Source organism: Streptomyces sp. 142MFCol3.1 (assembly GCF_000424945.1).
Classification (GTDB): Bacteria; Actinomycetota; Actinomycetes; order Streptomycetales; family Streptomycetaceae; genus Streptomyces; species Streptomyces siamensis.
In genome coordinates, this window is the sequence record NZ_AUKV01000034.1 from 1 (window position 1) to 95,392 (window position 95,392).

Annotated in this window: 92 protein-coding genes, 2 tRNA genes and 1 riboswitch; of the genes, 68 read left to right on the plus strand and 26 right to left on the minus strand. The window is 71.0% G+C overall.

Annotated elements, in window-relative coordinates:
* Window positions 1-414: 414 nt before the first annotated feature.
* Window positions 415-1,800 (minus strand): MFS transporter, encoded by a 1,386-nt coding sequence (locus tag H305_RS48055; RefSeq protein ID WP_037766439.1) that lies wholly within the window; start codon window positions 1,798-1,800, stop codon window positions 415-417.
* A gap of 83 nt (window positions 1,801-1,883) precedes the next feature.
* Between H305_RS48055 and H305_RS0135865 the strand changes: the two genes are divergently transcribed.
* The 17 genes from H305_RS0135865 to H305_RS0135945 all read left to right on the plus strand — a co-directional run bounded on the left by H305_RS0135865 (window position 1,884) and on the right by H305_RS0135945 (window position 20,268).
* Entirely contained in the window at window positions 1,884-2,873 is a 990-nt protein-coding gene (locus H305_RS0135865; RefSeq protein WP_028804695.1) for a LysR family transcriptional regulator, read from the plus strand.
* Window positions 2,874-3,252: 379 nt separating this feature from the next.
* Window positions 3,253-4,122: a hypothetical protein gene (locus H305_RS52890; protein ID WP_158690640.1), complete on the plus strand. Its 870-nt coding sequence runs from the start codon at window positions 3,253-3,255 to the stop codon at window positions 4,120-4,122.
* The gene (locus H305_RS0135875; RefSeq protein WP_028804696.1) at window positions 4,122-6,332 is read left to right on the plus strand and encodes a glycosyltransferase; all 2,211 of its coding nucleotides are present in this window, start codon (window positions 4,122-4,124) and stop codon (window positions 6,330-6,332) included. The genes H305_RS52890 and H305_RS0135875 overlap by 1 nt, the downstream gene beginning before the upstream one ends.
* Window positions 6,329-7,636: an acyltransferase family protein gene (locus H305_RS0135880; RefSeq protein ID WP_028804697.1), complete on the plus strand. Its 1,308-nt coding sequence runs from the start codon at window positions 6,329-6,331 to the stop codon at window positions 7,634-7,636. The genes H305_RS0135875 and H305_RS0135880 overlap by 4 nt, the downstream gene beginning before the upstream one ends.
* A gap of 251 nt (window positions 7,637-7,887) precedes the next feature.
* A complete protein-coding gene (locus H305_RS0135885; RefSeq protein ID WP_028804698.1) occupies window positions 7,888-8,211 on the plus strand; it encodes a hypothetical protein in 324 nt (107 codons plus the stop codon).
* A complete protein-coding gene (locus tag H305_RS0135890; protein WP_028804699.1) occupies window positions 8,208-9,551 on the plus strand; it encodes a hypothetical protein in 1,344 nt (447 codons plus the stop codon). Before H305_RS0135885 ends, H305_RS0135890 begins: the two co-directional genes overlap by 4 nt.
* A gap of 24 nt (window positions 9,552-9,575) precedes the next feature.
* A complete protein-coding gene (locus tag H305_RS48065; protein WP_158690641.1) occupies window positions 9,576-10,262 on the plus strand; it encodes a hypothetical protein in 687 nt (228 codons plus the stop codon).
* Between the two features lie 20 nt (window positions 10,263-10,282).
* Entirely contained in the window at window positions 10,283-10,957 is a 675-nt protein-coding gene (locus H305_RS0135900) for a hypothetical protein (RefSeq protein ID WP_028804700.1), read from the plus strand.
* 211 nt (window positions 10,958-11,168) lie between these two features.
* Window positions 11,169-11,819, plus strand: coding sequence for a hypothetical protein (locus H305_RS0135905; protein WP_028804701.1), 651 nt, complete (start codon window positions 11,169-11,171; stop codon window positions 11,817-11,819).
* Window positions 11,807-12,838: a hypothetical protein gene (locus H305_RS0135910; protein ID WP_028804702.1), complete on the plus strand. Its 1,032-nt coding sequence runs from the start codon at window positions 11,807-11,809 to the stop codon at window positions 12,836-12,838. The genes H305_RS0135905 and H305_RS0135910 overlap by 13 nt, the downstream gene beginning before the upstream one ends.
* Window positions 12,839-12,982: 144 nt before the next feature.
* On the plus strand, window positions 12,983-13,300 hold the full coding sequence (locus H305_RS0135915; protein WP_028804703.1) for a type VII secretion target: 318 nt from the start codon (window positions 12,983-12,985) through the stop codon (window positions 13,298-13,300).
* Window positions 13,297-14,646, plus strand: a complete 1,350-nt coding sequence (locus tag H305_RS0135920) for a putative T7SS-secreted protein (protein WP_028804704.1) — start codon at window positions 13,297-13,299, stop codon at window positions 14,644-14,646. The genes H305_RS0135915 and H305_RS0135920 overlap by 4 nt, the downstream gene beginning before the upstream one ends.
* Before the next feature lie 121 nt (window positions 14,647-14,767).
* Window positions 14,768-15,400 carry a hypothetical protein gene (locus H305_RS48070; protein ID WP_051371338.1) on the plus strand — a complete coding sequence of 211 codons (633 nt, stop codon included), beginning with the start codon at window positions 14,768-14,770 and terminating at the stop codon, window positions 15,398-15,400.
* A complete protein-coding gene (locus H305_RS48075; RefSeq protein WP_063611379.1) occupies window positions 15,397-16,095 on the plus strand; it encodes a hypothetical protein in 699 nt (232 codons plus the stop codon). The genes H305_RS48070 and H305_RS48075 overlap by 4 nt, the downstream gene beginning before the upstream one ends.
* 162 nt (window positions 16,096-16,257) lie before the next feature.
* Window positions 16,258-17,409: a hypothetical protein gene (locus tag H305_RS48080; RefSeq protein ID WP_037766443.1), complete on the plus strand. Its 1,152-nt coding sequence runs from the start codon at window positions 16,258-16,260 to the stop codon at window positions 17,407-17,409.
* Between the two features lie 153 nt (window positions 17,410-17,562).
* On the plus strand, window positions 17,563-18,945 hold the full coding sequence (locus tag H305_RS0135940; RefSeq protein WP_028804705.1) for a nitrate/nitrite transporter: 1,383 nt from the start codon (window positions 17,563-17,565) through the stop codon (window positions 18,943-18,945).
* Window positions 18,946-19,116: 171 nt separating this feature from the next.
* Entirely contained in the window at window positions 19,117-20,268 is a 1,152-nt protein-coding gene (locus H305_RS0135945; RefSeq protein ID WP_028804706.1) for a uroporphyrinogen-III synthase, read from the plus strand.
* Here H305_RS0135945 and H305_RS0135950 read toward each other — a convergent pair.
* Window positions 20,217-20,777, minus strand: a complete 561-nt coding sequence (locus H305_RS0135950) for a DUF1772 domain-containing protein (protein ID WP_028804707.1) — start codon at window positions 20,775-20,777, stop codon at window positions 20,217-20,219. The genes H305_RS0135945 and H305_RS0135950 overlap by 52 nt on opposite strands.
* Before the next feature lie 236 nt (window positions 20,778-21,013).
* Between H305_RS0135950 and H305_RS0135955 the strand changes: the two genes are divergently transcribed.
* The 6 genes from H305_RS0135955 (at window position 21,014) to H305_RS0135980 (ending at window position 28,364) form a co-directional block, all read left to right on the plus strand.
* Entirely contained in the window at window positions 21,014-21,601 is a 588-nt protein-coding gene (locus H305_RS0135955) for a CGNR zinc finger domain-containing protein (protein WP_028804708.1), read from the plus strand.
* A gap of 386 nt (window positions 21,602-21,987) precedes the next feature.
* A complete protein-coding gene (locus H305_RS0135960) occupies window positions 21,988-22,515 on the plus strand; it encodes a sigma-70 family RNA polymerase sigma factor (protein ID WP_037766446.1) in 528 nt (175 codons plus the stop codon).
* A gap of 38 nt (window positions 22,516-22,553) precedes the next feature.
* Window positions 22,554-23,336: an anti-sigma factor family protein gene (locus tag H305_RS0135965; protein ID WP_028804710.1), complete on the plus strand. Its 783-nt coding sequence runs from the start codon at window positions 22,554-22,556 to the stop codon at window positions 23,334-23,336.
* Between the two features lie 83 nt (window positions 23,337-23,419).
* A complete protein-coding gene (locus tag H305_RS0135970; protein ID WP_028804711.1) occupies window positions 23,420-25,888 on the plus strand; it encodes a HelD family protein in 2,469 nt (822 codons plus the stop codon).
* 402 nt (window positions 25,889-26,290) lie between these two features.
* Window positions 26,291-27,715 (plus strand): NAD-dependent malic enzyme, encoded by a 1,425-nt coding sequence (locus H305_RS0135975; RefSeq protein ID WP_028804712.1) that lies wholly within the window; start codon window positions 26,291-26,293, stop codon window positions 27,713-27,715.
* Between the two features lie 367 nt (window positions 27,716-28,082).
* The gene (locus H305_RS0135980) at window positions 28,083-28,364 is read left to right on the plus strand and encodes an HU family DNA-binding protein (protein WP_007382399.1); all 282 of its coding nucleotides are present in this window, start codon (window positions 28,083-28,085) and stop codon (window positions 28,362-28,364) included.
* Window positions 28,365-28,474: 110 nt separating this feature from the next.
* Here H305_RS0135980 and murA read toward each other — a convergent pair whose 3' ends face one another.
* A complete protein-coding gene (murA, locus tag H305_RS0135985; protein WP_028804713.1) occupies window positions 28,475-29,815 on the minus strand; it encodes a UDP-N-acetylglucosamine 1-carboxyvinyltransferase in 1,341 nt (446 codons plus the stop codon).
* Between the two features lie 281 nt (window positions 29,816-30,096).
* On the opposite strand from murA, the gene H305_RS0135990 reads away from it, so the two are divergent.
* The 11 genes from H305_RS0135990 (at window position 30,097) to H305_RS49840 (ending at window position 42,765) form a co-directional block, all read left to right on the plus strand.
* Window positions 30,097-30,669 (plus strand): YqgE/AlgH family protein, encoded by a 573-nt coding sequence (locus tag H305_RS0135990; RefSeq protein ID WP_028804714.1) that lies wholly within the window; start codon window positions 30,097-30,099, stop codon window positions 30,667-30,669.
* Window positions 30,670-30,698: 29 nt separating this feature from the next.
* Window positions 30,699-30,995: a DUF3039 domain-containing protein gene (locus tag H305_RS0135995; RefSeq protein ID WP_028804715.1), complete on the plus strand. Its 297-nt coding sequence runs from the start codon at window positions 30,699-30,701 to the stop codon at window positions 30,993-30,995.
* 323 nt (window positions 30,996-31,318) lie between these two features.
* The gene (locus H305_RS0136000; protein WP_420708187.1) at window positions 31,319-32,620 is read left to right on the plus strand and encodes an extracellular solute-binding protein; all 1,302 of its coding nucleotides are present in this window, start codon (window positions 31,319-31,321) and stop codon (window positions 32,618-32,620) included.
* 4 nt (window positions 32,621-32,624) lie between these two features.
* Window positions 32,625-33,605 carry a carbohydrate ABC transporter permease gene (locus tag H305_RS0136005; protein WP_028804717.1) on the plus strand — a complete coding sequence of 327 codons (981 nt, stop codon included), beginning with the start codon at window positions 32,625-32,627 and terminating at the stop codon, window positions 33,603-33,605.
* Window positions 33,602-34,456 (plus strand): carbohydrate ABC transporter permease, encoded by an 855-nt coding sequence (locus H305_RS0136010; RefSeq protein WP_028804718.1) that lies wholly within the window; start codon window positions 33,602-33,604, stop codon window positions 34,454-34,456. The genes H305_RS0136005 and H305_RS0136010 overlap by 4 nt, the downstream gene beginning before the upstream one ends.
* The gene (locus tag H305_RS0136015; RefSeq protein ID WP_028804774.1) at window positions 34,453-36,111 is read left to right on the plus strand and encodes a beta-N-acetylhexosaminidase; all 1,659 of its coding nucleotides are present in this window, start codon (window positions 34,453-34,455) and stop codon (window positions 36,109-36,111) included. The genes H305_RS0136010 and H305_RS0136015 overlap by 4 nt, the downstream gene beginning before the upstream one ends.
* 280 nt (window positions 36,112-36,391) lie before the next feature.
* Window positions 36,392-37,285: an FAD binding domain-containing protein gene (locus tag H305_RS0136020; protein ID WP_028804719.1), complete on the plus strand. Its 894-nt coding sequence runs from the start codon at window positions 36,392-36,394 to the stop codon at window positions 37,283-37,285.
* Window positions 37,282-38,781: a 2Fe-2S iron-sulfur cluster-binding protein gene (locus H305_RS0136025; protein ID WP_028804720.1), complete on the plus strand. Its 1,500-nt coding sequence runs from the start codon at window positions 37,282-37,284 to the stop codon at window positions 38,779-38,781. Before H305_RS0136020 ends, H305_RS0136025 begins: the two co-directional genes overlap by 4 nt.
* Window positions 38,778-41,084 (plus strand): xanthine dehydrogenase family protein molybdopterin-binding subunit, encoded by a 2,307-nt coding sequence (locus tag H305_RS0136030; RefSeq protein WP_028804721.1) that lies wholly within the window; start codon window positions 38,778-38,780, stop codon window positions 41,082-41,084. The genes H305_RS0136025 and H305_RS0136030 overlap by 4 nt, the downstream gene beginning before the upstream one ends.
* Window positions 41,081-41,242: a hypothetical protein gene (locus H305_RS54165; protein ID WP_199791504.1), complete on the plus strand. Its 162-nt coding sequence runs from the start codon at window positions 41,081-41,083 to the stop codon at window positions 41,240-41,242. The genes H305_RS0136030 and H305_RS54165 overlap by 4 nt, the downstream gene beginning before the upstream one ends.
* A 164-nt stretch (window positions 41,243-41,406) precedes the next feature.
* Window positions 41,407-42,765 (plus strand): SUKH-4 family immunity protein, encoded by a 1,359-nt coding sequence (locus H305_RS49840; protein WP_028804722.1) that lies wholly within the window; start codon window positions 41,407-41,409, stop codon window positions 42,763-42,765.
* Window positions 42,766-42,950: 185 nt separating this feature from the next.
* On the opposite strand, the gene H305_RS0136045 is transcribed toward H305_RS49840, so the two are convergent.
* A tRNA-Cys gene (locus tag H305_RS0136045) sits at window positions 42,951-43,025 on the minus strand.
* Between the two features lie 639 nt (window positions 43,026-43,664).
* Between H305_RS0136045 and H305_RS0136050 the strand changes: the two genes are divergently transcribed.
* On the plus strand, window positions 43,665-45,464 hold the full coding sequence (locus tag H305_RS0136050; protein WP_028804723.1) for a DEAD/DEAH box helicase: 1,800 nt from the start codon (window positions 43,665-43,667) through the stop codon (window positions 45,462-45,464).
* 676 nt (window positions 45,465-46,140) lie between these two features.
* Window positions 46,141-46,782, plus strand: coding sequence for an IclR family transcriptional regulator (locus tag H305_RS0136055; RefSeq protein WP_028804724.1), 642 nt, complete (start codon window positions 46,141-46,143; stop codon window positions 46,780-46,782).
* A gap of 512 nt (window positions 46,783-47,294) precedes the next feature.
* On the opposite strand, the gene H305_RS0136060 is transcribed toward H305_RS0136055, so the two are convergent.
* Complete coding sequence (locus tag H305_RS0136060; RefSeq protein WP_028804725.1) at window positions 47,295-47,789, minus strand: PucR family transcriptional regulator; 495 nt, start codon at window positions 47,787-47,789, stop codon at window positions 47,295-47,297.
* A 39-nt stretch (window positions 47,790-47,828) separates the two neighbouring features.
* Between H305_RS0136060 and H305_RS52900 the strand changes: the two genes are divergently transcribed.
* Complete coding sequence (locus tag H305_RS52900; RefSeq protein ID WP_234021371.1) at window positions 47,829-47,993, plus strand: hypothetical protein; 165 nt, start codon at window positions 47,829-47,831, stop codon at window positions 47,991-47,993.
* A gap of 15 nt (window positions 47,994-48,008) precedes the next feature.
* Window positions 48,009-48,797, plus strand: coding sequence for a S16 family serine protease (locus tag H305_RS0136070; RefSeq protein ID WP_028804726.1), 789 nt, complete (start codon window positions 48,009-48,011; stop codon window positions 48,795-48,797).
* Window positions 48,798-48,826: 29 nt separating this feature from the next.
* On the opposite strand, the gene H305_RS0136075 is transcribed toward H305_RS0136070, so the two are convergent.
* From H305_RS0136075 to H305_RS0136105, 7 genes are all read right to left on the minus strand, one after another.
* Entirely contained in the window at window positions 48,827-49,012 is a 186-nt protein-coding gene (locus H305_RS0136075; RefSeq protein WP_028804727.1) for a hypothetical protein, read from the minus strand.
* A 33-nt stretch (window positions 49,013-49,045) separates the two neighbouring features.
* Window positions 49,046-49,684 carry a winged helix-turn-helix domain-containing protein gene (locus tag H305_RS0136080; RefSeq protein ID WP_078629418.1) on the minus strand — a complete coding sequence of 213 codons (639 nt, stop codon included), beginning with the start codon at window positions 49,682-49,684 and terminating at the stop codon, window positions 49,046-49,048.
* An 87-nt stretch (window positions 49,685-49,771) separates the two neighbouring features.
* On the minus strand, window positions 49,772-50,734 hold the full coding sequence (locus H305_RS0136085) for a glycine betaine ABC transporter substrate-binding protein (protein WP_028804729.1): 963 nt from the start codon (window positions 50,732-50,734) through the stop codon (window positions 49,772-49,774).
* Window positions 50,731-51,597: an ABC transporter permease gene (locus H305_RS0136090; RefSeq protein ID WP_028804730.1), complete on the minus strand. Its 867-nt coding sequence runs from the start codon at window positions 51,595-51,597 to the stop codon at window positions 50,731-50,733. Before H305_RS0136090 ends, H305_RS0136085 begins: the two co-directional genes overlap by 4 nt.
* The gene (locus H305_RS0136095) at window positions 51,594-52,907 is read right to left on the minus strand and encodes a betaine/proline/choline family ABC transporter ATP-binding protein (protein ID WP_028804731.1); all 1,314 of its coding nucleotides are present in this window, start codon (window positions 52,905-52,907) and stop codon (window positions 51,594-51,596) included. The genes H305_RS0136090 and H305_RS0136095 overlap by 4 nt, the downstream gene beginning before the upstream one ends.
* The gene (locus H305_RS0136100) at window positions 52,900-53,547 is read right to left on the minus strand and encodes an ABC transporter permease (protein ID WP_028804732.1); all 648 of its coding nucleotides are present in this window, start codon (window positions 53,545-53,547) and stop codon (window positions 52,900-52,902) included. Before H305_RS0136100 ends, H305_RS0136095 begins: the two co-directional genes overlap by 8 nt.
* A gap of 41 nt (window positions 53,548-53,588) precedes the next feature.
* A complete protein-coding gene (locus H305_RS0136105; RefSeq protein WP_028804733.1) occupies window positions 53,589-54,059 on the minus strand; it encodes an Lrp/AsnC family transcriptional regulator in 471 nt (156 codons plus the stop codon).
* Between the two features lie 122 nt (window positions 54,060-54,181).
* On the opposite strand from H305_RS0136105, the gene hppD reads away from it, so the two are divergent.
* From hppD to nthA, 5 genes are all read left to right on the plus strand, one after another.
* Window positions 54,182-55,327, plus strand: a complete 1,146-nt coding sequence (gene hppD, locus H305_RS0136110) for a 4-hydroxyphenylpyruvate dioxygenase (protein ID WP_028804734.1) — start codon at window positions 54,182-54,184, stop codon at window positions 55,325-55,327.
* Between the two features lie 88 nt (window positions 55,328-55,415).
* Window positions 55,416-55,901 carry a hypothetical protein gene (locus H305_RS0136115; protein ID WP_028804735.1) on the plus strand — a complete coding sequence of 162 codons (486 nt, stop codon included), beginning with the start codon at window positions 55,416-55,418 and terminating at the stop codon, window positions 55,899-55,901.
* 4 nt (window positions 55,902-55,905) lie between these two features.
* A complete protein-coding gene (locus H305_RS55875; RefSeq protein ID WP_078629419.1) occupies window positions 55,906-56,295 on the plus strand; it encodes an SH3-like domain-containing protein in 390 nt (129 codons plus the stop codon).
* Window positions 56,288-56,575: an SH3-like domain-containing protein gene (locus tag H305_RS55880; protein ID WP_028804736.1), complete on the plus strand. Its 288-nt coding sequence runs from the start codon at window positions 56,288-56,290 to the stop codon at window positions 56,573-56,575. Before H305_RS55875 ends, H305_RS55880 begins: the two co-directional genes overlap by 8 nt.
* Window positions 56,565-57,149: a nitrile hydratase subunit alpha gene (nthA, locus tag H305_RS0136130; protein WP_028804737.1), complete on the plus strand. Its 585-nt coding sequence runs from the start codon at window positions 56,565-56,567 to the stop codon at window positions 57,147-57,149. The genes H305_RS55880 and nthA overlap by 11 nt, the downstream gene beginning before the upstream one ends.
* A 33-nt stretch (window positions 57,150-57,182) precedes the next feature.
* On the opposite strand, the gene H305_RS48090 is transcribed toward nthA, so the two are convergent.
* The gene (locus tag H305_RS48090) at window positions 57,183-58,916 is read right to left on the minus strand and encodes a tetratricopeptide repeat protein (RefSeq protein ID WP_063611380.1); all 1,734 of its coding nucleotides are present in this window, start codon (window positions 58,914-58,916) and stop codon (window positions 57,183-57,185) included.
* A gap of 92 nt (window positions 58,917-59,008) precedes the next feature.
* Between H305_RS48090 and H305_RS0136140 the strand changes: the two genes are divergently transcribed.
* On the plus strand, window positions 59,009-60,424 hold the full coding sequence (locus H305_RS0136140) for an FAD-binding oxidoreductase (protein ID WP_028804738.1): 1,416 nt from the start codon (window positions 59,009-59,011) through the stop codon (window positions 60,422-60,424).
* A gap of 19 nt (window positions 60,425-60,443) precedes the next feature.
* On the opposite strand, the gene H305_RS0136145 is transcribed toward H305_RS0136140, so the two are convergent.
* Window positions 60,444-60,917, minus strand: coding sequence for an SsgA family sporulation/cell division regulator (locus H305_RS0136145; protein WP_028804739.1), 474 nt, complete (start codon window positions 60,915-60,917; stop codon window positions 60,444-60,446).
* A 243-nt stretch (window positions 60,918-61,160) separates the two neighbouring features.
* Here H305_RS0136145 and H305_RS0136150 point away from each other — a divergent pair, with 243 nt between their 5' ends.
* Entirely contained in the window at window positions 61,161-62,813 is a 1,653-nt protein-coding gene (locus H305_RS0136150; protein WP_078629420.1) for an RDD family protein, read from the plus strand.
* 89 nt (window positions 62,814-62,902) lie between these two features.
* The gene (locus tag H305_RS0136155; protein WP_028804741.1) at window positions 62,903-63,685 is read left to right on the plus strand and encodes an RDD family protein; all 783 of its coding nucleotides are present in this window, start codon (window positions 62,903-62,905) and stop codon (window positions 63,683-63,685) included.
* Window positions 63,686-63,743: 58 nt separating this feature from the next.
* On the opposite strand, the gene H305_RS0136160 is transcribed toward H305_RS0136155, so the two are convergent.
* Window positions 63,744-64,028 (minus strand): hypothetical protein, encoded by a 285-nt coding sequence (locus tag H305_RS0136160; protein ID WP_063611381.1) that lies wholly within the window; start codon window positions 64,026-64,028, stop codon window positions 63,744-63,746.
* A gap of 441 nt (window positions 64,029-64,469) precedes the next feature.
* Between H305_RS0136160 and H305_RS0136165 the strand changes: the two genes are divergently transcribed.
* Both H305_RS0136165 and H305_RS0136170 read left to right on the plus strand, forming a co-directional pair.
* Complete coding sequence (locus H305_RS0136165; protein WP_028804743.1) at window positions 64,470-66,821, plus strand: immune inhibitor A domain-containing protein; 2,352 nt, start codon at window positions 64,470-64,472, stop codon at window positions 66,819-66,821.
* A 121-nt stretch (window positions 66,822-66,942) separates the two neighbouring features.
* Window positions 66,943-67,275 (plus strand): hypothetical protein, encoded by a 333-nt coding sequence (locus tag H305_RS0136170; protein ID WP_028804744.1) that lies wholly within the window; start codon window positions 66,943-66,945, stop codon window positions 67,273-67,275.
* A gap of 108 nt (window positions 67,276-67,383) precedes the next feature.
* Here H305_RS0136170 and H305_RS0136175 read toward each other — a convergent pair whose 3' ends face one another.
* Together H305_RS0136175 and H305_RS0136180 are read right to left on the minus strand one after the other, a co-directional pair.
* Window positions 67,384-67,968: a nicotinamidase gene (locus H305_RS0136175; RefSeq protein WP_028804745.1), complete on the minus strand. Its 585-nt coding sequence runs from the start codon at window positions 67,966-67,968 to the stop codon at window positions 67,384-67,386.
* Between the two features lie 197 nt (window positions 67,969-68,165).
* On the minus strand, window positions 68,166-69,494 hold the full coding sequence (locus H305_RS0136180) for a nicotinate phosphoribosyltransferase (RefSeq protein WP_028804746.1): 1,329 nt from the start codon (window positions 69,492-69,494) through the stop codon (window positions 68,166-68,168).
* Between the two features lie 92 nt (window positions 69,495-69,586).
* Here H305_RS0136180 and clpS point away from each other — a divergent pair, with 92 nt between their 5' ends.
* The 7 genes from clpS to H305_RS0136215 all read left to right on the plus strand — a co-directional run bounded on the left by clpS (window position 69,587) and on the right by H305_RS0136215 (window position 74,439).
* Window positions 69,587-69,904 (plus strand): ATP-dependent Clp protease adapter ClpS, encoded by a 318-nt coding sequence (clpS, locus tag H305_RS0136185; protein ID WP_028804747.1) that lies wholly within the window; start codon window positions 69,587-69,589, stop codon window positions 69,902-69,904.
* 12 nt (window positions 69,905-69,916) lie between these two features.
* Entirely contained in the window at window positions 69,917-70,522 is a 606-nt protein-coding gene (locus H305_RS0136190; protein WP_028804748.1) for a DUF2017 domain-containing protein, read from the plus strand.
* A gap of 330 nt (window positions 70,523-70,852) precedes the next feature.
* The gene (locus tag H305_RS0136195) at window positions 70,853-72,304 is read left to right on the plus strand and encodes an amino acid permease (protein ID WP_028804749.1); all 1,452 of its coding nucleotides are present in this window, start codon (window positions 70,853-70,855) and stop codon (window positions 72,302-72,304) included.
* Window positions 72,305-72,448: 144 nt separating this feature from the next.
* On the plus strand, window positions 72,449-72,871 hold the full coding sequence (locus H305_RS0136200; RefSeq protein ID WP_028804750.1) for a Mov34/MPN/PAD-1 family protein: 423 nt from the start codon (window positions 72,449-72,451) through the stop codon (window positions 72,869-72,871).
* A gap of 79 nt (window positions 72,872-72,950) precedes the next feature.
* The gene (locus H305_RS56185; RefSeq protein ID WP_323186695.1) at window positions 72,951-73,052 is read left to right on the plus strand and encodes a putative leader peptide; all 102 of its coding nucleotides are present in this window, start codon (window positions 72,951-72,953) and stop codon (window positions 73,050-73,052) included.
* 140 nt (window positions 73,053-73,192) lie between these two features.
* The gene (locus H305_RS0136210) at window positions 73,193-73,471 is read left to right on the plus strand and encodes a MoaD/ThiS family protein (protein ID WP_028804751.1); all 279 of its coding nucleotides are present in this window, start codon (window positions 73,193-73,195) and stop codon (window positions 73,469-73,471) included.
* A gap of 17 nt (window positions 73,472-73,488) precedes the next feature.
* Entirely contained in the window at window positions 73,489-74,439 is a 951-nt protein-coding gene (locus tag H305_RS0136215) for a PLP-dependent cysteine synthase family protein (protein ID WP_028804752.1), read from the plus strand.
* A gap of 394 nt (window positions 74,440-74,833) precedes the next feature.
* Here the strand turns inward: H305_RS0136215 and H305_RS0136220 are convergent, their stop codons facing one another.
* On the minus strand, window positions 74,834-75,292 hold the full coding sequence (locus H305_RS0136220; RefSeq protein WP_028804753.1) for a type II toxin-antitoxin system PemK/MazF family toxin: 459 nt from the start codon (window positions 75,290-75,292) through the stop codon (window positions 74,834-74,836).
* 257 nt (window positions 75,293-75,549) lie between these two features.
* Between H305_RS0136220 and H305_RS0136225 the strand changes: the two genes are divergently transcribed.
* Window positions 75,550-76,302 carry an MBL fold metallo-hydrolase gene (locus tag H305_RS0136225; RefSeq protein ID WP_028804754.1) on the plus strand — a complete coding sequence of 251 codons (753 nt, stop codon included), beginning with the start codon at window positions 75,550-75,552 and terminating at the stop codon, window positions 76,300-76,302.
* 91 nt (window positions 76,303-76,393) lie between these two features.
* Here the strand turns inward: H305_RS0136225 and H305_RS0136230 are convergent, their stop codons facing one another.
* Window positions 76,394-77,659 (minus strand): PTS transporter subunit EIIC, encoded by a 1,266-nt coding sequence (locus H305_RS0136230; protein ID WP_028804755.1) that lies wholly within the window; start codon window positions 77,657-77,659, stop codon window positions 76,394-76,396.
* 235 nt (window positions 77,660-77,894) lie between these two features.
* Entirely contained in the window at window positions 77,895-79,184 is a 1,290-nt protein-coding gene (locus tag H305_RS0136235; protein WP_028804756.1) for a PTS transporter subunit EIIC, read from the minus strand.
* 174 nt (window positions 79,185-79,358) lie between these two features.
* Here H305_RS0136235 and H305_RS0136240 point away from each other — a divergent pair, with 174 nt between their 5' ends.
* The 4 genes from H305_RS0136240 to rdgB all read left to right on the plus strand — a co-directional run bounded on the left by H305_RS0136240 (window position 79,359) and on the right by rdgB (window position 81,675).
* Window positions 79,359-79,592: a glucose PTS transporter subunit EIIB gene (locus H305_RS0136240; RefSeq protein ID WP_028804757.1), complete on the plus strand. Its 234-nt coding sequence runs from the start codon at window positions 79,359-79,361 to the stop codon at window positions 79,590-79,592.
* 78 nt (window positions 79,593-79,670) lie between these two features.
* Complete coding sequence (gene rph / locus H305_RS0136245; protein ID WP_028804758.1) at window positions 79,671-80,417, plus strand: ribonuclease PH; 747 nt, start codon at window positions 79,671-79,673, stop codon at window positions 80,415-80,417.
* 141 nt (window positions 80,418-80,558) lie between these two features.
* Window positions 80,559-80,951, plus strand: a complete 393-nt coding sequence (locus H305_RS0136250) for a hypothetical protein (protein WP_028804759.1) — start codon at window positions 80,559-80,561, stop codon at window positions 80,949-80,951.
* Between the two features lie 121 nt (window positions 80,952-81,072).
* Window positions 81,073-81,675 carry an RdgB/HAM1 family non-canonical purine NTP pyrophosphatase gene (rdgB, locus tag H305_RS0136255; RefSeq protein WP_028804760.1) on the plus strand — a complete coding sequence of 201 codons (603 nt, stop codon included), beginning with the start codon at window positions 81,073-81,075 and terminating at the stop codon, window positions 81,673-81,675.
* 52 nt (window positions 81,676-81,727) lie between these two features.
* On the opposite strand, the gene H305_RS0136260 is transcribed toward rdgB, so the two are convergent.
* From H305_RS0136260 to bcp, 4 genes are all read right to left on the minus strand, one after another.
* Window positions 81,728-81,802, minus strand: a tRNA-Leu gene (locus H305_RS0136260).
* An 8-nt stretch (window positions 81,803-81,810) separates the two neighbouring features.
* Entirely contained in the window at window positions 81,811-82,665 is an 855-nt protein-coding gene (locus tag H305_RS0136265) for an HNH endonuclease (RefSeq protein WP_028804761.1), read from the minus strand.
* Complete coding sequence (locus tag H305_RS0136270) at window positions 82,662-83,285, minus strand: HNH endonuclease signature motif containing protein (RefSeq protein ID WP_028804762.1); 624 nt, start codon at window positions 83,283-83,285, stop codon at window positions 82,662-82,664. Before H305_RS0136270 ends, H305_RS0136265 begins: the two co-directional genes overlap by 4 nt.
* Before the next feature lie 132 nt (window positions 83,286-83,417).
* Window positions 83,418-83,885, minus strand: coding sequence for a thioredoxin-dependent thiol peroxidase (bcp, locus tag H305_RS0136275; RefSeq protein WP_028804763.1), 468 nt, complete (start codon window positions 83,883-83,885; stop codon window positions 83,418-83,420).
* A gap of 138 nt (window positions 83,886-84,023) precedes the next feature.
* Here bcp and H305_RS0136280 point away from each other — a divergent pair, with 138 nt between their 5' ends.
* From H305_RS0136280 to H305_RS0136290, 3 genes are all read left to right on the plus strand, one after another.
* Window positions 84,024-84,362 carry a DUF3618 domain-containing protein gene (locus tag H305_RS0136280; RefSeq protein WP_028804764.1) on the plus strand — a complete coding sequence of 113 codons (339 nt, stop codon included), beginning with the start codon at window positions 84,024-84,026 and terminating at the stop codon, window positions 84,360-84,362.
* Between the two features lie 174 nt (window positions 84,363-84,536).
* The gene (locus H305_RS0136285; protein ID WP_187285621.1) at window positions 84,537-84,839 is read left to right on the plus strand and encodes a GroES family chaperonin; all 303 of its coding nucleotides are present in this window, start codon (window positions 84,537-84,539) and stop codon (window positions 84,837-84,839) included.
* A 51-nt stretch (window positions 84,840-84,890) separates the two neighbouring features.
* Window positions 84,891-84,956, plus strand: a riboswitch (guanidine-III (ykkC-III) riboswitch).
* Window positions 84,957-84,986: 30 nt separating this feature from the next.
* Entirely contained in the window at window positions 84,987-85,307 is a 321-nt protein-coding gene (locus H305_RS0136290; protein WP_028804766.1) for a DMT family transporter, read from the plus strand.
* 82 nt (window positions 85,308-85,389) lie between these two features.
* Here H305_RS0136290 and H305_RS0136295 read toward each other — a convergent pair whose 3' ends face one another.
* Window positions 85,390-87,783, minus strand: a complete 2,394-nt coding sequence (locus H305_RS0136295; RefSeq protein ID WP_028804767.1) for a transglycosylase domain-containing protein — start codon at window positions 87,781-87,783, stop codon at window positions 85,390-85,392.
* A 223-nt stretch (window positions 87,784-88,006) separates the two neighbouring features.
* Here H305_RS0136295 and H305_RS0136300 point away from each other — a divergent pair, with 223 nt between their 5' ends.
* From H305_RS0136300 to H305_RS0136315, 4 genes are read left to right on the plus strand one after another with little or no spacing between them, the layout of a single operon-like run.
* Entirely contained in the window at window positions 88,007-88,807 is an 801-nt protein-coding gene (locus H305_RS0136300) for an ABC transporter permease (protein WP_028804768.1), read from the plus strand.
* Window positions 88,808-88,856: 49 nt separating this feature from the next.
* Window positions 88,857-89,690, plus strand: coding sequence for an ABC transporter permease (locus H305_RS0136305; RefSeq protein ID WP_051371352.1), 834 nt, complete (start codon window positions 88,857-88,859; stop codon window positions 89,688-89,690).
* Between the two features lie 3 nt (window positions 89,691-89,693).
* Complete coding sequence (locus H305_RS0136310) at window positions 89,694-90,668, plus strand: ABC transporter ATP-binding protein (protein WP_028804770.1); 975 nt, start codon at window positions 89,694-89,696, stop codon at window positions 90,666-90,668.
* A 10-nt stretch (window positions 90,669-90,678) separates the two neighbouring features.
* Complete coding sequence (locus H305_RS0136315; RefSeq protein WP_028804771.1) at window positions 90,679-91,575, plus strand: DUF1707 SHOCT-like domain-containing protein; 897 nt, start codon at window positions 90,679-90,681, stop codon at window positions 91,573-91,575.
* 213 nt (window positions 91,576-91,788) lie between these two features.
* Here H305_RS0136315 and H305_RS0136320 read toward each other — a convergent pair whose 3' ends face one another.
* Window positions 91,789-93,174, minus strand: coding sequence for an SGNH/GDSL hydrolase family protein (locus H305_RS0136320; RefSeq protein ID WP_078629421.1), 1,386 nt, complete (start codon window positions 93,172-93,174; stop codon window positions 91,789-91,791).
* Window positions 93,175-93,388: 214 nt separating this feature from the next.
* Here H305_RS0136320 and H305_RS0136325 point away from each other — a divergent pair, with 214 nt between their 5' ends.
* Complete coding sequence (locus tag H305_RS0136325; protein ID WP_028804773.1) at window positions 93,389-94,768, plus strand: DUF445 domain-containing protein; 1,380 nt, start codon at window positions 93,389-93,391, stop codon at window positions 94,766-94,768.
* Window positions 94,769-95,392: the final 624 nt, after the last annotated feature.

Genomic DNA, 95,392 nt, shown 5'->3' on the forward strand with positions numbered 1-95,392 from the left:
GCAACAATCGTCGAATCGTTTCGATGCGTGACGTCGAAGCGCTTCGACGGGGGAAGGTATGTGGGGGCCGTGGGCGCGTCAATGGGGTGCGCCGGAATTGGGGCGCGGGTTCGACGGGCCGGACGGCACGGCGCTCGATCGTGGACGGCACGGCGCTCGATCGGGGCCGTCCGGTGGGTGGGTCGGGTCCGTGCCGGTGATCCGCCCGTTGCAGCCGTCGTGTGGTCCGGTGTGTCGGTGCGGTGGGTTCGTGTTGCCGTCCGCAACGGGTATGTGATTCACCGGCACGGCCCCTTCCGTGGGAGGCCGGGTGCGGGCCGGAGGGGGTTGCGGTGGCATGGCCCCTCTCTTCGGCCCTTCCGTGAGAGGCCGGGTGCTGGCGGCGCCTCGCCCCGCACGCGGCGGGCCGCTGTCCTACGCGTGGTGGGCCGCTCCGGCCCGCCGGTGCGCGGCGCGACGCGTGTGCAGGACGGCACCGGCCACCGCGATCAGGAGCGCCAGCGTCGCCGCGGCGAGCGGAACGCCGTAGCCCGCGGTCGCCGACACACGCTCCACCACCCATCCGCCCGCCGCCGAACCCCCGGCGATCCCGCCCAGCAGACCCGTCACCGCGAGGGTCATGCCCTCGTTCAGCCGGCCCTCGGGCGTGCGGGCCTGGACCAGGGTCATGCCGGTGACCATGGTCGGCGCGGTGGCCATCCCCGCCACGAGCAGCGCGCCCGCGAGAACCGGCAGCGATCCGGTCAGGGAGGCCGCGAGCAGGGGAAGCGTCAACAGGGCCGCCATCGCGGCGACGCAGCGCGGGAAGAGCCGCTCGGCGGGACCTGCCGGCCGCACCGTGCCGAACAGCAGACCCGCCACGCACGAACCCGCCGCCTGGAGCGCCAGGACCGCGCCCGCCGCCGACTTGTGCCCCTGGGCGTCCGCGAACGCGATCGTGACCACCTCCATCGAACCGAAGACCGCACCGGTGGCCAGGAAGCACAGCAGCAGCGGGGGCATGCCGGGCGACAGCGCCGGGGACGGGGCCTTCGTGCGCCGCTGGGCCGGCGGCTCCGTGGCGCGCTGCGCCGCGAAGACCAGCACGCCCGTGATCAGCAGGGCGCCGGCGGCCAGCGTGCCCGCCTCCGGGAAGAACGTCCCGCACAGGAACGCCGCGAGCACCGGCCCCAGCATGAAGCACAGCTCGTCCGCGGCCTGTTCGAAGGAGTTCGCGGTGTGCAGCGCAGCCGGGTCCCCCTTGAGGAGATGCGCCCACCGGGCCCGGGACATGCCGCCCGTGTTGGGCGTCGTGGCCGTGGCGGCGTACGCGGCGAAGAGTGTCCAGTCGGGCGCGCCGCAGCGCACGCACAGCACCAGTGCGATGCCGCCCAGCAGGGCGAACAAGGTGGCGGGCACGGCAATCCGGGCCTGCCCGTGCCGGTCGACGAGGCGCGCGGTCCAGGGGGCGACCACCGCGGTCGCCGCCAGCCCGGTCGCCGTCACCGCCCCGGCCAGCGCGTACGAGCCGCGCGAGCCCGCGATCATGATGACCGCGCTCACGCTGAACATCCCCATGGGCAGCCGGGCCATCAGGTTCCCGGCGGTGAAGGCACGAGCGCCCGGGACGGCGAAGAGACGGTGATACGGGGTCCGGCCCCGGGGCGTCCGCGTCCGGGCGGACCGGCTCGGCGCGTGCTCGGCGGCGGGCGAAGGCGGCGCGGGCACGGGGTCGAGGACGGGCGCTGACGACGCGGGAGTCGGGCCGGGGGCGGGTGAAGGTGGCGCGGGAGTCGGGCCGGGGGCGGGCTGGTGCGGCATGGATCAACCGTCGCTCGGAGCGGATCACGAGGTCCAACACCTTGTCCGTGGTGATTGACGCACCTGGGTTGTAGGTTCGCGTGATGCCTGTTCCGTCACCCGCCGGCGGTCATCTCGACCCGCGCCTGCTCCACGCCTTCCTCGCCGTCGCCGAGGAACTGCACTTCACCCGCGCCGCCGCCCGGCTGTACGTGGCCCAGCAGGCCCTGAGCCGGGACGTCCGGCGGCTGGAGCGGGAACTCGGCGCGCAGCTGTTCTCACGGACCACGCGCCAGGTGACGCTGACCGCGGACGGGGAGCGCCTGCTGCCGTACGCGCGGCGGGTGCTCGCCGCGCACGAGGCCCTGCTGTCCGCGTTCGTGCGCGGACAGGACCAGCGTCCGCTGCTCGTCGATGTCAACACCCCCGGACTCGCCACGGGCCGCGTCCTCGACCGGGCCCGTGAACTCGCGCCCGACAGCGAGCTCATGGCCCGCTTCGAGAGCGGCCTCACGGGCGCGGCGCAGGATCTGCTCACCGGCCGGCTGGACGCGTCGTTCGGCCGGTTCGCCGGGCTCGACCCCGCGGTGCGGGCCCGCCTGGAACAGCAGCCCGTACGGTACGAGCCGATGGCCGTCCTGCTGCCCGAAGACCACCCGCTGGCCGCGCTGGAGGAGGTCCCGCTCGCCGCGCTCGCGGGCGAGACCGTGTACGCGGGGGCGGGCAACTCCCGGACGCTGGAATGGACCGACCTGGCCCATCACCTGTTCGAGGGACGTGGGATCGCGCTCGCGCCGCCCGCTCCGATGGCCGTGGGAGCCGAGGAGTTCCGGCGGATCATGGCCAAGAACCGGAACCCCGTCCTCGCCGTCGTGGAGTTTCCGGCCATGCCTGAAACGGTGCTGCGGCCTCTGGTCGACCCCGTTCCCCTGTCACCCCTGTCGCTGGTGTGGCGGAAGGGGCTGGTGCATCCCGGGATTGACGCGCTTCGACGAGCCGCCGTCGAACTCGCGGCCGAGGAAGGATGGCTGCATCGCCCCGAGAATGGGTGGATTCCAGCCACGGATGCACTCATCATGATGAGCCATACATGAGCTGCAAGCGCACGTCTCCGCCGCGTGCGCTACATTCTTCCTCCGGGCACAGTGTGATAAGGGGGGCGCTCGGGCTGGGTGGGGGCCCGGTCCGACGGCGAACGTGGAGTGCCCGGAGTCGTTGCGCACCCGAGAACTGTCCCGTGGGGGGATGTGCGTGCGCGTGGAAAACTGGCGGAAAGATGCCCAACCGGGTCGGCGTGATGTCGATCAGGGCGAGGGGCGCGGAGCCGATCCGTCACCCGGGACAGCAGCCGACGATGCCGTCGTCTGGCCCGACGCGGCCGGCAGAACGGCGTCCTGGCCGGAGGCGACCGGCCCCACCGCGTCCTGGCCCGCGACCCGCGGTGTCAGCCCGTTCCCGTCCGCCGCGCACTCCATGAGCGACGAGCCGGAGACCCGACTTCTCTCCTCCGCCGCCCCCGGCGGACCGGACCGCCCGCTCGCGGCCCGGACCGACGACCGGACGTCCTGGGAACACCCCGACGACCCCGGCCACACCCACGACCCGCACGAGGTCACCGTCCAGCTCGACGGCGCCGGACGGCAGTTGGAGGAGTGGCTCGTCAAGCAGGCCAAGGACGCTCCCGGCGCCCAGGACGGCTCGGACGGGCCCGTCTTCGTCGACGAGTCGGGCCGCCGCAGCCGCCGCTTCCGCCGCCTCGGCATCCTCGTGGGCCTCGCCTGCGCGGTCTACGCCGTCGTCATCGTCGCCACGCTCCTGTCGGGCAGCTCCGACGCGCCCTGGCTCCCCGTGCCGGGTCAGGAGGACGACCCGCCCGCCGGCCAGGTCGACAGCTCGCCGCTGCCCACCGGCTCGGTGGACCCGTCCGTCACCGGCAGCGTCTCGCCCGGCGCGAGTGCCACGGCGAGCGACGGCACCACGCCGTCCGCGGGCGTGAGCCCGACGCCGGGCGCCTCGGGCAGCGCGGCCGCCCCCGGCACGTCCGCCGACCCGGACCCCACGACGTCCACGACCAAGAAGCCGGGATCCGGCACCAGCACCACCAAGAAGCCGGACCCGGACCCCGATCCGACCGACCCGGTGGTCGAACCCACGACCGCCGGCCCGACGGACACCGGCGGCCCCACGGCCGATCCGACCGAGACCGCGGGCGGCGCGGGTGCCGGCACCGACGCCGTCGCCCACGGTGCCCCCGCGTCCGTCGAACAGACCTTCCCGGAGCTCGGGCAGCCGGCTGCCGACAGCTCCTCGTACGCCTTTTCGTCCCCGGAGAACGTCCTCTGATGGCATCCCGCACCAGCCGTCACGGCCCCGCACGCACCCCGCGTCGCGCGGCCCCCCAAGCCCGGCGCCGCCGCATCCCCCTGCGCCTCCTGCTGCCGCTGCTCCTCCTCGTCGCCCTGATGGCGATGCTGATGCTGCGCGGCTACGTCCACAGCGAGATCCTCGCCGACCACCGCGTCCGGCCCGAGGCCGCCACCGACAAGGTGCCGGAGAAGATCCTCGAGGGCGGCCCGGTCATCGACACCCGCAGCGGCCGCACGACCAGCATGAGCGTGCCGGACCACCGGCTCGTCCTCACCTTCGACGACGGCCCCGACCCCGAGTGGACCCCCAAGGTCCTGGACGTCCTCAAGGCGCACCAGGCGCACGCCGTCTTCTTCGTCACCGGCACGATGGCCTCGCGCTATCCCGAACTCGTGCACCGCATGGTGGACGAGGGCCACGAGGTCGGCCTGCACACCTTCAACCACCCCGACCTCTCGTACCAGTCCAAGAAGCGCATCGACTGGGAGCTGTCCCAGAACCAGCTGGCGCTGGAGGGCGCGGCGGGCATCCGCACCTCCCTCTTCCGCCCGCCGTACTCCTCCTTCGCCGACGCCATGGACGACAAGTCCTGGCCGGTGACGCAGTACATCGGCACGCGCGGCTACATCACCGTCGTCAACAACACCGACAGTGAGGACTGGCAGAAGCCGGGCGTCGACGAGATCATCCGCCGGGCCACCCCCAAGGGCGGCAAGGGCGCGATCGTCCTGATGCACGACTCCGGCGGCGACCGCCATCAGACCGTGCAGGCGCTCGACCGGTTCCTGCCCCAGCTCCAGAAGCAGGGCTACGAGTTCAAGAACCTCACCGAGGCGCTCAACGCGCCCAGCGCGCACACCCCCGTCACCGGCCTCGACCTGTGGAAGGGCAGGGCGTGGATCTTCCTGGTCGGCGCCTCCGACGGGATCACCGACGCCCTCGTCGTCGGCATCGCGATCACCGGTGTCCTCGTCTTCACCCGCTTCGGCCTGATGCTCCTGCTGTCCGCCGCGCACGCGCGCCGGGTGCGGCGCCGCACCTTCCGCTGGGGCCCGATGCCGATCACCGAACCGGTCTCGGTGCTGGTCCCGGCGTACAACGAGGCCAAGTGCATCGAGAACACCGTGCACTCACTGATGGCGAGCGAGCACCCCATCGAGGTCATCGTCATCGACGACGGTTCGAGCGACGGCACGGCGCGGATCGTCGAGAACCTGCGCCTGCCGAACGTACGCGTCGTGCGCCAGCTGAACGCGGGCAAGCCCGCCGCCCTCAACAGGGGCCTCGCGAACGCCCGGTACGACATCATCGTGATGATGGACGGCGACACCGTCTTCGAACCGGCCACCGTCCGTGAACTCGTCCAGCCCTTCGCCGACCCCCAGGTCGGCGCGGTCGCCGGCAACGCGAAGGTCGGCAACCGCGACTCGCTGATCGGCGCGTGGCAGCACATCGAGTACGTGATGGGCTTCAACCTCGACCGCCGCATGTACGACATCCTGCGCTGCATGCCCACGATCCCGGGCGCGGTCGGAGCCTTCCGCCGCTCCGCCCTGGAACGGGTCGGCGGGATGAGCGACGACACGCTCGCCGAGGACACCGACATCACCATGGCGATGCACCGCGACGGGTGGCGCGTGGTGTACGCGGAGAAGGCACGCGCCTGGACGGAGGCGCCCGAGTCCGTCCAGCAGCTGTGGTCCCAGCGCTACCGCTGGTCGTACGGCACCATGCAGGCGATCTGGAAGCACCGCAAGGCCCTGGTCGAACGCGGTCCGTCGGGCCGCTTCGGCCGGGTCGGCCTGCCGCTCGTCTCGCTCTTCATGGTGCTGGCCCCGCTGCTCGCCCCCCTGATCGACGTCTTCCTCCTCTACGGCGTGGTCTTCGGCCCGACCCAGAAGACGATCGTCGCCTGGCTGGGCGTCCTGGCCGTCCAGGCCGCCTGCGCCGCGTACGCCTTCCGGCTGGACAGAGAGCGCATGACACACCTGATCTCCCTCCCCCTCCAGCAGATCCTCTACCGGCAGTTGATGTACGTGGTGCTGCTCCAGTCCTGGATCACCGCCCTCACCGGAGGCCGTCTGCGCTGGCAGAAGCTGCGGCGCACCGGAGTGGTGGAGGCGCCGGGGGCGATCCCGCGGCAGCGGGCGGCACACAGCGGTGACGATCGGAGGCCGGTGGGATGACGACGCACGAGTACACGACGGGAGCCACCCCGACGCCGCCGCTCGGCGCACCGCGGGTCTCCATCCCGCACCAGCCGTCGCACCAGCGGCCCGGCCCCTCCGCGCAGCCGGAGCCGCCGGCGCCGTCCGCGCCGCGCCGCCCGGGCCGCGACCGCTACCTGGACCTGCTGCGCTCCATCGCCCTGGTCCGCGTGGTCGTGTACCACCTCTTCGGCTGGGCGTGGCTGACGGTCCTGTTCCCCTCCATGGGCGTGATGTTCGCGCTGGCCGGCTCCCTGATGGCGCGTTCGCTCAACCGCCCGGCGTTCAGCGTGATCCGCGGCCGGGTCCGCCGACTGCTGCCGCCCCTGTGGGCGTTCAGCGCGGTGGCGCTCGTCCTGATGTTCGCCGGCGGCTGGAGCGTGACCAAGGACCCCGACCACGGCGGCACCTGGGGCCTGGTCGAGATGATCAACTACGTCTTCCCGTTCGGCGCGCCGCCGTTCCCCTGGCACATCGGGGACAAGGCGGGCCTTCTGGAGGACACGTGGGCGGTCCAGGCGGTCGGCCCGCTCTGGTACCTGCGGGCGTACCTGTGGTTCGTGGTGGCGTCGCCGCTGCTCCTGTGGGCGTTCCGCCGGGTGCCGTGGGCGACGCTCTTCTTCCCGCTCGCGCTCACCGCCGTCGTCGGCACCGGCATCGTGACGATCCCCGGCGAGACGGGCAACACGATCACGGACTTCGCCGTGTACGGCGGCTGCTGGGTCCTCGGCTTCGCCCACCACGAGGGCGTCCTGCAACGTGTGCCCCGCTACGTCGCCGTGTCCTGCTCGGCCCTCGTCATGGCGTTCGGCCTGTGGTGGGCCTCGGGCCACCTCGGCCCGGACGGCTGGGACCTGAACGACATCCCGCTGGCCCAGGCCACCTGGTCGTTCGGCTTCGTCGTCATCCTGCTCCAGTACTCGCCGTCCTGGCAGGAACTCCCAGGCCGCCTGGCCAAGTGGGACAAGCTCGTCACCCTGTCCAACAACCGTGCCGTCACGATCTACCTGTGGCACAACATGCTGATCATGGCCACGGTCCCGATCATCGACCAGGTGTACAACCTCCCCTTCATGGAGAGCGAGCGCGCCACGGCGGCCCTCGACTCGACGTACATGCTGTGGATGTTCGTCCTCGTCTGGCCGCTGATCGGGCTGACGATCCTCGCCTTCGGCTGGATCGAGGACATCGCGGCGAAGCGGAGTCCTCGACTGTGGCCGAACGGGGTGAAGAAGGGCCGCTCCCGGGGCCGGACCGGCCGCGCGGCCTCGCACCGGGGGTAGCGCGACCCGACGGTGTGGCCCGGGGCCCAGGTGACCTGGGTCGAGGTGGCCGGGCTGAGGTGACCTCATGCCGAGGGGCGGGACGACATGTCCCGCCCCTCGCTTCATGTCACCCGATCGAAGGTTTCCCACCTGGAATTACTCGCGTTCTGTAGTGAATTGCCCGACTTGTCGCTCGCGTCGACGTGACCAGCTCTGGTGTCGTTCCGCGTGTCCCGAAAGCGGACCTTTCCCGCAGAGAGGAAGCACGCGTGGCGGAGCGGTTGGCTGTCGACGGCGACGAGCTGGCGCACTTCATGAAGATGCTCAGGAAGTCGGGCGACTCGCTCAAGGGGCTGCGCAGGGCCCTGGAGGACGCCACGGTCACGGGTCTGGGCACCGACGACCTCGACTGCGCCTGCGAAGACTTCCAGGACGACTGGAAGTACGGCGCCGAGCGGATCGGCGAACAGACCGAGGACCTCGCCGAGATCATCGGCAGGAGCAAGGACAGCTACCGCGAGGTGGACAGGGCGCTGGAGGAGGCCCTGCGGAAGTCCCGGACGGGCGGGGCCGGCGCCGGGGGCGGGCGATGACGCACCGGCCCGCCGGGGGATCGGGAGCGGCTCTCGACCCGCGCTCCCGGGCCGACCTCGGCCGGCCGCAGGGACTCAAGTCCGCCCCGCGCATCCCTCACCCCGACCATCCGCACCTCGGCTTCAACCCGGTGCCGGGCAGCACCTGCACCGTACGCGGCCTGCGCAAGAAGCTCGGCGGCTGCGCGAGGGTACTCGAAGAGACGCACGAACTGGTCACCAGGCTCATGGAGGGCAGCTACTGGCAGGGCGACGCCGCCGTCGCCTTCCGCGAGCAGCTCGACGGAGGCCCGCTGCCGCTGAACCTGAAGAACGCCGCGCACTCCATCCGCAAGGCGGCCCGGCAGCTCGACCGCTGGGAGGGCGAACTCGACGACTTCCAGCGCCGGGCGAGGCGGCTGGAGGACGACGCCGGGGAGGCGCAGGCCGCCGTGGACCGGGCGAAGGGCCACGCCGCCACGGCGGAGACCAGCCCCGACCTGCAGGGAAAGGGTGCCCGGCGGGACGAGGCGCAAAAGGCCCGCGCCAAGGCGAACGCCGCCGTCGAGCACGCCGAGGCCGAACTCGAAAAGATCCGCGCCCGCGCCCGGAAGCTCGCCGTCGAACACGAACACCAGGCCCAGCACCGCGCATCCAAAATCCGCGCCGCGACGAAGAAACTCGCCCCTCACGAGCCGGGCGCCTTCGATCAGGCGCTGGACTGGGTGGGGGAGAACCTGCCGGACATTCTCAGCACGGTGGGCGCCGTCATCGGACTGGCGGCCCTGTTCGTGGTGTCGGGCGGGACGGCTGCGGCGGTTTTGTTGATTGCGGCCTCGGTCTTGAGCGGCGCGTCACTGGCGATGAGGGCGATCGGTGATCCAGCGATGCGCGCCTCGTTGTGGGACGGCTTCACCAAGGGGGAGCTCGACACGGACTTCTGGAGCAATCTGGTCACTGTCGGTGGAGATGCCCTGGGCCTGGTGCCCGGAGTCGGCGCGGTGGGCAAAGGGGTCGAGACCGCTCTGCGGGCCACAGGCGAGGCGGGGGAGGTTTTCACGCTCGGTCAGCGTCTGGCCCGTGTCGGGAGCAGCACGATGGAGCAGGCGAAGTCCATTTCGGGCCTGGACAATGCACTGCTCGGCGTCACGCTGCGAGGTGCCCGGGCGGCACAGATCACCAGGGCGATCGAGGTCACCTCTGCCTCCACCGGTGTCGCCACGGCAGGTTTCGGCCTGGTCATGACCGCCGTGGACACCGACGACGACGGTATCAAGGACGGGTCCGTGGCAGGTGTCGACGGATCCCGGCTCGGCCTCGACGCGGGCGGGATCGTCAGTGTCGCCCGTCATGTTTTCTGAGCCCCGGAACGGAGAGGAGTGCGCATGCATCCGACCGAATACCCCACGGCCTGGCATCATCCATCGACGAGACGGGCGTGGGGACAGCACATGGTCTTGATCGTTATGCGCTTGGTCGGATGGGTCGCCACTTGGTTGGGGAGTTTGTTCCTCGTTGTGGCCACACCACGCTGGATCGGTTGGGCCTTCCTCCTCCTGCTTGTGTACGCCACCTTCCGCGCCGTCCTCCAACTCGCCTACCTCGGCCCGTCGATCCAGATCCAGCGTGTCCTCTGGCAATACCCGTGGCAGTTCCTCACGGATGTTCCCCTTGGCCGGAACAAGCACCCCGGGCTCCAGGACGACGCGATGTGGTTCGAACTGCCCAACCCGGAGGACCCCGAGGAGCGGATTCCGCTGCCGTTCCTGTCGACGATGCGCACCTTCTGGTGGATGCGGCGTTTCGGAACGACCCGTACGAAGCCGGAGCTGAAGGCTCAGATCGAGCCGCTCTGGTTCGCCGGAGACCCTCGTTTCGTCGCGGTAGTCGCGGCCACCGGCCGAGGCGGCAAGGGCCCCAAGAGGTTGCACCTGCTCTATCAGCGCGCGGCTGCGGGCCGCCGGGGTGCAGATCCGGTCCACTGGAACGCCTGCCCTGCTGCACTGGAACGCGCCCGTCGCGCCGGAGCGCACGTGCCCGAATCCGTGCGGCCGTTTCCGCGTCCGAACTGATCTGCGATGGACAGGACTTGATGACCACGGCCTCCTATCTCGCTGTTGCCGATTCGGCCAGGGACCCCGACGCCGACGTCTGGTTCGCGGAGCCGGCGGGTTTCGTGGCCGTTCCCATGGGCGCCCTGCTCTCCGCGCCCGACGTCCGCGACGGGAAAGTACGCAGGGCCCTCGCGCCCTTACTCGACGCGGCGCCCGACGAGATGGCTCGCCAGGTGTTCCTCGCCCACTTGGCGCAGGGGCAGCAACTGCTGGGAGCTCTTGGCGAGGTCGGCACCGTGCACTGCTCGATCGGCCTGCACCGTGACGATGTCGTAGGGGGTGGCTCGTCGTTGCTGTCCCTCTTCACGGTCTCGTGGAAGCAGACGGCGGTCGCGTCGAGGGGTGCCACGGCGGCCCGTGCTGTCGCCACCGCCGAGGGGCACACGCGCATCGAGTACGTCGAACTGCCCTGTGGGCCAGCGGCACTGAGCGAGACCACGCTCACTCCTTCTGCTTGCAGTGGCCTTCCCCGGGTCCCGCTGCTCCAGATCCACGCCTATGTGCCGCACCCGGACTGCAGACGTCTGGTCGTCCTGACGATGAGCACGACGGCCACCGCCTATCGGGAGCAGTACCGCTTGATCCTCCGGCAGATGGCGGAGCTGGTCAGTTTCGACGATCCGCTGGAACGGAGGCAGGGCACGACGAAGTGACGGCGGAGCCCTTTGCGGTGGCCAACTCACCCTCGGCGCCTGGTTGTTTGCGTCACTCAGGGGGCAGTTTCGGAGATGTATTGGGCATAGTGCGGGCTGCTTTGAGTGGCTTGTTCCCTACGTGTATGCAATTCGCTCTGGTGTCGCCTCACGCGTCACCGATAGCGTGTCGCTGCTCTCCAGATCCCATTCGTCCCATCAGGAGCCCGCCGTGAATCGCCGTCCTCGCCTGCTCACCACAGCCGCCGTCGGTGCGGCTGCGGCTCTCCTCCTCACCGCCTGCGGCGGGAGCGACGGCAGCTCGAAGGGCAACGACAAGATCGCTGGGGCCGACACGGGGAGTGAGGCGTCGGCGTCGCCGAGCGCGCCGACTGCCGCAGGGCGGCCGAAGATCGAGGTGCCGTCCGACGTCAAGTACGACTTCCAGTGGAAGCAGACCGGTGACGCCGACAAGGACGCTGTGCTGAACGATTCGGAGCAGCGCATCAAGGCGGTGGACATGGCCATCGCCAACCAGGACGCCCTGGACAAGGGGTACCGGTTCTACAGCGAGGGAACAGCAGCTGCGGGTAGCGAGCAGTACATCCAGGAGTTCATCGACCACAAGGCTCGTACCACTGGGACAACCCGGTTCTACAACGAGAGTGTGACCGTCAAGGACGACGGGACGGCGGCTCTTGTCTACTGCGGGGATCAGAGCAAGGCGTACAACAAGTATCTGAAGACCGGCAAGACCGAAGTGACGCCGGTGACCAAGAACAGCTACGTGATCTACGCCGGTGTCCTGCGCAAGAACAAGAGCGGGGTCTGGGTCACCGAGCGTATGACGTCGCAGAGGGGGAGTTCCAAGTGCCAGCCCTGATTCGGAGGAGTTCATGGCTCCTCGCGGCAGGTCTCCTGACCGTGATCGGGATTACCGGCCCTGCGCACGCGGATCAAGGGTGGGGCGGGAGTACGGACAACGGCTCGCAGAACAAGCCCTCCGGTCAGGTGGACGGCGACAAGCTGTCGGCGACGGCAGGGGGAATCGTCTTCGATCGGTCGAAGAACGGTTCCGGTCCGTCCGCCGGCCCGGTGACGTCGACGACCTCCTGGACACCCCCCGCCTGCTACTACGCGCCCAAATACACGCCTGCCCAGCTCCAGAAGTACCTGGAGCCGATCTGGAGTGCAGAGTCGACCGGCCCTCAGTGGGATTTGAGCCAGCGCAACCGGTACGTCGACGGGCATCCGTACAAGGACTTCAACAAGGACAAGGCAGACAAGGGCTACTGGTGGGACTCGTACGTCAACGAGGATTTCCCGCCCGGTTGGGACGCATGCACTGAGCCCATCTTCTGGGTAGACAAGGGCGATGCTCCGCCCGCCGATGTCGAGAACGCCATCACCCCGGAGATTCTCGCTCAACTGGCTTACGCCGAGATCAGGGTCCCTTCGACCAAGGTCCAGCTCGCGCCGAACGGCACCACGAAGGTGAATCTGCCCACCTGGGCCTGGTTGAACGCAGCCGATTTCAAGCCCGTCTCCGTAACCGCATCCGTGCCAGTGCTCGGCATCGAGGCGACCACCACCGCGGAGCCCGTCTCCTTGAAGATCGAACCCGGCACCGAAGACGCCACCACCTACCCGGCCTCCGGTGTCTGTGAGATCAAGGGCGGCCGGATCGGGGAGGCGTACGCGAAGGGGAAGTCGGACGAGACGCCGCCTTGCGGGGTGCAGTACCTGCGCTCGTCGGGCGACGGCTCGTACAAGCTCAGGGCGACCATCACCTGGAAGATCCACTGGACGGGCACCGGCAACACCGGCGACGACCTCCCGGACGGCACGTTCGGCGCGGAACAGGACGTCGTCGTCCAGGAGATCCAGGCCGTCAATCGCTGACGACCAGGTCATCGACCTGCCCCGTGGGGGTTGTCGGTGCTGGTCACCGAAGGCAGTGGCGGGTGCCTACCCGAGCGGGAGCGCCCGCCACGGCAATCGGGTGGCATGATTCCGGTTGCCGAAGCAAGAGGACGGACGGAGTGCGTGGCGGAAAGGCTGGCTGTCGACGGTGATGAGCTCCATCACTTCATGAAGATGCTGAAGAAGTCGAGCACTTCGCTGGACGGCCTACGCAGGGCGCTTAGCAACGCGTCGGTCACGGGGCTGGGGACCGACAACCTCGATTCCGCGTGCGAAGACTTCCAGAACGACTGGAAGTACGGTGCGGAGCAGATCGGCGAGCAGACGGAAGACCTTGCGAAGATCATCGGTCAGAGCAGGGACAGCTACCGCGAAGTGGACAAGGCGCTCGAGGAAGCGCTGCGGAAGGCCCGCCACGGCGAGGGGGACAGGGGCAAGTGACGTACGTCCCCGGGATCGAGGCCGACCCGTACGTAGGTTCGGCGGCCCGCAAGAACGGCGATCTGCCGCAAGGGCTCAAGGCGTCGCCGCACATTCCGAACCCCAGCTATCCGCATCTCGGCTTCAATCCGGTGCCGGGAAGCACCGGTACCGTGCGCGCACTGCACAAGAAGCTCACGAACTGCGCCGAGGTCCTTGAGGAGACGCACGGCCTCGTCAGCAAACTGATGGACGGCAGCTACTGGAAGGGTGACGCGGCCGTCGCCTTCCGGGAGCAGCTGGACGGCGGGCCGTTGCCGCTCAACCTGAAGAACGCCGCGCACTCCATCCGCAAGGCGGCCAGGCAACTCGACCGCTGGGAAGGCGAGCTCGACGACTTTCAGCGCCGGGCCAAGCGTCTGGAGGACGAGGCGAAGGACGCGCGCAGTGCCTTGGACTCTGCGAAAGGCCGAGTGAGCAAGGCGGAGAACGACCCCGACCTGGGCCGGAAGGGTGCCCGTCATGACGACGCGCAGAAGGCGCTGGCCCATGCGAATGAGGCCGTCGACGACGCCCAGGCGGACCTCGACAAGATCGTCGGCAAGGCGCGGAAGCTTGCCGAAGAGCACGAGCGGACGGCTGGATACCGAGCGGTCAAGATCAACGACGCCACGAAGAAGCTGGCGCCCCACGAGCCGGGAGTCTTCGATAAGACGCTCGACTGGCTCGTCGACAATCTGCCGGACATCCTCAGCTGGACAGCCGCGGCCATCGGCATCGTCGCGCTGTTCGTGATCTCAGGTGGTACTGCGGCAGCCGTACTGCTGATGGTTGCAGCGGCGCTGAGCGCGGGGGCGTTCGCCCTCCGGCTGTCGGATCCGACTGTCCGAGCCTCTCTGTGGGACGGGGTGAGCACGGGGGAGCTCGACGCGGACTTCTGGAGCAACGCGATCGGTGTGGCTGCCGACGGCCTCGGGATGCTTCCGGGTATCGGAGCCGCTGCGAAGGGGGCACCTGCATTGCTTCGGGGTGTTGGTGAGGCCGGCGAAGCGCTCACCCTCGGTGAAAGGCTCGCCGCCGCGGGAGGCAAAACGATGACGGCGGCCAAGGAGTTCTCCGAGCTGAGGAACCCCTTCACGGAGTGGGTCGTGCACAAGGCGCCGCAGGTGACCCGGACGGTGGAAGTGGGTGAGATGGCGGCCCCGTGGGCGGGTCTTGCCACAGCAACCTACGGCCTGTCGGCGTCGCTGAGCGACACATTGGACAGCGACGCTGTCGCGAACGTCGGTACGTCCGTCGACGGCGTCTTCCTGGGGCCGGTCGATGCCGCAGAGACCGTCGATCTGGTCCGCCGGTTCTTCCAGTGAGTTCATGGTCGGCGAGGGCGGCCGGCTGAAGAACCAGACAAGAAGGCAACACTGCATGTATCCGACTGGACACCCGGCCGCTTGGGACGATGCGGCGACCCGCAGGGCTTGGGCGAGGCACATGGTCATGAACGTGTGCGGCCTCCTCGGCTGGGCGGGGGGCTGGATCGCACTGATCGGCATTTCCACGTACACCCCGAACTGGGTCGTATGGATCTTCATGCCGCACTTCATCTACGGCTTCTACCGCGTCTTCGTCCAACTCACCTATTTCCCCTGGGCCCTGCGGATGCGCCGCGTCCTTCGTGTGTACCCGTGGCAGGTGCTGAAGGGCGTTCCGAGTGGAATCGGGAAGTACCCCGGAGCACGGGACGACGGGATCTGGTTCGAGTTCCGCAGCCCGGCCGATCCCGGGGAGAAGATCCCGATGGTCTTCATCAGACACACGCGGTCGTACTGGTGGCTGAGGCGCATGGACGGCCCCCGTACCAATTCGGTGCGCAGGGCGCAGATCGAGCCCCTCTGGTTCGCGGGTGACCCGCGCTACCTGGCCGTCATCGCCGCTCCCGGGCGGGGCGGCAGAACCCCTAAGCGTTTCCACGTTCTCCACCAGCGGCCGGTGTTCGACCGCCGCTGTGAGCCGGGGAACTGGACGGTGGACGCCGCCGATGTCGAGCTGGCCCGTCGGGCCGGGGTGCCGGATCCCGGTGCCGCGGTGCATTCGGGGGTAACGGGGAGCGCGGGCAACCGATGACCACACCTGCACGGCCCGTTGTGGTGCACCCCAGCGTTCATGCGCCGGGAGACGGCATCTGGTTCGTCACTCCGCCCGGGTTCGTGGACGTTCCGCTGGTCGGTCTTGTGGCACCTCAGGGTTCCACCGAGGCCCGTGTCGCCGACGAGGCGCTGGCTCCCCTTCTTGCATCGGCTGCCGACGAAATGGCCCGCCGCCGCGTGCTCGGCCAACTGGACCTCGGCCGACGGATGTTCCAGGAACTGGCGAAGGGAGGCACAGTGCACTCCTCGCTCGGCCTGCACAGGGACGACAGGGGCGGCGGTGACGGCGGCACACTGCTCTCCCTCTTCACCCTCACCTGGATCAGAGCTTCCTGGGCCCCTCGTGGGCTCACCGCCGCACGGGCCGTGGTCACCGCCGAGGGGTACTCGAACGTCGAGTACGAGGAACTCGCCTGTGGACCGGCCACGTTCAGCGAGATGGTGCGGACCCCTACGGACGAATCCCGGCTCCCTCGAAAATCGCTGCTTCAGATCCAGGCGCACCTGCCGCACCCGGACGGTACGCCACTCGCGCTTCTCACCCTGAGCACGACCGCTGTCGCGCACCGCGAGCAATACCGGGCGGTCCTTCGGCGAATCACGGAAACGGTCAGCTTCGACGATCCGTTTAAGTCTGACGAAGCAACGCAAAAGAGGCATTCCTCGTCGTGACGGGATGCGTGCCGCTCCGTTCACGCGTGTGCGCCAAGAGCTCGTCAAAGGCACGTCAAGTGAGCCGTCTGTGGTTTTGCTGCGACGTGAGGCCATGACACCGTGGATCAGTTGCGTACGTGAAGGCGGAAGCCAGGCGGCTGGGCGGGGAGCAGGGGCGGAATGAGCAAGCGACAGATCCGGAAGATGCTCCAGCTCATGTCCGGTGGAGAGCCCGTGCAGCTCACCAGCGGCATGGCCTCCGTGAAGAAGCTGGCCCGGCTCGCCTTCGTCGCCCAGCAGTTCGGCTACGAGTACGCGGACGTGCGGCAGGGGAGCGGGCGGAACAACGCCCTCACCATGCTCATCGTGCCCGACCACAGCCCGCAGGCCCAGGCGCGCGCCGCGCAGAACCGGGCGCAGTTCCCGAAGGCCGCCGACGGGGAGTCGCTGCCGCCCGTCGTCCCCGACGCGCTTGAGTTGCTCAAGGCCCGGATCAACTTCGATCTGACCGGCAGGCACGCCGAGAAGCGGATGCTGTACGGGGCGGTCGGCGCCACCGTCGGGTGTGTGGTCCTGGGTGTGCGTGCGGGCGGGGACTCCGTCGCCTTCACCGTGGCGGGAGCGCTGTGGGCACTGCTCATGGTCGTCCTCGGCATCGGCCTGGTCGTCACGCGCAAACGCAACGCGAAGTTCGCGGCCCGGCTCCAGAGCGCCGGGTTCATACCGGTGACGGAGGAGGGCGGCCGGGTCCGGTACCTGCCGCCGGCGCCGTACGCCGCGCAGGCCGCGGCGGGGGCAGGGGCATGGGCAGGAGCGGGGTCAGGTCCCTACGCCCAGGCTCCGGGCGCTTCCTACGCGCCCCAGCCGGGGACCCTGTACACGCCTCAGCCGGGGACCCCGTACGTCCCCCAGCCGGGGACCCCGCACGCGCCGCAGTCCGGGACCCCGTACGCGCCCCAGCCGGGAACCCCGTACGTCCCCCAGCCGGGAGCCCCGTACGCCCCCCAGTCCGGAACCCCGTACACACAGCCCCAGACCCCCGGCCCCTACGGCAGCCCGCACCCGGCCACCGCCCCGCCCTACCAGGCCCCCGGTGCCCAGCCGCCCACCCCGTACGCCCAGCCCCAGCCCCACCCCCAGCCGTCCCACTCCCAAGCCCCTCAGCCGCCCTCCCCCTACGCCCAGCCTCAAGCCCCCGGCGCTCAGCCGCCGTCCCCGTACGCCAACCCCCAGCCCCCCGGCGCCCAGCCCCCGAACCCGTACGCCCAGTCCCAGACGCCCGAGCCGCCCCAGGCCCCCCAGCCTCCCGGCGGTCAGCCCCCGCAGGTCTGAGCCGGTCGGGGCCTCACCGTCGGCCCCGGGCCCGAGTGAGAGCAAAGTTCCCTTCCGGTCACTCATGGCCACAGGGCCGGAAACGCGTCCTCCCTACCTTCGGTTGTCATCCCCAGGACGACACGCGCACCGCACCGGAACCGTGGAGGCGTCATGACAGCCCCTAATACAGCCCCCGCACCGAGCAGGGGAGGCCGTTGGATCGAGGAATGGGATCCGGAGGACGAGGCCTTCTGGCAGGAGAAGGGCGAGAAGATCGCCCGGCGGAACCTCCTCTTCTCGGTGCTCTCCGAGCACATCGGCTTCTCGATCTGGACCATGTGGTCGGTGCTCGTCCTGTTCATGGGACCGGAGTACGGGCTCACCCCCGCGGACAAGTTCCTGCTCACGTCGGTGGTGACGCTGGTCGGAGCGGCCGTGCGCGTGCCGTACACCTTCGCGGTGGCGATCTTCGGCGGCCGGAACTGGACGATCGTCTCGGCGAGCCTGCTCCTCGTGCCGACCGTCGCCGCGTTCATGGTGATGAAGCCGGGGACGTCCTTCGACACCTTCCTGCTCGTCGGTCTGCTCGCCGGCATCGGCGGCGGGAACTTCGCCTCCAGCATGACCAACATCAACGCCTTCTTCCCGCTGCGGAAGAAGGGCTGGGCGCTCGGCCTCAACGCCGGGGGCGGCAACATCGGTGTGCCCGTCATCCAGCTGGTGGCGCTCGCCATCATCGGGACGAGCGGCGGGCCGCGTGTGCTCCTCGGGATCTACATCCCGCTCATCCTGGCGGCCGCGGTGCTCGCCGCCGTCTTCATGGACAACATCGCCTCCGTCAAGAACGACACCGGCGCGGCCAAGGACGCCGCACGCGACGGGCACACCTGGATCATGTCCTTCCTGTACATCGGGACGTTCGGGTCGTTCATCGGCTACAGCTTCGCCTTCGGTCAGGTGCTGACCAACCAGTTCGGGCGCACGCCCCTTCAGGCGGCGTACCTCACCTTCATCGGCCCGCTGCTCGGCTCGCTGATCCGGCCCGTCGGCGGCTGGCTCGCCGACCGCTACGGCGGCGCCCGGATCACCCTGTGGAACTTCGTGGGCATGGCCGCGGCCACCGCCGTCCTCGTCGTCGCCGGCATGCAGAAGTCGCTCCCGCTGTTCGTCGCGGTGTTCGTCGTGCTCTTCGTGCTCAGCGGGCTCGGCAACGGATCGACGTACAAGATGATTCCCGGCATCTTCCAGGCGAAGGCCCTCGCCCTGGGACTGAGCGCGGAGGAGGCGGCCGCGCACGGGCGGCGGCTGTCCGGCGCGTCCATGGGACTCATCGGCGCGGTGGGCGCGCTCGGCGGCGTCGGTATCAACCTCGCCTTCCGGCAGTCCTTCCTCTCCTACGGCTCCGGCACCGGCGCCTTCGTCACCTTCCTCGCCTTCTACGCGGTGTGCTTCGTGGTCACCTGGGCCGTATACCTTCGCCGACCGGCCGCCGCCGGGGCGCCGGCCACGGCCACCACGGAGGCGAAGCCCCAGCTCAGCTATGCCGAGGTCTGACGTAACACGCCCGACATCAAGCCGATCCGAGCCTGTCACGGCACGTTGACAGGCTCGGATCAGCCACACGCGGACGGCAGCGGGCCGCCGCGGACGAGAACGGGCCGCCGGGACGACGGCACCGGGCAGGACACCCCCGCACGACGACTCGACGAGCGCGAGACGAGAGCCATGTACGACGAACAGCAGCGACCGGACAACGGTCCCCTCGCCGGATTCACCGTGGGCGTGACCGCCGCGCGCCGGGCCGACGAGCTCAGTGCGCTGCTCCAGCGCCGCGGTGCCTCGGTGGTGCACGCGCCCGCCCTGCGGATCGTGCCGCTCGCCGACGACAGCGAACTGCTCGCCGCCACCAAGGAACTGCTCGACCAGGCGCCCGACGTCGTCGTGGCCACCACGGCCATCGGCTTCCGGGGCTGGGTCGAGGCCGCCGACGGATGGGGGCTCGGCGAGGACCTGCTGGGCAGACTGCGCGGAGTGGAGCTGCTCGCCCGCGGCCCCAAGGTGAAGGGCGCGATCCGGGCCCAGGGCCTGACCGAGGACTGGTCCCCGTCGTCCGAGTCCATGGCCGAGGTGCTGGACCGGCTGCTGGAGGAGGGGGTCGAGGGACGGCGCATCGCCATCCAGCTGCACGGTGAGCCGCTGCCCGGGTTCGTGGAGTCGCTGCGTGCCGCGGGCGCGGAGGTCGTCGGCGTCCCGGTCTACCGGTGGCTGCCGCCGGAGGATCTCGGACCGGTCGACCGGCTGCTGGACGCGGCCGTCACCCGCGGTCTGGACGCGCTCACGTTCACCAGCGCGCCGGCCGCCGCCTCCCTGCTGACGAGGGCGGAGGACCGTGGGCTGCTGCCCGAACTCCTCGACGCCCTGGGCCACGACGTGCTGCCCGCCTGCGTCGGGCCCGTCACCGCGCTGCCGTTGCAGGCCCGCGGCATCGACACCGTCCAGCCCGAGCGCTTCCGGCTCGGCCCCCTCGTCCAGCTGCTGTGCCAGGAACTCCCGGCACGCGCAAGGGCGTTGCCCATCGCCGGGCACCGGGTGGAGATCCGCGGGCACGCGGTGATGGTGGACGGCACGCTGCGGCCCGTGCCGCCCGCCGGGATGTCGCTGCTGCGGGCGCTGTCGCGGCGGCCCGGCTGGGTGGTGGCCCGGGCCGAGCTGCTGCGCGCGCTGCCGGGCGCCGGCCGGGACGAGCACGCCGTCGAGACGGCGATGGCCCGGCTGCGTACCGCGCTCGGTGCTCCCAAGCTCATCCAGACGGTGGTCAAGCGCGGTTACCGGCTCGCGCTCGACCCGGTCGCGGACTCCAAGTACGCGGACGTGTGAGGCCTGCGGCACAGGAAGAGGGCGCGGGCGAGGAAGGCGAGCGCGAGCGTCGACAGCACCGCCCGTACGGCGTTCCACGCGACCCAGGTGTCCTCGAACTTCTCCCGTACGGCGGCCGGATCGCCGATCTTCGCCGGGTCGCCTGCGTTCGCCAGGTCGTCGTTGAGCGGGATGTTCACGGCGACGGTGACCAGGAAGGCCAGTCCGTAGGCGAGGAGGGCGGCGAGCACCCAGCGGCGCGCGCCGCCCTTCGTGCCGCGCAACTGCCATGCGGAGATCGCCGCGAGCACCGGCGCACCCAGGAAGCTCACGAAGAACACCGGGTTCTGGATCACGTCGTCGATGTTCTGCATGACCTCGATGAAGACGCGGTCGTCGCTGCGCGCCAGCGACGGCATGATGTCGCAGGCGAAGATGTAGAAGACCCCGGCGATCAGGCCCATCGCGACCGTGGCCGCACCCAGTACACCCCCGGCGGAGCTGTGCCGCCCCGTGCTGTTGTCCGTCATGTCCCTCAGTCAACCGGCGCCGCGGAACAGGTGACATGGCCCAGGCGCGCGGCCGCATAAGCGGAAGTCCAGCGCGCGCCGGTGCCCGGTCCGGCGCGGGCCGGGAAAGCCGGCGCCGTGTGGACGCGGTAAGGGAGCGGTACTGAGTCTTCCGGCCGGGCGCGCGGGCATGCACTGTAGGGGGTAGGACCCTCACCGGCCCCTCACGGCGGTAACCCCAAGGCGGTGACAGGCACATGGCATCGGGCATGGCCACGGCCTCGTACGAGCTGCGGTTCGACTCCGGGCGGATCTGCCTGGACCTGACGGCGACCACCCATCCCGAGGAACGGCTGGACTCGGCCGCCCGGCTGCGCGCCTGGATCGCCGCCTCCGAGCTGGTCCCGGCGGGAACCCCGCTGGGATCGGCCGACGCGGCGTGGCTCCTCGCCTTCAGGGAACTGCGCGGTCACGTGGCCCAGTTGGTGCGCGGAGAACTGGACGGCCGGCCGGCCGACGCGGCACTCGCCCGCGTCAACGCGGCCGCCCTCGCCGCTCCGCCCGCCCTGTGGGCGGTACGCGCGGACGACGGTTCGCTGCACCGCAGACTGCACGCCCCGCCCGGCTGCGCCGAACTGCTCTCCGTCGTCGCCCGGGACGCACTCGACCTGCTCACGGATCCGACGGCGCGGGCGAGTCTGCGGCAGTGCGAGGGCGACAGCTGCCCGATCGTCTACCTCGACACCTCGCGCGGCCGGCGCCGGCGCTGGTGTTCCAGCGAGGTGTGCGGAAACCGTGAGCGGGTGGCCCGGCACCGGCGCCGGGCGGCACTCGCCCGCGCCTGAGCGGAAGCCCGCGCCGCGTTTCGTCGCGCGGGGTGTCCGTCACCTCGCCGTACGCGACCACGGCCCCGGCGTGCGGCAGGTGCGGACGTCCGGGCCGGTGTGATCCTGCCCACTCCGGCCCCGGGCGGCCCTTCCGGCCGCGGACCGGAGTGCGGCCGGCAGGTGACCCGTACGTGACCCCCCGACCGCAACCAGTTTTGAGAAAGCCCTTCAACTCCCCTTCCAAACCCCGATCAAGAAATATGTGCGGCCACTTTGAACACACGCACCCCAGTGCACGTACCCGGGGATGAGCGACCGACTGGGGGAACCCCCGGACACCGGAGGTAGGCGTGCGCAAGGATTCCGCCGTGGCTGATGAACGAAGGCCAAGGGCCCGACATCGCATGTCCCAGTCCTCGTCGACCGAACCCGACGAGGAGCTGATGCGTGCGCTGTATCGGGAACACGCGGGGCCCCTGCTGGCGTATGTCCTGCGACTGGTCGCCGGAGACCGCCAGCGCGCCGAGGACGTCGTACAGGAAACGCTCATCCGTGCCTGGAAGAACGCCGGTCAGCTCAATCGGGCAACCGGTTCGGTACGCCCCTGGCTGGTGACGGTCGCCCGGCGCATCGTCATCGACGGCCACCGGAGCCGGCAGGCCCGGCCTCAGGAGGTCGACCCGTCGCCGCTGGAGGTCATCCCCGCGGAGGACGAGATCGACAAGGCGTTGTGGCTGATGACACTGTCGGACGCGTTGGACGACCTGACCCCTGCTCACAGGGAGGTTCTGGTCGAAACTTACTTCAAAGGGCGTACGGTCAATGAGGCGGCCGAAACCCTCGGCATCCCCAGCGGCACCGTGCGCTCCCGGGTGTTCTACGCCCTGCGCTCGATGAAGCTGGCGCTGGAGGAGCGGGGGGTGACGGCATGAACGCATACGGGGGATACGGAACGGGTGGTCCAGGAGCCATGCAGGGTCCACGGGGACAGCAAGGCCCCGGCGACATTCACGAGACCGTCGGCGCCTACGCCCTCGGCATCCTCGACGACGCCGAGGCGACCGCCTTCGAGGCGCACCTCGCCACGTGCGAGTGGTGCGCGCAGCAGCTCGACGAGCTGGCCGGGATGGAGCCGATGCTCGCCGCGCTCGCGGACCTGCCCGCCTCGCAGGGCAGCCCGGCCATAGCCGAGTCCCTGTCCGCGCGCCCGAGCCCACGGCTCGCGGAGCGGCTGGTCGACGAGGTGTCCGAGCGGCGCGCCAAGAAGCGCCGGCGCGGCATGTACCTGGTGGCGGCGGCCGCGGCGCTGATCATCGGCGGCCCGCTGACCGTGATGGCGGTCAACGGCGGCAGCGACACCGGAACGAACATGCCGCAGGCGCACGCCACCAGCCCCGCCAAGGCGGCCTTCGAGGTCATGACCGACAAGAAGGAGGCGACGGACCCGAAGACCCAGGTCAACGCCGTCGTCGCCGTCGAGAAGAAGGACTGGGGCACCCACGCCGTCCTCCAGCTCAAGAACGTCACGGGCCCGCTCAAGTGCTCCCTGATCGCCGTGGGCAAGAACGGCGAGCGCGAGACGGTCACCTCCTGGGCGGTCCCGAAGTGGGGCTACGGCATCACGAACGCGAAGACCGAGGAGGCGAAGAACCCGCTCTACGTGCACGGCGGCGCGGCCTTCTCGCCCAACCAGATCGATCACTTCGAGGTCATGACGTTCGACGGGAAGCGCCTCGTGGAGGTGGCCGCCTGAGCGAACCCCGGGCGCGCACGTAGCCTGCCGGGGTCCCCTTCGCGTACGGTTGACGGCTGCCCAGCACGTCAGAAGGGGGCCCGGTGGCCGCTCAGGCTCAGCAGGAAGCCGCGCTCGGCTCGGTCCACGAACCCGTAGGGGACTCCGCGCAGGAGGACCCCCTACGGGACGATTCCGTACGGGACCGCGAGATCAGCGTCGAACAGGAACATCTGGACCGGGTTTACCGGCGCCTCGAGGAGAAGATCGACGAGGCGGAGTTCCTGATGAACGACGCCGCCCAGCGCGGACAGGTCGGTACGCCGGGCGCGCTCGCCGAGCGGGACGCCCAGGTGTTCCGGGCGGGTGTCCACCTCAACCGACTGAACAACGAGTTCGAGGACTTCCTCTTCGGCCGGATCGATCTGCTGCTCGGCAAGGACGGCAAGAAGGGCCCGGACGGCGCGTACACCGCGGTCGAGCCCGCCGAGGGCGCGGTCCGCGAGGACGCGACCGGGCAGTACGCCGACATCGCGGAGACGCTGCACATCGGCCGGATCGGCGTCCTCGACGCGGAGTACGCGCCGCTGGTCATCGACTGGCGGGCGCCCGCCGCGGCCCCCTTCTACCGCTCCACCCCGGTCGACCCGGGCCGGGTCGTGCGCCGCCGGGTCATCCGCTCCAAGGGCCGCAGGGTGCTCGGTGTCGAGGACGACCTGATGCGCCCGGAGCTGAAGGCCTCCCTCGACGGCCGTGAACTCCCGGTGATCGGCGACGGCGCGCTGATGGCCGCGCTCGGCCAGGCCCGCAGCCACACCATGCGGGACATCGTGGCGTCGATCCAGGCCGAGCAGGACCTGGTGATCAGGGCGCCCGCGGCCTCGGTGACGTACGTCGAGGGCGGTCCGGGCACCGGCAAGACGGCGGTGGCCCTGCACCGGGCCGCGTACCTTCTCTACCAGGACCGCCGCCGCTACGCGGGCGGCATCCTGATCGTCTCCCCGACCCCGTTGCTGGTCGCCTACACCGAGGGCGTCCTGCCCTCCCTCGGCGAGGAGGGCCAGGTCGCCATCCGCGCCATCGGCTCGCTGGTCGACGGCGTGGAGGCGACCCTGTACGACTCCCCGGCGGTGGCCCGGGCCAAGGGCTCGTACCGGATGCTGAAGGTGCTGCGGAAGGCGGCGCGGGGCGCGCTGGAGCCGGCGCCCGCCCAGGGCGGGCGGTCAGGCCCGGCCGCCCGTTCCGTGCGGGGCGGCGCCGGGGACGCGGGCGGCACCGAGCAGCTCGCCTTCGGCGAGGAGCCCGGGACGCGGCACGACGCGGCGACGGCACCCACCCGCCTGCGGGTCGTCGCCTTCGGCCGACGTCTTGAGCTGGAGGCCGCGGAACTGGACCGCATCCGGCGCAACGCGCTGGGCGGGACCGCGCCCGTCAACCTGCTGCGTCCGCGCGCCCGCAAGCTGCTGCTCGACGCGCTGTGGGCGCAGTCGGGGGCCGGGGCCCGGCACACGGACCCGGAGCTGGCCGCCGAGCTGAGGTCGTCGTTCGACGAGGACATCATGTCCGAGGACGCCTTCGTCTCGTTCCTGGACGCCTGGTGGCCGGAGCTGACGCCGCGGGGCGTGCTGGCCGCCATGGCCGACGAGCGGCGGCTCGGGCGCTGGGCGCGGCGCATCCTGAACCCCGGCGAGGTGCGCCGGGTGGCCCGCTCGCTGAAGCGGGACGGGCTGTCCGTGCACGACGTGGCGATGCTGGACGAGCTGAACGCGATCCTCGGCACCCCGGCCCGGCCCAGGAAGCGGCGCGAGCTCGATCCGCTCGACCAGCTCACCGGTCTGGAGGAGCTGATGCCGGTGCGCGAGGAGTCGCAGCGCGAGCGCGCCGAGCGGCTCGCCCAGGAGCGGACCGAGTACGCGCACGTCATCGTCGACGAGGCGCAGGACCTCACGCCGATGCAGTGGCGGATGGTGGGAAGGCGGGGCCGGCACGCCACCTGGACCGTGGTCGGCGATCCGGCCCAGTCCTCCTGGTCCGACCCCGACGAGGCCGCCGAGGCACGCGACGAGGCGCTCGGAACCCGCCCCAGGCGCCGTTTCACCCTCACCGTGAACTACCGCAACCCCGCCGAGATCGCCGAGCTCGCGGCCAAGGTCCTCGCCCTGGCCATGCCCGGCTCGCAGTCCCCGTCGGCGGTCCGCTCCACCGGTGTGGAGCCGCGCTTCGCGGTCGTGGAGGAATCGCTCGCCCGGACGGTGCGTGCCGAGGCCGCGCGGCTTCTCGATCGCGTCGACGGCACCGTGGGCGTGGTCGTCGCGATGAACCGGCGCGAGGAGGCGGCCCGCTGGCTCGCCGGTCTGGGAGACCGCGTGGTGGCTCTCGGCAGCCTGGAGGCGAAGGGACTGGAGTACGACGCGACGGTCGTCGTCTCGCCCGCGGAGATCGCCGACGAGTCGCCGGCCGGTCTGCGTGTGCTGTATGTCGCGCTGACCCGCGCGACCCAGCAGCTGACGCTGGTGTCGGGCGAGCGGGACGCGCCGGACGCGGACGGGGTGCCGGACCTGCTGCGTGACTGAGCCCACGGGACCCCGTATGAACTTCCGGCGCGGGAATGGCCTTACGGGATCTGTTTGTTAGCCTTGGTGTGGCACCGGCCCGATCCAAGCCCCCGGGCCCAACCTTCGTCGCTACGAGCGACCACTTGCCGCGAGGCGAGCATGGCGGGTCGGTGCCACTGAACGGAGCAGTACCGAAGAGGCCCACGTCATCCAGTGACGTGGGCCTCTTTGCTGTGCCTACAACTTCTCGTATGGTGGAAACTAGTTTCCGAAAGCGCGCGGCGCGTCGCGAACAAAACGTTCGCAATCCGGGGCGGCTACCACGTACTCGGCGGTAGGTGCGACGATCGGACGGCATGACGCGACCCGGCAAGGCCGCGCAGTACACGCAGTACACGGTGAAAGCAGAGGAAGTCGGCCATGGCAACGGCGCCCAGCGTCTCCTACTCGATGACGGTCCGGCTGGAGGTGCCCGCGAGCGGAACCGCGGTCTCCCAGCTCACCACGGCCGTGGAGTCCTCCGGAGGCTCGGTGACCGGCCTCGACGTCACCGCCTCGGGGCACGAGAAGCTCCGGATCGACGTCACCATCGCGGCGACGTCCACCGGCCACGCCGACGAGATCGTCGAGAAGCTCCGCGGCATCGAGGGCGTCACCCTCGGCAAGGTCTCCGACCGTACGTTCCTCATGCACCTCGGCGGCAAGATCGAGATGCAGTCCAAGCACCCCATCCGCAACCGTGACGACCTCTCCATGGTCTACACGCCGGGTGTGGCCCGCGTCTGCATGGCGATCGCCGAGAACCCCGAGGACGCCCGCCGCCTCACCATCAAGCGCAATTCCGTTGCGGTCGTGACGGACGGCTCGGCCGTGCTCGGTCTGGGCAACATCGGCCCCAAGGCCGCGCTGCCCGTCATGGAGGGCAAGGCGGCCCTCTTCAAGCGGTTCGCCGGCATCGACGCCTGGCCGCTGTGTCTCGACACCCAGGACACCGACGCGATCGTCGAGATCGTGAAGGCGATCGCCCCCGGCTTCGCGGGCATCAACCTGGAGGACATCTCCGCGCCGCGCTGCTTCGAGATCGAGGCCCGGCTGCGCGAGGCCCTCGACATCCCGGTCTTCCACGACGACCAGCACGGCACCGCCATCGTCGTCCTCGCCGCCCTGACCAACGCACTTCGCGTGGCGGGCAAGGCGATCGGCGACATCCGCGTCGTCATGTCCGGCGCCGGCGCGGCCGGTACGGCCATCCTCAAACTGCTGCTCGCCGCCGGTGTGAAGAACGCCGTCGTCGCCGACATCCACGGCGTCGTGCACGCGGACCGCACGGACCTCGTGGACGCCGCCACGGACTCGCCGCTGCGCTGGATCGCCGACAACACCAACCCCGAAGGCCTCACCGGCACCTTGAAGGAAGCCGTCCGCGGCGCCGACGTCTTCATCGGCGTCTCCGCCCCGAACGTGCTCGACGGCGACGACGTGGCCGCCATGGCGGACAACGCCATCGTGTTCGCGCTCGCGAACCCCGACCCCGAGGTCGACCCGGCAATCGCCCGCCAGACGGCGGCAGTTGTCGCCACGGGACGCTCCGACTTCCCCAACCAGATCAACAACGTCCTGGTGTTCCCGGGCGTCTTCCGCGGACTCCTCGACGCCCAGTCGCGTACCGTCAACACGGAGATGATGCTGGCCGCCGCGACCGCCCTCGCGGACGTGGTGACCGAGGACGAGCTCAACCCGAACTACATCATCCCCAGCGTCTTCAACGACAAGGTCGCGGGAGCGGTCGCCGGAGCGGTGCGCAACGCCGCGAAGGCGGCGGGCACGGCGCCCCTCGCCGAGTAGACGCCCGGCCCCCCCGACCGGGTCCGCGCCCGGTGTTCCGGGGGCTGTGACGATGGCCACGGCCCCCCTCGCACCGGCGCGTCGCGGGACGCCGGGCTTGTGGGCGCCCCCTAAGGTGGCGGCCAGGTTCAGGCCTCGCAGGCCTTTTCGTGTGACTCCCAAGGGTGTTCGTGTGACTCCCAGGGGTGCCGGATTGGCTTTCCCGCCGCAGGTGGGGGCAGGATGCGTCTTCGGGCGCGAGGGTCTGGCCACGGACCCGGGTGCGGGGACCGAACGAGGACCCTGGCAGCATCGGCTTAGACGTGCCCGACATGCGGCTCCGCCGCGTGGCACGCCTCAATGGCAAGAAGAACACGGGAGTAAGAACATGAACCGCAGTGAGCTGGTGGCCGCGCTGGCCGACCGCGCCGAGGTGACTCGCAAGGACGCCGACGCCGTTCTGGCCGCGTTCGCCGAGACCGTCGGCGAGATCGTCGCCAAGGGCGACGAGAAGGTCACCATCCCCGGCTTCCTGACCTTCGAGCGCACCCACCGTGCCGCTCGCACCGCGCGCAACCCGCAGACCGGCGACCCGATCCAGATCCCGGCCGGCTACAGCGTGAAGGTCTCCGCGGGCAGCAAGCTCAAGGAAGCCGCCAAGGGCAAGTAAGCCCGCTTGTACGTCCTGTACGCCACAGGACGCGTACGAGGCGCAGCAACGCCAATGGGGCGGCCCCCCTTTCACCGGGGGCCGCCCCATTGGCGTACGTACGACGGTGACTAACCGAGCGCCTTGCCCGGCAGCTCCACCTTCGCGCCGAGTTCGACGAGCTTCTCCATGAAGTTCTCGTAGCCGCGGTTGATCAGGTCGATGCCGTGCACCCGGGAGGTGCCCTGCGCCGCCAGCGCCGCGATGAGGTACGAGAAGCCGCCGCGCAGGTCGGGGATGACCAGGTCGGCGCCCTGGAGCCGGGTCGGCCCCGAAACGACGGCCGAGTGCAGGAAGTTGCGCTGGCCGAAGCGGCAGTTCGAGCCGCCGAGGCACTCTCGGTAGAGCTGGATGTGCGCGCCCATCTGGTTGAGCGCGGACGTGAATCCGAGACGGGACTCGTAGACCGTCTCGTGGATGATGGACAGGCCGGTCGCCTGCGTCAGGGCGACGACCAGCGGCTGCTGCCAGTCGGTCTGGAAGCCCGGGTGGACGTCCGTCTCCAGCGCGATCGACTTGAGCTGGCTGCCCGGGTGCCAGAAGCGGATGCCCTCGTCGTCGATCTCGAACGCGCCGCCCACCTTGCGGTAGGTGTTGAGGAAGGTCATCATCGAGCGCTGCTGGGCGCCGCGGACGTAGATGTTGCCCTCGGTCGCCAGCGCCGCGGAGGCCCACGAGGCGGCCTCCAGGCGGTCCGGGAGCGCCGCGTGGGTGTAGCCGCCGAGGGTGTCGACACCGGTGATGCGGATGGTCCGGTCGGTGTCCATCGCGATGATCGCGCCCATCTTCTGCAGTACGCAGATGAGGTCCTCGATCTCCGGCTCCACGGCCGCGTTGGACAGCTCGGTGACGCCCTCCGCGAGCACCGCGGTCAGCAGCACCTGCTCGGTCGCGCCGACGGACGGGTACGGCAGCTTGATCTTGGTGCCGCGCAGCCGCTGCGGAGCCTCCAGGTACTGGCCGTCCGCACGCTTCTCGATCCGCGCGCCGAACTGCCGCAGCACCTCGAAGTGGAAGTCGATCGGACGGCCGCCGATGTCGCAGCCGCCGAGGCCCGGGATGAAGGCGTGGCCCAGCCGGTGCAGCAGCGGGCCGCAGAACAGGATCGGGATGCGCGAGGAACCGGCGTGGGCATCGATGTCGGCGACGTTGGCGCTCTCGACGTGAGACGGGTCGAGCACCAGCTCGCCCGGCTCCTCTCCCGGACGGACCGTCACACCGTGCAGCTGGAGCAGCCCGCGTACGACTCGCACGTCGCGGATGTCGGGAACATTGCGCAGCCGGCTCGGCGCGCTGCCCAGGAGGGCGGCGACCATGGCCTTGGGTACGAGGTTCTTCGCACCGCGGACACGGATCTCGCCCTCGAGCGGGGTTCCGCCGTGGACAAGCAGGACATCGTCATTGACGGTCATGTATCTCGCGTTCCGATGAGTTGGGCAGGTGTGAGCGGTCGGCAGGCCCGTCGTGCAGGAGCCGAGAGGCTAGGGTAATCGCCGCCCACCCCCCCTCAGAAAGCCCAAGGACCACTCAGATCCGTCATAGCTTTGCCACAACACGAACCGTTCCGAATCGGGCACACGGGGTTACCGGAACCGGCGTGCGCGGGGGGCGCTCCTCTGCGCCCTGAGCTGCATTCACTCCCTTACGGGCATTGGCTCCCCATGTGGAGGGAAGATGCGGGATCATGTCTGGCATGACCGAGGTGTCCTCGCTCACAGGGCGGCTGCTCGTGGCCACGCCCGCCCTGGCGGACCCGAACTTCGACCGCGCGGTGGTGCTGCTCCTCGACCACGACGAGGAGGGCTCGCTCGGTGTCGTCCTCAACCGGCCCACTCCCGTGGACGTCGGCGACATCCTGGAGGCGTGGGCCGACCTGGCCGGCGAGCCCGGTGTCGTCTTCCAGGGCGGACCGGTGTCACTGGACTCGGCCCTCGGTGTGGCGGTGATCCCGGGCGGCGGGGCCGGTGAGCGTGCCCCCCTTGGCTGGCGGCGCGTGCACGGCGCGATCGGTCTGGTGGACCTGGAGGCCCCGCCCGAGCTGCTCGCCTCGGCCCTCGGCTCGCTGCGCATCTTCGCGGGATACGCGGGCTGGGGTCCCGGCCAGCTGGAGGACGAACTCGTCGAGGGCGCCTGGTACGTGGTCGAGTCGGAGCCGGGCGACGTCTCCTCCCCGTCGCCGGAGCGCCTGTGGCGCGAGGTCCTGCGGCGCCAGCGCAACGAGCTCGCGATGGTGGCGACGTACCCGGACGACCCTTCGCTCAACTGATGCCCGTGCGCTTCAGTACCCTTGCACTCATGAGCACTCTTGAGCCTGAGACCCAGCCCCAGCGAGGCACGGGGACGGGGACCCTCGTGGAGCCGACGCCGCAGGTGTCGCACGGCGACGGGGACCACGAGCGCTTCGCCCACTACGTCCAGAAGGACAAGATCATGGCGAGCGCCCTCGACGGCACGCCCGTCGTGGCCCTCTGCGGCAAGGTGTGGGTCCCGGGCCGTGACCCGAAGAAGTACCCCGTGTGCCCCATGTGCAAGGAGATCTACGAGTCCATGGGCGCCGGTGGCGACAAGGGCAAGGACGGCGACAAGAAGTAGCACCGCCGCGCCCCCGGGCGTGGCCGGTCGCGGGCTGAGCCGGGCCGCGGCGCCCCGAGACGGGGTGCCGCGGCTTTGTCGTGCCCGGGATCGGGGCGCCGCGGTGCGGTGACGCCCCGCCCCGGGGCCGGGAGGTGCCACGGTCCGGTGGGCCCGTCGCGCGGCGCGCGCGGCCCGGCAGCGGTCCGGCGTTGCACGGAGTGCGTCCCGTGGTCACAGAGTGGTTGAGACCTCTTGTGGGCATGTTCATGTACTCCATAGCCTCCGTGTGTTGTGCAGAGCGAAACCGTCATTGCGCATGTTGCAACGCACTCCACCGGAGGATGCTCGTGAAGCTCTCTGTCCGAACGGCCGCCGCTGTCGCGGCCCTTGCCGTCGCCACCGCCTGCGCCCCCCAGACCTCGGGCGGCTCCTCCTCCGGCAAGGACGAGAAGACGGGCACCCTGCGCGTCTGGCTCTTCCAGGAGGTCGACAACGCGCCGAAGCAGAAGGTCGTCGACACCGCTGTCGCCGCGTTCGAGAAGACTCACAAGGGCGCCGAGGTCACCGTCGAGTACATCCCCGTGGAGACCCGGGCCCAGCGCGTCAAGGCCGCCTTCAACGACCCGAAGAGCGCCCCCGACGTCATCGAGTACGGCAACACGGACACGGCCGGCTACGTGAAGGACGGCGGACTCGCCGACATCACGAAGGAGTTCAACGGCTGGAGCGAGGCCAAGGACACCGACCCGACCGCCCGGCAGTCCGTGACGGTCGACGGGAAGATCTACGGCGCTCCGTACTTCGTCGGCGTCCGCGCCCTCTACTACCGCACCGACGTCCTCCAGGACCTCGGCCTCGAAGTCCCGAAGACGCAGGACGAGTTGGCCGAGACCGCCCGGAAGATCCACGCGGCAAGGCCCGACCTGTACGGTCTCGCGGTCGGCGGCGCCTACACCTACGGCGCCATGCCGTTCATCTGGTCCCGCGGCGGTGAACTCGCCGAGGGCAAGGGCGGCTCGTACTCCTCCACCATCGACAGCGCACAGGCTCAGAAGGGCATCAAGGCCTACACCTCGCTGTTCGGCTCCGGGAACTGTCCCGCCGCCAAGTGCGCGGGCATGGGCGGCAACGACACGGTGACCGCCTTCGCCTCGGGCAAGGCGGGCATGGCCATCGGCGGCGACTTCAGCCATGCGGCGATCGAGGCCGGGAAGGTCAAGGGCAAGTACGCGGTCGTGCCGCTGCCCGGAGTGAAGCCCGGCTCGGTGGCGCCCGCCTTCGCCGGCGGCAACAACATCGGCGTACTGAAGAGCACCTCGCACCGCACGCTGGCGGTGGACCTGATGAAGCAGCTGGCGTCCAAGAGGACCCAGAGCGCACTCTTCGACGCGATGGGCTTCCTGCCGACCTACACCGACGTGCGGCAGGAGGTCGCGGCCGAGGAGCCCTTCGTCGCGCCCTTCGTCAAGACACTCGCCTCGGGCGCCAAGTTCGTCCCGGCCTCGCCCGCCTGGGCGCAGATCGACGCCTCGCTCGTCCTGCCGACGATGTTCCAGGAGGTCATCAGCGGCAAGAAGGACGTGGCCGCCGCCTCGAAGGACGCGGCCGAGAAGATGAACGACGCCTTCAGCTCCGTGGGCTGATCCGATGACGCACGACGCACTCGCCGAGCGGGCCGTGCACGCCCCGGCCGCCAAGGCGGCCCCGCGCCGTCCCGGGCGCCGGGGCGGCCCGCCCGCCCGGTCCCGGCGCACGGGCAGCCGCTGGACCCCCTGGCTCTACCTCGCCCCCGCTCTCGCCGTCCTGGGCGGCCTGCTCGTCTACCCGATCTACCAGCTCGGCCTGATCTCGTTCCTGGAGTACACCCAGGCGCAGGTCAGCGGCGGTGAGCCGACCACGTTCCAGGGGTTCGGCAACTACGCGACTCTCTTCGCCGACGATCAGTTCTGGCAGGTGCTCCTCGCGACCGTGCTGTTCGCGGCGGCCTGCGTGCTGGCGACGCTGGCCGCCGGCTGCGCGCTCGCGGTGCTGCTGACCCGGGTACGGGCGGTGCCGCGGCTGGCGCTGATGCTGGCCGCGCTCGGCGCCTGGGCGACACCGGCCGTCACGGGCTCCACGGTCTGGCTGTTCCTCTTCGACCCCGACTTCGGCCCCGTCAACCGGGTCCTCGGGCTCGGCGACCACTCGTGGACGTACGGACGGCTCAGCTCCTTCGCGCTCGTACTGCTCGAAGTGGTCTGGTGCTCCTTCCCGTTCGTGATGGTGACCGTGTACGCGGGCATCCGGGCGGTGCCGGGCGAGGTGCTGGAGGCCGCCGCCCTGGACGGCGCCTCGCAGTGGCGGATCTGGCGCTCGGTGCTGGCGCCGATGCTCCGGCCGATCCTCGTCGTCGTCACCATCCAGTCGGTCATCTGGGACTTCAAGGTCTTCACGCAGATCTACGTGATGACGAACGGCGGCGGTATCGCGGGCCAGAACCTGGTCCTGAACGTGTACGCCTACCAGAAGGCGTTCGCCGCCTCGCAGTACAGCCTCGGCTCCGCGATCGGCGTGGTCATGCTGGTACTGCTGCTGGCGGTCACGCTGGTGTACCTGCGGCTGCTGCGCAGGCAGGGGGAGGAACTGTGAGCATTTTGCGCGGAGTCGTCCGCCGTCCGCGCCGACCGTGGAGGCTCGCCGCCGAGGCGTCCGCCCTGCTGATCGCCGTCGTGGTCGCCTTCCCCCTCTACTGGATGGTGCTCAGCGCCTTCAGACCGGCCGGGGAGATCGAGTCCACCGAGCCGCGGCCCTGGACTCTTTCGCCCTCGCTGGATTCCTTCCGGCGCGTCTTCGGGCAGCAGGAATTCGGCCGCTACTTCCTCAACAGCCTTGCCGTGGCGGGAACCGTCGTCATCGTCTCGGCGCTCGTGGCGTTTCTCGCGGCGACGGCCGTCACGCGATTCCGCTTCCGGTTCCGGACCACCCTGCTGATCATGTTCCTGGTCGCGCAGATGGTGCCCGTCGAAGCCCTGACGATCCCCCTCTTCTTCCTCATGCGAGACCTCGGCCTGCTGAACACCCTGGGCTCGCTGATCCTGCCGCACATCGCCTTCTCGCTGCCCTTCGCCGTCTGGATGCTGCGCGGTTTCGTAAAGGCCGTGCCCGAGGCGCTGGAGGAGGCCGCCTGCATCGACGGCGCGAGCCGCGCGCGATTCCTCTGGCGGATTCTGTTCCCCCTGGTCTTCCCGGGCCTGGTGGCCACGAGCGTCTTTTCCTTCATCTCGGCCTGGAACGACTTCCTGTTCGCCAAGTCCTTCATCATCAGCGACGCCTCGCAGTCGACCCTGCCGATGGCACTTCTCGTGTTCTACAAGCCGGACGAGCCGGACTGGGGCGGCGTCATGGCCGCCTCCACGGTGATGACGATTCCGGTACTGATCTTCTTCGTACTCGTACAACGACGACTCGTCTCCGGACTCGGCGGAGCGGTGAAGGACTGACTGACGTGAGTGATGTGATCCCGGCGCCGCGCGCCGTCGACGAATCCGTGCCCGGCGAGGTCCGCCTCGGCGCCGACACCACGCTGTGGGCCGCGCCCGGCACGGGCACCGCCGAACGCTGGCTGCGCTCCACCCTCGGCGCGGCGCTCGGTCTGGGCCTGCCACCAGGGCCGCAGGACGCCCGCAACGCCGTACGGCTGGTCCTGGACGACGCCCTGGAACCGGAGGCCTACCGGCTCCGCGCCGTCCCCGGGGAGGGCGTGGAGATCCGTGGCGGCGACGCGGCAGGCGTCTTCTGGGGGGCGCAGACGCTGCGTCAGCTCCTCGGTCCCGACGCCTTCCGCCGCGCCCCCGTCCGGCCGGCCACGGCGTACGTCCTCGCTCGGCAGGTGGTCGAGGACGCGCCCCGATTCCCCTGGCGCGGCGTCATGCTCGACGTCTCCCGTCACTTCCTGCCCAAGGACGCGGTGCTGCGCCATCTCGATCTGATGGCCGCCCACAAACTCAACGTCTTCCACTTCCACCTCACCGACGACCAGGGGTGGCGTGTTCAGATCAAGAAGTTTCCGAGGCTGACCGAGATCGGGTCCTGGCGGGCGCGCACAAAATTCGGTCACCGCGCCTCACCGCTGTGGGACGAGAAGCCGCACGGAGGCTTCTACACGCAGGACGACATCCGCGAGATCGTGGCGTACGCGGCCGAGCTGCATATCGCCGTCGTCCCCGAAATCGACGTCCCGGGCCACTCGCAGGCGGCCATCGCCGCGTATCCGGAACTCGGCAACACCGACGTCGTCGACACGGCATCCCTGAGCGTCTGGGACAACTGGGGTGTCTCCGAAAACGTACTCGCCCCCAGCGACAACACCCTGCGCTTCTACGAGGGGGTGTTCGAGGAACTCCTCGACCTGTTCCCGGCGGACCCGGCGCGCTTCCCGCGGTTCTCCGAGTTCTTCCACATCGGCGGGGACGAGTGCCCCAAGGACCAGTGGCGGCGGTCCCCGGCGGTCCAGGCGCGCATCAAGGAACTCGGGCTCGCGGACGAGGACGCGTTGCAGTCCTGGTTCGTCCGGCACTTCGACAACTGGCTCTCCGCGCGCGGGCGTCGGCTCATCGGCTGGGACGAGATCCTTCAGGGCGGGCTCGCCGACGGCGCGGCCGTCTCCTCGTGGCGCGGCTACGAGGGCGGCGTCACGGCCGCCCGCGCCGGCCACGACGTCGTCATGTGCCCCGAGCAGCACGTGTACCTGGACTACCGTCAGGACGGCGGCGAGGACGAGCCGGTGCCCATCGCCTACGTCCGCACCCTGGAGGACGTCTACCGCTTCGAACCGGTGCCCGCGGGCCTCACGCCCGAGCAGGAACGCCATGTGCTGGGCACTCAGGCGAACGTGTGGACCGAGGTGATGGAGGACCGGGCACGCGTCGACTACCAGACGTTCCCGCGGCTCGCGGCCTTCGCCGAGGTCGCCTGGAGCACCCTGCCCGCCCCCGCCGCACGGGACTTCGCCGCCTTCGAGCGGCGGATGGCCGCCCACTACGGACGGCTCGACGCCCTGGGAGTGGCCTACCGCCCGCCCACCGGGCCGCTGCCGTGGCAGAAGCGACCGGGTGTGCTCGGACGCCCGATCGAGGGGGCGCCCCCAAACGTGTGAGGTGACTCCCCACCGGTGTGTCACACGACGTTCACCCCGGCACCGCGGCCTCACGAGGAAAAAGACGCCCAAGGATCACCGAAGAGTGGCAATTCGCGCTCATTGGCGATGCCGTACGAAAACGGACCATCTCGCTGGTGAGGGGGGCGAATGCCTCCTAGCGGACCCCCGCGTCGAGGTCCGGGGAAGATGTGCCAGAGTTGCCACGTCCGCCCTGTCAGCACGTACCGTACGGCAGCACAGGTGGGACCAGGTGGGGCAGCGGGAAGGGGCAGCCGGTTTGACCACGCACGCACCGCAGGCGGCGCAGGCCGTGACGCTGCCCGCCTCGCTGGACGAGGCGGTCGCGGCTCTGGCAGCCATGCCCGCCGCCGTCCCCGTCGCCGGCGGCACCGACCTCATGGCGGCCGTCAACTCCGGACAGCTGCGGCCCGCCGCCCTCGTCGGCCTCGGGCGGATCAGCGAGATCCGCGGCTGGCAGTACCAGGACGGCCACGCGCTGCTCGGCGCCGGCCTCACCCACGCCCGCATGGGGCGCCCCGACTTCGCGGCGCTCATCCCGGCGCTGGCCGCCGCCGCGCGCGCGGCAGGACCGCCGCAGATCCGCAACGCCGGCACCCTCGGCGGCAACATCGCGAGCGCCGCCCCGACCGGCGACGCGCTGCCCGTGCTGGCCGCCCTGGAGGCCACGCTGATCGTCGCGGGCCCGGGCGGAGCCCGCCGCGAGATCCCCGTCTCGCACCTGCTGGCCGGCATGGAGATGCTCCGCGGCGGCGAGCTCATCGGCTACGTGCGCGTGCCGCTGCTGCACGCCCCGCAGGTCTTCCTCAAGGCGACCGGACGCACCGGGCCGGGCCGCGCCGTCGCCTCGGTGGCGCTCGTCCTCGACCCGGCGCGACGCGGCGTGCGGTGCGCGGTCGGGGCCATAGCGCCGATGCCGCTGCGTCCCCTGGACGCCGAGGCGTGGGTCGCCCAGCTGATCGACTGGGACAACAGCCGCTCGATCGTGCCCGAGGCGCTCCACGCGTTCGGCGAGTACGTGGCCGCGGCCTGCATCCCGGATCCGGGACCCGCCGCGGACGGCTCCCCGGGGCAGCTTCCACCCGCCGTACTGCACCTGCGGCGCACCGTCGCCGCGCTGGCCCGACGAGCACTGGGGAGGGCGCTGTCGTGACGGACGACCAGCACGGAGAGGGCGCCCCGCAGAGCGGGGGCCGCTGGGACCCGCTGCCCCAGGGCGACTACGACGACGGGGCCACCGCCTTCGTCAAGCTCCCCGAAGGGGGCATCGAAGCCCTCCTCGCCGAACGGGAGAGCCCGCTCGCGGCCCCCGGCCACGGCTATGTGCCCCCGCAGATCAGCGTGCAGCCCGCGACCCCCGACGCCACCGACCCGGCCGCCACCGGGACCTGGAACGTGCCGGGCGGGTCCGCGGACTGGCCGGAGCCGGGCACCGGGGCCCAGGAGGTCCCGGACGACCGGTTCTCGTACCAGCCGCCCGCCACCGGACAGTGGGACTTCAGCGAGGTCGCCCAGGAGGGCGCCGCCTCCGGCCACGACGTGACCGGGCAGTGGTCCATCCCCGTCGCCGGGGGCGACCTTCCGGACGAATCGGGCGAGTTCACCACATCGGCGCTCGTCGAGCAGTGGGGCGGGAACCCGCCGGCCACCCTTCCCGGCGGCGCCGCCGCGCCCTGGGCGTCCGAAGCCATCGGACAGGCGTGGACCGCCGAGCCGCCGCAGGCGCCCGCTGGGAGCCCCGGGGACACCTCGACGCCCTCGCACCCGCACGCGCCCGCCCAGGACGTCCAGGTGCCCGCCGGGCCCGCGCACGAGGCCCCTGAGGAGACCGGCACGGCCGACCCCGCCGGGCCGGTGGAGGAGCACGCGCCGGACCGGGCGCACGAGGCCGCCCCGGCACCCGACGACGCCCGGACAGGTACGCCCGCCCCCGAGGCGGACACCGAGGCCGGTACGGCCCCCGACGCGGAGGCCGCCGCCGCACCCACGAACGACGAACACCCCCTCGCCTCGTACGTCCTGAGCGTCAACGGCGCCGACCGCCCCGTCACCGACGCCTGGATCGGCGAGTCGCTGCTCTACGTCCTGCGCGAGCGCCTCGGCCTCGCCGGCGCCAAGGACGGCTGCTCGCAGGGCGAGTGCGGCGCCTGCAACGTCCAGGTCGACGGCCGCCTCGTCGCCTCCTGCCTGGTGCCCGCAGTCACCGCGGCGAGCAGCGAGGTGCGCACCGTCGAGGGCCTGGCCGCCGACGGACAGCCCTCCGACGTGCAGCGCGCGCTGGCCAGGTGCGGCGCCGTGCAGTGCGGCTTCTGCGTGCCGGGCATGGCGATGACCCTGCACGATCTCCTGGAGGGCAACCCCGCGCCGACCGAGCTGGAGACCCGGCAGGCACTGTGCGGCAACCTCTGCCGCTGCTCCGGCTACCGGGGCGTCCTGGACGCCGTCCGCGAGGTCGTCGCCGAACGCGAGGCGCACTCCGCCCCCGATGCCACGCCGGACGTCGACGAGGCACGCATCCCGCACCAGGCGGGCCCCGGAGCGGGCGGCGTCAACCCGGCGGCCTACGAGGGCTCCTTCGAAGACACTTCTCCGTACGACCCCCAGGCGCCGCATGAGCAGCCGTACGGCCAGGACGGAGGCCAGGCGTGAGCAACGAAACCGCCACCGCGACACCGGCGGTGCCCGAGACGGGCCCCGAGCCCCTGCCGCACGGGATCGGCGTCTCGCTGCCCGCCGCGGACGCCCGCGCCAAGACCGAGGGCACCTTCCCGTACGCCGCCGACCTGTGGGCCGAGGGCCTGCTGTGGGCCGCCGTGCTCAGGTCGCCGCACCCCCACGCGCGCATCGTGTCCATCGACACCAGCCACGCGCGCGAGATGCCCGGCGTACGCGCGGTCGTCACCCACGAGGACGTGCCCGGCAACCCGCTGCACGGCCGCGGCAGAGCCGACCGCCCGGTGTTCGCCTCCGAGGTCGTCCGCCACCACGGCGAGCCCATCGCGGCCGTCGCCGCCGACCACCCCGACACCGCCCGCATGGCCGCCGCCGCCGTCATCGTCGAGTACGAGGTGCTCGACGCGGTGACCGACCCGGAGCTCGCCTTCGAGGCCGAACCCCTGCACCCCGACGGCAATCTGATCCGCCACATCCCGCTGCGCCACGGCGACCCGGACGCGGTCGGCGAGATCGTCGTCGAGGGCCAGTACCGCATCGGCCGCCAGGACCCGGCACCCATCGGCGCGGAAGCCGGCCTCGCCGTGCCCCGACCCGACGGCGGCGTCGAGCTCTACCTCGCCTCCACCGACCCGCACACCGACCGCGACACCGCCGCCGCCTGCTACGGCCTGGAACCCGAACGTGTGAAGGTCGTCGTCACCGGCGTCCCCGGCGCCACCGCCGACCGCGAGGACCAGGGCTTCCAGCTGCCCCTCGGCCTGCTCGCGCTGAAGACCGGCTGCCCGGTCAAACTCACCGCCACGCGCGAGGAGTCCTTCCTCGGCCACGCCCACCGGCACCCCACGCTGCTGCGCTACCGGCACCACGCCGACGCCGAGGGCAAGCTGGTGAAGGTCGAGGCGCAGATCCTGCTCGACGCCGGCGCCTACTCCGACACCTCCGCCGAGTCGCTGGCCGCCGCCGTCGCCTTCGCCTGCGGCCCCTACGTCGTCCCGAACGCCTTCATCGAGGGCTGGGCCGTACGCACCAACAACCCTCCCTCCGGCCACGTGCGCGGCGAGGGAGCCATGCAGGTCTGCGCCGCCTACGAGGCGCAGATGGACAAGCTGGCCAAGAAGCTCGGCGTCGACCCGGCCGAACTGCGCCTGCGCAACGCCATGGCCACGGGCGACGTGCTTCCGACCGGGCAGACGGTGACGTGCCCGGCCCCGGTCGCCGAACTGCTCCAGGCCGTACGGGACCACCCGCTCCCCGCGCTCCCCAAGGACACGCCCGAGGACGAGTGGCTGCTGCCCGGCGGGCCCGAGGGCGCGGGTGAGCCCGGCGCCGTGCGCCGCGGCGTCGGCTACGGCCTCGGCATGGTCCACATGCTCGGCGCCGAGGGTGCCGACGAGGTCTCGACGGCCACCGTGAAGGTCCACGACGGCGTCGCCACGGTGCTGTGCGCGGCCGTGGAGACCGGCCAGGGCTTCACCACGCTGGCCCGGCAGATCGTCCAGGAGACGCTCGGCATCGACGAGGTGCACGTCGCGCCTGTCGACACCGACCAGCCCCCGGCCGGCGCGAGCTGCCGGGGCCGCCACACCTGGGTGTCCGGCGGAGCGGTGGAGCGCGCGGCCAAGATGGTCCGCACCCAGCTGCTCCAGCCCCTGGCGCACAAGTTCGGGATGTCGACCGAACTGCTCCAGATCACCGACGGCAAGATCACCTCGTACGACGGGGTGCTGTCCACCACGGTCACCGAGGCGATGGACGGAAAGGAGCTGTGGGCGACCGCGCAGTGCCGCCCGCACCCCACCGAGCCGCTCGACGAGGCCGGCCAGGGCGACGCCTTCGTGGGCCTGGCCTTCTGCGCGATCCGCGCGGTCGTGGACGTCGACATCGAGCTCGGCTCCGTACGGGTCGTGGAACTGGCGCTCGCCCAGGACGTCGGCCGGGTGCTCAATCCGGCGCAGCTCGCCGCCCGCATCGAGGCGGGCGTCACCCAGGGCGTCGGCGCCGCGCTGACGGAGAACCTGCGCACGGCCCGCGGCCTCGTCCGCCATCCCGACCTGACCGGCTACTCCCTTCCCACTGCCCTTGACGCCCCCGACATCCACATCGTCAAGCTCGTCGAGGAGCGCGACGTCGTCGCCCCCTTCGGCGCCAAGGCGGTCAGCGCGGTGCCGGTCGTGACGTCCCCCGCGGCGGTCGCCTCCGCCGTGCGGGCTGCGACGGGCCGTCCCGTCAACCGGCTGCCGATCCGCCCGCAGGCGGCCGTGGTGACGGGCGCGTGAGCGCGCCCGAGCCGCCGGCGGGCGACCCCGCGCAGGCCGCCGGGAACGGGGAACCGCGCTACGAACCCGCGCCCGGCGTCGGGAGACTGGCGCTGTGGATGCTGGTGTTCGTACTGGCCGCCGTGGTCGTCGTCGCGGGCGGCGTGTACTTCGGCTGAGCGGCGGACCGCCGGTCCGTTTCGGCCGCGGCAGGCTCGTTCCCGGGAGTTTCCGGCGTTGTCAGTGCCGCGGCGTATGGTTCTCGGACATGGGGAACCGCCGCGGGACGCGGCGCTGTTCCCCACAGGGGGAAGCACGATGCGTTCACATGCGCGGGGGAGCCATGAGCACGACTGACACCGGCGTCGGCGGTGCGATCACACTGACCGACGACGAGCTGGACCCGTACGTCACGCACACGGGGACGCGGCACCTGCTGACCGGCCCAGGACTGCCCCACGACGGCGCGCTGCTGGCGTTCGGCGCACTGCGCGAGCACGGCCTGCGGCGGCTCGCGGACCTCGCGGGCGACGCGGACAGGCTTGCCGGGCAGCTCCGGGACCAGGTCGTCGTGGGAGCCCTGCGCAGCCTGGACCGGGACCTGGAGTCGATCGTGCTCGACGGCACGACCGGACGGGTCTCCACGACCTGCATCGGCGGCCACCGCGCCCCCATGGACCTGACCCCGCTGGCCCCCTCCCTGGAGGCCCTGCTGCGCTTCGCCGCGGTCACGGAGGAACTGTCCTCGCCCCGCGGCCGGTTCGGCCCCAAGACAGCCTTCGGCCTCGAGACGACCCCGGCCGCACCTGCGTCCCGCGGGCAGTTCGGCAATACAACCGCCGCGACCGAACTCGCGCCGCCGCGTGGCGGATCCGGAGCAGCCACGGCTGAACTCACCTCGTCACGTGACCCGTTCGGCTTCGGAGCGACCGCGGCCGGACTCGCCCCGCCCCGCGGCCGGTTCGGCCCGAAGGCGGTCATGGAGGCCTCGGAGCGGCTCAGCGCCGTCTTCGCCGAGGCCGCGGGGGACCGGGTGCCGCCGTTCTGGCGGATGGCCGCGCTGATCCGCCCGCTCACCCGGATCGCGGGCCCCGGCGACGGACTCGTCCTCGACCTGCCGAAGCGGCTGCTGGACGAGGAGTTCGGCGCGGGCGGGATCATGCGGTTCGAGGACGTCGACTTCCCGTCCGCGCTCACCCACGAGCCGACCCGCCGCTTCCTGCGCGAGACCGGGCTGCCCGAGGACGGTCTCCTCTTCCAGCTCGACACGGAGGTGCCGCTGCCGGCCCTCACCGAGTACTACGCCGACGAGCGCCCCGGCGAGTTCTTTGCGGACGAACTCCCCGCCACCGCCGACCGTCTGATACGACTCGGCCACCTGGTGGAGGACATCAGCCTCGTGGTGGACGGCGGCACGGGCGCGGTCCTCGCCTGGAGCGAGCCGGACCTCACCCTCCGCCCGCTCAACGCCGACATCTCCACCCTCGCCTTCACGCTCTGGCTGCTGCACCGCGAGAAGGCCCTCGACGCGGCCCACGACCTCAGCGACACCTACGAGCAGCTCGCCGCCACGATGTCCCAGACCCTGGCCACGGTCGACCCCGTCGCCTGCGACCCGACCCCGGCCCTGCCCGGCGACGACGGCCGCCGCTACTGGCCGGAGGCCTTCGACGACCAGGCCGGAGGCGTGCTGTACGCGTGAGGTCCGGGGACGCGGACCTTGGCGGTGGGGATCCGGTTCGCGCCGATGCCGCGCGTCAGGTCGGCGGACTCATCCGGGAGCAGAGCTGTCCGGGAACCCCGTGTGAGATGGGAACTGGGACGGACGGACGAAAGGGCGGCACCCTTCCGGAGTGCCGCCCCTTACATTTTGCCTGGTCAGGCAGATGGAGGCCGTGGCGGGAATCGAACCCGCGTAACTCGCTTTGCAGGCGAGTCCCTGAACCACTCGGGCACACGGCCGGGATCAGGTGCGGCACGGCTCACTCGTTCCGAACCCGATGAGTCGACCGTAGGGGCGGGTGACGAAGGGGCTCAAGGGCTGCGGGGGCGCCGCAACGCGACTGCCATACGCCGTTCATGAACGGGCCGGCGACACGCGGGGAGACGTCTGGGCGGGCGACACGCGGCGAACGGTGCGGCGGGCGGTGCCAGGTGCGGGCCCGGCGGACGGAGCCCCGGCTCGGTCACGGACGTCACGGCCCCGGCGGACGGCTTCCACCCGGCCGCCTTCGCCGCCGTGTTCCTGCCGATGGCGGCCCTCGCGCCGCTGGGGGCCTGGGCGACGACACGCCTGCGGGAGCGGTGACGGGGAGCGGTGACGCCGGCCGCCTGCCGGGAAGAGTGGTCTCGCGCCGGCCGCGGCCGTGTGACCTCGGTTCTCTCCGCGGTGCCCGCGCGAAGGCTTCCCCGGCACCGTCGGCGCGAGCTGTGACCTCAGTCCCATCCACGGGTGACCGGGCACCGTCCGGGCGTTGACACGAGGGGCGCGCCGGTAGGGTGGCCCGGTTGTCATACGTAGCCGAGCCGCCCGCCCGTCTCCCCCCACCGAACCGTCCGACGTCCGGCGCGCGGCCTTTGATTCGACCACCCACGGAGACCGTGACTACCACCGCCGCCAGTGCCTCCTCGTCGCACCACCTCTCACCCGCCTACCCCGGCCGCGCCCCCTGGGGCACCGCCAGCAAGCTGCGTGCCTGGCAGCAGGGGGCGATGGAGAAGTACATCCAGGAGCAGCCGCGCGACTTCCTCGCCGTCGCCACGCCCGGCGCCGGCAAGACGACCTTCGCGCTGACGCTCGCGTCCTGGCTGCTGCACCACCACGTCGTGCAACAGGTCACCGTGGTCGCGCCGACCGAGCACCTGAAGAAGCAGTGGGCCGAGGCCGCCGCGCGCATAGGGATCAAGCTGGACCCCGAGTACAGCGCGGGCCCGCTCGGCAAGGAGTACCACGGCGTCGCCGTGACGTACGCCGGTGTCGGTGTACGGCCGATGCTGCACCGCAACCGCAGCGAGCAGCGCAAGACCCTCGTCATCCTCGACGAGATCCACCACGCCGGTGACAGCAAGTCCTGGGGCGAGGCGTGCCTGGAGGCGTTCGAGCCGGCCACCCGCCGGCTCGCGCTCACCGGCACGCCCTTCCGGTCCGACACCAACCCCATCCCCTTCGTCACGTACGAGGAGGGCAACGACGGGATCCGCCGGTCCGCCGCCGACTACACGTACGGATACGGCTCGGCCCTCGGCGACGGGGTCGTGCGGCCCGTCATCTTCCTCTCCTACAGCGGCAACATGCGGTGGCGTACGAAGGCGGGCGACGAGATCGCGGCGCGGCTCGGGGAGCCGATGACGAAGGACGCCGTCTCGCAGGCCTGGCGCACCGCGCTCGACCCGCGGGGCGAGTGGATGCCCAGCGTGCTGCGCGCCGCCGACCAGCGGCTGACCGAGGTCCGCAAGGCCATTCCGGACGCGGGTGCGCTCGTCATCGCCTCCGACCAGGACTCGGCCCGCGCCTACGCCAAGCTGATCCGTGAGATCACCGGGACGAAGGCGACGCTCGTGCTGTCCGACGACGCCGGCGCCTCGGACCGCATCGACGAGTTCAGCCACAGCCAGGACCGGTGGATGGTCGCCGTCCGCATGGTGTCCGAGGGTGTCGACGTGCCCCGGCTCGCGGTCGGGGTGTACGCGACCACGATCTCCACCCCCCTCTTCTTCGCCCAGGCCGTGGGACGTTTCGTACGGTCCCGCAGGCGCGGCGAGACCGCGTCGGTCTTCCTCCCGACCGTCCCCGACCTGCTGACCTTCGCCAACGAGATGGAGGTCGAGCGGGACCACGCGCTGGACAAGCCCAAGAAGGAGGGCGAGGAGGACCCGTACGCCGAGTCCGAGAAGGAGATGGAGGAGGCGAACCGGGAGCAGGACGAGGACACCGGCGAGCAGGAGCAGTTCTCCTTCGAGGCGCTGGAGTCCGAGGCCGTCTTCGACCGGGTGCTGTACGACGGCGCCGAGTTCGGGATGCAGGCCCACCCGGGGAGCGAGGAGGAGCAGGACTACCTGGGGATCCCGGGGCTCCTCGAACCCGAGCAGGTGCAGCTCCTCCTCCAGAAGCGGCAGGCGCGGCAGATAGCGCACAGCCGCAAGAAGCCCGACGAGGACGCCGACCTGCTGGAGCTCCCCGCCGAGCGGCGGCCCGTGGTCACCCACAAGGAACTCCTGGAACTGCGCAAGCAGCTCAACACGATGGTCGGCGCGTACGTCCACCAGAGCGGCAAGCCGCACGGAGTGATCCACACCGAGCTGCGCCGGGTGTGCGGCGGCCCGCCGAGCGCGGAGGCGACGGCGGGCCAGCTGCGGCAGCGGATCGCCAAGGTGCAGGAGTGGGCCACCCGTATGCGGTGACCCCGGGGGCGGGGTGGCCGATCAGCGGGCGTGGTGCCCCGGCCGGGAGGTCCTCTGGGCGTGTTGCCCCGCCCGGAGGTGCTGGGTACGGGTGCCGAGCGCCGGCATCGGGTGCGGGTGCGGGCGTCGAGCGCCGGCATCGGGTACGGGTGCGGGCGTCGAGCGCCGGCACCGGGTACGAGTGCCGGCGCCGACAGCCGCTTCCGGGTGCCCGGCTGCCGGGTTGGCGATTGGGGGCGCGGGCGTCGGGGTCGGGACCGTCGCGTCGCGGTCCCCACCCGCGTGCGGCCGAGTACGCCTGCGGCCGAGTACCGGTGCCCCGCGTCACCCGAGTCCGACACCGCGCCGGTTGCGCGGCGGGGCGCGTGCGCCGGGCGTGTGCGCGGTCCGCTTCGGGCGCTGCACACCCCATGATTCGGGGCAAACGGAATCAGTCCGTACCAGTCGATGCCCGGATTCTGGACGGAGACTTCCGCTGAGCGGACCGGCTCGCTACTGTCCCGCTACGCACACGCCCCGTGGCAGCGCCGCCGCGGAGCGCAGCCGTGAAGCGACTCCGCCCGGGATCAGCCCGGGTCGCCAGCCGACCGGCGGCCTCTGAAGCGCGTCGTCGACGGGACTCGGTGACGCACAGCCGCGAGGGGGCCGTCGACCTCACCACTAAGGAGTGGGCGTCGTGACCGCGGAGACCTCTCAGACGCTCGACAGGGGACTGCGGGTCCTCAAGCTGCTCGCCGACACGGATCACGGGCTGACCGTCACCGAGCTCTCGAACAAACTGGGCGTCAACCGGACCGTTGTGTACCGCTTGCTGGCCACCTTGGAGCAGCACGCTCTCGTCCGCCGCGACCTGGGCGGTCGCGCCCGGGTCGGGCTCGGGGTGCTGCGGCTGGGCCGTCAGGTGCACCCGCTGGTGCGGGAGGCCGCGCTGCCGGCGCTGCGCGCGCTGGCGGAGGACATAGGGGCGACCGCTCATCTCACGCTCGTCGACGGGACCGAGGCGCTGGCCGTCGCCGTCGTCGAACCGACGTGGACGGACTACCACGTCGCCTACCGCGCCGGGTTCCGGCATCCCCTCGACCGGGGGGCCGCGGGGCGGGCGATCCTCTCCGCCCGGCAGGCGTCGGCGGAGGAGCCCGGGTACACCCTCACGCACGGCGAACTGGAGGCCGGGGCCAGCGGTGCCGCGGCACCGCTCCTCGGTGTGACCGGGGTCGAGGGGAGCGTGGGCGTCGTCATGCTCGCGGACTCCGTGCCGGAGAGGGTCGGGCCCCGCGTGGTCGACGCCGCGCGCGAGGTCGCCGACGCACTCCGCTGAACCGGACACCGCGGGGCGGGCTCAGTGCCGCGCCCGGGCGACGCCGGGTGCGTACGCGTCCCGGGCTGAGCCCGAGCCCGGACGACGCGGGGTGCGTACGTCGCCGCGCCGAGCCCGGACGCTCCTGGGCATCCCCGTCCCGTGCCGAGTCCGAGCCCGAGCCCGGACGACGCCGGGTGCGTACGTCGCCGCGCCGAGCCCGAGTCCGGACGACGCCGGGTGCGTACGTCGCCGCGCCGAGCCCGAGTCCGGACGACGCCGGGTGCGTACGTCGCCGCGCCGAGCCTCCCGCACGGAAACCGGAGCCCCCGCCCCCCGGGCGCGCAGGCGGGTCGCCCTCCCTCCGCTTTGGCCGGGACGACAACCCCTTTCGCGTGTCTCTGGACCGACATTCGCCCGGTTCGCCGCGCTCGGCGCCCCCGCGTTCGACTACGGCCCCGGGGACCCGGTGCTGGCGCACACGGCGGGGGAGTACGTGCCGGTGGCGCGGCTGCACGCGTGCGAGGAGCGGCTCAGGAGCTGGCTGTCGGCGTCCCCCTGAGCCCCGCGAGTGCCCTCAACTGGAGCCACAGCACCAGCCGTTCGTCGGGGTCGTCGAGGTCGATACCGAGCTGCTGTCGGGCCTGCCGCAGGCGGTAGCGGCAGGTGTTGGGGTGCACGGCGAGCAGGCGCGCCGCGCCCGCCATGTCGCAGCCCGCGTCGAGCCAGCAGACGAGGGTGCGGGCGTAGTCGGTGCCGTGCTCGTCGTCGTACGCCAGGACCGTGCGCCACGCTCCGGCGCTCAACTCCCGGCTTCCGCAGAGCACTTCGGTGAGCCGGAGCAGGGTGACCCGGGGCCGTACCTCCTCGACGGACGCCACGGGCAGCTCCGGTCCGAGGACGCGCAGCACCAGGTCCGCGTCGTCGAGGGAGGCCGTCACCTCGGCGAGCCCCGGCACGACCTCGCCGAGCCCCGCCCGCACGGGCACCCGCAGCGCCTGCCCGGGCCGCCGCACGACATCCTCCACGCGGAGTTCTCCGCGCTCGTCGGCACCTGGAAGCCGAGGATGCCCTGCCTGCGGTCCTCGTCGACGGCGGAGCCCTTCGTCCTGGAGGACGGGCATCTGCCGGTGCCGCGCATCCCGGGGATCGGGACCGAACCTCTTCCTCAGGCGCTGCGTCGCTTCACGACCGCGCGGCGGGACCTGTACGAGGGGCACGCCGGGCGGTGACGTTAGATTGATCCCGTGCTCTCACGCCTCACACGTCCCAAGGCCGTCGCCGTCTGCGCCGTTCCCGTCGTGGCGCTGCTCGCCACGGCGGTGTTCGCGCCGCTGCCGTTCTCCGTGGCGCAGCCCGGCCTGACGGCGAACGTCCTCGGCGAGAACAAGGGTGTCCCCGTGATCACGATCAGCGGCGCGCCCGTCCGTGACACCAGCGGTCAGCTGCGGATGACCACGATCGAGGCGACGGGTCCCGACGCGAACGTCTCGCTCAGCGACGTGCTCGACGGCTGGTTCGCCGCGGACCGCGCCGTGATGCCGCGCGACTCGGTCTACCCGAGCGGGAACAGCGTCGAGGAGATCGAGCGGCACAACGCGGACGAGATGAAGAAGTCCCAGGACACGGCCACCGAGGCGGCGCTGTCGTACCTCCACGAGAAGGACGACGTGAAGGTGACGCTGAAGCTCGCCGACGTCGGCGGGCCCAGTGCCGGACTGCTCTTCTCGCTCGGCATCGTCGACAAGCTGGACGGCGACGGCAGCGGCGGCGACCTCACGGGCGGCCGGAACATCGCCGGTACGGGCACGATCGACGCCGACGGGAAGGTCGGCGCGGTCGGGGGCGTGTCGCTGAAGACCCAGGCGGCCCGACGGGACGGCGCGACGGTCTTCCTGGTGCCGAAGGCGGAGTGCTCGGAGGCGAAGGCGGAACTCCCGGAGGGACTCCGCCTGATCCCGGTGACCAGCCTGGCGGGCGCGGTGGACGCCCTGGTGGCCCTGGACGCGGGCAAGGGCGGGATCCCCAGCTGCTAGGGGTTTCGCCGACCCCGAAGACGGCCGGGTCAGTGCGCCACGGTCGTCCCGGGCGTGGCGGCGAGCCGCAGGCCCACCTCCACGAGGGTCCGGCCGAGCCGGGTGCGCAGCTCGCGCGGGTGCCGGGCCGAGGCCGCGAGCCGGTGGGCGTCCGCCCGGGCACGCAGGTCGGCGGCGCGGGCGTGGTGCAGTCGGAGCGCGTTGTCCGGGTGCATCGGGACGACCTTTCTGTGGCCTGATCGGGCCGGTCAGTCGGAGACGTGCGGGAACGCGTGCGTGTGGATGCGGACCTGTTCCGCCGCGGGTTCGTTCTCGGGGGCCTGGCGGGCGCTGTAGCTCTCGATCAGTTCGTGCATCTTCTCGATGAGTTCACGGGTGTTTCCCGGTGTCAGGCGCAGGGTGAAGTCGCTCATGTCGCTGGCGTGGGACCATTCCTCGGACCAGGCCCCGCGCGTGCCCAGCCACGTCGACAGTTCGCGGCCGTGGCTCGTCGCCACCTCGTGCAGGAACAGGTCGGCAGCCCCGCGTACCGCCGGGTCGGGGTGGTCGAGCAACCCCTCGTCGAAGCCCATGCCCTGGTCGACGGCCCGCCACCAGCGCTCCCGTCCCTTGTTCTGCTCCGGGGCGTCCTCGACGAAGCCGTGCGCGGCGAGCTGGCGGAGGTGGTAGCTGGTCGCTCCGCTGGACTCGCCCAGCCGCTCGGCGAGCATCGACGCGGTGGCCGGACCGCGTTGCCGCAGCACCCTCAGCAATTCCATGCGGAGCGGATGTGCGATGCCGCGCAGCGAACGGGCGTCGAGGCGTCGGGGCGGCGGGGGAGGCGCCGGTGGAGAAAGGGGCGCGAGTGGTGGCGGGGGCGAGGGGGGCCGAGGCGGCTGCTCCGGCATGGGTGCAAAGATAGCGTTGCAAAGAAACCCTTGCAACGGCTTCTTTGCAACTCGCCGGAGTGGCAGGAGAGGCGCCTCACCCGCCCCTCACCTCACCAGCCCCTCCGACTTCATCCAGTCCAGGGCCACCTGGTGCGGATCCTCGCCGTCGACGTCGACCCTCGCGTTCAGGTCCCGGGCCACCGTGTTGTTCAGCTTCTTCGTCACCGGCTCGATGACCTGGGCGATCGCCGGGTACTTCTTCAGGGCCTCGGTGTTGATCACGGGCGCGGCGTTGTAGTTGGGGAAGAACTTCTTGTTGTCCTGCATCACCACCAGGTTCATCGACTTGATGCGCCCGTCGGTGGTGAACACCTCCCCGTAGGTGCAACTGCCCTTCGCGACCTGGGTGTAGATGATCCCGGTGTCCATCTGCGTGATGTTCCTCGCGGGCACGCTCATCCCGTAGGCCCTCTCCATGCCCGGCAGGCCGTCGGCCCGGTTGGCGAACTCGCTCTCCACGCACAGGGTCACCGCGCCCGGGTCCGACTTCGAGAGCGCGGCCACCTCGGAGAGCGTCCTGGTCCGGTACGTCCTGAAGTGGGCCTGGTTCATGGCGAGCGCGTACGTGTTGTCGAGGGCGGACGGCGGCAGCCAGGTCACCCCGTTCTTCAGGTCGGCGTCGCGCACCGCCCGCCACTGCTCCTGCGGTTCGGGGATCGGCTTGCTGTTGCCGAGATAGGTGATCCAGGCCGTGCCCGTGTACTCGTACATCGCGTCCGCGTCGCCCTTCTTGAGGGCCTCGCGGGCGCCGATCGACCCCTGGATGCCGGTGCGGTCGAGGACGTCCGCGCCGGCCGCCTGGAAGGCGATACCCATGATCGCCCCCAGGATCAGCTGCTCGGTGAACTCCTTGGACGCCACCGTCAGATGCGCCCCCTTGAGCGGTTCGCCCTGCCCGACGGAGCCCGGGCCGACGTCGTCGGTCATGGGGGAGCCACTGGTCAGCCCGCACCCGGCGGCCAGGACGAGGACGCCGGCCAGCGCCACGCAGGCACGCGGACGCCTCATGTCCCCACCTCCAGCCCGCGGGGCCGCAGGAACAGTTCGGCCAGCGATGCGAGCCAGTCGATGAGCAGGGCGAGCGCCACGGTGAGGACCGAGCCGAGCACCAGGACCGGCGTGCGCTGGTTGGTGATCCCGGTGGTGATGAGGACGCCGAGGCCGCCTCCGCCGCCGAAGGTGGCGAGGGTCGCCGTGCCCACGTTCAGGACGAGCGCCGTGCGCACGCCGGCGAGGATCAGCGGCACGGCCAGCGGGAGTTCGATGCGGGCCAGGACGCCCAGCGGTGACATGCCGATGCCGCGCGCCGCCTCCAGGACCGTCGGGTCGTTGGCCTTCAGCCCGGCGATCGTGTTGGACAGCACCGGCAGGACGGCGTAGACGATGATGCCGATCAGGGCCGCCTTCGTGCCCGTCCCGAGCCAGATGACCAGGAGCGCCAGCAGACCGATCGCCGGGGTGGCCTGCCCCATGTTGGCGATGGTCATCGCGAGCGGCGTCGCCTTCCGGAACGCCCTGCGGGTGAGCAGGACGCCCAGCGGAATGGCGATGATCAGCACGAAGAAGGTCGAGATCACGCTCAGTTCGATGTGCTGCCACAGCGCCTTCGACACCTGGCCGTTCGACAGGGCGTTCCGGGAGATCTCGTCGAGGTCCGCCTGCTGGAACCAGAGCCAGGTGGCGAGCAGCAGCGCCACCAGCGTGGCCGGCAGGAGGGTCAGCTTCTGCCAGGTGATCCGCCGCTTCGGCGCGGTGGGGGGCGGCGGGGCCTCGCGCTCGCCCTCGCCGGAGCCGTCACTGTCGTCGCGGAAGGCGAGCCCCTTGACCTCGTGCTCGCCCTCGGGCCGCCGACCCGTGGGCGCTGTGCTCACGCCTTCGCCTCCCCGGTGTCGACACCTTCCTGCTCGAAGTGGGTCTGCTGCGCGCGGGTCTCCTCCAGCTCGTGCTGGTGCTCCATCGCGTCCAGCCGGTCGGCCTCCAGGAGCTCGTGCACGGAGTTCATCAGCGTCTCCATGTCGACGACGCCGATGTACTCGCCGCGCCGGCCGGTGACCGCGACCCGGCCCGTGTTGTCCGTGAGGACCGCCTCCAGCGCGTCCCGCAGCGTCGCGTCCAGGGTCACCGTGTCGTGCACCAGCGTGCCCGCTCGCGCCAGCGAGACCCTGGCCCGCATCAGGTCATCGCGCCGCAGCCACTTGTAGGGGCGGCGCCGCTTGTCGAGCAGCAGGATCTCGTTCGTCCCGCTGGAGCGGAGCCTGTTGAAGATCTCCTGCAGTGGGTCGTCGACGGTGACCGTCCGATACCCGGTGACCTCCACGTCCCGTACGCGGGTGAGGTTGAGCCGCTTCAGCGCCGCGCCCGCGCCCACGAACCCGGACACGAAGTCGTCGGCCGGGTTGGTGAGGATCGCCTCCGGGGTGTCGAACTGCGCGATGTGCGAGCGTTCCCGCAGCACCGCGATCCGGTCGCCGAGCTTGATCGCCTCGTCGAAGTCGTGGGTGACGAAGACGATCGTCTTGTGCAGCTCGTGCTGGAGCCGGATCAGCTCGTCCTGGAGGTGGTCCCGGGTGATCGGGTCCACGGCCCCGAACGGCTCGTCCATCAGCAGCACCGGCGGATCGGCCGCGAGCGCCCGCGCCACCCCGACGCGCTGCTGCTGGCCGCCGGAGAGCAGGCGCGGATAGCGGCCCTGGAACTCGCCGGGGTCGAGCCCGACGAGGTCGAGCATCTCCTCGACCCGTGCCTTGATCCGCGCCTTCGGCCAGCCGGTCATCCTCGGTACCAGCGCGATGTTCTGGGCGACCGTCATGTGCGGGAAGAGCCCGGACGACTGGATCGCGTAGCCGATCTTGCGGCGCAGCTTCACCGGGTCCATGTGGGTGACGTCCTCGCCCCCGATGCGGATGCGGCCGCCGGTCGGCTCGATCAGCCGGTTGATCATCTTCAGGGTGGTGGACTTCCCGCATCCGGACGGGCCCACGAACACGACGATCTCGCCCGCCCTGATCTCCATGTTGACGTTGTCCACGGCGGCGTCGCGGCTGCCCGGGTACCGCTTGGTGAGGTGCTCCAGCTCGATGGTGGCGCCCGTCGTGGACGCGTGCCCGCCCCCGGCCGCCCGCTCCCCGGGGGCGTTCCCGGCGGGCGACTCGGCCGTCGTGTCGGACGCGGGTTCAGGCACGGATCCCCCTCGGAATCGTCAGCCGTCCGACGAGCACGTACGCGGCGTCGAACAGCAGCGACAGGATGATGATCCCGAGCGTCCCCGCGAGCACCTGGTTGAGCGCGTTCTTGCTGCCCAGGGAGCCGATGCCGCGGAAGATCTCATTGCCGAGGCCGGGTCCGGAGGCGTACGCGGCGATGGCCGCGATGCCCATCATCATCTGGGTGGCGACACGGATGCCGACGAGGATCGGCGGCCAGGCCAGCGGCAGTTCGACCCTGACGAGCCGGGCCGCCCGCGACATGCCGATGCCGTTCGCCGCGTCCACCAGCGACGCGTCGACGCCGCGCAGGCCGACGATCGAGTTACGCACGACCGGCAGCAGTCCGTACAGCGTGAGCGCGATCACCGTGGGCGGCACGCCGAGCCCCACGACGGGGATCAGCAGACCGATCATGGCGAGCGACGGAATGGTCAGGAAGGTGGCCGTGGTGGTCGTCGCGACGTTGCCCGCCCACTGGCTGCGGTAGGTGGCGATGCCGATCAGCACGCCGATGGCCGTCGCCACGACCATGCACTGGAAGACGGCGCTCGCGTGCTGGCAGGCGTCCGTGAACAACTGCTGGTGGCGGCTGCTCAGGTACTCCCAGAAGTTCACGGCACCGGCCCTCACCTCGACGGCGCCCGGGGCCAGGGGCGTCAGGTGTCTCCCGACGCCTGTTCCACGAGCGGGATGATCCGCAGCGGAACGGGGTTCTCCATGACGATCGCCGTGGAGGCCCGGACGATGCCATCAAAACCGACGACCCGGTCGATCACACGTTGGAGATCCGCGTTCGAGCGGGCCACGAGACGGCACAGCATGTCCCCGCTGCCGGTCGTCGTGTGCAGTTCGAGCATCTCCGGAACGGTCGCCAAGTGCGCTCGCACGTCGGGACCTTGCCCCTGCCGGATCTGGAGCGTCGCGAACGCCGTCACGGGATAGCCGAGGGCGGCCGGATCGACCTGCGGTCCGAAGCCCCGGATGACGCCATTCGACTGAAGCCGGTCGAGCCGCGCCTGCACGGTGCCGCGCGCGACCCCGAGCCGCCGGGACATCTCCAGCACCCCGATGCGCGGTTCCTCGGCCAGCAGCACGATGAGCCGGCCGTCCAGATGATCGATCGCCATGCGGACCTCCAAGATGGTCATCATGTACAGAAAGCCCGCCAGGACCGTCCCGTGATTGAGCATATTGTCCAGTGAATACGCGAACTATTGCGCACCTTGTGGAACAGGGGGAGTCTGCGCGCATGACGCAGACCACACACCACACTCCCGACACCGCCCGGCAGGCCGACCCCTTCCCGGTCAAGGGAATGGACGCGGTCGTCTTCGCCGTCGGCAACGCCAAGCAGGCCGCGCACTACTACTCCACCGCCTTCGGCATGCGGCTCGTGGCCTACTCCGGACCGGAGAACGGCAGCCGCGAGACGGCGTCGTACGTCCTCGAGAACGGCTCGGCGCGGTTCGTCTTCACCTCCGTCATCAAGGCCGCCACGGACTGGGGCCGCTTCCTCGGCGAGCACGTGGCCGAGCACGGCGACGGCGTCGTCGACCTGGCCATCGAGGTGCCGGACGCGCGCGCCGCGTACGCCTACGCCATCGAGCACGGTGCCCGCTCGGTCGCCGAGCCGTACGAGATCAAGGACGAGCACGGCACCGTCGTCCTCGCCGCGATCGCCACCTACGGCAAGACCCGCCACACGCTCGTCGACCGCTCCGGCTACGACGGCCCCTACCTCCCCGGCTTCGTCGCCGCCGAACCGATCGTCGAGCCGCCCGCCCACCGCACCTTCCAGGCCATCGACCACTGCGTCGGCAACGTCGAACTCGGCCGCATGAACGAGTGGGTCGGCTTCTACAACGAGGTCATGGGCTTCACGAACATGAAGGAGTTCGTGGGCGACGACATCGCGACCGAGTACAGCGCGCTGATGTCCAAGGTCGTCGCCGACGGCACGCTCAAGGTCAAGTTCCCGATCAACGAGCCCGCCATCGCCAAGAAGAAGTCCCAGATCGACGAGTACCTGGAGTTCTACGGCGGCGCCGGCGTCCAGCACATCGCGCTGAACACGAACGACATCGTGGAGACCGTACGCACCATGCGCGCGGCCGGCGTCCGGTTCCTCGACACCCCGGACTCCTACTACGACACCCTCGGCGAGTGGGTGGGCGACACCCGGGTGCCCGTCGACACGCTCCGCGAGCTGAAGATCCTCGCCGACCGCGACGAGGACGGCTACCTCCTGCAGATCTTCACCAAGCCGGTCCAGGACCGACCGACCGTCTTCTTCGAGATCATCGAGCGGCACGGCTCGATGGGCTTCGGCAAGGGCAACTTCAAGGCCCTGTTCGAGGCGATCGAGCGCGAGCAGGAGAAGCGCGGCAACCTGTAGAACCCGCAACCGGCGGGGCCGGGAGGGGGACTCTCAAGTCCTGTGGGCGCCACGGGGGCGCCCGCAGGACGCGGAGGGACGAGGCCGCATGGGTGATCCGCGGGCCGACAGGACCACCGACGACGAACCGGTCGACCCGACCATGCCGTCCGAGCGCTGGCTGTGGAAGAGGGACACGCTCCGGGAGCCGACGATCCTCCAGTCGTTCGCCTTCGACGAGGTGAACGGCCATCTGTACGTGCTCCAGGTCACCGAGGGCGGCGGCGAGGCCGGCGACCTGTGCCTGAGCCGGCTCGCGGGCGCGGCGTACGACGACACCGCCAACCCGCCCTCCGGGCGCGGCAACACCTACGTCTCCCGCCTCGACGTCCGCACCGGCGCGCTGGTGCAGCGGGCGCGCACGGAGGCCGGGTACTCGCTCGACCACCGTGAACCCGAGGGCCTCGCCGTCCGCCGCGCCGGCGGCCTGCGGCTGTGCATCGGGCTCGCCTCGGGCGAGCGGGGGGCCCGCAGATTCTCCCTCTACTGCAAGCCGTTCTCGCCCCCTGAGCCGCAGTCCCCGGACGTAGTCTGACCGCATGGCCAGGATCAACGACGTGGGCGGCATGCAGGGGTTCGGCGCCGTCGACACCACCGACGACACCGAACCCTTCCACGCCGACTGGGAGGCCCGGGTCGTCGGCCTCTTCAACGCCCTTCGCGCGCAGGGGCTGTTCAACACGAACGAGTTCCGGGACGCCATCGAGTCCATCCCGCCGGCGCGGTACCTCACGACGTCGTACTACGAGCGGTGGTTCATCGCGATCTGCGCCCTGCTGGAACGCAAGGGCGTCCTCGCACCGGGTGAACTGGTCGGCGCGGTCGGCGCGGTCGGCGCGGTCGGCGCGGTCGGCGCGGACGGACCGGACGGCCTCGCGCGGCCCGGCGGATCCGCCGGCCCCGGACAGCCGGGCGGACCCGATGCCTGACCGTTTCGCGCCCGGCGACCTCGTGCGCACCTACCTCCACGACCCGCCGCACCACACCCGCCTGCCCCGCTACGCGCGCGGCAAGCGCGGCGTGGTCGTCGAGACGGAGGGCGGTGCGCAGCTCGCCGACGTCAGCGCCCAGGGGCGCGACGACGCCCCTGTCGAGCAGGTCTACGCGGTCCGGTTCGCGGCCCGCGACCTGTGGGGCGAGGGCGACCACCACGTCGTACTGGACCTGTGGGAAAGCTATCTGGAAGAGGACCCCGAAGATGAGCGGTGACCATCACGACGACGCCCTGATCTCCCGGCGGGTGCGGCGCCTGGAGACCCTCCTGGAGGAGAAGGGAGTGCTCTCGGGCGGTGCGCTGGACGAGGTGATCGACGCCTTCCTGTCGGGCGCGTCCCCCGCCAACGGCGCCCGGGTGGTGGCCCGGGCCTGGACCGACCCGGCCTTCAGGTCCCGTCTGCTGGCCGACGGCACCGCGGCCGTCCGCGAACTCGGCTTCATGGACGGCTCGTACCAGCGGCTGCGGGTCGTCGAGAACACGGAGACCCTCCACAACGTCATCGTCTGCACGCTGTGCTCCTGCTACCCGCTCCGGCTCCTCGGCCCCTCCCCGAGCTGGTACAAGTCCGAGTCCTACCGCTCCCGCGTCGTCCGCGAACCCCGCGCGGTGCTCGCCGAGTTCGGGCTCGGCCTGCCGGCGGACACCGAGATCTCCGTCTGGGACTCCAGTGCCGAGACCCGCTACATGGTCCTGCCGCGCCGCCCGGCCGGCACGGAGTCCCTCGACGAGACGGAACTGGCCGCCCTGGTCACCCGCAACGCGCTGATCGGCACCGCCGCCGTCTGAACCGCCCGGGCCCGCACGGCGGCGCGGGGCCGCTCAGTGCGTCGCCGGGTGACGCGCCGTCGAGCCCGCCGTGGGCCCGGCCGAGCGCTGGGCCGAGGGGTGGGCCGGGGCGGCGGGGGAGGAGGCGGCCGGGGTGCGGGGGGCGCCCCCGGACGAGGTCCTGCCCGTGCCGGCGCTCGGCGCCGCGCCCGTGCCCGGAGGCGGGGCCGTGCCCGGAGGCGGGGCCGGGGCCGGAGGCGGGACCGCGGCCGGAGGCGGGACCGCGGCCGGGGCGCCGGCCGCACCCACGGCCGGGGCCTTCTCCTCCGGCTCCTCCGCCTCCAGCTCTTCCGGCCTCACCGCCGGGGGCTCGCCCAGATCCGCCAGGGCCTGCCGGGCCTGCGGCTCGAGCAGCGGGGAGAAGTGCGGATTGAGCAGCAGCGCCTCGGAGAGATGGCGGCGAGCCGAGCCGGTGCGGTCCAGGGACAGTTCGATCTGGCCCAGGTGGTACATGTACAGCGCGCTGCGCACCCCGCCGCCGTGCTCCTTGTCCGTGATCCGGTTGGCGAACTTGAGCGCCTCCTCGTCCTCCCCGGCCCGGTGCAGCGCCCAGCCCAGGGCGTCCGCGACGGGCATGCTGGGGTGCCGCTCCCACGCCTCGCGCAGCCGCCACACCGCCTCCAGCGGGTCGCCGTGGTCCGCCTCGAAGATCCCGAGGACCAGTTCGTCGTCCACGCCCTCCGCGCTCTCCTGCCGCACCCGCTGCCGCAGCAGGTCGTACTGGGTGCGCGCGTCGGCGTCCATGCCGAGCTTCTCGTACAGCTCGCCCAGCTCCAGCGCGTACCGGGGCGTGGGCCGCTCGGCGATCGCCGCCCGGTAGGCACGCACGGCCTCCGAGCTGCGCCCCAGCGCCGCCAGCGCGCGTCCCTGTCCGGCGAGCGCCCCGTGCTCGTCGGGATCGGCGCGCACCGCACCCCGGTAGTAGCGCAGCGACTCGTCCGGTTCGCCGCGCTCCCACGCCAGCTCACCGGCCTGCTCCATGAGGACCGCCTGCTCGGCGGGGGTCCCCGCGCCCGCCGCCGCGTCCATGATCACGGCCACCGCGTCCTCCCGCCAGCCGCGGTCCCAGTACACCCGCGAGGCCTGCGCCTGCACGGTCGGCCCGGTGTGCAGCGCCGTCAGCTTGTCGAGCGCCTTGCGGCCGGCCTTGTAGTCCCCGAGACCCCGGTACGCGTCGATGAGCACCGGATACGTCGTCCACCGCTTCGGCGCCAGCTCCACCGCGGCCTCGCCCCACTTCTTCGCCTCGCGGAAGTCGCCGCGGGCGTCGGCGAGCGCGGCCAGGCCGTTCAGTGCCTCCACGTTCCCCTGTGTCCGGACCCGCAGCGAGGTGCGCAGCGCCTGCTCGGCCTTCGGGTAGTACGCGGGCAGCGCGGTCCGTCGCGCCTGCTCCAGGTACGCGCTGCCGAGCACCGCCCACGACCGGTCGTCCCGGGGATGGGCCCGCACATGGGTCTCGCGGTCCCCGATGAGCGCCTTCAGATCGGGCAGCGCGACCGGAACCCCGGCACCCACCGCTGTCATCGCCCGCGCCACCGAACCCGGCGCGGGCCTCGGTGCCGTGGCGGGCCGCAGCACGGGCAGCAGCACCAGCACGCCGGCGAGGACACCGCCGCCGGCGGTCACGCCGATCAGCACGCGCCTGACCGTGCGGGGGCGCCGCCGCGGACCGGCCGGCACGTCCGGCTGAAGTCCGGTGAGGACCGGCTGTCGCTCTTCGTTCTCCATGCGGCTCACTGTGCGTCAATACGAAGACCACATCGCGGTCCGGCAAGGCTCGCGCGGATGGGGTTCACACCGATGGCCGCGGGTGCGAACCTGTGATCATGAGCCGTATCGAAGCCCCGCACGACGAAGCCACGGCGGCGACCGGTGGCCTCGTGGACCGCCTGCGCGGCGGCCTGCCGGCCGGATCCGTCCTCGTCGACCCGGACGTCACCGCCTCGTACGCCAACGACATGGCGAGTTTCTGCGAGGCGGGCACGCCCGCCGTCGTCGTCCTCCCGCGCACCGTCGAGCAGGTCCAGCACGTCATGCGGACGGCCAGTGACCTGCGCGTCCCCGTCGTCCCGCAGGGCGCCCGCACCGGCCTGTCCGGCGCCGCCAACGCCTCCGAGGGCTGCATCGTGCTGTCCCTCACCAAGATGGACCGCATCCTGGAGATCAACCCGGTCGACCGGATCGCCGTCGTCGAACCCGGCGTCGTCAACGCCACGCTCTCCCGCGCGGTCAACGAGCACGGGCTCTACTACCCGCCGGACCCCTCCAGCTGGGAGATGTGCACGATCGGCGGCAACATCGGCACGGCCTCCGGCGGCCTGTGCTGCGTCAAGTACGGGGTGACGGCCGAGTACGTCCTCGGCCTGGACGTCGTCCTCGCCGACGGACGGCTGATGAGCACCGGCCGCCGCACGGCGAAGGGCGTCGCCGGATACGACCTCACGCGCCTGTTCGTCGGCTCCGAGGGCTCCCTCGGCATCGTCGTCCGGGCCGTCCTCGCGCTCAGACCGCAGCCGCCCGCGCAGCTGGTGCTGGCCGCCGAGTTCGGGTCGGCGCGCGCCGCCTGCGACGCCGTGTGCCGGATCATGGAGGGCGGCCACGTCCCGTCCCTGCTGGAACTCATGGACCGTACGACGGTGAAGGCCGTCAACGACCTCGCGCACATGGGGCTCCCGGAGACCACCGAAGCACTGCTCCTCGCGGCCTTCGACACCCACGACCCGGCGGCCGACCTCGCCGCCGTGGGCGCGCTGTGCGAGGCCGCGGGCGCCACCCAGGTGGTGCCGGCGGAGGACGCGGCCGAGTCCGAACTCCTGCTCCAGGCCAGGCGGTTGTCCCTCACCGCGCTCGAAGCGGTCAAGGGCACCACGATGATCGACGACGTGTGCGTGCCGCGCTCCCGGCTCGGCGACATGCTCGAAGGCATCGAACGCGTCGCGGAGAAGTACGCCCTGACCATCGGGGTGTGCGCGCACGCGGGTGACGGCAACACCCATCCCACGGTCTGCTTCGACGCCGCCGACCCCGACGAGTCCCGGCGCGCCCGCGAGTCCTTCGACGAGATCATGGCCCTCGGTCTGGAGCTCGGTGGCACGATCACCGGCGAGCACGGCGTGGGCGTCCTGAAGAAGGAGTGGCTGGCGCGCGAGATCGGCCCGGTGGGGTTGGAGATGCAGCGGGCGGTCAAGGAGGTCTTCGACCCGCTGGGCATCCTGAACCCGGGCAAGCTGTTCTGATCCGCCCGCGCGCCGCGCGTCACTCCCCGTCCTTGGACTCGTCCGAGGGCCATGGGCCGCCCGTCCACAGGTCGTCGGCCGGGGTCGGCGCCAGCAGCTCGGCGAGACCGTCGTCGATGTCGAGCTCCTCGGCCTCGGTACCCGGAGGGACCGCCCGCAGGGTGCGCTCCAGCCAGGCCGACACCTGCGCGGCGGGCGCTTCGAGCAGGGCGTTCCCGTCCGGCGAGCTGAGCGCCATCAGGACGACGCCGCGCCCGGCGGCCTTCGTCGGCCACAGCCGCACGTCGCCGTGACCGCACGGCCGGAACACCCCCTCGACGAGCAGCTCGCGGGCGAAGGTCCAGTGGACCGGGTGGTCGGAGCCGATGTGGAAGGTGATGTGGACGGCGTACGGGTCGTCGGCGCGGTAGGTGAGCCGTGCCGGGACGGGGATGCTGCGTTCGGGCGACAGGACGAGCCTCAGCTCGAGTTCGCGTTCCACGACGGTGTTCATGCCGGTGCGCTTCCTTTCGTCGTACGGGGGCCGTCGGCGGTCCCGTACGAGTGGAGAGCGCATCCCCGCGGAACCATTACGCGGGTTCCGCGGATTTTCTCCGGACCGGTTCCGGATCACGGCTGTACGTGGCGGATCCGCGCCCGAAAGGGGTGGGTACAGCGGGAGCGGCCGTGGCGGGAGCGCCGGTCTGATAGATGTGGAGCCCCCAACTGACCACCGAGCAGATACGGGACGACGGACATGAGCGCCCCAACCCCGGCCCCCGGAGACGACAGGCCCCGCGAAGGGTATTACCCGGATCCCTCCATCCCCGGATACGTCCGGTACTGGAACGGCGCTGCCTGGGTGCCGGGCACGAGCCGTCCGGCGCCGTCCGAGGGCGAACAGCTCGCGCCTCCGCCGGGTGCGGGCCCCTCCCATGTGCCCGCTCCGGCACCTTCCCCCGAGTACTCGGCCCCGCACGGGACCTCGCGCGAACCGGCGGCCACTCCCACGACGGAGGAGACGGGGCCGCACTTCTTCGACGAGGACCCGCAGCCCGCCGATCCCTCCCCTCGGGTGTCCCCGGCCGAGGCGCAGCACGGCAGCCGGCCCGAACCCGCCAGCGCCTGGGGCGCCGACCGGTCCCGGCAGACCGGCTTCGGCGGTGAGCAGGACCGCCGGATCTCCTGGGGCGCGCCGCACGGTGTCGACCCTCGCGTGCCGCGTGCCGCGCAACCCGCCGAACCGGCCGTGCAGCCCGACGGCGTGTCCGCTCGCACGGACGGCACGGCGACGATCCCGCCCGCGGACTCCGCCGACGGCGCCCGGCCTCCCGCGTCCGGCGGCACCGTCGTCTTCCGCCGGCCCACGGGGCCGGTGCGGCCCGCGGGCCAGGAGGGCGGCGAGGGTTCCGGTGGCGCGGCGGAAGCCGAGAACACCGGCTCCGCCGCACCCGGCTCGCCGGGCGCCCAGGACTCCCCTCCCGCCGAGGGCACCATGGCCTTTCGCGCGCTCTCCCCGCACACGGACCGGCAGGGCGGGGCGCAGACGGGGAGCACGGCCCCGGCCGCGGGCGCGTCCGGCGGTCCCGCCGCGTCCGGTGCTCCCGCCACGTCCGGCGCGCCGGGCGGTCCCGCCGCGGCCGGACCGTCCGGTGCGGGTGCCCCGCCGGCGGGCGGCTTCGGCGCCGGGCAGGCCGCGCAGGCCGCCGCCGCGGCGCGGAACGCCTCCGCACCGTCGGCTCCGGCCGTCCCCCAGCAGTCCGGCGGCTCCACTCCAGTGACCTCCGGTCCCGGTGGCGGACAGCCCTCCTGGGCGCAGCAGGTGCACCGGCTCGCGGGTGCCCCGGCCGAGGAGGGCCAGCCGGTCACGCCGTGGAAGCCGCCGGTCGACGACGTGTTCCAGGCCGCGGCCCGGCGGCAGGCGGCGGCGAGGCCCGCGGGCCTCGGCAAGCGGCTCGCCGCACGGCTCGTGGACACCGTCGTCCTCGCCGGTGTGACCGCCGTGGCCGCCGTACCGCTGGGCACCAGGGCGATCGACCACGTAGAGGAGAAGATCGACGCGGCCAAGCTGTCCGGTGAGAAGGTGACGGTCTGGCTGCTCGACGGCACGACCGGCAGCTGCCTCGGCATCGTCCTCGCCGTACTGCTCGTCTTCGGTGTCCTGTACGACGCGCTGCCCACCGCCAAGTGGGGCCGCACCCTGGGCAAGAAGCTGTTCGGCCTGGAGGTGCGCGACATCGAGGGTCACGAACCGCCGAGCTTCGGTCCGGCGCTGCGCCGCTGGCTGGTCTACAGCGTCCCGGGGATCCTGGTCGTCGGTGTGGTCGGGGTGTTGTGGTGCCTGTTCGACAAGCCGTGGCGCCAGTGCTGGCACGACAAGGCGGCCCACACCTTCGTGGCGTCCTCCTAGGGCCCGGCCCCCGGCCGGGGCGCCCGGGCCCTCCCCCGGACGGCCGCTCGCCGGATGCGGCGGGGGAGGGTTCGCGGTCGACTCGGGCCATGAGCAGCGAACCGCCGCCCCCCGGGTCCGGCCAGCCACCGGACGACGACCCGTTCAAGAAGCAGCCCCCGCCCGCCGAGGGCGGCGGTTCGCCGTACGACAGCCCGGCGTCCCCGAGCGGCGGCTCGCAGCCTCCCGGCTGGGGCACTCCGCCCCCGGGCGACGGCACCCCGCCCCCGGGCGGCCCGCCGCCTCCCGGCGGCGGCTCACCGTACGACACCCCCTACGGCAGCCAGCCGCCCCCCTACGGCGGCGGAGAGCCGCCTCCGTACGGCGGGGGCGGCGGCGATCCCTACGGCCCCGGAGGCCCCTACGGCGGCGATCCGCTGGCCGGCATGCCCCCGCTCGCCGACAGCGGCAAGCGGGTGCTGGCGAGGATCATCGACATGATCCTGGTGGGCATCGTGGTGTGGCTGGTGTCGCTGGCGTTCGGCTTTCGCCAATACACCGTGGACACGGACAAGATGCAGTTCGCCGATTCCTTCGGGAAGGAGGTGATCGCCGCCGTCCTCTACGTCGCCTACGACACGATCATGATGAGCAGGACGGGCCAGACCCTCGGCAAGAAACTGTTCAAGCTGCGGGTGGCCGACCTCGACAACGGCGCCACGCCCTCCGTGCAGACCATGCTGATCCGGTCGCTGGTCCTGTGGCTGCCGTTCGCGTTCTGCTGCGCGTGCATCTGGACGGCGATCGCCGGCGGCTGGAGCTTCTTCGACAAGCCCTACAAGCAGGGCCTGCACGACAAGGCGGCCAAGACGGTGGTGGTCAGCGCCGGCTGAGACGGGGGAGGGGCAACGGATCGGCGGGCCCGTGATCCACGGGCCCGCCGTCGTGTCGTCAGGAGGCCGTCGGCTCCCGCACCGGGTCGACCCCGGCGGAGACGGGCTCCCGCCGCACGGACACGCGCCGGGGCTCGGGCCGGGCGGCCGGAGCCGCGGACGGCGGCGCGGTCCTCGGCAACGGCACCGTCATGGCGACGAGCAGACCGAGCGCGAGTGCCGAGACGGTGATCAGTGCGATCCCCAGGCCCGAACTCGTCTGAGACAGCAACAGCATGGCGAGGGTGGAGAAGATCACGGTGCAGGAACCGTAGGCGAGCTGTGCGGCGGTCGGACGAGGCATGGCAATCGTGTCCTCGGATGGGGGTACTCCCCCCGTGCCTCTCGCGATGGGGGAGGGTGCGGATAAGAATCGGGGGTGAGACAACGGTGTCGACTTGGCTTTCCGCCGACTTCCGACGCTCCGCCAATCGACTCTATTCGCCTGCATGCCCGAGTGGAACGACCGGTAAGCGTGACCTTACCCACGGTGCCGGAGCACAGGGGGCGCACGGAGTCATGACGTCCATCAAGTGGACATGAAGGCGCGCCTGTTGGGGTGTTTCGCGGGCGTTCGGATACCGAACGCCCGCTCCGTATAGTGTACTTGCCAGGTTCAAGTCAAGGTCTGTTTTTTCTGTGGCAACTCCGGTCGAATGTCGTCACTTGAATCGCGTATACGCGCGCGGACACTCCTGAGACCGGGACCCCCCTCCGCGCGAGCGGACGCGGGGGAGGACATCAAGTGACCAGCAGACCATGGACGTTCAGAGCGACCGCGGTGGGCGTCGCCCTCGCGGCGGCCACCGCCACGTTCTCGACGTTCGCCGTGGCCCAGGCCGACGATGCGCCGTCGGTGCGTGCGGACCGCCACGACCCGATGCCGGCCAAGAACACGGTCGACCACGACCTCGACGGGCCGCTCAGCAAGACGCAGGACGCGCAGCGCCAGGAGGCCTTGAACCAGGTCATATCCGGCGACGCCAAGGTGCAGAACCGCAACGGTTCGCAGGTCGTCCAGCTGAAGAGCAAGAAGGGCGACAGCAAGTACGTCGAGCTGGGCCGGGAGAAGACCGACAAGATCTTCACGATCCTGGTCGAGTTCGGCGACAAGACGGACCCGAAGTACGGAGGCAGCGCCGGACCGCTGCACAACAAGATCGCCGCGCCGGACCGCAAGAAGGACAACAGCACGGCCTGGCAGGCGGACTACAACCAGAAGCACTTCCAGGACCTCTACTTCGGCACCGGCAAGAAGACCGAGTCGATGAAGAAGTTCTACGAGAAGCAGTCCTCGGGCCGCTACTCGGTCGACGGCGAGGTCGCGGACTGGGTCAAGGTCCCCTACAACGAGGCCCGTTACGGCAACAACGCCTGCGGCTCCACCAACTGCCCGAGCGTGTGGAACGTCGTCAGCGACGGCGTCACCGCCTGGGTCGCCCAGCAGAAGGCGGCCGGCAAGTCCGACGCGGCCGTCAAGGCGGACCTCGCGCGGTTCGACCAGTGGGACCGCTACGACTACGACGGCGACGGCAACTTCAACGAGCCCGACGGCTACATCGACCACTTCCAGATCGTGCACGCCGGCGAGGACGAGTCCGCGGGCGGCGGCGTCGAGGGCACCGACGCGATCTGGGCCCACCGCTGGTACGCCTTCGGCACCGACGCCGGCGCCACCGGCCCCGCGAACAACAAGCTGGGCGGCGCGCAGATCGGCTCCACCGGCATCTGGGTCGGCGACTACACCATCCAGCCGGAGAACGGCGGACTCGGCGTCTTCGCCCACGAGTACGGCCACGACCTCGGTCTGCCGGACCACTACGACACCGCCGGCGGCGACAACTCCACCGGTTTCTGGACCCTGATGTCCTCCGGTTCGTGGCTCGGCACCGGCAAGGAGTCCATCGGCGACCTGCCGGGCGACTTCAACGCCTGGGACAAGCTCCAGCTGGGCTGGCTGAACTACGACACGGCCAAGGCCGGCAAGCAGTCCACGCACAAGCTGGGCGTCGCCGAGTACAACACCTGGAACAAGCAGGCGCTCGTCGTCTCGCTGCCCGACAAGGCGGTCACGACCACAGTCGTGAACCCCGCGCAGGGCTCGGCCCAGTGGTGGAGCGGCAGCGGCGACAACCTGAAGAACACGCTGACCCGTTCCGTGGACCTCACGGGCAAGTCGGCGGCGAAGCTGACCCTCGACGGCTGGTACGACATCGAGGCGAACTACGACTACCTCTACACCGAGGTCTCGACCGACGGCGGCGCCAACTGGACCGCTCTCGACGGCACGGTGGACGGCGCCGCCATCCCGCGCGACGGCAGTGACAAGCCCGCCCTGACCGGCACGGTCGACAGCTACAAGAAGCTGTCGTACTCGCTCGACGCCTACGCCGGCAAGAAGATCGACCTCCGCTTCCGCTACCAGACCGACGGCGGCGTGGCGCAGAAGGGCTTCGCGGCCGACGAGATCTCCGTGACCGCGGACGGTTCGCCGCTCTTCTCGGACAACGCCGAGTCGGCGGACGCCGCCTGGACCGCGGCGGGCTTCTCCCGCATCGGCGCCTCGTTCACCAAGGACTACGCGCAGTACTACCTCGCGGAGAACCGCCAGTACGTCTCGTACGACAAGACCCTCAAGGTCGGCCCGTACAACTTCGGCTTCTCGACGACCCGTCCGGACTGGGTGGAGCACTACCCGTACCAGAACGGCCTGTTGATCTGGAAGTGGGACACCTCGCAGGCGGACAACAACACCAGCCAGCACCCGGGTGTCGGCCTCGCGCTGCCCGTCGACTCGCACCCGAAGGCCCTGTGGTGGGACAACGGGACGCTGATGCGCAACCGCATCCAGGCCTACGACTCGACGTTCAGCCTGTACCGCACGGACGGCATCACGCTGCACAGCGCGGACGTCGCGACGAAGATCCCGTCGTCGAAGGGTGTGTCGGTCTTCAACGACCACACCAGCGACTACTACGACAACCGGAACCCCACCGGTGGTGTCAAGATCACTGACACCAACACCAAGATCACGATCGTCAAGGAGGCCAAGGACGGCTCGACGATCTCGCTCCGGGTGGACCCCGCGGTGAAGTAGACCGCGTTTACGCAGGTCAGAAGGCGATTGGCGGCAACCCCCTGGCGGGTTGCCGCCGATCGTGTTTAGGTGCGTGCTGTGGTTCTCTTATTGACGCCGGTGCGCACGGGGGTGTGACTGCATGGCCGCAGGAGGTTTCTGCAAGCTGCCGAACGGCAGCGTGGTGGTGGCGCTGAACCTGCCCAGTCCGGCGGGCTCGGCGGGCGACAGCGTGCGCTTCCTGGTGCTCGCCCAGAACCGGGCCCGCGCCCTGACCCGGCTGCGGAACCTGGGGCTGCGGGCGGTCTACCTCCGCGGCAACGCGGCCCCGCCCACTCCGGACGAGGTCACCGCGGTCCTGCACCATCCGGACGGCCTCATATGGCGGACCGCCCCCGACAACGGTGTCGACCTCTCCCAGGAGCTGTGGCATCCCATCAGGGCCCTGCTCAGACGTCCGACACCCCAGTTGTGACCATCCGTGGTCGCGTGTGACCTCCCGTGAGCGGCCGGCCGCGGGCCGGCGCCGCGGGCACGCGAGCGGCGCGCCCGGACGACGTGGCCGGACGGCGCGGTCGCGTGCCTAGACGACGGGCTTGCCGGTGAGCTCCACGCCGGCCGCGCGCAGCTCCTCCAGCGCCCGCTCGGTGGTCTCCTCGGACACCCCGGCCGTGAGATCGAGCAGCACCTGCGTGCGGAAGCCCGCGCGGGCGGCGTCCAGCGCGGTCGCCCGTACGCAGTGGTCGGTCGCGATGCCCACGACGTCCACCTCGTCGATCTCGCGGGCCCGGAGCCAGTCGGCCAGCGGGACGCCGTTCTCGTCGGCGCCCTCGAAACCGCTGTAGGCCGCCGCGTACGCGCCCTTGTCGAAGACGGCGTCGATCGCGCCGGAGGCGACGGCGGGGGCGAAGTTCGGGTGGAATCCCACGCCCTCCGTGCCGGCCACGCAGTGCGCGGGCCAGGAGTGCACGTAGTCGGGGTTGTCGGCGAAGTGGCCGCCCGGGGCGACATGGAGGTCACGGGTGGCGACGACATGCCGGTAGCCGGCGGGCGCCTGCCCGATCAGCTCCGTGATGGCGGCGGCCACGTCGGCGCCCCCGGCCACCGCGAGGCTGCCCCCCTCGCAGAAGTCGTTCTGCACGTCTACGACGATCAAGGCGCGGCGCATGGTCGGTGTCCTTCGACGGTGGGATGCGACGGGAGGGTGCGGGCCCGGCCGTTGAACTACCGAGCCTAGGGACTTCGGGTGCGGTGCGGGAGGGGGCAAACGGTTTCCGCGAGGTGCGCAGGCATCCTGCCGTTGCATTCCCGCTCACCGGAGGTTCATGCGCCGGGCCCCTCCCGCCGCACGCGGCTCCTGGTGTCTCAGAGGTACTCCGTGGGGAGGACCGGCTCGCCGCGCGAGAGCTGGGTCGCCGACAGCGGGAGATCGGCGCGGGCGGCGGAGTGCCGGTCGCGTACGACGTCCAGGGGCTCTCGGGCGAGGACCTGGCCGCCCTTGACCAGCTCGACCAGGAGCAGCCGGTCGGCCAGTTCGTCGGGCACCGGGCCGGTGCCGATCACCTCGGCCTCCGCGGTCCCGCGGCCGTCCAGGCGCCGTGCGGCCCACTTGCGGCCGCCGATGGACGTCTTTCCGCCCCTCGACCGCTTGGCGACCGGCTCGAGCGGGGCCCTTGCGTCGGTCGACCCGGCGCGGGCGACCAACTTGTAGACCATCGAGCAGGTGGGGTGGCCCGACCCCGTGACCAGCTGGGTGCCGACGCCGTACGCGTCCACCGGCGCCGCCGCCAGCGAGGCGATCGCGTACTCGTCCAGGTCCGAGGTCACGACGATCTTCGTCCTGGTCGCACCCAGCTCGTCGAGCTGCTGCCGCACCCGGTGCGCGACGAGCAGCAGGTCGCCGGAGTCGATGCGCACGGCGCCGAGGTCGGTCCCGGCGACCTCGACGGCCGTGCGGACGGCCTCGGCGACGTCGTAGGTGTCCACGAGCAGGGTGGTGCCCCGGCCGAGCGAGTCCACCTGCGCCTGGAAGGCGTCGCGCTCGCGGTCGTGCAGCAGGGTGAAGGCGTGCGCGGACGTACCCACCGTGGGAATCCCGTAGCGGAACCCGGCGGCCAGGTCGGAGGTGGTCGCGAACCCGCCGATGTAAGCGGCCCGCGAGGCGGCCACGGCGGCGAGCTCGTGGGTGCGCCGGGCGCCCATCTCGATCAGCGGCCGGTCGCCGGCGGCGGAGGCCATCCGGGAGGCGGCCGCGGCGATCGCCGAGTCGTGATTGAGGATCGAGAGGATCACCGTCTCCAGGAGCACGCACTCCGCGAAGGAGCCCTCGACGCGCAGGATCGGCGAGCCCGGGAAGTACACCTCGCCCTCCGGGTAGCCCCAGATGTCCCCGCTGAAGCGGTAGGAGGCGAGCCACTCCAGGGCCGGCTCGTCGACGATCCCGCGCTCGCGCAGGAAGCCGAGGACGTCCGCGTCGAAGCGGAAGTTCTCGACGGCGTCGAGGACGCGTCCGGTACCCGCCACCACTCCGTACCGGCGCCCCTCGGGCAGTCGGCGCGTGAAGACCTCGAAGACCGAGCGGCGCTCGGCGGTCCCCGCGGCGAGCGCGGCCTGCAGCATCGTCAGCTCGTACTGGTCCGTGAAGAGCGCCGTCGAGGGGACATCCACCGGCAGCCCGAGGTCCGCTGTGTTCATGGACGGGATCGTACCCCCATTTCGTCACTCTGACGTTTAGGGCCCCCGTTCAGGGGGGCCCGTTTGTGCGGGCCCCCCTCTCTGGTGGCAGCATGGGCGATGTGACGGCTCCCGCACCCCTAGAGATCGAAAAGACCGAATCGGCCGAGGAGGTCTTCGCCGTACCCGAGCCGGACGTCCCCTGGGTCACGATCGTCCACAACGACCCGGTCAACCTGATGAGCTATGTGACGTATGTCTTTCAGACGTACTTCGGCTACACCAAGGACAAGGCCACCAAGCTCATGCTCGACGTCCATCACAAGGGTCGTGCCGTCGTCTCCAGCGGCACGCGCGAGGAGATGGAACGCGACGTTCAGGCCATGCACGGCTACGGTCTGTGGGCCACCCTTCAGCAGGACCGGAAGTAGCGAACTCACTCCATGCCTGGACACTTCGAACCGCTCCCCGGCGGCGGCGCGGCCGTCGCGCTCGACGAGGTCGAGATCTCCATCATCCGCTCCCTCGCCGTGCAGCTCCTGGAACTCATCGGTCCGGGCCCCGCGGAGAGTGCCCCCGGCGACCCGCTCGCCGAGCTGTTCGCGGAGGGCCCCAGCGAGCCGCCCAGCGACCCCGTGCTGCAGCGCCTGTTCCCCGACGCCTACAGCGGCCCCGGCGTCGAGGCGGCCACGCCCGAGGAGGCCGAGGAGCAGCGCGCCCACTCCGCGGAGTTCCGCCGCTTCACCGAGAACGACCTGCGCGCGGCCAAGCGGGAGAACGCCCTCGCGGTGATCCGCTCCCTGGACGCGCTCACCCCCGGCGGCGACGGCGCCGCCGTCCTCGAGCTGTCCCCCGACGAGTCCCAGTCGTGGCTGCGCGCCCTGAACGACCTGCGCCTCGCGATCGGCTCCCGCCTCGACGTCACGGACGAGGAGGACACCGACCACCTCTACCGGCTCCCGGACGAGGACCCGCGCAAGCCGATGGTGATGGCCTACCTCTGGCTCGGTGGCCTCCAGGAAACCCTGGTGACCACCCTTATGCCCTGATCCGTCAGGACAAATTACCCCCTGATGTTCACTCAACGGACGCTCAAATCCGAATAACGATCGCGTCACCGCTCCGGCCCGCAATGCGGGCCGGAGTCTTTGTTTGTCCGGTTCTTCCTGTGGTGTGCCGCACAGCGGCAGCCGCCGATCACCGTTGCGGCCGTGATAAATCTTCACGACCGCCCGGCGGACACCACCCATGTCCCGCCGGGTGCGCCACCGAGCCGGCGGATCGCCGGCCAGGCACAAAGCTCCACCATCCGGGGGGATCGGGACCCGATCCGAAGCCAAGGGACTGGCTCGGTTCGGCATGGAGAAAGGCGCACCAACATGACCTCATCGCAGGTCGACAAGCAGTACGACGGCAGTGAGGCCGGGGGCGGCGACACCCTCGAAGAGGGGTACGAGCGAGGGCTCGGCAGCCGCCAGGTCCAGATGATCGCGATCGGCGGCGCCATCGGCGTCGGTCTGTTCCTGAACGCCGGGGCGAACATCGCCAAGGCGGGACCCAGCCTCATCCTGATGTACGCCCTCGCCGGCGTCATCATCTTCTTCATCATGCGGGCACTCGGCGAGCTCCTGCTCTACCGCCCGGTGTCGGGCTCCTTCGCGGAGTACTCCCGCGAGTTCCTCGGCCCGTTCTTCGGCTATTTCACGGCCTGGACCTACTGGCTGATGTGGGTGGTCACCGGCATGGCGGAGCTGACCGCCGCCGCGATCTACATCCACTACTGGTTCCCGTCGATCCATCAATGGGTCTCGGCGCTGGTCTTCCTGATCGTCCTCTTCGTGGCCAACCTGATCTCGGTGAAGGTCTTCGGCGAGATCGAGTTCTGGGCCTCGATGATCAAGGTCACGGCGCTCATCGGCATGATCGTGATCGGCCTCGGCGTGCTCACCTTCGGCTTCAGCTCCGCCGGTGACACCGCCACCGTCGCCAACCTCTGGCAGTTCGACGGCTTCTTCCCCAAGGGCATCGGCTCCTCCCTGATGACCCTCCAGGGCGTCATGTTCGCCTACCTCGCCGTCGAGCTCGTCGGCGTCACCGCGGGCGAGTCCGAGAACCCCGAGAAGACGCTCCCGAAGGCCATCAACACCCTGCCCTGGCGTATCGCCCTCTTCTACGTGGGTGCCCTCACCGTCATCCTCTGCGTCGTGAAGTGGACCGAGTTCGCACCAGAGGTGAGCCCCTTCGTGAAGGCGTTCGCGATGATCGGCATCCCGGCCGGCGCCGGCATCGTCAACTTCGTGGTGCTCACCGCGGCCCTGTCCTCCTGCAACTCGGGCATGTACTCCACGGGCCGCATGCTGCGCACCCTCGCGGACAACGGCGAGGCCCCGAAGGTCTTCAACAAGCTCTCCTCGACGAAGACCCCGGCGATCGGCATCACCGTCTCGGTGCTCTTCATGGGCATCGGCGTGGTCCTGAACTACATCGTCCCGGAGAAGGCCTTCGGCTACGTCACCTCCGTCGCCACCGCGGCCGGCATCTGGACCTGGCTGATGATCCTGATCAGCCACATCCTGTACCGCCGCGCGGTCGACGCCGGACGCCTGCCCGCGTCCTCCTTCCCCGCCCCGGGCGGTGCGAAGTGCAGCTGGATCGCGGTCGTGTTCCTGCTCTTCGTCACCGGACTGATCGCGTACGACGCCGACTCCCGCGTCTGCCTCTACGTGATGGCCGGCTGGGCCGCCGCCCTCGGCATCGGCTGGGCAGTCCTCAAGGCGCGGAACCCGCAGGTCACCGAGCGTCGCGAGCCGGAGCTCGAGAGGGTCGGCTGAGCCGCGCGCACCGGGCCCTGAGGGCCGCGCAGGCGGTCCCGGCAGGCTCGCGCGGCCAGGCCCTCCAGACCTGAGCGCTCACCATGTGGGCCGCCCCGTACCACCCTTCGGTACGGGGCGGCCCCTCTGCTTATCCTGACGGGCATGCTGACCATCACCCAGGCCCTCGTCGACCAGATCGTCGCGCACGCGCGGCAGGACCACCCGGACGAGGCGTGCGGCGTCGTCGCCGGCCCGGCGGGCACCGGCCGCCCCGAGCGGTTCATCCCGATGCTCAACGCCGCCCGTTCGCCCACCTTCTACGAGTTCGACTCCGGCGACCTGCTGAAGCTCTACCGCGAGATGGACGACCGCGACGAGGAGCCGGTCGTCATCTACCACTCGCACACGGCCACCGAGGCCTACCCGTCCCGCACGGACATCTCGTACGCGAACGAGCCCGGAGCCCACTACGTACTCGTCTCGACCGCCGACGCGGACGACGCCGGACCCTTCCAGTTCCGCTCCTACCGGATCGTGGAGGGCGAGGTGACGGAGGAGGAGGTCGCCGTCGTGGACTCCTACTGATCTCACCTGGCGGCCGATAAACGTCCGGAATGTGAGATCACATTCCGGAACCCGGACCGGGAATCGATACGATGAGCCCATGGTTTCCCCTGACGTGAGCGACAAGACGCCGGGCATGCTGCTCGTGGCGCGGCTGCACGTCGACCTGTGCAGGCTGCAGAGCGCCATCTGTACGCGCTGACCTGCCGCCGTACGGCCGTGAGCCGCGGCTCCGCACGCCACGTGCCCCTTGCCTCGTTTCCCGTAGTTCCCCCGAGCTCCCGGCTTCGCCGAAGCAGGGGGCGCACCGACCCTGACCACTTCCGACAGGAGCCCGCAACCATGGCCATCGAGGTCCGCATCCCCACCATCCTCCGCACCTACACCGACGGTCAGAAGGCCGTCGAGGGGACCGGGGACACCCTCGCCGAGCTGTTCGCCGACCTCGAGACCCGGCACACGGGCATCCAGGCCCGCATCGTCGACGAGGGCAAGCTGCGCCGCTTCGTCAACGTCTACCTGAACGACGAGGACGTCCGCTTCCTCGACAGCATCAACACCAAGCTGTCCGACGGCGACACCGTGACGATCCTGCCGGCCGTCGCCGGCGGCATGGCCTGACAGGCCGCTGATCCCTCATGCGCTACGACTCCCCGCTCGCCGCGGTGGGCAACACCCCTCTGGTGCGCCTGCCGCGGCTGTCGCCGTCCGCGGACGTCCGGATCTGGGCCAAGCTGGAGGACCGCAATCCGACCGGCTCGGTCAAGGACCGCCCCGCCCTGCACATGATCGAACAGGCGGAGAAGGACGGCCGGTTGACCCCCGGCTGCACGATCCTGGAGCCGACGAGCGGCAACACCGGCATCTCGCTGGCCATGGCGGCCAAGCTCAAGGGCTACCGCATGGTGTGCGTCATGCCCGAGAACACTTCCCAGGAGCGCCGTGACCTGCTCGGCATGTGGGGCGCGGAGATCGTCCCCAGCCCGGCCGCCGGGGGTTCCAACACCGCCGTCCGCGTCGCCAAGGAGCTGTCGGCCGAGCATCCCGACTGGGTGATGCTCTACCAGTACGGCAACCCGGACAACGCGGGGGCGCACTACGCGACGACCGGTCCGGAGATCCTCGAGGATCTCCCCTCCATCACGCACTTCGTCGCGGGCCTCGGCACCACCGGCACCCTCATGGGCGTCGGGCGTTACCTGCGCGAGCACAAGCCCGACGTCAGGATCGTCGCCGCGGAGCCCCGCTACGACGACCTGGTCTACGGCCTGCGCAACCTCGACGAGGGCTTCGTGCCCGAGCTGTACGACGCCTCGGTCCTGACGAGCCGCTTCTCCGTCGGCTCGGCGGACGCGGTCACCCGCACCCGGGAACTGCTCCAGCAGGAGGGCATCTTCGCGGGCGTCTCCACCGGCGCGGCACTGCACGCCGCGATCGGCGTCGGCAACAAGGCGCTGAAGGCGGGCGAGTCCGCCGACATCGCCTTCGTCGTGGCCGACGGCGGCTGGAAGTACCTCTCCACGGGCGTCTACACGGCGGCCACCACGGAGGAAGCGATCGAAACGCTCCAGGGCCAGCTCTGGGCGTGACGCGCCCACCGGACGGGTCCACGGACCCGTCCGGTCCGCCCGCGCGCGACTGCCGGCCCGCCCGGTGCGCCGGCACGGGCGAGGAGCGCCCGCCCCCTCTCACGACGGCCACGTCAAGACGGCCTCAGCCCTGACGCCGGACACCATGCCGCTCGGCCCGTGCGCGGGCAGCCATTGCCTCGGCCCGCGGGCAATCGCCGCCTCGGTTCGGCGCGCGTGGGCAACTCCCGCCTCAGCTCGCCGCGCGTGGGCGACCGCTGCCGCTGCCCGCCGTGCGCCGGCGGGTCAGGGACCCGGTCTTCAGGGGCCGCGTTGCTCGGGCCGCCGTGCGCGGGCAGCGCCTGCGTGCCGGACGCCCCACGCCGGGTTCCGCCGCGTGCGGGCGGCCGCCGGGTCAGCCCGCCAGGTATCGCACCTGGTCCCACAGCACGGGATCCATGACGCCCACCTTCCGGCGGAACTCCCACACCGGCACGTCCCGCAGCTCGTCCGTCTCCAGGAAGCTCGGCCGTCCATGGGCGTCGCCCACGGCACCCGGCGGCAGTGGGATCACTCCGGCCCGCTCGTCGTGGTACTTGCTGGTGATCTTCGCGACGACGGCCCGGTCCCCGCGCACGACGAGCACCAGGCACGGCCGGTCCTTCGCCCCCGGCGCGTCCTCGTAGGGGACGTTCGCCCACCAGATCTCCGCCGGCCGGGGCCGCGGCGCTCCGCGCTTGCGGCCTGCGGGACGTCCGGGCGGGCGCGTACGCCCGGACGGCCGGCGCCCGCGGCGCCCCCAGCCGTCCACCAGCGTCGCGACCAGCGCGAGCAGCACCACGGCCGCGAGCGCGAGCCACCAGGACGTGTCCATAGCAACGAAGGTACCGGCGCGCATCCCACAGCGCCCCTCGCCGCGAACACATGACGTCGCACGCTCGTCCCGACGTCCACCGAAACGGTGACACCACAGGTGAGTTCGCCCACAACGGCCCCTGGCGAAGGAGCGACCGGCCCTTTCGCGCCTTAGGCTCGACGGACCGCACGACCCCCGTTCCCGTACCCGCTCCGAGTATCTGCATATCGCATCTACTCTCTGCACTTCCTGCCAGCGCGGAGGTTCCAGCTCTTATGAAGCTCACCGTCGTCGGCTGCTCGGGGTCGTTCCCGTCCGCGGAATCGGCCTGTTCGAGCTACCTCATCGAGGCCGACGGCTTCAGGCTGCTTCTCGACATGGGCAATGGCGCCCTCGGCGAGCTGCAGCGCCACTGCGGTCTCTACGACCTCGACGCGATCTTCCTCAGCCATCTGCACGCCGACCACTGCATCGACATGTGCGCGTACTTCGTCGCACGCTACTACCGCCACGACGGCGGTCGCTGCGACCCCATTCCGGTCTACGGCCCCGAGGGCACGGAGCAGCGGCTCACCACGGCCTACGCCGACACGCCGTCCGCCTCCTCGATGAGCGAGGTCTTCGACTTCCACACGGTCAAGCCGGGCACGTTCGACGTCGGCCCGTTCACCGTGCACACCGAGCGGGTCCGCCACCCCGTGGAGGCCTACGGCATCCGCGTGGAGCACGGCGGAAAGTCACTGACGTACTCCGGGGACACCGGGGTGACCGAGGCACTGTACGAACTGGCCCGCGACACGGACCTGTTCCTGTGCGAGGCCGCGTTCACGCACGGCAAGGAGGACATCCCCGACCTCCACCTCAACGGCCGCGAGGCGGGCGAGACCGCGACCCGCGCCGGCGCCCGCCGCCTCGTGCTCACGCACATCCCGCCGTGGACGGACCCGCGGACCAACCTCGCGGACGCCCGCGCCGTCTACGCGGGCCCGGTGGACCTGGCGGCGCCCCGGGTGTCGTACGAGATCTAGCGCCCGGACGCGGCCGCCCGCGGCCCCCGCGCACGACAAGGCCCCCGGAACCGACCGGTTCCGGGGGCCTTGTCGTGCGCGGGCGGTGCCGTTACTTGGCCTCGGCCTTCTGGAGCTCGGCGAGCTCCTCGTCGGACTCGCGGCCCGGCGTCGGCAGGTTGAACTTGGTGATCGCGAAGCGGAAGACGACGTAGTAGACCGCGGCGAAGCACAGGCCCACGAGGACCAGGCCCCACGGGTTGGTCGCGATGCCGAGGTTCAGGCCGAAGTCGACCGCACCGGCCGAGAAGCCGAAGCCGTCCTTCATGCCGAGCGCCCAGGTCAGGGCCATCGAGACACCGGTGAGGACCGCGTGGATCGCGTACAGGACCGGCGCGATGAACATGAACGTGAACTCGATGGGCTCGGTGACACCCGTGACGAAGGAGGTCAGGGCGAGCGAGAACATCATGCCGCCGACGACCTTACGGCGCTCGGGACGGGCGCAGTGCACGATCGCGAGGCAGGCGGCCGGGAGCGCGAACATCATGATCGGGAAGAAGCCGGTCATGAACTGTCCGGCGGCCGGGTCACCGGCCAGGAAGCGCCCGATGTCACCGCTCTTGCCGTGGTACTCGCCCGCCTGGAACCACGGGAACGAGTTCAGCAGGTGGTGCATGCCGATCGGGATGAGCGCGCGGTTGGCGACACCGAAGATGCCCGCGCCGACGGCGCCCGAACCGACCAGCCACTCACCGAGGTTGTGCAGCCCCGTGCCGAGGACCGGCCAGATGTAGCCGAAGACGACGCCGATGAGCAGGCCCGCGAAGGCGGAGAGGATCGGCACCAGTCGGCGGCCGCCGAAGAAGCCCGCCCAGTCGGGCAGCTTCGTGCGGTAGAAGCGCTGGTAGAGCAGGGCGACGACGATCCCCATCACCACGCCGCCGAGGACCTTGGCGTCCACCGCTGCGTCGACCATGACCACCTTGCCGTCGACGGCCGTGGCCACCTTCGGCAGGTTCTTGTCGGAGAACGTCGCCAGCACGTTCTTGAACACCAGGTAGCCGACCACGGCCGCGAGCGCCGTCGAACCGTCCGACTTCTTCGCGAAGCCGATCGCGATGCCCACGGCGAACAGCAGCGCCATGTTGTCGAGGATCGCGTTGCCACCGGCCGTCATGAACCCGGCGATCTTGGTGAGGAACGTGGGGAACGACTCGCGTCCCAGCATGTCGGGGTTGCCGAGGCGCACCAGCAGCGCGGCGGCGGGCAGGGTGGCGACCGGCAGCATCAGGCTTCGGCCGATGCGCTGCAGAACAGCCATCGCGCCGGAGCCCTTCTTCTTCTCGGCCGCGGGAGCGGCGCTGGCCGTGGACACAGGTTCCTCCAGTGAACATGGCGCCGCCCGGGGGACAAGGGGGTGGGGACGGCGTGGTCTACACCACTCAGTGGTGTAGACCTGTTGTAGCACGGTGAAGGCTGGATAAGGAACCCGCGGATTTTGTGGGCTGGGCCATAGTCGGAACAAGCGGTCACAAGGGATTGCAGACGTGACGAAGGGCCCCCGGACCACACGGTCCGAAGGCCCCTGAGGGGTACGGGACAGACCTTACTTATGGCTTGGTCGTGTCCACCACCTCGTCTTCCGGTTCCCGCCCCGGAGTCCTGAGGTCGAACCTCGTGATGGCGAAGCGGAAGATCACGTAATACACGACCGCGAAGCACAGCCCGATCGGGATGATCAGCCACGGCTTGGTCGCCAGATTCCAGTTGATGACGTAGTCGATCAGGCCCGCCGAGAAACTGAACCCGTCGTGCACCCCGAGCCCCCACGTCACCGCCATCGACACGCCCGTCAGCACCGCGTGGATCACATAGAGCGCCGGCGCGATGAACAAGAAGGAGTACTCGACAGGCTCCGTGATGCCCGTGACGAACGACGTCAGCCCCACGGACAGCATCAGGCCGCCGATCTCCTTGCGGCGATGCGGCTTCGCGCAGTGCGCCATGGCCAGCGCCGCGGCCGGCAGCGCGAACATCATGATCGGGAAGAACCCCGAGGTGAACTGGCCCGCGTCCGGGTCGCCCGCCAGGAACATGTTGATGTCGCCGTGCACCACCTGCCCGTCCGGCGTCGTGTACGTGCCGAACTGGAACCAGATGGGCACGTTCAGGAACTGGTGCAGACCGATGACGAGCAGCGCCCGGTTGGCCACGCCGAACACACCCGCGCCCCACGCGCCCAGACTCACCAGCCAGTCGCTGAAGTTCTCCAGACCGTCGCCGATCGGCGGCCAGACCCACAGACACAGCGCCGCGAACACGATGGCCACGAACGACATGATGATCGGCACCAGCCTGCGCCCGTTGAAGAAGCCCAGCCAGTCCACCAGCTTGGTGCGGTGATACCGCTGCCAGAAGTACGCGGTCATCAGGCCCATGATGATCCCGCCGAAGACACCGGGATTCTGGTACGTGAACGCCGTCACGGAGAAGTCCGGCGCCTGACAGCCGACGTCCTGGACGACCTTCGCCTGCCGAGCGCACTTCTCCGGGAACTGGTGCAGCACGCCCAGATACACGAGGAACCCCGCGACCGCGGCGAGCGCGGTGGAACCGTCCGCCTTCTTCGCCATGCCGATGGCCACCCCGACGCAGAACAGCAGCGGCAGCCCCAGCTCACCGTCCAGCAGGGCCCCGCCCGCACCCTTCATCACCTTCGAGACGCTGTCCCAGCCGAGCCCGTCCGCCCCGAACACGTCCGGCTGGCCCAGCCGGTTCAGGATGCCCGCCGCCGGCAGCACCGCGATGGGGAGCTGAAGGCTGCGCCCCATCTTCTGCATCCCCTGGAACAAGCCGTTCCAGCGGTCGCGCGCGGTGGGAGCGGTGCTGTCGGCGGTCATGGGCGTCCTCCGGGCGGGCCGGGTTTGGCGCCCGACCGTCCACTGGTGTAGACCAGTTGATGACCGGTCGCTCTGTCGTGACCGCCATCATTCGGCACGAACAACACGACCGCTCGCAAAGATGGGCCAACTGTGGGTTACTGCGACAAAGCGGTTCGGATCAGGGAGTAGGACATGGCCAGCAAGGCTGAGAAGATCGTCGCCGGACTCGGCGGCATCGACAACATCGAAGAGGTCGAAGGCTGCATCACCCGCCTGCGCACCGAGGTCAACGACCCCTCGCTGGTCGACGAAACCGCCCTGAAGGCCGCCGGCGCCCACGGCGTCGTCAAGATGGGCACCGCGATCCAGGTCGTCATCGGCACCGACGCCGACCCCATCGCCGGAGAGATCGAAGACATGATGTGAGCCACCCCGCTCACCCCCGAGGGGCTGCGTCCATCACCGGACGCAGCCCCTCACCCGTATACGACTAGGCTCGTCGCCATGTCTCGAATCGACGGCCGCACCCCCGAACAGCTGCGCCCCATCACCATCCAGCGCGGCTGGAGCAAGCACGCAGAAGGCTCCGTGCTCGTCTCCTTCGGCGACACCAAGGTCTTCTGCACCGCCTCCGTCACCGAAGGCGTCCCGCGCTGGCGCAAAGGCAGCGGCGAAGGCTGGGTCACCGCCGAATACTCCATGCTCCCGCGCGCCACCAACACCCGCGGCGACCGGGAATCCGTACGCGGCAAGATCGGCGGCCGCACCCACGAGATCAGCCGCCTCATCGGCCGCTCCCTGCGCGCCGTCATCGACTACAAAGCCCTCGGCGAGAACACCATCGTCCTCGACTGCGACGTCCTCCAGGCCGACGGCGGCACCCGCACCGCCGCCATCACCGGCGCCTACGTCGCCCTCGCCGACGCCGTCACCTGGGCCCAGGGCAAGAAACTCGTCAAGGCCGGCCGCAAACCCCTCACCGGCACCGTCAGCGCCGTCTCCGTCGGCATCGTCGACGGCATCCCCCTCCTCGACCTCTGCTACGAAGAGGACGTCAAGGCCGACACCGACATGAACGTCGTCTGCACCGGCGACGGCCGCTTCGTCGAAGTCCAGGGCACCGCCGAGGCCGAACCCTTCGACCGCAAGGAACTCAACGCCCTCCTCGACCTCGCCGTCGCCGGCTGCGACGAACTCGCCGCCATCCAGCGCGCCGCCCTCGAAACGACCCTCGAGGCAACCGGACGATAACCCTTCGCGTTCTAAGAGGTACGGGCGTACGGTCCAGCCGAGCGCCCACCGACCGCACCGCGGGCCGAGCCGACCCACCACCGGCCGGACCGGCCCGCGACGGCCGGGGACCACATCACGCCCACGGGGAGGGACCGTTCCATGGCCGCGCGCCATCGCCGCCGCACCGCCACCATCGCCGTCGTCGCCGCACTCGTCGCCCTGCCGACGACCATGGGATGCGACGCGGTCGACAAGGCCCTGGACTGCGTCCAGACCGCCGACTCCATAGCCGACAGCGTCACCGACCTCCAACAGGCCGTCGAGAACGCGGCGAACGACCCCACGCAGACCGACGCATCCCTCGACTCCATCGAGAACAACCTCGACAAGATCGGCGACAAGACCGACAACGCTGACATCAACAAAGCCGTCGACGACCTCGACAAAGCCGTCGGAAACGTCCGCACCGCCATCAAGAACGGCGACAACACCCCCGACGTCAGCCCCGTCACCGACGCCGCCGGCGAACTCACCAAGGTCTGCACGCCGTAACACCCGCCCGCCCCTCGCGCCGGGCCGCCCGCCACACCCGCACCGCACACCGCCGGCCGGCCCGACGCGAAGAGGACCACGCGCTCCGGGCCGCCCACCGGCACCGGAGATACTGACACCCATGACCCGCCTGATCCTCGCCACCCGCAACGCCGGAAAGATCACCGAACTCCGGACGATCCTCGCCGACGCCGGCCTGCCCCACGAACTCGTCGGCGCGGACGCCTACCCCGACATCCCCGACGTCAAGGAAACCGGCGTCACCTTCGCCGAGAACGCCCTGCTCAAGGCCCACGCCCTCGCCCAGGCCACCGGCCTGCCCGCCGTGGCCGACGACTCGGGCCTGTGCGTCGACGTCCTCAACGGCGCACCCGGCATCTTCTCCGCCCGCTGGGCGGGCCGCCACGGCGACGACCAGGCCAACCTCGACCTGCTGCTGGCCCAGCTCTCCGACATCGAGGCACCCCACCGCGGCGCCCACTTCGCCTGCGCGGCGGCCCTCGCCCTGCCCGACGGCACCGAACGTGTCGTCGAGGGACAACTCCGCGGCACCCTCCGCCACACCCCCGTGGGCACCAACGGCTTCGGCTACGACCCGATCCTCCAGCCGGACGGCGAGACCCGCACCTGCGCCGAACTCTCCCCCGCCGAGAAGAACGCCATCAGCCACCGCGGCAAGGCGTTCCGGGCATTGGTACCGGCGGTGGGGGAATTGCTGGGCTGAGCCCCAGGGATGCAGAAGGGGTGCCGTCCTTCGACGACACCCCTCTCGACGGTGGGCCCGGTGGGACTCGAACCCACGACACACCGGACCTAAACCGGCGCCCTCTGGCCAGCTGGGGTACGGGCCCCGTCGCGGCTACTTTACTGGGCTGCGCACGTCGGCCATGCGGCGAGGCTGGGAGTGGCTCCGCGTCTGACTGTGGCAGGACGGACACAGATACCGCAGATTCTCCCGGCGGTTGTCCAGTCGGTCGCCGTCGACGTGGTCGATCTCCAGGACGAAACGCCGGCCCTGCCAGGAGTCCCCGACACCGCACTCCGCGCAGCGGTGCGGTACACCGAGGTCGTCCAGGGCTCGTCTCAGGAGCGCGGTACCCGTCCGAGGTGATCCGGGCGGTCTGCGCCGCAGGATGTCGTCGGCCGTCCTGCGATGTGGTGACGTCGACCCCCGGCCGTGCGACTGCCCGGTGAAGTGCCCGATCTCGACACCGTGTTCCTTCAGGCTTCGTTTCACCCGGGCACGGGCCGCTGCATTGTCGGCGATGCCCAGCGCCCTCAGCAGCCCGGCCAGACTGCTCGACCGGGCAGCGGCGGTCATGAGCGGCTGCCGCGGCAGAAGTCCGGCACCGGCTCGGCGGCCACGAGTGAAGTGCGATGTGTCGATCCCGAAGTGGTCGAGTCGCTTCCTGACGTGGCTGTACGGACCTTCGTCGGGGGAAAGACCCAGGTACTCGAACATCTCCCGGATGCTGTGGGAGCGGGCCGCCGCCTGCTCCAGCAGCTCCCTCGGGTAGGCGCGCTTCTCGCGCGGGGGAAGCGGCTCGTCGACCATGTGGGAGGTGTCGATCCCATAGTGGTCGAGACGCCCGCGTATGTAGCCCAGCGTGCGACTGCCCAAAGGCGCGCCGAGGCGCCGCAGCAGGTCGACCGGACTGGTGGAGACGGCCGCGGTCCTCGCCAGCACATCCCGCGGATAGCGTGTCCGGCTCATGCGCGCCGCCGCTTGCGGCCGCGGTAAGTGTCCGTCACCGCATGGCAGTTCGGGCACAGCAGACGCAGATTCTCCGGCCGGTTGTCCCACCAGTGGCCGTTCACGTGGTCGACTTCGAGGGTGAGTGGGCGGTCGTTCCACACCGGACCCGTGCCGCACTGGGCGCAGCGCTCGTCCACTCCCAGGCGCAGCAGCTCGCGGCGGAGCCGCCGGCCCGGGATCCTGCCGGCCTCCGGCGGGCGCAAGGCGAGGGGGCTGCCGAGCGAGCCCCGGGGAGCACCCCGGCGAGCCGTGGTGAAGTGCGAGGTGTCCATCCCGAGCGCCGTGATCCGTCGGGCGACGTGCGCCTGATTGCCGCCGACCTGGCTGAGCCCGAGGTGGCGCACGACGTCCGTGACGCTGGCCGAGACATCGACCGCGGCGCGCAGTCGCTCTTCGGTGTGCCGCACCTGGTTCGTCGCGAGATGGCTGATGTCCACCCCGGCTTCGGCCATCTTCCGCCGCAGGTACCGACGGCTGCCCGGTGTGGGGCGGCCGCCGCACCACCGGACGGCGTCGTCGATGTGCCGTGTCTCGCGCGCTGCCTCCTCCAACAGCTCGCGGGTGTATCTGCTGCCCATGCCCCTCCCCTTCCGGACGCGTGTTCGCCGCCTCGTACGGAGTAACGAACCGACGCCCGTCCCGTCACGCGGGGAACGCGCAGCGGCTCGCGCCGACGGGTCGGGGCGAGCCGCTGCGGGTGGGGCGGTGGGTCAGATGCCGAGGTCCTTGATGATCTTCGCCACGTGGCCCGTCGCCTTCACGTTGTACAGGGCCCGCTCGACCTTGCCCTCCTCGTCGACGATCACGGTGGAGCGGATGACGCCGACGACCGTCTTGCCGTAGAGCTTCTTCTCGCCGAAGGCGCCGTAGGCCTCCAGGACGGTCTTGTCGGGGTCGCCGACCAGGGTGACCTTCAGGGACTCCTTCTCGCGGAACTTGGCGAGCTTCTCGGGCTTGTCGGGGGAGACGCCGATGACGTCGTACCCGGCGCCCGCCAGCAGGTCGAGGTTGTCCGTGAAGTCGCAGGCCTGCTTGGTGCAGCCGGGGGTCAGGGCGGCGGGGTAGAAGTACACGATGACCTTGCGGCCCTTGTGGGCGGAGAGGGAGACCTCGTTGCCGTCGGCGTCGGGCAGGCTGAAGTCGGGGGCGGTGTCGCCGGGCTGGAGTCGCTCGCTCATCGGTACCTCACGTGGCCGGGGGATGGTTTACGGACCTATGGGTGACGAGCGTAATGGGGGTGCCGAGGGGTGCGCGGCTCCCCGAGCTGACAGACTGTCGAGGGCAGAGAGTCAGAACACGACCACGGAGGCAGCGCGGTGTCGGATACGTCGAGAACGTCGGATACCAGGACTCCGGCGGAGATCGAGGCGGACATCAAGCGCCGCCGCGAAACCCTCGCCGAGACCCTCGACGAGATCGGCGTGCGCGTGCACCCGAAGACGATCGTGGGTGACGCGAAGGCCAAGGTCGCCTCGCACATCGACCACACGCTCGGCCGCGCCTACGTCGGCGTCAATCGCGTCGTCAGCGACGTCAAGGGCCAGCTGGTCACCGAGGAGGGCGCGCCCCGCCTGGAGCGCATCGTGCCGGTGGCCCTGGTCGTGGTCGGTGTCGTCGGGCTGCTCGCCGTGGGTTCCCGGCGCCGCAGGCGCTGATCCGCCGGTGTCCGGGGGCGGGGCGGGTGCGGCCCGCTCCGGGTGCCGACGGGTGGTTTCCGCGGGGCGAGGATCGACCCGCTCGCGTGCGGAAGCGGCCGGGGCAGGTAGGTTCGGGGCGTGAGCGCCAATCGGGATAAGCACAGCACCCATCACGACAAGTTGCCCATCCGCATGCTGCACGACCGTGTGCTGGTGCGGCAGGACGCCGCGGAGGGCGAGCGACGGTCCGGCGGAGGCATCCTGATCCCCGCGACGGCGGCGGTCGGCCGGCGTCTGGCCTGGGCCGAGGTCGTCGCCGTCGGGCAGAACGTCCGGACGGTCGAGCCGGGCGACCGCGTTCTGTACGACCCGGAGGACCGTGCCGAGGTCGAGGTGCGCGGGATCGCCTACGTGCTGATGCGCGAGCGGGATCTGCACGCCGTCGCCGCGGACCGCTTCGAGGGCTCCGAGGACTCGACCGGCTTGTACTTGTAGGCGTACGTCTGCCGAAGGGGCTGGTGGCCATGGTCACCAGCCCCTTTTGCCTGGGTTTTGCTACCGTGGAGGGACCCGACGAGACGCGCCGTACCGGGATCGCAAAGACGACGCACCCCCTGTCGTCCGATTCACGGAGGTGCCGTCATGGCCTGGGTTCTGCTCGTCGTCGCCGGTCTGCTGGAGGTGGGCTGGTCGATTGGCATGAAGTACTCCGACGGTTTCACCCGGCTGTGGCCGAGCCTGGCCACGGGTGCCGGGATCGTCGCGAGCATGGTTCTTCTGTCGTACGCCGCCAGGTCCCTGCCCATCGGTACCGCCTACGGCGTCTGGGTCGGGATCGGCGCCGCCGGGGCGGCGGTGCTCGGCATGGTGGTGCTCGGCGAGCCGGTGACCGCCGCCCGGATCTTCTTCGTGTGTCTGCTGCTGGTCGCCGTGGTGGGTCTCAAGGCGACCTCGGGCCATTGACGGGCCCGGCCGCTGACCGGCCCGGCCTGCTCGCCGACAGGCCCGGCCGCCGACGGGCCTGCTCACCGACCGGGCCGAGGGCCTAGGAGCGGCGGTGCGGAGCCCGGCCGAAGGGGTTGGTGCCGGCGATCGTCCCGGCCGTGCCGCCGTCGGTCGTGCCGCCGTCGGTCGTGCCGCCGTCCGTCGTCCCTCCGGTGCTGGTGCCGTCGGTGGTGCCCCCGTCGGTGGTCCCGCCGTCGGTGGTCCCGCCGTCGGTCGTGCCGCCGTCGGTGGTGCCGCCGTCCGTCTGGCCCTCGGTCTGGCCCTCCGTCTGGCCCTGGTCCTGGCCCTCCGTCTGTCCCTCGACCTGTCCTTGGCTCTGGCCCTGGTCCTGGCCCTGGATGTCCTGGCCGTCCGACGTGCCGTCGTCGTCCTGGCCGCCGATCGTGTCCGGCGTGCTGGGTTCGGTCGTCGGGGTCTGCGTCCGCTCGGCGCCGGGCTGGAGCTGGAGGTCGAAGTCCGACACCGGGGTGCCGCGGAGCGCGGTCCGGGTGAACTGCGCCCAGATCCGGGCCGGGTAGGCGCCGCCGTTGATGCGGGTCTCGCCGAGGGCGCCGTACAGCGGCTTGTGGGCGCCGGTGTCGGGGTCCTGGCCCATGACGGACACCACGGTGGCGAGGTCCGGGGTGTAACCCGCGAACCAGGCGGCCCGGTCCTCCTCGGCGGTGCCGGTCTTGCCGGCCGCGGGGCGGCCCGCGGCCTGTGCGGCCGTGCCGGTGCCGCCCTCGACGACGCTGCGCAGGACGGACGTGGTGGTGTCCGCCGCCTCGCGGCTCACCGCCTGGTGGGTGTCGCGGCTCGGCAGTTCGACGGCGTCCGCGCCGTCCTTGGTGATCTTCTCGACGAGCGAGTACGTGCCGTGCCTGCCGTGGTTGGCGAGGGTGGCGTAGGCCTCCGCCATGTCGAGGACGCTGGCGGTGGCCGGGCCGAGCGCGATGGAGGGGGAGGCGGTCAGGTCGGGGGTGTTCGAGGGGATGCCGAGGGACACGGCCGTCTTCTCGACCTCGTCCGGGCCGACGTCGACGGCCATCTGCGCGTACACCGAGTTCACGGACCGGTCGGTGGCGGTGCGCACGGTGATGTCGCCGTACGAGAAGCCGTCCTCGTTCTCGGGGGCGTAGGCGCCGCCGCTCCAGCCCCGTACGGGGCGCTTGTTGGTGCCGTCGTAGACGGTGTTCGGGTTGATCATGCGGCCGTCGCCGGTCGTCGAGTGGTTCTCGACGGCGGAGGTGAACACGAACGGCTTGAAGGTGGAGCCGACCTGGTAGTCGCGGCGGGTCGCGTTGTTCACGTACTGCTTGGTGTAGTCGATGCCGCCGTACATGGCGACGACCTTGCCGTTGGAGGGGTCGATGGCGACGCCGCCCGCGCGGACGTAGGTGTCGGTCTTGCGGTTCTTCTTGTCGAGCTTGTCCATCACCTGGTCGTCGACGGCCTTCACGAAGGCGTCCTGCTTGGGCTTCTGCAGTGTGGTGGTGATGCGGTAGCCGCCGGCGGCGAGGGTGTCCTCGTCGATGATCTTGTTGCTCGTGAGGTACTCCTTGACGGCCTGCACGAGATAGCCGCGCTGGCCGGACATGCCGGCCGAGCCCTTGGCCTGCTTGGGCGCGGGGAACTTCACGCCGGTCCGTTCCGCCGGGGTGAGCCACTTCTTGGCGACCATGCCGTCGAGGACGTAGTTCCAGCGGGCGAGGGCGGCGGGCTTGTTCTCGGGGTGCGCGGTCACGTCGTACTCGCTGGGCGCGTTGAGGAGGGCGGCGAGGTAGGCGCCCTGGCCGACCGTCAGTGCGTCGGCGTCGACGCCGTAGTAGGCCTGGGCGGCGGCCTGGATGCCGTACGCGTTGCGGCCGTAGTAGCTGGTGTTGAGGTAGCCCTCCAGGATGTCGTCCTTGCTCTTCTCCCGGTCGAGCTTGATGGAGATGAAGAACTCCTTCGCCTTCCGCGTGACGGTCTGCTCCTGGCCCAGGTAGTAGTTCTTCACGTACTGCTGGGTGATCGTCGAGCCGGACTGCCTGCCCTTGCCGGTGGTGGTGTTCCAGGCGGCGCGGAGCATCGCCTGCGGGTCGACGGCCGACTCGCTGTAGAAGTCCCGGTCCTCGGCCGCGAGCGTGGCGTGCTGGGCGTCCTTGGAGATCTTCGCGAGTGAGACGTTCTCGCGGTTGACCTCGCCGTCGCGGGCGAGCTGACTGCCGTCGGCGTACAGGTAGACGTTGCTCTGCTTGGTCGCCGTGGCGTTCGCGGGCGGGATCTTCACCAGGTAGTAGCCGAGCGCGAAGAAGCCGATCAGGAACAGCATCGCGACGAGGAACGTGCCGAACACCATCCGCCAGGTCGGGACGAGCCGGCGCCAGCCGGTGCGCACCCGCTTCTGCTTCCTGCCGGGCTCGCCCGGTGCTCCTTCCTGCGGACCCGCTCCGTGCTGCGGCTCGTCACTCATCTGTTCGCCGGACTCCCGTTTCGCTTCGTACGTCGCCGTACGACCTCGTACGCCTTGTGCGCCCCCACTTGAAGACTTTCGCACCCGCCATTCCGTTCCCGGTTTCCGGCACGCGTCCCGCCCGGAAAATGCATGGCGGGTGTCTCGGCCCCGCGGTTAGGCTCCGGACCTTTGGCCCCGTGCGGCTGCCGGCGGGCTCGGGCACACCAGAGAGGATCTCCTCGTGGGCACAGGGCGGTTGTACGTCGCCGTCGCGGTCGGCGGGTTCCGGCGCTACGCCACGTACCGGACCGCCACGGCGGCGGGGGTGTTCACCAACACCGTGTTCGGGCTGATCCTGGCGTACATCTTCATCGCGTTGTGGGACGACAGACCGCACCTCGGCGGCTACGACCAGGCGCAGGCGCTCAGTTACGTGTGGCTGGGCCAGGCGCTGCTGATGGTCGTCGCGGTGATGGGCGGCGGCTTCGAGGACGATCTGATCGAGAGGATCCGTACGGGTGACATCGCGATCGATCTGTACCGGCCCGCCGACCTCCAGTTGTGGTGGCTGGCCCAGGATGCGGGCCGTGCCCTGTTCCATCTGCTGGGGCGCGGTGTCGTGCCGCTCGCGTTCGGCGCTCTCTTCTTCGACCTGGCGCTGCCCGCCGACCCGCTGGCCTGGATCGCTTTCCTGGTGGCGGTGGCGCTCGGTGTGGTCGTCAGCTTCGCGCTGCGCTTCCTGGTGGCGCTCTGCGCGTTCTGGCTCCTCGACGGGGCCGGTGTGGCCCAGCTCGCCGGGATCGCGGGCGTCTTCTGTTCGGGGATGCTGCTGCCGCTGAACGTGTTCCCGGGTGTCCTCGGCGAGGTGGTGCGCGCCCTGCCGTGGTCGTCGCTGATCCAGGCTCCCGTGGACGTCCTGCTCGGCACGGCGGACCTGCCGCGCACCTACCTCTTCCAGGCGGCCTGGGCCGCCGCGCTGCTCGCTGTTGGGCGGCTCGTCCAGTCCGCGGCGACACGACGGGTGGTGGTGCAGGGTGGATAGCCTCGCGGGCAGCGGCACCCGCCCCGCGGAGCGGGGTCCGGCGGACGCCGTGTGGGCCCCGCAGGGCAGGTACGAGCAGATCCGCGAGGGGCTGCGTGCCTACCGGATGATCGCCGCCATGTGGATCCGCTCCACGATGGCCTACCGTGCCTCCTTCGCGATGACCGCCTTCGGCAACTTCGCGGCGACCGCTCTCGACTTCGCCGCGATCCTGCTGATGTTCTCGCAGGTCGACCGGCTCGGCGGCTACTCGCTGCCCGAGGTGGCCTTCCTGTACGGGGTGGCGGGCACCGCCTTCGGGTTCGCCGACCTGGCGTTCGGCTCGATGGACCGGCTCGGCCGGCGGGTGCGCGACGGCACCCTCGACACGCTCCTGGTGCGCCCCGTGCCCGTGCTCGCGCAGGTCGCCGCGGACCGTTTCGCGCTGCGCCGCCTCGGCCGCATCACTCAGGGACTGCTGGTCCTCGGGTACGCCGTCGCCGTGCTCGACGTGTCCTGGACGCCGCTCAAGGTCCTCATGATCCCGCTGATGCTGCTCAGCGGCGGAGTGATCTTCGCTGCGGTGTTCGTGGGCGGCGCGGCGTTCCAGTTCGTCGCCCAGGACGCCTCTGAGGTGCAGAACTCCTTCACCTACGGTGGCAGCACGCTCCTTCAGTACCCGCCCACCGTCTTCGCCACGGAGCTGCTGCGCGGGGTGACCTTCGTGTTCCCGATCGCGTTCGTCAACTGGCTGCCCGCGCTGTACGTGCTGGGGCGGCCCTATCCGCTCGACCTGCCGACGTGGGTCGCCTTCGCGCCGCCGCTGGTCGCGGCGGTCTGCTGTGTGCCGGCGGGTCTCGCCTGGCGCGCGGGCCTTCGGTCGTATCGCAGCACAGGGAGCTGACCCATGGACAACGAGGACGCCGACCTCATCCTGCTCGACCGTGTCGAGAAGGTCTTCGAGGTGCGCAGAAGGACCGGCTTCCTGCGTGCCGAGCGGAGGCAGGTGCGCGCCGTGGACTCGCTCTCGTTCTCCGTGCGGCGCGGTGAGATGGTCGGCTACATCGGGCCGAACGGCGCGGGGAAGTCGACCACCGTCAAGATGCTCACCGGCATCCTGACGCCGAGCGGGGGCCGGCTGCGTGTCGCGGGCATCGACCCGTCCCGCGAGCGCACCCGCCTCGCGCGGCGCATCGGGGTGGTGTTCGGGCAGCGCACCACCCTGTGGTGGGACCTCCCGCTGATCGACTCCTACCGGCTGATGCACCGCATGTACCGGATCCCGGACGGCCGTTACCGCGAGAATCTCGACCGCTGTGTCGAACTCCTCGACCTGGGTGACCTGTTGGACGTGCCGGTACGGCAACTGTCGCTGGGGCAGCGGATGCGCGGTGACATCGCTGCCGCGCTGCTGCACGACCCCGAGGTTCTCTACCTCGACGAGCCGACCATCGGCCTGGACGTGATCAGCAAGGCGCGGGTGCGGGAGTTCCTGCGCGACCTGAACGCCGAACGCGGCACGACCGTGCTGCTGACCACCCACGACCTCACCGACATCGAGCAGTTGTGCCGGCGGGTGATGGTCATCGACCACGGACGGCTGGTGTACGACGGCTCGCCGGCCGGGCTGCACGAGGTGGGGGAGAGCGAGCGGACGCTGGTCGTGGACCTGGAGCGGGAGCTTCCGCCGATCGAGGCGGAGCCGGCGCGGGTGGTGAAGGTGGAGGGGCCGCGCCAGTGGCTGGCCTTCCCCGCCTCCGAGTCGGCCGCTCCGCTCGTGGCGCGGATCGCGGCACGGTACCCGCTGGTCGACCTCTCGGTGCGGGAGCCGGACATCGAGGCGGTCATCAGCCGCATGTACGCGGGCAGGGCAGTCTCGTAGGCTGGCCTCCATGACCGACGATGTGCCGGAACTGCGGGCCTCCGACGCCGACCGTGAACGAGTCGCCGAGCAGCTGAGGGACGCCCTCGCGGAAGGCCGTCTCGACATGGAGGAGTTCGAGGAGCGGCTGGAGGCGACCTACCAGGCCCGTACGTACGGGGAGCTGGCGCCGATCACCCGCGATCTGCCGGGCGCGGCTGCCGCGGCTTCGGTCTCCATGGTCAAGGAACCTGCGGGAGACGGCAGTTGGGCGGGGCGGATCGTCGGCGGCGAGGGTTCGTCCTCGTGGGGCGTCGCGATCCTGTCGGGCTTCGAACGCAGGGGCCGCTGGACGGTTCCCAAGCGCTTCAACTCCTTCGCGTTCATGGGTGGCGGCGAGATCGACCTGCGCGAGGCGAACTTCGCGGACCGTGACGTCGTCATCAACTGTGTGGCGGTCATGGGCGGTGTCAATGTCGTCGTGCCGCCCGGGGTCGAGGTGGTCGTCCGCGGCATCGGCATCATGGGTGGTTTCGACCACCGCGAGGAGGGGCGGCCCGGGGAGCCCGGAGCGCCCCGGGTGATCGTCACGGGCTTCGCGTTCTGGGGTGGTGTCGGCGTCGAACGCAAGCTGACCCGCGCCGAGCGGCAGCGTCTGAAGGCGGAGCGCCGTCAGGAGAAGCTGGACCGCAAGGCGGCCCGCGCCGAGTTGGAGGGACCGGAGGCCGGGGGTTCCCGGCGGGAGGCTCTCGGCGACATGTTCGACGCGCTCGACGAGGCCCGCGATCTGATCCGCGAGCGCCACGAGGAGCGCTGGGAGCGCCACGAGGAGCGCCGTGAGCGGCACTGGACCCGGCAGGAGGAGCGCCGCGAGCGCCACCGGGAGCGGCGCGAGGAGCGCGACCGGCACCGGGGCGGGGACTGCTGACCGCACCGGTCGCCGGCTGCCCGCCTCGTGCGGGCCGCCGACGGCCCGGGAGCCGGGTCGTGCGCCCTGCGGTGCCGCCTGAGCCCTTCGGAGCCTCCGGCCCGTTCGCCTCTTCGGGCCTTCGGGCTCCGGAGCGCGGGTGTCCGTCCTGCCCGTCCTCCCCCCGGGGCGCGGTCCCCGGGGGGAGTGTCCCGCCGGCGCGCGGGGGAGGCGTTACAGCTCTGCCGGGGCCGAGCCCTTCAGATCGTCCAGGTCGAAGACCTCGGCCATCTTCCGGTACCCCTTGTCGCTCGGGTGCAGGTGGTCGCCCGAGTCGTAGTCGGAACGCAGCCGCCGCGGGTTGTACGGGTCGCGCAGCGCGGCGTCGAAGTCGACGACGTCGTCGTACACCTTCCCCGACCGGATCTCCGCGTTGACGGCCTGCCGCACGGCCTCACGCGCATCGGTGTAACCACGGTGCCCCTGAAACGGCATCAGGGTGGCGCCGACGACCCGCAGTCCGCGGGCGTGCGCCTGACGCACCAGTTTCCGCAGGCCGTCGGTGACGGTGGCCGGGTCGACCTGGTTCGGGTTGCGCAGGATGTCGTTGACGCCGAGGTCGATCACGACGGCCCTGACATTGGTGCGGTCGAGGACGTCACGCCCGAACCGCGACAGCGCGCTCGGGTTGTGCGCCGGCCGGCCGAGCCCCGCCGCGAGCACCTGGTTGCCGCTGATGCCCTGGTTGACGACGCTGTAGCGGGGCGTGTCGCCCGACCCGGCCGCGGCGCGCAGCCGGTCCGAGAGGACGTCGGTCCAGCGGTGGTTGGCGCCGACCGCCGACGTGATTCCGTCGGTCAGCGAGTCGCCGAGGACGACGACGGTGCCCGCCGCCTCGTCGCTCAGCACGTCGAGCGCGGTCAAGTACCGCCAGTACTCGCTCTGTTGGGTGTACGCCGTGCTGGTCACGTCCTCCGTGCGGTCGCCGTCCGCGACGTACGAGACCTGCCGCGCGTGCGGGTGGTAGGTGACCGGGCCGGACTCGACCGGCGCGTACGTGGTGACGAGGACGTCCGCGCCGTGCGGGATCCGCACGCGCACCGCGTCGCTCGTCACCTGCCCGCCCGCCGGGATGACGACCGTGGGGCTGCCGCCGAAGGTGAGGCGGCGCATGGTGTCGGCCGCCGCGGCGGCGTTGTTCGGCGTCGCGGCGACGGCGAGCGAGACGTGCGTGAGGGTCAGCGGCCGCTGCCCGTAGAGATTGGAAAGCGTGATGCGGGCACTCGTACCACCGGCGCTCGCGTGCACGACGTTGCGTACGGAGCGGCCCGCCATGCCGTGCGTCTCGGTGCCGGGCTCGGCCCCCACGGGGGAGGCCGACCAGGCGCCGACCCAGGTGCCCGTGGAGGCGGGCGCCGCCGAGTTGTGCGGTGCACGGCCCCCGGCGAGGTCGTGCTGGTCGCCGCTCCCGTCGTCGGCCGAGACACCGATGTAGATGGCGGCGGAAAGGACCACGACCAGGGCGATGATCGCGGCCAGCAGGGCGCCGTGCCTCACGGGGACCGCGGACGTCTGTGGGTCCACAGCGTGCCCCGCACCCTCGGCGTGACGCTTGGTCATGCGGTGCGTGTCTCCTCGGAGGATGGGAGCCCGAGGCTCCGATGTGATCACCCCATGATGCGTCATGGGGCGGAAGAACACCGACAGTGCCCCCCCCTACGGGACCCCCTGGTCGATTCCCCGTCCGAACAGACGCCGGGAACTCCTGGTCCGTTCCAGGAGTCGGTCAGGAAGGAGCCCAGGAAGGGACAATGTGTACGGGGCGTGAGAACGGATGGAGTGGATGGAACGCACGAAATCAGGTGAAACAAGCGATCCAGAGCAGCCTGCCCGGTCCGCCGCCGCCGTGAACCCCGCGACGACGGCGACCGCCGGGCGGCCGGGCCGGGCGATGACCACCTTCAGTCCCGCCGACGAGGAGCGCCGCCGCGGAGTGCGCCGTATGAAGGCCACGGCGACGGGTCTGCTGCTGCTCGTCGCGCTCGTCTACGTCCTCGCCAAGTGGGCGTCCCACGAGGGCGCCGGCGCCTGGGCCGGGTATGTGGCGGCCGCGGCCGAAGCGGGCATGGTCGGCGCCCTCGCCGACTGGTTCGCGGTCACGGCCCTGTTCCGTCACCCGCTCGGCCTGCCCATCCCGCACACCGCGATCATCCCCACCAAGAAGGACCAGCTCGGGGTCTCCCTCGGTGAGTTCGTCGGCGAGAACTTCCTGTCCGAGGAGGTCGTGCGCCAGCGACTGCGGGCCGTCGGCATCGGAAGCAGGCTCGGCGCCTGGCTCGCCGAACCGGAACACGCCGACCGGGTCACGGCCGAACTGGCGACCGCGCTGCGCGGAGCCCTCGCCGTCCTGCGGGACTCCGACGTGCAGGCCGTGGTCGGCGAGGCCATCACGCGCCGCGCCGACGCCCAGGAGATCGCCCCAGGCATGGGCAAGATGCTGGAGCGGGTCGTCGCGGACGGCGGCCACAGACGCGTCGTGGACCTGATCTGTGTCCGCGCCCACGACTGGCTGGTGCTGCACGACGAGCAGGTCCTGGACGCCGTGCAGGGCGGTGCCCCCGGCTGGACCCCCCGGTTCGTCGACAAGAGGGTCGGCGAGCGGGTCTACAAGGAGCTGCTCCGCTTCGTCACCGAGATGCGCGACGCCCCCTCGCACCCGGCCCGCGGCGCACTCGACCGCTTCCTCACCGACTTCGCCTCCGACCTCCAGTCCGACACCGACACCCGCGCGCGCGTGGAGCGGCTCAAGGGCGAGGTCCTGGGCCGCGGGGAGGTCCAGGACCTCATCGCCTCCGCCTGGACCGCCGTACGCTCCATGATCGTGTCCGCCGCCGAGGACGAGCGCAGCGAGCTGCGGCTGCGGGTGCGGGCCTCGCTGCTGTCGCTGGGCGCCCGCATGGCCACCGAGCCCAAGATCCAGGCGAAGGTCGACTCCTGGGTGGAGGACGCGGCGGTGTACGTGGTGACGACGTACCGCAAGGAGATCACCTCGCTGATCACCGACACCGTCGCGAGCTGGGACGCCGAGCACACCACCCGGAAGATCGAGGCGCACATCGGACGCGACCTCCAGTTCATCCGGATCAACGGCACGGTGGTGGGTTCGCTGGCGGGCCTGCTGATCTACGTGGTGTCGCGGGCGCTGGGGGCCTGAGCCGAGCGGCGGCCGTCGGACCGGGCGCCGGCTGGGTGTGGGCCCCGGGCTGTGTGCCGGGCTTGGCGAGGTGCGGGCTGCCGCCGGGTGCGGGCCTGCGGGCCCGGAGGTGTGTGCTGCCGGGTGCGGGCCTGTAGGCCTGTGCTTGCCGGGTGCGGGCCTGTAGGCCTGTGCTTGCTGGGTGCGGGGCCGGGTGTGGGCCCGCAGGTGTGTGCTGCCGGGGCAGGTGCCGGGCGTGCGGTGCGGGCTGGAGGGATGGAGCCCTTCCCGCCGATGTCGGGTGCGGGTTGAAGGGCTGGAGGCTGGAGGGATGGAGGCCCCTCCCGACGATGCCAGGCGCGGGCTTGGAGGCCCCTCCTGACGATGCCGGGCGCGGGCTTGGAGGCCCCTCCTGACGATGCCGGGCGCGGGCTTGGAGGCCCCTCCTGACGATGCCGGGCGCGGGCTTGGAGGCCCCTCCCGACGATGCCGGGCGCAGGCATGGAGGCCCGTGCGGGCCTGGAGGCATCCGGCCGATGCCACGCACAGGGCTGGAGGCCCGTCCCCCCCGGTGCCGCGTACGGGCGGCCCCGACGTCCTCCGCCCCGCCGACGCCGTGCGCAGGCGTGAAGGCCGGAGGCAGGG

Bases quoted from the DNA above. Each gene is read 5' to 3' on its own strand.
- H305_RS48055 (WP_037766439.1), bottom strand. From the start codon at position 1,800: ATGCCGCACCAGCCCGCCCCCGGCCCGACTCCCGCGCCACCTTCACCC.
- H305_RS0135865 (WP_028804695.1), top strand. From the start codon at position 1,884: ATGCCTGTTCCGTCACCCGCCGGCGGTCATCTCGACCCGCGCCTGCTC.
- H305_RS52890 (WP_158690640.1), top strand. From the start codon at position 3,253: ATGAGCGACGAGCCGGAGACCCGACTTCTCTCCTCCGCCGCCCCCGGC.
- H305_RS0135875 (WP_028804696.1), top strand. From the start codon at position 4,122: ATGGCATCCCGCACCAGCCGTCACGGCCCCGCACGCACCCCGCGTCGC.
- H305_RS0135880 (WP_028804697.1), top strand. From the start codon at position 6,329: ATGACGACGCACGAGTACACGACGGGAGCCACCCCGACGCCGCCGCTC.
- H305_RS0135890 (WP_028804699.1), top strand. From the start codon at position 8,208: ATGACGCACCGGCCCGCCGGGGGATCGGGAGCGGCTCTCGACCCGCGC.
- H305_RS48065 (WP_158690641.1), top strand. From the start codon at position 9,576: ATGCATCCGACCGAATACCCCACGGCCTGGCATCATCCATCGACGAGA.
- H305_RS0135900 (WP_028804700.1), top strand. From the start codon at position 10,283: ATGACCACGGCCTCCTATCTCGCTGTTGCCGATTCGGCCAGGGACCCC.
- H305_RS48070 (WP_051371338.1), top strand. From the start codon at position 14,768: ATGGTCATGAACGTGTGCGGCCTCCTCGGCTGGGCGGGGGGCTGGATC.
- H305_RS48075 (WP_063611379.1), top strand. From the start codon at position 15,397: ATGACCACACCTGCACGGCCCGTTGTGGTGCACCCCAGCGTTCATGCG.
- H305_RS48080 (WP_037766443.1), top strand. From the start codon at position 16,258: ATGAGCAAGCGACAGATCCGGAAGATGCTCCAGCTCATGTCCGGTGGA.
- H305_RS0135940 (WP_028804705.1), top strand. From the start codon at position 17,563: ATGACAGCCCCTAATACAGCCCCCGCACCGAGCAGGGGAGGCCGTTGG.
- H305_RS0135945 (WP_028804706.1), top strand. From the start codon at position 19,117: ATGTACGACGAACAGCAGCGACCGGACAACGGTCCCCTCGCCGGATTC.
- H305_RS0135950 (WP_028804707.1), bottom strand. From the start codon at position 20,777: ATGACGGACAACAGCACGGGGCGGCACAGCTCCGCCGGGGGTGTACTG.
- H305_RS0135955 (WP_028804708.1), top strand. From the start codon at position 21,014: ATGGCATCGGGCATGGCCACGGCCTCGTACGAGCTGCGGTTCGACTCC.
- H305_RS0135960 (WP_037766446.1), top strand. From the start codon at position 21,988: ATGTCCCAGTCCTCGTCGACCGAACCCGACGAGGAGCTGATGCGTGCG.
- H305_RS0135965 (WP_028804710.1), top strand. From the start codon at position 22,554: ATGCAGGGTCCACGGGGACAGCAAGGCCCCGGCGACATTCACGAGACC.
- H305_RS0135975 (WP_028804712.1), top strand. From the start codon at position 26,291: ATGGCAACGGCGCCCAGCGTCTCCTACTCGATGACGGTCCGGCTGGAG.
- H305_RS0135980 (WP_007382399.1), top strand. From the start codon at position 28,083: ATGAACCGCAGTGAGCTGGTGGCCGCGCTGGCCGACCGCGCCGAGGTG.
- murA (WP_028804713.1), bottom strand. From the start codon at position 29,815: ATGACCGTCAATGACGATGTCCTGCTTGTCCACGGCGGAACCCCGCTC.
- H305_RS0135990 (WP_028804714.1), top strand. From the start codon at position 30,097: ATGACCGAGGTGTCCTCGCTCACAGGGCGGCTGCTCGTGGCCACGCCC.
- H305_RS0135995 (WP_028804715.1), top strand. From the start codon at position 30,699: ATGAGCACTCTTGAGCCTGAGACCCAGCCCCAGCGAGGCACGGGGACG.
- H305_RS0136000 (WP_420708187.1), top strand. From the start codon at position 31,319: ATGCTCGTGAAGCTCTCTGTCCGAACGGCCGCCGCTGTCGCGGCCCTT.
- H305_RS0136005 (WP_028804717.1), top strand. From the start codon at position 32,625: ATGACGCACGACGCACTCGCCGAGCGGGCCGTGCACGCCCCGGCCGCC.
- H305_RS49840 (WP_028804722.1), top strand. From the start codon at position 41,407: ATGAGCACGACTGACACCGGCGTCGGCGGTGCGATCACACTGACCGAC.
- H305_RS52900 (WP_234021371.1), top strand. From the start codon at position 47,829: ATGCCCTGCCTGCGGTCCTCGTCGACGGCGGAGCCCTTCGTCCTGGAG.
- H305_RS0136075 (WP_028804727.1), bottom strand. From the start codon at position 49,012: ATGCACCCGGACAACGCGCTCCGACTGCACCACGCCCGCGCCGCCGAC.
- H305_RS0136080 (WP_078629418.1), bottom strand. From the start codon at position 49,684: ATGCCGGAGCAGCCGCCTCGGCCCCCCTCGCCCCCGCCACCACTCGCG.
- H305_RS0136085 (WP_028804729.1), bottom strand. From the start codon at position 50,734: ATGAGGCGTCCGCGTGCCTGCGTGGCGCTGGCCGGCGTCCTCGTCCTG.
- H305_RS0136105 (WP_028804733.1), bottom strand. From the start codon at position 54,059: ATGGCGATCGATCATCTGGACGGCCGGCTCATCGTGCTGCTGGCCGAG.
- hppD (WP_028804734.1), top strand. From the start codon at position 54,182: ATGACGCAGACCACACACCACACTCCCGACACCGCCCGGCAGGCCGAC.
- H305_RS0136115 (WP_028804735.1), top strand. From the start codon at position 55,416: ATGGGTGATCCGCGGGCCGACAGGACCACCGACGACGAACCGGTCGAC.
- H305_RS55875 (WP_078629419.1), top strand. From the start codon at position 55,906: ATGGCCAGGATCAACGACGTGGGCGGCATGCAGGGGTTCGGCGCCGTC.
- H305_RS55880 (WP_028804736.1), top strand. From the start codon at position 56,288: ATGCCTGACCGTTTCGCGCCCGGCGACCTCGTGCGCACCTACCTCCAC.
- nthA (WP_028804737.1), top strand. From the start codon at position 56,565: ATGAGCGGTGACCATCACGACGACGCCCTGATCTCCCGGCGGGTGCGG.
- H305_RS48090 (WP_063611380.1), bottom strand. From the start codon at position 58,916: ATGGAGAACGAAGAGCGACAGCCGGTCCTCACCGGACTTCAGCCGGAC.
- H305_RS0136145 (WP_028804739.1), bottom strand. From the start codon at position 60,917: ATGAACACCGTCGTGGAACGCGAACTCGAGCTGAGGCTCGTCCTGTCG.
- H305_RS0136150 (WP_078629420.1), top strand. From the start codon at position 61,161: ATGAGCGCCCCAACCCCGGCCCCCGGAGACGACAGGCCCCGCGAAGGG.
- H305_RS0136155 (WP_028804741.1), top strand. From the start codon at position 62,903: ATGAGCAGCGAACCGCCGCCCCCCGGGTCCGGCCAGCCACCGGACGAC.
- H305_RS0136160 (WP_063611381.1), bottom strand. From the start codon at position 64,028: ATGCCTCGTCCGACCGCCGCACAGCTCGCCTACGGTTCCTGCACCGTG.
- H305_RS0136170 (WP_028804744.1), top strand. From the start codon at position 66,943: ATGGCCGCAGGAGGTTTCTGCAAGCTGCCGAACGGCAGCGTGGTGGTG.
- H305_RS0136175 (WP_028804745.1), bottom strand. From the start codon at position 67,968: ATGCGCCGCGCCTTGATCGTCGTAGACGTGCAGAACGACTTCTGCGAG.
- H305_RS0136180 (WP_028804746.1), bottom strand. From the start codon at position 69,494: ATGAACACAGCGGACCTCGGGCTGCCGGTGGATGTCCCCTCGACGGCG.
- clpS (WP_028804747.1), top strand. From the start codon at position 69,587: ATGGGCGATGTGACGGCTCCCGCACCCCTAGAGATCGAAAAGACCGAA.
- H305_RS0136190 (WP_028804748.1), top strand. From the start codon at position 69,917: ATGCCTGGACACTTCGAACCGCTCCCCGGCGGCGGCGCGGCCGTCGCG.
- H305_RS0136195 (WP_028804749.1), top strand. From the start codon at position 70,853: ATGACCTCATCGCAGGTCGACAAGCAGTACGACGGCAGTGAGGCCGGG.
- H305_RS0136200 (WP_028804750.1), top strand. From the start codon at position 72,449: ATGCTGACCATCACCCAGGCCCTCGTCGACCAGATCGTCGCGCACGCG.
- H305_RS56185 (WP_323186695.1), top strand. From the start codon at position 72,951: ATGGTTTCCCCTGACGTGAGCGACAAGACGCCGGGCATGCTGCTCGTG.
- H305_RS0136210 (WP_028804751.1), top strand. From the start codon at position 73,193: ATGGCCATCGAGGTCCGCATCCCCACCATCCTCCGCACCTACACCGAC.
- H305_RS0136215 (WP_028804752.1), top strand. From the start codon at position 73,489: ATGCGCTACGACTCCCCGCTCGCCGCGGTGGGCAACACCCCTCTGGTG.
- H305_RS0136220 (WP_028804753.1), bottom strand. From the start codon at position 75,292: ATGGACACGTCCTGGTGGCTCGCGCTCGCGGCCGTGGTGCTGCTCGCG.
- H305_RS0136225 (WP_028804754.1), top strand. From the start codon at position 75,550: ATGAAGCTCACCGTCGTCGGCTGCTCGGGGTCGTTCCCGTCCGCGGAA.
- H305_RS0136235 (WP_028804756.1), bottom strand. From the start codon at position 79,184: ATGACCGCCGACAGCACCGCTCCCACCGCGCGCGACCGCTGGAACGGC.
- H305_RS0136240 (WP_028804757.1), top strand. From the start codon at position 79,359: ATGGCCAGCAAGGCTGAGAAGATCGTCGCCGGACTCGGCGGCATCGAC.
- rph (WP_028804758.1), top strand. From the start codon at position 79,671: ATGTCTCGAATCGACGGCCGCACCCCCGAACAGCTGCGCCCCATCACC.
- H305_RS0136250 (WP_028804759.1), top strand. From the start codon at position 80,559: ATGGCCGCGCGCCATCGCCGCCGCACCGCCACCATCGCCGTCGTCGCC.
- rdgB (WP_028804760.1), top strand. From the start codon at position 81,073: ATGACCCGCCTGATCCTCGCCACCCGCAACGCCGGAAAGATCACCGAA.
- H305_RS0136265 (WP_028804761.1), bottom strand. From the start codon at position 82,665: ATGAGCCGGACACGCTATCCGCGGGATGTGCTGGCGAGGACCGCGGCC.
- H305_RS0136270 (WP_028804762.1), bottom strand. From the start codon at position 83,285: ATGGGCAGCAGATACACCCGCGAGCTGTTGGAGGAGGCAGCGCGCGAG.
- bcp (WP_028804763.1), bottom strand. From the start codon at position 83,885: ATGAGCGAGCGACTCCAGCCCGGCGACACCGCCCCCGACTTCAGCCTG.
- H305_RS0136285 (WP_187285621.1), top strand. From the start codon at position 84,537: ATGCTGCACGACCGTGTGCTGGTGCGGCAGGACGCCGCGGAGGGCGAG.
- H305_RS0136290 (WP_028804766.1), top strand. From the start codon at position 84,987: ATGGCCTGGGTTCTGCTCGTCGTCGCCGGTCTGCTGGAGGTGGGCTGG.
- H305_RS0136295 (WP_028804767.1), bottom strand. From the start codon at position 87,783: ATGAGTGACGAGCCGCAGCACGGAGCGGGTCCGCAGGAAGGAGCACCG.
- H305_RS0136310 (WP_028804770.1), top strand. From the start codon at position 89,694: ATGGACAACGAGGACGCCGACCTCATCCTGCTCGACCGTGTCGAGAAG.
- H305_RS0136315 (WP_028804771.1), top strand. From the start codon at position 90,679: ATGACCGACGATGTGCCGGAACTGCGGGCCTCCGACGCCGACCGTGAA.
- H305_RS0136320 (WP_078629421.1), bottom strand. From the start codon at position 93,174: ATGACCAAGCGTCACGCCGAGGGTGCGGGGCACGCTGTGGACCCACAG.
- H305_RS0136325 (WP_028804773.1), top strand. From the start codon at position 93,389: ATGGAGTGGATGGAACGCACGAAATCAGGTGAAACAAGCGATCCAGAG.